We start from the raw sequence: 115,343 nt of genomic DNA, 5'->3' as shown, positions 1-115,343 counted from the left end.
GGTTTCCTTTACGGCTTGCTTAAGTGCCGTAACGATGGTGTCCGGCTACTTTTTCTGTATTTTGCAAAGCATAGCGTAAACGGAATAAAGCCAGCCCGCCAGCGTTCACGCCCAAGCCTTTCCAGTAAGACTGGTACTTTATTCGTGAGGGCTGTGCCGGGGTTGGCAGGGTGCCAACCCCGTGCGGACGTATGCTTAGGCGGGCAGGCCGGCCAGCAAGGCGTCGCGTGTCATGACGTCGGCGTACTTCTGGCCCATGTCGAACAGACTGGCGTCATGCGGCGCAATGGCCCGGTCTCCGACGCAGTCAGAGACGACGATAGGGCGGAAACCCCAGCACATGGCGTCTACCACGCTAGCACGCACACAGCCGCTGGTGACGGCGCCGCCTATGATCAGGGTTTTGACACCACGCTGGGTCAGCCAAGGCGCCAAGTCGGTGCCGAAGAATGCCGAAGGCACGTTTTTGCGTACCACGTACTCTCCGCGCTCAGGTGCCAATTCCGGCACGATCTGGCTACCTGGACTGTCCTCTTTCAGGCCAAGCATGGTGGGTACCTTGGCACTGAAAATATTGGCGTCGCTGTCATCGTCTTGGTAAACGATGCGGCTGTGGGCAATGGGCCAGCCCCGCTGACGTGCGCTTGCAAGCAAACCTTTGCTGCGCTCTATGGCTTCTGGAATATTACCGCCACCGAAAACAGCCGGGTCGGCAAAACCGTTGACGAAGTCGATCAGTAAAAGACCGAAAGGCGCTTGTAGACCCAGGCTGGCGCCAAAGCCTTGCTGCGAGAAAACGGCATTTTCGTTAGACACGAGAGAAGCTCCTTTATTTGGCTGGGGTGCTGCGCTGATAATCCATCAGCTCTTCCAGGACCTTGCCGTCCTTGACGACCACGGTGCCGTCGACGTCTATGGTGCAGTTACGCAAAGGGATGTCGATGTGGCAGGTGGTGGTGCGGCTACCGCCGGCTTCGTTGTTGGGCCCTAGCGAAAACAGGAAGTTGCCGTTGAAAGCGCGTGCGTCCATGCCTATGGTGGCTTCGCGATCGTAAAGGCTGAGGGTGTTCCAGTAAGCGCGTGTCTGCAGCCCCCATCCTATGTGCGAGATGGCATAGGCCTCGGGGTCATTGAATGAAGCGGTGTATTCGCGCAGCAGCTCGGCGTCGATATCGCCTTCGATATCGGTAGCAAAACCGTCTTTCACCGTCAGAGTAATTGGCGTGCTGACATAGTATTTCTGGGGCAGCAGAATATCGCCCTTGTCGATGACGATGCGGCCTTGCGACTGGCCTTCGTTAGGGAAGGTAAAGAAAAAGCCGCTGGGCCAATGATCCCAGCGCCCGGGTTCTTCCACAAAGCCGTACTCCTTAACCACGGGAAACTCACCCATGGGTAGCCGAATGTCGGTACCGGCGGGAGAGGTAACGTGCATCACTTTCTTGTTTTCCAGCAACGCGGCACCTGCTTTTACGCGGTGGTAGTCCTCGATGGTTGGGACGATACGGGCCAGAATTTCGGGTGGCTCGACTGCCAGCAGAATTTTGGTGCCCGAGGCCAAGATATCGTGTTGTTCGGGCGAGAACAGCAGCGTCATCAGGTCGAGCACCAGATCGCTGGCCTTAAGGGCTGCGATAGCGGCGGCATTGCCGGTTAACGGTGTTGTGCCCAGATAAGCGAGCGGGTCGCGGCTGAGCGATTTTTCACCATTGACCGGCGGCAGGTACAAGCGGCTGACGACCGCACCCATAGTTGTCGCGGCGATTTCTGCCGTACGCAGGTTTTGCGGATGCGTGCCTTCGCCGGTCAGTATCGTGACGATCTGCCCGGGTTGAAGCTTGGAAAGCGTCAGGACCTGAGTCCACGCACGGATCATGTCGGAATCACTAACGGCCATGAAAGCCTCCTTATTCGGTTGTTTGATTAATTTATGGCCGGTAAAAACCGCCATTAAGATGAGCCGCCTTTACTGCTTTTAACGGGCGGCCTTTTCAAACTACGGGCTTTAAACCTTGGTAGGTAAAAAGGTGTTCAAGGAATCAAAGAAGCCTTCGAGATCATCCCAAGGAATCATATGGCCGGCTTTGGGAACGTGATCAACCTTGATCCCAGGAACCAGTTGTTGGATCTCTTCGATGTCTTTGGCTTCGATAACACCGCCTTTGCCTGCCACCATCAGCATAGTGGGCACTTTGATCTGAGGCAGATGTACATGCATGTCGGTGGTATGGAATTCGTTGTAAGACTGCACAATGGCGTCTTCATTGCAGGTGTGCAACCACTCGCCACGCAAGCGGACTTCTTCGTCTGTCCAGGTGGGTGAGAAGTCGCGCAAGCGTTCCCAGGGTTCGCCTGCAGTCATCAAGCGAATAGAGTCGACGTACCAGTCTATTTTGGATGGATAGGCGCGACGACCCGGGCCTGAGACGGGCGGATCGACCATAACCAAACGAGACAGGCCTTCTGCATGGTTGGCAGCCACCAGTGCACCTATGCGCCCACCCATGGAGTGCCCGACCAGGATGTAGTCTTTCAGGCCCAGTGCTTGAGCGAAGGCTCCCACGTCTTGGGCGCAGGCGGCCAAGCTGTAATCCATGCCGGGAACCGTTTCGGAGAGACCGCGCCCACGCACGTCGAGTACGTAGGTGTCGTATTGCTGGCCCAGACGCTCGGCCACGAAGCCCCAAGTGGGGGCCGGGCTGGTGATGCCGGGTACCAGAATCAGTGCGGGGCCCTTGCCGCCGTAGCGTAGATAGTGTTGGCGAATACCGTTGGCGCGTACGTTGGCGCCGTACAGAAAGGTGCTGCTGGAAGTCATGCGGGTGTCGTCCTTGTGGCGTGGTCGTAGGGATACGTAGCAGGCCGGCACACCCTGGCAAGGCGTGCAGCCATGACAACGGATGAACAAGTTTATTGTTCGATTGACTGATTATAGGGGACAAGTCGGCTTAACTGGCCGTGCAGCGGCGCATGAAGGCCTAGGGATTACCCGAAAATAAAGGGAATGTTTCGCCGTGGGTCAGGTCGCGCACGGCGGCGGGCGTGGTCTCGGCTTGAATGCCGCTGGCCAGGAAATGGGTCAGTTGGGCCACCAGCTCGTTCATGTCGTCGGACTCGTAGCGACCGTCCGACATATCGTGCAGACGGTCGACGCCGGCGAGCATGTACAGATAGGTGCCCACCAGAAAAGCGAAACGCCAATTCAAATCGGCAGGATTGATGTGCGGCAGCAAGGCTTCCAGCGCAGCGATATAGCGCTTGGTAGAGGGGTCGTAGACTTCGCGGCGCAGACGAAAAGCCAGTTCTTCAGGTTCGTTGTGAAGACGGGCCTGCAGACGCATGAAGGCAAGCCCGGCGGGGCCGCTGCGTTTAAGGTCGAACTGTGGCTTAAGGTAGGCAGCAATGACTTCGTGTACTGAAGGTTTGCCCTCCGTGCGCGCCATCAAAGCATCCAGGTATTGTTCGCGTTGCTCGCTCAGAAGCGTACCGCGACGCTTGAAGACCTCTTCGAACAATTTCTGCTTGGTGCCGAAATAGTACGAAATCATGGATTGCTGGACCCCGGCCGCAGCTGCGATGGTGCGTGTGGACGTAGAAGCATAGCCCTGATAGGCAAACAACTGCTCGGCTTCGTCAAGAATCAGGTTGCGAGTGTCCCGGTCGCCTACTGGGCGGCCCGGTCGCCTGGCGGGCTGTACGGGTGTCATGCTATAGAGGATTTCTGCGCTGCCATGCGTGGTGTATATGGCGCGAACGATGAGGGCCGTAGTAAGCCTGGGCTTACTTCACGATGGTCAGGTGGGGGCGTTTGGTGCCGCCCTCGGGCGCATCATCCGTAGCAGACGCCTGAGGAGAGGGGGGGCTGTGTTCGGCTTCGTGGGGATCGGTATCCAGAGGGCTGCCCGGATAAGGCGCGGAGTCTGCGATCTCGAAGCCCATCCCGGCTCCGGTTTCGCGAGCGTAGATAGCCGATACGGCAGCAACGGGCACGAAAATCTGTTCGGTAATGCCACCGAAGCGGGCTTGGAACTCTATGTACTCGTTACCGATGACGAGCTTGTGGGTTGCCAAGGTGCCAATGTTTAGTGTGATCTGGCCGTCGTGAATGTGCGCGACGGGCACAACGGTGTTGGCATCTACGGTGACGACAATGTGCGGGGTGTAGCCATTATCAGTGCACCAGTCGTGCAAGGCTCGAATTAGATAAGGTTTGGTAGAGGTTTCTTGCATGGCTTTCGGCGGGACAAAAGGCGCATGGCCTAGAACGGAACGGGGCGGCCCCAGATGGGTGCCGCCCTATAGCCGGTTTATCGGCGCATGACTTTCTCGGATGGCGTCAGGGCTTCTATGTAGGCCGGACGGGAGAAAATACGCTCGGCGTATTTCTGGACAGGAGCGGCACTCTTGGGCAGTTCAATGCCGTAGTGCTCCAAGCGCCACAGTAGTGGGGCCATCGCTACATCCAGCATGGAGAACTCTTCGCCCAGCATGAACTTGTTTTTGATCAGCATGGGGGCCAATTGCGACAGGCGGTCGCGGATGGCATTGCGTGCAGTTTCGACCTGTTTTTCGTCGGACGTACTGCGGTTCTCAAGAACGCAAACGTGGGTAAACAGTTCTTTCTCGAAGTTGTACAGAAACAGGCGTGTGCGAGCACGCATCACCGGATCGGCGGGCATCAGTTGCGGATGCGGAAAGCGCTCGTCGATATATTCGTTGATGATGTTGGATTCGTACAGAATGAGATCACGTTCAACCAATATGGGTACCTGGCCATATGGGTTCATTACATTGATGTCTTCTGGCTTGTTGTACAAATCGATGTCACGGATTTCGAAATCCATGCCTTTTTCGAACAGCACGAAACGGCAGCGTTGTGAAAACGGGCAGGTCGTCCCGGAGTAGAGCACCATCATGTTGTGGCTTCCCTGTCAAAAGAGGCGGCAAAAAAACGAAATAGGCGTATTACTTTACGCCTATTTTATGGCGCCTGCCTGATCCGCTGGATCAAGCAGGCGTTGGCTGGGCCCGAAGGCCTACTTGACGTGCTTCCAGTAGGCGGCGTTCAAGCGCCATGCAACTACCAGAAACAAGCCCAAGAACAGAATGACCCAAACCCCCAGGCGCTTGCGGAAAAGCTGGTTGGGTTCGGCCATCCAGCCCAGGAAGTTCGCCAGGTCGGCGACATTGTTATCGAACGTAGTACGGGCGGACCTGTCGGCGTACTGGAAACTGTGCTGCACGGTTTCGCCACCGCGATGGTTGGCGACGACCTCAGTTTCGACTTCCTTGAAACCCTGCGGGTCGAAGGTGGTGACGGTGCGCACCCACTCGGTTTTACCGTCGTCGGTGGCTTTGGGTGCAAAGCTGGTGCGAACGTAGGTAATCGGGCCTTGCTCAGTCCAGAGGGCGTGAGGCATGGCGGGGTTGGCGAAGACAGCGTTGTCCCAACCGGTGAGCTTGCTGTTGTCGCGATAGAAAGTGCGCATGAAGTTATAGATATAGTCGACGCCGGTGGGCCCCAAGTTAACGGACTTGGCGCGCGCAATGACGGACAGGTCGGGGGGAGGCGCGCCAAACCATTTGGTGCCCTCACCACGCGACATGGCGATAGTCATGAGGTCGCCTATCTTGTCGGAGGCGAACATGAGGTTCTTGCGGATTTCGTCTTCGGTAAGGCCCAACTCAGTGAGCTTGTTATAGCGCAGCGCATTGGCGCTATGACAGCCCATGCAGTAGTTGACGAAGAGCTTGGCGCCGTTTTGCAGGGCGGCCAGGTCGTTGATGCGGTTGGGGGCCTTCTCCAGCTGATAGCCGCTCTCGGCAGCGAATGCTACCGAACAGCTCAGGGAAATGGCCAAAATGCCGAGCAGCTTTTTGATCATGATCGTTCCTAAGTGAGAGCCTAGTGGGGGCGGTACGTGATGCGCTCTGGAACCGGCTTGAATGTGCCGATGCGACTCCAGATGGGCATGAGCAGGAAGAAGCCCAGGTAGATCAGCGTGCCGATCTGGCTCATCAGGTTGAATACCGGGCTGGGAGGTTGCGTGCCCAAGTACCCCAGGATCAGGAAAGTGACAATAAAGATGCCGTACAGATATTTATGCCAGGTGGGGCGGTAGCGAATGGAGCGAACCGGCGAGTGGTCGAGCCAAGGCAGGAAGAACAGGATAACCACGGCACCGCCCATGGCGACTACACCCCAGAACTTTGCATCGATGACACGCAGCAGGACGGCGACGACCAGCAGCACGGCAGGCCAGAACAAGCGCCAAAAGCCACGCAGATTGCCCTTGATGAAGATGCCGGCAGCACCCAACACCGAAGCTGCGGCCAGCACCCAGGTGAAGTCGGCCGTGATTGCGCGAAGCATGGAATAGAACGGCGTGAAGTACCAGACCGGAGCAATATGCGGCGGCGTCTTCAGGGGGTCGGCTGGAATGAAGTTATTGAACTCGAGGAAGTAGCCGCCCATTTCGGGAGCAAAGAACACAATGGCGGCAAACACGATAAGAAAGCCCGCCACACCCACCAAGTCGTGTACCGAGTAGTAGGGATGGAAAGGAATGCCATCGATGGGACGGCCTTTGCTGTCTTTGGGGCCTGCCTTGATTTCAACGCCGTCTGGGTTGTTGGAGCCGACTTCGTGCAGAGCAATGATGTGTGCAACGACCAGACCGATCAGCACCAAGGGCACGGCAATGACGTGGAAGGCGAAGAAGCGGTTCAGGGTGGCGTCGGAGACGACGTAGTCACCACGTATCCAGATGGACAGTTCAGGGCCGATGAAAGGGATGGCGGAGAACAGGTTGACAATAACCTGGGCGCCCCAGTACGACATTTGCCCCCAAGGCAGCAAGTAGCCCATGAAGGCTTCGCCCATCAGACAGAGGAAAATGGCGACGCCGAAGATCCAGACGAGTTCGCGCGGCTTGCGGTAAGAGCCGTAAAACAGCCCCCGCAGCATATGCAGATACACCACCACGAAGAACATCGATGCGCCGGTGGAGTGCATGTAGCGGATCAACCAGCCCCAGGGGACCTCCCGCATGATGAACTCGACCGAATTAAAGGCCAGGTTGCCGTCGGGCTTGTAGTTCATGACCAAGAAAATGCCGGTGACGATCTGGAGAACCAGAACCAGCAGGGCCAATGAACCAAAGAAGTACCAGAAATTGAAGTTTTTGGGCGCGTAGTACTCTGACATGTGTTCTTTGAACAACTTGCTCAGAGGGAAGCGCCTATCGATCCATCCTAGGAGACCTGTCGTCTCGACGGTTTTGTCGCCAGCCATGGGAACGGTTCCTTTCCTTTGATCTATCTATGTGCGTAAAAAAAGTGCGGATTACGCTTTGTTTTCTTCGTCAACGCCGATGATGACGGTGGAGCCGTCGGCGGTGAATGTATAGGGCGGTACTTCGAGGTTGTCGGGTGCGGGTACGTTTTTAAAAACCCGACCGGCAAGGTCGAATGCCGAGCCATGACAAGGACAGAAGAAACCGCCTTCCCAGCCTGGAGGCAAGCCAGGGCCGCCGGCGGTGGAGAGGTGGGGGGTTGGCGAGCAGCCTAGATGGGTACAGATACCTACCGCCACGAAGTACTCGGGTTTACGTGAGCGGTATTCGTTTCTGGCGAATTCGGGGGTGTAGCCTGGACGGGTGGAGTCGGGGTCGGCGAGATCGGCGGTGTCTTCGCTGAGCGTGGCAAGTTGTTCGGGGGTGCGGTGCAATACCCAGACCGGCTTGCCGCGCCATTCTACGGTGCGAAGTTCGCCGGGTGGAATGTCGGTGATGTTGAGCTCGACAGGAGCGCCCGCCGCGCGTGCTTTATCGGAAGGTGCGAATGAGCCGACGAAGGGTACCAGCGTGGCTGCACCGGCTACGCCGCCGGCGGCACAGGCTGTCGTGATCCACATGCGCCGGGAGGGATCGGGTGGCAAATTGGCGTCCAGTGCCGTTTCACCCAGCGAGTTACCGTCAAGTTGCAATTTTTCCTGACCCATTCTCTTTCTATCCTTGCTGAGGCCCGCTCCCGGGCATGGTCGATGTAAAACCTTGGTCGTGCAATGATTTCTAACGTGCTTTCAACCGCGTATTATAGCGTTACCCGCTGTGTAGGGTGTTACGAACGATACAAGGAGAGTATGCATGAGCAATGTAAAAGGGTTCATTGGGGAATTCCGCGAGTTTGCCATCAAGGGCAATATGGTCGATCTCGCGGTAGGGGTCATCATTGGCGCCGCTTTCGGCAAAATCATCGATGCCCTCGTCAGAGACATCATCATGCCGATCATCAGTTTCATACTGGGGGGGCAAGTCGACTTCACCAATTTGTTCTTTGTGCTCAAGGCCCCCGAAAACTACACAGGCCCCCAGACGGCTGAAGGTATTGTCGAGGCAGGCGGTAACGTATTGGCTTGGGGTAACTTCGCCACGGTTTTCATCAACTTCCTGTTGCTGGCCTTTGTGGTGTTCCTGATGGTCAAGGCAGTCAATCGAGCACGCGCACGCTACGAAACACCGGCCGAGCCCGAAGCACCCGCAGCTACCCCCGACGATGTTGTGCTCTTGCGTGAAATCCGAGACCTGCTCAAAAAGTGAGTCTAGATGGGGTTGGGTAGGTCGATGAACTCGACCTCTATGCCTAAGGCCTCTGACGCCGCTTGGCCTAAAGCCTGCACGCCATATCGCTCGGTAGCATGATGCCCCGCCGCAATAAAAGAGGTGCCGGTTTCGTTGGCCAAATGAAAGTTGGGTTCCGAGGCCTCACCCGTCAGGTACACCTGAGCGCCGGCATCTACGGCGGCCTGCATCATGCCTTGCGCGCCACCGGTGCACCAGGCGATTCGGCTGACGGCTTGATCGTTCGGCCCGATAAGCAGGGGCGTGCGGCCCAAAGCCTGGGCCACGTGCCGACCCAAGGTTTGCAAGGTGTTGCCGGGCGCACAGCGGCCCAACCAGATCAGCCCGTCCGGCCCACAGGTCATAGGGGCGCCTTGCGCGTCAAGGTCGGGAGTCAACCCCAACACCTTGCCAAGCTGTGCGTTGTTACCCAATTGGGGATGAGCATCCAGCGGCAGGTGATAGGCAAACAGGTTCAAGTCGTGTTTAAGGGCCAGGGCAATACGTTCGCGCCTGGTGCCTATCAATCGAGTATCCTCGTTTTTCCAAAACCAGCCATGGTGCACCAACAAAGCATCGGCTTGGCGGTCTATGGCGGCTTGCAAGAGCGCCATGGAAGCCGTCACTCCTGTTACCACGCGCTTGATCTGCGATTTGCCCGCCACTTGCAGGCCATTGGGGCAATAGTCGCGAAAGCGCTGAGGTTGCAGAGTGTCGTCCAGCCATAATGCCAGTTCTTTAGTGGTGACGTGATTCATCAGATGGAAGCCTTATGCGTCGATTGTGGTTGCTGTTCGCTCAGACCGTTACGGTTTGCCTGGGTATTTTATTCATAGTTTCTACCCTGCAACCGGAGTGGCTGGTACGCCGCCAGGCTCCCAAGCCCGCCGGTGGGCCTTTGGCTGCCTCGTACGCGTCTGCCGTGGCCCGCGCCGCGCCGGCGGTCGTGAATATTTTTACCAGTAAACAGGTGCGCACGCCTATTGCGCCTTTGCTTGCCGATCCTGATTTGGCCCGACTGTTTCGCGATGTCCCAGGCTTCAGCCAGCAGCGCCGCACAACCGCGCTGGGTTCGGGCGTCATTGTGCGCAGCGACGGCTATGTGCTGACCAATCAGCATGTGGTAGAGGCGGCAGAGGCGATCGAAGTCGCGTTGACCGATGGCCGACGCGGTATCGCTCGCGTCGTAGGAAGTGATCCAGAAAGCGATTTGGCGGTACTGAAACTGGATATGCAAGACCTGCCGGCCATTACTTTTGGGGATGGCGCAGCGCTGCGGGTAGGAGACGTTGTGCTGGCCATAGGCAACCCGTTTGGCGTGGGCCAAACCACCACCATGGGGATAGTCTCGGCGCTGGGCCGCAATCGCTTAGGCATCAATATTTACGAGAACTTCATCCAGACGGATGCGGCCATCAACCCCGGCAACTCGGGCGGTGCGCTTGTCGACACCCAAGGGCGGCTGGTGGGTATCAACACGGCCATTTATTCCGAGTCGGGCGGGTCGCTGGGCATAGGTTTTGCCATTCCCGCCGCTGCGGCACGCACCATACTTGAGCAAATCGTAGAAAACGGGCATGTCACGCGTGGCTGGTTGGGCATAGAGCCTCAGGACATGACGACGGACTTGGCCGAAGCCTTTGAAATTCAACCGGCGGGAGGGGTGATTATTGCCGCCGTTCTGAAAGACGGCCCCGCCGCGCGGGCGCGTTTACAGGTAGGAGACGTGGTGTTGGCGATGGATGGTCAAGCGCTGATTGACGCTATTGATTTCCTTAGCCGTATTGCGCCGCTACAACCCGGCGAAACCACCCGCCTGAAAATATTGCGCGATGGCAAGGAGCGTGAGGTAGAGGTGAAAGTGGGGCAGCGCCCGCCTCAGAACAGCAAGGCGCAGCCATAGCTTTTTTACTCTATCACTTCGCCGGCGCTGGGTTTCGTGGATTTAAGCCTGCTGGAAATAATGAGGCCGACCTCAAACAGCAAACATAGCGGCACAGCCAGCATGAACTGGCTGACGACATCGGGCGGCGTGACCACGGCGGCAATGACAAAGGCGCCGACGATGACGTAACCCCGGGCGGCACGCAGTTTTTCAACCGAAACCGCGCCGCTCTTTACCAGCAGAACCACCGCAACCGGCACTTCGAAAGTGATGCCAAAGGCCACGAACATGGTCAGCACAAAGCTGACATAGGCTTCGATGTCGGGGGCCGGCGTAATGGATTGAGGCGCGAAACCGGCAATAAAGTGAAATACCGTACGGAAAACGACAAAGTAGCAGAACGTCATGCCCGCAATGAACAGCAGCGTGCTGGACAAAATAAGCGGCAAGGCCAGGCGCTGTTCGTGCTGATAAAGCCCTGGCGCGACAAACGCCCAGGCTTGATATAAAACGATGGGCAGCGCGAGCACGAACGAGGCCAGCAAAGTCACCTTGATAGGCACCATGAAGGGCGTGATGACGCCCGTGGCAATCATGCGCGTACCCTCGGGGAGGGAATTCAGCATAGGCTGGGCCAGGATGTCGTAGATGGCGGACGCACCGGGATAGATGCACAGCACTACGAAAAAGCCCAGCACGGCCACGATAGCGCGCAACAGGCGCGTACGTAGCTCGACCAGATGGGAAATAAAGCTGTCTTCCTGGGTCACGGCTTGGCCTCGGACGCCTGGCCGGGCGCGGAAGGAGTGTCTGGGCTGACCTGTTCGGGCAGCGCGGGGGAGTCGGATGCGGCTTCAGTGGACGAACTGGCCGGCGCTGTTGAACCAGGCAGGCCGGCCATGGTTTCGTTGACAGAGGCTTCGGCCTTGCGCATGGCTTCCTGGGCTTCAGCCAGCGGGTTGCGCAAAGAGCGGGTTGTGTTGTCCACCGATTGCTTGACCGACTGGGCGGCTTCTTCCATTTCTTTCTTCAGGTCGCCCAGAGAGCCAGCACCCGCTTCATCCATTTCTTGCTTGATGTCGCGTTTTACGTCGTTGACGTAGCGCTGCGCACGACCCAGCAGGTGGCCGACGGTGCGCGCCACTTTGGGTAGTTTTTCGGGCCCGATGACGACCAGCGCAACCATGGCTATGATGAGGAGTTCGGTAAAGCTGACGTCAAACATGGCGTATGCAGGCTAGAGGCACAAGGCTGACATGGCATGCGGCCAAATCAGGATTCTTTCTTTTCTTGGGCTTGCACGTCGATGGTGTCGGCCTGAGGCTTGCCTTCGGAAAGGCTTTCGGGCTGTGCGGCGGGGTCGGCAGCGGCATCGTGCATGCCTTTTTTGAAGCCTTTGACTGCACCACCAAGGTCTTCACCGACGTTGCGCAGCTTTTTGGTGCCGAACACAAGAGCGACGATGACAAGAACGATGAGCCAGTGCCAAATACTGAAGCTTCCCATATTGGTCTCCGTGAGCAGCCTGCTGGGACGAGGCTGCGGGTTATGACGTTTGCAGAGGTATGAAGAGTATTCTAAACGGGATGTGCAAGGCTTGCCTTACGAGGCGCTGCGGCTGGCTTTTTCGTCTAGGCCGGAAAGCCCTTCACGCCGTGCCAGTTCGTTTAAAACGTCTTCGGGTCGCAGATTGTAATGGGTCAATAAGACGAGGGTATGAAACCACAAATCGGCGGTTTCGGAAACAATGCGCTCGGGCACGCCGTCTTTAGCGGCCATGACCAGTTCTGTGGCTTCTTCACCGATTTTCTTGAGAAAAGCATCGGGGCCTTTGGCCAGCAGCTTCGCCACATACGAGCTTGCCGGGTCTCCGCCTTGGTCGGGGCGGCGAGTTTCCAGAGTGTCGGCCAAGCGGGCCAGCAGATCGGTGGTGGCGGGCGTAGTCATCGGTAAATTTGCTTTGGGTCTTTAAGTACGGGCTCGACGGTTTCCCAGCTAGGGCCGCTGTCGGTCTGTTGCAGTTGGCGAAAGAAGCAGTCCCGGCGCCCAGTGTGGCAGGCGATACCGCCAATCTGTTCGACCTTAAGTAGTACGACATCGCCGTCGCAGTCTAGGCGGATGTCGTGCACCTGTTGGACGTGGCCGGATTCTTCGCCCTTGCGCCACAGGCGCTTGCGCGAGCGCGACCAGTAAACCGCGCGCCGTGAAGCGGCGGTTTCTTGAAGCGCTTCGGTGTTAGCCCAAGCCACCATCAGTACATCGCCTGTCTGGTGATCTTGAGCGATGACAGGCACCAGCCCTTGGGCATCGAACACCACTTCGTTTAGCCAGGCGGGGCGGGGAGTCGTGCTCACAGGCGAACCTTTATGCCTTTTTCGGCGAGGAACTGCTTGGCTTCGCGAACGGTGTGCTGGCCATAGTGGAAAATGCTGGCAGCCAGCACGGCACTGGCATGGCCTTCGGTAATGCCGTCGGCCAGGTGCTCAAGCGAGCCTACGCCACCTGAGGCGATGACGGGAATGGACACCGCATCGGAGATGGCCCGAGTCAGTTCGAGGTCGAAACCGGCTTTGGTGCCGTCACGGTCCATGCTGGTAACCAGAAGCTCGCCCGCACCGTAGTCGGCCATTTTGCGAGCCCACTCTACTGCATCCAGGCCCGTGGCGCGACGACCGCCGTGGGTAAAGATTTCCCAACGCGCGGGTTCGCCTTCGGCTGACACGCGGCGTGCGTCCAGGGCTACGACTATGCACTGAGAGCCGTGATACTGAGCGGCGTCGCGCACGAGTTCAGGGTTGCTGATGGCGGCGCTGTTGATGGAGACTTTGTCGGCACCGGCGTTAAGCAAACGCTGGATGTCGGCGACTTGGCGCACGCCTCCACCCACGGTTAGGGGGATGAAGACTTGGGAAGCGACCGCTTCGATGATGGGCAGAATCAGGTCGCGACCGTCGCTGGTGGCGGTGATGTCGAGGAAAGTGAGTTCGTCTGCACCCTGCTCATTGTAGCGACGAGCGATTTCCACGGGATCGCCGGCGTCGACCAGATTGACGAAATTAACGCCCTTGACCACGCGGCCTGCCGTGACGTCAAGGCAGGGAATGATACGGCAGGTCAGGTTGCTGTCGGCGGCGTTAGAATCCTGGCTCATGATGCGTCCAGGTCGTCAGCCAGTTGCTGGGCTTCGGCGAAGTCCAGCGTGCCTTCGTAGATGCTGCGGCCCAAAATGGCGCCTTCCACCCCTTCGTGCTCGACTTCGCAAAGTGCGCGAATGTCGTCCAGGTTGGTGACCCCGCCTGAAGCGATGACCGGAATATTGACATGGCGAGCCAGCTTGACCGTGGCTTCGATGTTAACGCCGGTGAGCATGCCGTCGCGGCCGATATCGGTGTAAATAATGGATTGGCAGCCGTAGTCTTCGAACTTGCGGGCAATATCCAGAATGTCGTGCTTGGTCAGTTTGCTCCAGCCGTCAGTGGCGACCTTGCCGTCGCGGGCGTCCAGGCCCACGATGATGTTGTCAGGAAAGGCGCTGCAGGCGTCGCGCAGGAAACCGGGGTCTTTGACAGCGGCGGTACCGATGATGACATAAGACAAGCCCATATCGAGATAACGCTCGATGGTGTCGAGGTCGCGAATGCCGCCACCGATCTGTACCGGGATCTCGTTATCCAACTCGTCCAGTATGCCTTGAATGGCGGCCTGGTTCTTGGGCTTGCCGGCAACTGCGCCGTTTAGATCGACCAGGTGCAGGCGGCGTGCGCCTTGCTCCAGCCATTGTGCTGCCATGGCGGCGGGGTTTTCGGAGAAAATCGTGGCATCGCCTAGATCGCCCTGGCGCAGGCGTACACATTGTCCGTCTTTGAGGTCGATAGCAGGAATGAGAAGCATGATGGAGAGGGTCTGTAGACCAAACAGGGTTGTATAACTGGAAGGTTAATAAAAAAGCGTTACGGCTGCCAGTTCGCAAAATTGCGATATAGGCGTAGCCCTGCCGCGGCGCTTTTTTCCGGATGAAACTGCACTGCAAAAATATTATCTTGCGCTACTGCACAGGCAAAGCTTACCCCGTAATCGCTTTGGCCTACCGTAAGAGCGGGGTCGGTCGGTTGTGCGTAGTAGCTATGCACAAAATAAAAATGTGCGTCGTCTTCTATGTCTTTCCATAGCGCATGTGGGCGAACTTGCTTGACGCGGTTCCAGCCCATATGAGGCACTTTCAGCTGAATGCCTGGGTTTTGGCCGGCGGCGGGTGCTGCAAAAGCGGGGCCGGCAAAGCGTTTGACCTGCCCAGGGAATAAGTCCAGGCAGGGGGTGTCGCCTTCTTCACTGCGCGAGAAGAGCATTTGCTCCCCCACGCAAACCCCTAGCAAGGGTTTGCTGCGTGCGGCTTGCAATACAGCATCGAGCAAGCCGGACTCGCGTAGCGTGCGCATGCAGTCGGGCATGGCTCCCTGGCCTGGAAACACGATGCGTGAAGCACTTAGAATTTCGGCAGGCTGGCGGCAGATACGTACGTCCGCCTCGGGAGCAGCCGCGCGAAGCGCGCGTGCCACCGAGTGGAAGTTACCCATGCCGTAATCAACGATGGCAATCGAACTCACGATGAGAGAGTAGTTAGGGTTACAGGACGCCCTTGGTGGACGGGACAACGCCAACGTTGCGAGGATCGGGCTCGGTGGCGGCACGTAGTGCACGCCCAAAAGCCTTGAACACCGTTTCGCACTGGTGGTGGGCATTAAAGCCCTTGAGGTTATCGATATGCAGCGTAATCAGGGCGTGATTGACGAAGCCTTGGAAAAATTCGCGAGCCAGATCAACATCGAAGTTACCGATGCGGGCCCGAGTGTAGGGCACTTCGTAGAACAAACCAGGGCGTCCGGACAGGTCGACCACGACGCGGGTCAGGGCTTCGTCCAGGGGCACGTAAGCATGGCCATAACGACGCAGGCCGGATTTGTCGCCTACCGCTTTGGCAAAGGCTTGGCCCAGCGTAATGCCGACGTCTTCCACCGTGTGGTGGTCGTCGATGTGGGTGTCGCCGTCACATTGGACGTCGAGGTCGATCAGTCCGTGACGCGCGATCTGGTCGATCATGTGATCCAGAAATGGCACGCCCGTTTGAATGGACTGACGGCCCGTGCCATCAAGGTTGATACAGGCACGGATGCGCGTTTCGTTGGTGTTGCGGGTAATTTCGGCGGTACGCATGGCAAGAAAAAAAAGAGGCTCAGGGGTCCAGTCGGTACTCGGCGCTGCGGGCGTGAGCCTGCAGGCTTTCGCCGTGTGCCAAAGTGGAGGCGATGCGCCCCAGCGTTTGGGCGCCTGCTCGTGAGATAGAGATCAGGCTGCTGCGCTTTTGGAAATCATACACGCCCAGCGGGGAAGAAAAGCGTGCAGTGCGCGCCGTGGGCAGAACGTGGTTGGGCCCTGCGCAATAATCGCCCAGGGACTCTGAAGTATAGGCCCCCAGAAAAATCGCGCCTGCATGGCGAATTTTCTTGGCCCATTGCTCGGCGTCGCGGGTGGATATTTCCAGGTGTTCGGGGGCAATGGTGTTGGCAATCTCGCAAGCTTCGTCTAGCGAGCTGACTTGTATCAGGGCGCCCCGCTTGGAAAGGCTTTGACGCAGGATGTCGACGCGGGCCATTTGAGGCAGTAGGCGCTCGATGGCTTCGTGCACAGCGTCAAGGTAAGCGGCGTCGGGGCACAACAGAATGGATTGCGCGAGTTCATCGTGCTCGGCTTGCGAGAACAGATCCATGGCCACCCAGTCGGCTGGGGTGCTGCCGTCGGCGATGATCAGGATTTCGCTGGGGCCGGCAATCATGTCTATGCCGACAATACCGAAAACCCGACGTTTGGCGGCAGCGACATAGGCATTGCCGGGGCCGACGATTTTGTCTACGGGGGAAATGGAGGCCGTGCCGTAAGCCAAAGCCCCAACGGCTTGAGCACCGCCTATGGCCCAGGCGCGGTCAACGCCGGCGATGGCAGCGGCTGCCAGCACGATAGGGTTGCGCTGCCCGCCCGGTGTGGGGGTCACCATGACGACTTCGGGGACGCCTGCCACCTTGGCGGGAATGGCGTTCATCAACACGGAAGAAGGATAAGCAGCCTTGCCCCCGGGCACGTATAGCCCTACGCGATCCAGCGGCGTGATCTGTTGACCCAGCATGCTGCCGTCGGCTTCGGTGTAAGACCAGCTTTCTGTGCGCTGATGTTCGTGGTAACGACGTACGCGCTCGGCAGCCTGCTCCAGCGCTTCACGCTGAGCCTTAGGCAGGCCATTCAAGGCTGCCAGCCACTCGCTGCGGGGGATCTCAAGTTCGGCCACGCTATCGGCTTGTACGCGGTCCAGGCGGCGGGTGTGCTCTAGCAAGGCTTCGTCGCCACGATGGCGTATGTCGGCCAGCAGTTCATGAACGACGCGTTCGATGGACTCGTCTTGTTCGGCGTCGAAAGCCAGAAGCGTGCGCAGGGCTTGCTCGAAGCCTGGGTCTTGCGAATTGAAGCGTTGAATCGTGGGCATGGCGGATGACTCTAGGCGGCGGAAGCCTGTGCAAAAGCGTCGATCAGCGGTTGCAGCCGATCGGCGCGTGTCTTAAGCGAAGCCTGATTAACGATCAGGCGCGAAGAGATGTCGACGATGTCTTCGACAGGGACCAAATGATTGGCGCGCAAGGTGCCGCCGGTGGAAACCAGGTCGACAATCGCATCGGCCAAGCCGACCAGCGGCGCGAGTTCCATGGAGCCATACAGCTTGATCAGATCTATATAGACCCCTTTTCGCGCAAAATGTTCACGCGTGGCACGTACGTACTTGGTGGCTACACGCAGACGTGAACCTTGTGCGACTGCCGCTTGGTAGTCAAAGCCTTCTCGCACGGCTACGCACAGCTTGCAGCGGGCGATATCGAGGTCGACTGGCTGATAAAGACCGCCGGGGTTCTGGGCCGCATGTTCAAACAAGACATCTTTACCGGCAATCCCCAGGTCGGCGGCGCCGTACTGGACATAGGTAGGCACATCGGTGGCGCGCACGATGATCAGGCGCAGGCCGGGGTCGCTGGTAGGCAGAATCAGCTTGCGTGAGCTTTCGGGGCTTTCCGTGACTTGGACGCCGGCAGCCTGCAGCAGCGGCAGGGTCTCTTCGAAGATGCGACCTTTGGAAAGGGCCAGCGTCAGGGGGCGTGCGGAGCTCATGTTCAATCCTTGATGCGCCGTATGTCGGCACCGACGGCGCATAGTTTGTCTTCCATGCGTTCGTAGCCACGGTCTAGGTGGTAAATGCGTTCGACGGTGGTTTCGCCTTCGGCGGCCAGGCCGGCAATGACCAAGCTGGCCGAAGCACGCAGGTCGGTGGCCATGACTTTGGCTCCAGATAAGCGCGCCACACCGGTTACCACCGCGGTAGGCCCGTCTATGTCTATGTTAGCCCCCATGCGGCGCAGTTCCTGCACGTGCATGTAGCGATTCTCGAAAATGTTTTCGACGATGACGGCGGTGCCTTCGGCTACGCAGTTCAACGCCATAAGCTGGGCCTGCATGTCGGTGGGGAAGGCTGGGTATTCGTAGGTGCGGAAACCCACCGCGCGAGGTCTATGATTCATGGTGCCACGAATCCAATCTGGGCCGGTTTCCAGGGTAAGGCCCGCTTCGCGGAGTTTGTCCAGCACGGCACCCAGGGTGACGGGTGCCGTGCCTTTAAGCATGATATCGCCCCCTGTGGCAGCGACGGCACAAAGGAAGGTGCCTGTCTCGATACGGTCGGGAACGATGCGGTGGCTGGCGCCGTGCAAGCGCTCAACACCGTCAATGACGATACGGTCTGTACCGTGACCTTCGATGCGAGCGCCCATCTTGATAAGCAATTCGGCCAAGTCGGTTACTTCGGGCTCGCGCGCAGCGTTCTCGAGTATGGTTTGGCCCTCGGCCAGTACCGCTGCCATCATCAGGTTTTCGGTGCCGGTTACGGTAACCATATCGGTACGTATGGTGGCGCCCTTCAGGCGTTTGGCCTGTGCCACCACGAAGCCGTGTTCGATGCGGATATCGGCGCCCAGGGCGGCCAGCCCCTTGATGTGCTGGTCGACGGGGCGTTGGCCGATGGCGCAACCGCCCGGCAGACTGACGCGTGCTTGGCCGAAGCGGGCCAATAGAGGCCCCAGCACCAAGATAGAGGCTCGCATGGTTTTGACGAGTTCATAGGGTGCTTCGAGGCTGTCGAGCTGCGCAGCCTGCAGTTTGACTTGGTGACCGGAGCGTTCGAAGCTGACCCCCATTTGCTGCAGCAGCGACAGCGTGGTGCCGATGTCTTTCAGCTCGGGAACGTTGTCGAGCTCGAGCGTGTCGGCACTGAGCAAGCTAGCGCAAAGTATGGGCAAGGCGGCATTCTTGGCGCCCGAGATGGCAATCTCGCCATTCAGGCTACGGCCACCGGTGATAAGCAGTTTATCCATTGGGATTGTTTCGGTATTCTTCGGGCGTCAGGGTGCGCATAGACAGCGCGTGGATTTCGGCATCCATGCGCTTGCCCAGCACAGCGTAAACCTGCTGGTGGCGTGCAATGCGTCGCTTGCCTTCAAAAGCGGCACTGACGATGACGGCCTCGAAGTGGGCGCCGTCGCCCTGTACTTCAATATGTTCGCAGTCTAGGCCTTCGGTAATGTATTGGCGGACTTGTTCGGGGGTGGGCAGCATGTTCAACTCAACTCCGTAATTTGTAGCCTATGGCCAGCAGGCGTAGCGTAGCCATGCACAGCACAACGAAGACCCCGGCTACGACTGCCAGGCTATGCCATGGCGAGACGTCTGAGACTGAGAAAAAGCCGTAGCGGAAGCCGTCGATGGTGTAGAAGATGGGGTTCCAGTGGGAAACCTGCTGCCAGAAAGGCGGCAGCGAGTGTATGGAATAAAACACACCCGAAAGGAAGGTGGCCGGCATAATCAGGAAGTTCTGAAAAGCCGCCATCTGGTCGAATTTTTCGGCCCAGAGGCCGGCAATAATGCCCAGCGACGCCATGATGCCGCACGATAGGGCGGCAAAAACCAGCACCCAAACGGGGTTATGCGGCACCAAAGACACGAAAAACAGGGATATCAGCCAGATGCACACGCCCACGCTCAGTCCGCGAATCACGCCCGCTGTCAGGTAGGCCCAGAAAATCTGCTGTTGCGAAAAAGGCGGCAGCAAAATAAAGACCAGATTGCCCGTAATGCGACTTTGCACCAGCGAAGATGAGGGGTTGGCAAAGGCATTTTGCAACATGCTCATCATCATCAGGCCGGGGATAAGGAAGGCCGTGTAGGGCAGGTTGTCGTACACATTGACCCGGCCCTCTAGTACATGTGCAAACACCAGCAAATAAAGCAGCGCCGTGAGTACAGGCGCGGCAATCGTTTGAAAGCCGACTTTCCAGAAGCGCAGCAGTTCTTTGTAGAGCAGCGTGGGAAAGCCCGAGCCGCCGGCCGAAAGGGGGAGACGAGAGTGTGGCGTGCTCATGCGAGTATTTCCAAGGGGTTGTCGTTTTGCATGATGCGCACAAAAACGTCTTCGAGGTCGGTGCCGCCGACTCGCGATAGCAGGGCCTGCGTGGTGTCTAGTGCCACGATATGCCCTTGCTTGAGCATGGCAATGCGCCCGCAGAGCTCTTCAGCTTCTTCCAGGTAGTGGGTGGTCAGCAGGATGGTGTGCCCCTGCTTGTTAAGCCTGGAGATGAACTCCCAAAGCGTTCTGCGCAAGTCTACGTCGACCCCGGCGGTGGGCTCGTCGAGAATGATGACAGGCGGGCGGTGCACCAGAGCCTGAGCGACCAGTACGCGGCGCTTCATGCCGCCCGACAAGGCGCGCATATTGGCGTCGGCCTTGTCTGACAGCCCCAGATTGAAGAGGATTTCGTCTATCCAGTCGTCATTTTTACGCAGCCCGAAATACCCCGATTGCAAACGCAGGGTTTGACGCACGGTAAAGAAGGGATCGTAGACGAGTTCTTGGGGAACCACGCCCAAGGCGCGCCGCGACTCGCGAAATTGACTGACGACGTCGTAGCCACAGACTTTGGCGGACCCCGACGTAGCACGCCCCAAACCCGCCAAGATAGAGATCAAGGTGGTTTTGCCTGCGCCGTTGGGGCCCAGCAAGCCAAAGAACTCGCCGTGCTCGACGGTGAGGTTGACATTATTGAGCGCCTGGAAGCCGGGACGAGCCGGACGCCCACGCAGACGGTCCAGCAAACTGGCCGGTGCGGGGTCGTAAACTTTAGTGATGTGTTCTAGCGAAAGAGCTGACATGATGAACAAAAATGCGCCTGGCGCACGATATGCGTGCCAAGCGCATCATTATAGGGGCTAGTACCAAGCACTGCCCAAGGGCGTCAAGAGCTACTGGTTGCGCTGGTTCAAAGTGTCGATCAGGCCATCTATACCCTGTTGCGAGATAGTCTGGTTGAACTGATTGCGATAGTTCTGGATAAGCCAGATGCCTTCGACGTTCAGATCGTAAATCTTCCAGCCTTCTGGGGTGTTTTCCAGGCGGTAATCCACGTTAACCGATGGGGCATTGCGCTGGGAAAGTGAGGAGCGGACATGCGCGTCTTTGGCATCGGCCTCGCCGCGATAGGGCTGAATCGTAATGTTCGATACTTCGTCGGCTTTGGCCAAAGCGCCGCTGTAGGTACGAATAAGCGTGCCCTTGAATGCCTCAACCAGACGCGCTTGCTGCTCGGGCGTAGCCATGCGCCAGTGGCGCGCGGCGGCCAGCCGGGTGGTTTTCTGCAGATCTACATAAGGCAGCACGTACTGATCCACCAACTGATTCAGGCGGTTCAGATCGGTGCGCGAGGCGGCGGGCTCGTTCTGAATGGCTTGCAAGGCATTGTTGGCGACGGTCTGTACGAAGGCGTCCGGTGCAGCCTTGGGGTCGACCTTCTGCTGAGCGTGCGCAGATGCGGCGCAGGCCGCCCCCAGAACTAAGGGGGCGATGAAACGTGTGAAGAAGCGGCCGATGCTTGGGGGCAGGACGGTAAACATAATAAACCTTGGTTAGGGATTGCTAGGGGCGCTACTGGCAGGCGCTTCGGGGAAGTCGTCTTCGTCGTCCCCGTAGTCGGGCAGCACGTCGCCGGGCGAACTGCTAGTGAATTGACCATTAACCATGGCTTCCCGGCGTTGCAGGTAAGCGTCGCGAATAAAGCTGTAGCGGTCAAGCGCAATGCGGTCAACCATGTCGTCGGCGTACAGCAGGTTTGCGCGCAAGTCGATGGCGTAGAGCGCAATAATGCTGTTGCGAACAGGCACGTTATCCAAGTGGACGAGGGCGCCGCTTGTGCTGAGTTCGCCTGCCAAGGATATTCCCCAGCCTACGCCGTCGCGCAGCGAGCTTGAACCGACGAAGGGGAGCACCACATAGGGGCCGCTACCGAAGCCCCATACGCCCAGCGTAACGCCCATGTCGTTGGGGATGCGTTTTACACCCTTGCGCGAGGCCAGATCGAGACAGCCGCCCAGCCCCAGTGTGGAGTTGAGCAAGACTCGACCCATGCTATTGATGCCGTCGTGGCCACGACCTTGCAGGAAGCTGTGCAGGGAGGAGAACACGTCGCCTACGTTGTTGAAGATATTGCTGATACACGTACGAGCCGGCTGAGGCGTGACAGCCTCGTAGCCCCGAGCAATGGGCTTGAGCAGCGCTTTGTCCATGGCTTCGTTGAACTGGAACATGCTGCGGTTATAGCTTTCCCAGGGGTCGTCAGGGCTGGGAGCGGGCACGGAGGCACAGCCGGTAGCCAATGCGGCTGCCAGTGGAAGCAGAGCCATGCGAAGGCGGCGGCTGGCGACGGGGTGGCTGGAAACGGAAGACACCATGATGAATAGTCTTATTGTGCAGGTGAAGAGGAAGGCTGCTGGGCCGGTGCGGGCGCCGGAGACGCGTTGGAGGTGCCGGCCTTATCTGCAGAACTGTACAAGAATTTACTGATGAGCTCTTCGAGCACGACTGCGCTTTGCGTGTATTGCGCGGTGCTGCCTTCAGCAAACATGGCGTCTTCGCCGCCAGGCGTGATGCCGATGTACTGCTCGCCCAACAGGCCGGAGGTCAGGATGGACAAGGAAGAATCTGCCGGGAAAGTATAACGACTGTCGAGGTCTAGTGTGACCAGGGCTTGATAGGCGTCGTTGTCGAATTTTATGTCCGAGACTCTGCCGACGACCACACCGCTACTTTTGATTGGTGCGCGTACCTTCAGGCCACCCAAATTATCGAAGTGGGCTTGTACCCGGTAAGTGGGGGCAAAAGAGAATGTGCTCATGTTGCCGGCGCGCAGGGCCAGAAACACCAGAGCCAGAATACCCAGCAGGACGAACAGCCCCACCCAGAAATCGGTTTTGTCACGCGTCATGAGTAATGCGTCCTTGCTATCAATCGAACATGAGTGCGGTAAGAATAAAGTCTAGCCCCAGCACGGCGAGCGCACCGCTGACAACGGTTCGGGTCGTGGCGCGCGAGACGCCTTCGGGCGTGGGCTTGGCGTTCCAGCCTTCGTACAAGGCAATCAGCGTGACGACGACGCCGAAAGCGATACTTTTGGCAACACCGTTGGCGACATCCTTGAAGATATCAACGCCGTCTTGCATTTGAGACCAGAATGCACCGGGGTCTACGCCTATCAGCTTGACGCCGACGATCCAGCCGCCCAGGATGCCCACCATGGAAAACACAGCGGCGAGTATGGGCATGGCGATCACCCCACCCCAGAAACGCGGGACCAGCACGCGCCGTATGGGGTCTACCGCCATGATTTCCATGGCGGCCAATTGCTCGCTGGCTTTCATCAGGCCGATCTCGGCCGTTAACGAGGTGCCCGCACGACCAGCAAAGAGCAGCGCGGTGACTACCGGCCCCAGCTCGCGCACCAAAGAGAGAGCGACCAGCAAGCCCAGGGCTTCTTCGGAGCCATAGCGGCTGAGCGTGTAATAACCCTGAAGCCCAAGCACGAAGCCCACAAACAGACCGGAAACAGCAATGATGAGCAGCGAGTAATTACCGATGAAGTGGATTTGCTGCGAGACCAGGCCGGGGCGCTTGAAAACGATGCCGCTATTGCCTATTAAAGTGAACAGCATGCGGGTAAACATACCCAACCCGGCCAGGCAGCCGGAAACGCGGCGTCCCAAGGCGGTGATGAGACCTACGGGGTTCATGGTTGCCCTCCGTGCTGCTTAAGCCACCGCTCGAAAGCCGGGGTGGCGGGGTAATGGAAGGCGATGGGGCCGTCGGGGCGCCCATTGATGAACTGCCGGATGTACTCGTTCTCGGAGGCGGCCAAGTCTTGCGGCGTGCCGCTGGCCAACATGCGACCTTGCCCCACGATGCAGACCTGATCGGCAATGGCAAAGGATTCTTGCACGTCGTGGGTAATCAGAACCGAAGCGCAGCCCAGCCGGTCGGTAAGACCCCGTATCAGCTGAGCGGTAATGCCCAGGGAAATGGGGTCTAGCCCGGCAAAGGGCTCGTCGTACAAAATAAGTTCGGGCTCTAGCACGATGGCGCGCGCCAGCGCCACGCGCCTGGCCATCCCGCCGGAAATTTCAGCAATGCGCAGGTGCGCAGCCGCTTTCAGCCCTACGGCGTCAAGCTTGTCGAGCACGGTTTGAACGAGTTGTGCTTCGGGCATGCGGGTGTGTTCCCGCAGGGGAAACGCAACGTTTTCAAACACATTCAGGTCAGTAAACAGGGCGCCTTGCTGAAACAGCACGCCCATGCGCTGACGCAACTCGCGCAGTCGGCCCGGCGGCAGTTTGGCCAGGTCTTCGCCAAAGGCGTGAATCGTACCGCTTTGAGCCGTGATTTGCCCTGTCGCACCCCGCAGCAGCGTAGTCTTGCCCGAACCGGAACCGCCCATCATGGCTACGACCTGCCCCGGCTTGATGTCTAAGGTGATGCCGCGCAAGACGGTGAAGTCGCCATAGCCAAGCGAAACGCCGGCAAAACGCAGAATGGGGGCGGACGAAGATAGGGCTTCGGCTGAAGTCATTGATATGCGAACAATAGGGGATGAGCCTATTGTATCTGGTGTGAAGGGAGGCGCAATTCGACGGGGACGATTTATAACATTTCAGGGTCCCCGTTCATACGAATCTCAGCCACAATGCGGCCTGCGCGTTGATCCAGCGAGAACTTGAATCTGTCGGGGTAGCGCAAGGCTAAACGGCGGCAAAGGTTTCCAAGGCCACCGCCTCCGTTAGCTAGGTCAAAAGGTGCCTTCAGTATGCCGGGGTTGCTGACCTGTATCACGAGTTCTTCACCTTGCATGCGGGTGTCGATATTGATTTGAAAACACTCATGTTCGGCGCGCATGCTGTGCTTGATGGCGTTTTCTACCAACCCTTGCAGGGTCATGTGTGGCAGCTCTTTATTCAAGGTGGCGGGGTCGATGCGGCATTGACATTCCAGCCGGGTATCAAAACGCAGTGCGAGTATGCGCACATAGGTTTCGGCGGCCTCGATTTCCTCTTCCAGGCGGCTTAAGCCGCGCCCTTGTTTATCCAGCGAGTAGCGTAGGTAGGCCGCCAGCCGGCGGGTCATTTCCTCGGCGATGGCCGGGCGGTCAGAGATTTCCGCCACAATAGTGTTAAGCGAATTAAAGAGAAAGTGGGGCTCGATTTGTTGCTGCAGGCGCTCTAGCTCTAGTTTCAGGGCACGTGATTCGGCCTGCATTTTTGACAAGCGCTCGGTCCGTGCCGCCAGCTCAGCCGAGGCACCAAAATAAATTAGTGACCAGATGGAAAGTATCCCCATGTAGTAGAAGAACCCCAGCTTGAACTGCTGATGGGGTACGGCCTTAATGATCTCCGGCACCATCAGGTTGTGGATGGCGTAGCCTGTGGCCGTCAACAAGGCCGAGGTTCCCAGGCAGAGCAATATCACGCATACGCCAACGAGTACCGGTGAATAGGCTTTGCTGCGGCGCCGCCAGTACAACACGGCAGCGACGCTGGTCAGCGTGAAACCTAAAGACTCTTGGCACAGCGTCAGCCACCATGCCGCTTCGATATTCTCGAATATCGCAAAGCGGCTGACAAAGCCTACCGTCGCAAAGACACCCCAGACCGCGACCTGGGCGCGCCAAAAACTCTTTACCGTGTCGCCTTTAAGGAAATCCCGACTGGTCGAGGTGGAATGCATAGCTTTGCTGCCTAAAGACGCCATGAATAATTTGGGGCTTCACTGCCGCATCCATCATGGCTTATATTGCACTGGGTGTGCGCTTTTCCCTACCACTGCATTACCTGCACACCACTTACTCTCTTTGCTATCAGGCCATTTACTCCCTCAGGACGCAAGGCATGTTAAGTGTGCTTATCGTCGACGACGAAGCACCCGCACGGCGTTATCTGCGCCGTCTACTGGAAGCGATGCCAGGTTTGCTGGTGATCGGCGAAGCCGGCACCGTCGAACAGGCCTGGCGCTTGGCACGCGAATGCAAACCGGACGTGCTTTTTCTGGATATTGAATTGACCGCCGGTACGGGCTTTGAAGTGCTGGAAATGCTGGAGTCCAGACACAACCCAGCGATTGTCTTTGTTACCGCTCACAAGGATCACGCTGCCAGGGCCTTCGACGTAGAGGCGGTTGACTATCTGCTTAAGCCTGTCAGCCCCGAGAGGCTGGCCCAAACGCTGGCCCGGCTGCAACCTCGAGCCGCCGGCCTGAGTATGCGAACCCGGTCGGGCAAACGTTTTATCAAGATAGATCAGTTGACCGTCGTGCAGGCACAGGGGGATTACGTGTGCTTGTACGGGGTTGGGCATGCCAATGAGCTTATCCATGTCACCCTCAAACGTGTGGCAGAACAACTTCCATCACCGCCGTTCTGCAGTTTGTCTCGTTCACTCATTATTAATCTTGAACATATTTCCCATGTGGCTCAACGACCCGGTGCGCAGATCGAGGTCAGTTTCATCAATGGTTTAACGCCTTTGATGCTAGGCCGGGCAGCGTCGCAGCGGCTGCGCCAGGCCATGGCATCAAACGGTTGATCAGAAGGGCATCATCACCTTCAAGGTGCCGCTGTGGCTGCGTATATTCTTCGAGAACAGGCCGTCATACTGCAAGCGAAAATCTACGCTGCCCGTCTTTGTGATTTCCACACCCGCGCCGACCCGGCCGACGACATCATCGATGGGCATGGAGGTGTCAAACGCATTGACTCGGGGGGCGCCACGCAGGCGTGCGCTGGCTTTCCAGTCATCTTGTGAAAGAAAGGAAACGCCGGCATACAAGAAGGGCCGCAAGGTAGCGCCGTTGTCCAGTTCTGCGCGGCCGCCGATTTCTACCATTGGCGACAGGCCCACGGTGAACTGTTTGCTGTCATCCACTTTCAAGGCTAGCGGGTTGGCGCCCGATTCCGTGTAGCCGGGCATGCGGGTATAGCTGGCATCCAGGTCTACATAGGGTTTCACGTAGAAGTCCTCGAAGGCAAAGGTGCGAGCTGCACGCAGGCGCAGGTTAAAGCCGTAGACGTCGGGATTGCTGGACAGCGTGCCTTGATAGCCGGTAATGCCTATGCTGCGGTTCATATGGTAGGAGCCGTAGCCGCCGCCCAGGACCCCGGAAAATGTCCAGTCGCCTTCCTGGCGTTTGACCAGGGCACCGATATAGCCGCTATCGCCTTTGCCGCTGACACGGCCTGTGCTGCCGCGCAGATGGCTGTTCTCGTAGGCGACTGAAGCGCCTACAAACCAGCCGGGACTGACTTCTTTTTGTCCGCCAAACTGATAGGTCACCGCACTGTAGTGAAAGCCGGACATATTGTCGCTGGCGTTGTGCGTAGCGGTACGAGCGCTGACGGTTCCCCAGAAGCAGTCGCGCTCTTGCGTGAGGGCGTTATTGCCGTCAAAGCTTGGGCACGACATCATGGCGTTGGTGAAGCGCGCCAAGTTGGCTGCAGACTGTGCCGCAGGTGCCAGAGTTACGCCGGGGGAAAGTTGAGAGACATTTTGGCGATACCCGCTACTACCTTCCCGTGAAGCCATGTCCAGTTGCGCAAACAAAGGTGCCAAGTCGGCATTGCCGCCTTGGTCCCAAGCCCGCTGCAAGTGTTGGGCGACCTGTTGGTCGTTACCTTGCAGTCCCATGGAGGGCGCGTCAAAGTTAGCTGATGCCACACGCAGGCGGGTGTCTTTTCCTACCTTCCGAGTCTCGTAGGCGAAGATGGGGCTGTTGGCAACGTCCAGCGAGCCTTGTGTATCGCCTTGCACCGTCAAAATTGTCAGTTCGCGTTCGGGGAGCAGGGCGCGCGCGACGACCTGCGCCTTGCCGTCCAGCGTGGCGTCGCCCAGCACCACCATCTTCGAAGAGCGCAGTGCCTCAAAATCGGCTTCCAGACTCAGCAGACCGGTATCCAACTGAGTAAAGTCGCCGGCAACCGTCAGCGTCTTGAAGCTATCCGTTGGGCCAACTACGAGTAGACCTGCGTTATTGACGTTGGCTTTGTAGCTTTCGGCATCAAGAACGACGCCGTCCTCTTTGTTGTTAAGCGTGCAGGCCTTGTCGCTATCGCTGGCCGAGCAAACGATATCGCCTTTAATCGTGCCGGAGTTGTCTATGGTTAAGTTGTGCCGGTTAGCCGCCCACATACCGTCGTAACGCACCGCTACTTGCGAAAGCGCACTGACCATGCCGCCTGTATTGATCGTCAAACGGTTGATATTGCTGCTGCCTTCCGCGGCTCTACCGTCTGCGATCCATACGCCACTGCCATCACCCGAGCCGCCTTGTACGTTGCCATTGACAACGACGTAGACGGGGCCGGCGTCCACGCTGCCGGCGCTTTGCGCAAAGATGCCGCTAGCGCCGGAGCCGTTGGTTTGTACACTGCCCGACTGATTCACCGTAACGGTACTGGCGTAGCCGCCGTTGCCTATGACGCCTGCGAAGCCGCCTGTTGGGCCGCCGACTATGCCCCCGCCGCCGCCTATAGATTGCGCCACAATGCCGTGGGCGTTGGTGCCAGACGTTTTCAGCGTGCCGTCAAAGTCCACTTTGACTTCTCCGCTGCGGCCACTGTTGGTATAGGAACTACCCCCCGTTGGCGCATAAGCTGCACCGCGTGTGGGGTTGCCATGGTGCAGGGTTTGTGCGGTATCGCCCACGATTCCACCCCCACCCCCAATAGACTGGGCGACCATGCCATAGGCGCCGTCGCCTGCGGTGTAGAGGCTTCCGGTCAAGCTCAGTTCTACTTTGCCGGAAGAGGACGACGAAGATGAGTTGGAGTCACCGGTGCCCACAGTGATGGATCCGAGGCCATCTGCCGAGCCGGTCGTGACTATGCCCCCGCCACCGCCTATGGATTGCGCCACCACCCCTATGGCTCTGTCGCCAAACGTGTTAAGCGCCAAGCCAGACGATACTTTGATGTCACCGCCCTGGGCGTTGGGCGCGTTGTCACCGAAGAGGTAGCCTGCTGCGTTGACGCTGCCTGCATGCAGATCAAATTGTTGACTGCCGGTAGTACCGGCCGAGCTTGTGCTGCCAACGATGGCGATGCCGCCCCCGCCGCCTATAGACTGTGTCACCAGGCCGTGGGCGAGATCGCCGGTTGTCACGATTGTGCTCCAACTGCGTTCGGTGATCACGACTTTGCCGCCATTGCCGCCGTGATTGCCTAGGCCTCCGGCGGTGATCGTGCCGCGCGCACGTGGTGAGCCCGATGCCGCGACGCCGCCCCCGCCGCCTATGGATTGCAGCACGATCCCCATCGCGCCGTACCCAGCGGTCTCGACGCGATTGCCGCCGTTATTGTCATTCAGATTGCCGTTCAAGAAAGCGGTGATGTCCCCGCCATTGCCACCACCGCCTCCACGCCCTCCCGCCGTTAACGTCAGTTTCGATGACGAGAGACTGGACGAGGCGCTGGATGCGCCGCCCACGCCACCCCCACCGCCTATGGACTGCAGTACGATGCCATCGGCGTAGTCACCGGAAGTGACTGTTTTACCACCCAGATCAATGGCTCGGTCGCTACTACCGAGATTGCCGCCACGCCCGCCGTCGCCGCCTTTGCCGCCCAGGGAAGCTTCCAGGTGGTATTGCATGCCGTCGTCGTCAAGAAGGGAAGGGCGCTCATCGTCATCGCCACTATCGCCACCTACCGCCCCACCCAAACCGCCGCCGCCACCTACACTCTGTATCAGCAGACCATCTGCGTCGGCGCCGGAGGTGGTGATGAGACCTCGGTGGCTTAGTTGAATCGTGCCGCCTGTGCCTCCGCCAGGGCCGTTACGGCCCAGCGCCACGCTGGCGCTAAGATTCACGCTTGTGGGTTCTTCGCCTTCGTTACCCCCATTCGCGCCTCCTGGCTCTTGGCCTTCCGTGCCTCCCACGCTACCGCTGAAATCAAAGCCGACCTGACCACCCTGCGAAACACCGCCCCCACCGCCTATGGATTGAACCAGGGCGCCTCGGGCGCCGTCGCCCCGCGTGACGATAGAACTATTTGAATCTATGCTGAGTTCGGTATTGCCCCCGTTGCCGCCTGTGCCGCCTGAGCCTCCCAACTGAGTCGTAAAGGAAAAAGAGGTGTCCGAGTTGAAGGAGGAGCCGGATGCCGACCCGATGCCGCCCGAGCCCCCGCCGCCGCCCACGCTTTGCAGCAGAATCGCATTGGCATAGAGGCCAGACGTATCGATATGAGAGCCTTTGAGGGTGTGTGTGGCGTTACCGCCATTGCCGCCGCTGCCGCCTGAACCGCCCAGTGCCGTCTGTATCGTGCCGCTGAAGGAGCTTCCTGTGGTGCCGACGACTGTAGAGGTTGCAGAGGCGCTACCACCCAGGCCCCCGCCGCCGCCTATAGACTGCACGACAACGCCTTGAGAGTTATCACCATAGGTCGTGACCGAAGCATTGTTTAAGGTAGAAGAGGCTGTGCCGCCGGCTCCCCCCTTGCCACCCTCGCCGCCTAGCGCAAAGCTGATCGCCAAGCCTATGGATTGTTCCGGCGTGGGCATAGAAACGGTTACTGCCTTGGCGACGGAGTCGCCGCCGGCGCCGCCTCCTCCGCCTATGGACTGCACCACGATGCCGTTCGCATCGCCATCCTCAGCCCCTTTTGCGAGGGTGGTGATGGAGGCGTCGGACACATTAGCCGTTGCCGTGCCGCCCGCACCGCCCGCTGCGCCCGAGCCGCCTACCGCCACCGCCATGGAGAAGCCTACGCCGACGCTTAAGGCATAGGCAGCCCCGCCTGAACCGCCCCCTCCACCTATGGATTGAGCAATCAGTCCATGCGCGTGATCACCGGAGGTCTGCACGCCATGACTACCGACTTCTATTGTGGATTTGCCACCATTGCCGCCGCCTTCACCCGAGCCGCCGATGACCGACACGCCTTTGGCACCGCCGCCGTCACCTCCGCCACCGCCTATGGATTGCGCCAGCATGCCGTAGGCACTCGAGCCATACGTTTGCAGCAGGTTGCCCGCTTGCTTGAGGTAGACTTCGCCGCCTGCCGCGCCCGTGCCGCCGTTGCCGCCCACGGCATTGATGCCCGCACTCGTGCCCCCCGTGCCCCCGCCGCCGCTGATGGACTGCCCCACCATGCCGTGCGCGGCTACACCGTGCGTGGTGATGGCGGTTCGGCTATCCAGGGAGACAAGGCCGCTAGAGCCGCCGTTGCCGCCGTCGTTGGTGCTTTGACTTATCCAATCAAAGCTGTACCCGGTATTGCCGCCCACGCCGCCCATGGACTGACCCAGTATGCCGATGGCGTTATCGCCTTGGGTCAGAATGGTGCCGCCGCCTGCCTGGGTGGAGCCATCACCGGTGCGTACCATGATGGCTCCACCGTTGCCGCCATCCCCGCCTTTGTTCGAAGAAAAGTCGATAAGACTGCCCGAGTCACCGTGCCCGCCGCCGCTGCCGCCGTCGCTACGCGCGGCAATACCATGAGATTTGATGCCCTGGGTTGAAATCTGCGTGTCGTCGTATACGCGAATCACGGCGGCCCCGCCGTTCCCGCCATTGCCGCCGTCACTGTCATTGCGGCCTTTGCCGCCCGTGCCACCCCAAAGGGAAAGATTCACCCCTGGCAGATAATTGCCTTGGGTAATGATGGATGAGCCCTTATCGAGTTGGACGCTGATCAGTGGGTTGCTTTGGGTGCTGGGCGTAGAACCCCCGTTTCCGGCAGGTGCGCCACTGAATACCTCGTCGTCTGAGCCCATCCCGCCTTCGCCGCCACGGCCGATGACGACGATGCCCCCAGACATGGAGGACTGGTCTGCGGTTGAGGGGGTGGAGTCGCTGATCACTGATATTTTGCCGCTGTTGACGATGCGCATCTGGCCGAAATCTCCGCCTTTGCCGCCGTTGTCGCTGCCATCGTTGGAGGAGTATCCGGCGCCGCCCTGCGCAAACATGGATAGGCCACGCACCCCTTGTATGATGTCCGTGCCCTCGGCGCTTACCTGAACCGTGCCGCTGTTCTGAATAAGGGAGGCGGCGTTCGGATTGACGTTGCCGCCATTGCCTGTGTAGATGCCACCCCCACCGCCTACCGATTCGCCGGCTATCCCCCACACATACTTGCCGGCGTCGGTGGCCGATATATTGACGCTTCCTTGGTTGGAAATGACAATGATGTCGCTGTTGCCGCCGCTACCGCCTTTTTGGTTGCCTGTGCCGAAGGTGGAGTCGTCTTGGCGTCCGCCGCCGCCTCCTATTGATGCACCAAAGATGCCCACACCACCGTACGGGGCACCTCGAACATCGATACTGCCGTTGTTATCGATGTAGACCGCACGTCCTGCGCCGCCGGCGCCGCCATCCGCGCCGTCTATGCCGCCGTTTCCGTTGCCGCCATTGCCGGCGACGGAGGCAGCATAGATGCCGTACATCGCACCCTTATCGTCCCAGATGCCCGGGGCGTTGCCCGTTTCACCCGAGGTGGGAAGCGTTGAAGCCGTGAGGGTTGCGCCGCTATTGTTGGTGATATGGATGATGCCGCCGGTGCCACCTGGATAGCCGTTGTCTGTATCGGAGGCTGCGCTTGGGCCGGAGCCGTTTTCACCCCTTAGGCGCACCATGATGGGTGCATACGGCGATTGTGTGGCACTAAGCGAGGCGCTGTTGATGACGGTGTATTCGCCGCCCGAGTTGCCCGTGTGCAGGCCGTCGGTGTCATTGAGGAAGTCAATGACAAGCTGCTGCCCATTGCCGCCTTGGCTCGCCGTGATCGTGCATGTCACAGGTGTTGTTGAGTTGCCCGGTGGGCAATTGACATTCCCCATGGCCGGCTGGGCCATCAACATGCCTAAAGCAGTCATTGGCAGTGCTTTCTTTTTCATCTCGGCTCCTTTTGGAAGCGCTGACAAGCCGTAGCATTCTCTTTGCCGCTACGGCTCGGCCCCTCCTTATCTACGGCAGCGCAGGACGTCTCCAGTTTGTGCCCAGGCTGCCTTGTTCAACAGGATGCTTGATTTGTATCACCGGTGTGCATTCTTAGGCTGGGTTTTTCGATGAATCAGCGCTTTCCGTCGACAAAAAAGCACCGGCCGGCACTGAGTGGATACAGGGCCGGCCGGTGCCGTTGACAGAGGGTGTTCTGCGCTATGCGCAGCAAGCTTAGCGCGGCAGTACGCTTTCCCCCATCAGCCAGGCGTCCACCGATTGGGCGCACTGGCGGCCTTCGCGTATGGCCCAAACCACCAAAGACTGGCCGCGTCGTATGTCGCCGGCAGCAAAAACCTTGTCTACCGAAGTGCGGTATTGCTCGGTGTCGGCCACGACATTACCACGACCGTCGGCGTCCACTGCGAAGGCGGAAAGCACGGCTGGCACGGGTGATACAAAGCCCATGGCCAGCAATACCAAGTCTGCGGGCAGTTTCATGGTGGTGTCGTCGACTGGCTTCATTTTCATTTGGCCGGTCACGGGGTCGGCTTGCCAGGTGACGCGAGTGGCAAGCAGGCTTTCAACTTTGCCGTCGCCTTCGAAAGCCACAGAAGAGATGGCCCAATCACGCTCGCAGCCTTCCTCATGCGAGGACGATGTGCGCAGCTTGGCGGGCCAGTAAGGCCAGCTCAGGCTTTTGTTCTCGGCCTCCGGGGGGCGCGGCATGAGTTCGATTTGGGTGACCGAGGCGGCGCCTTGGCGATTGCTGGTGCCCACGCAGTCGGAACCAGTGTCGCCGCCACCAATCACCACCACATGTTTGCCGTGTGCGCTGATCTGGTCAGCCAGGCGAGCACCGGCATTGACGCGGTTTTGCTGAGTCAGGAAATCCATGGCGAAATGCACGCCGGGCAACTCGCGGCCCGGTATGGGCAGATCGCGAGCTTGCTCGGCGCCGCCGGCCAGCACGATGGCGTCGAAATCCTTTTTCAGTTGCTTGGGGGTGACGACGGAAAGGCCGCTGGGCGCCTTCTTGGCATCGCCTACGTAAGTCGAAAGCTGAAAGCTGACGCCTTCGGCTTCCATCTGGCTGATGCGGCGATCGATGATGGCCTTATCCAGCTTGAAATCGGGGATGCCAAAACGCAGCAGGCCGCCGGCACGCTCATTTTTTTCAAAGACGGTCACGGCGTGGCCGGCGCGTGCCAACTGCTGGGCACATGCCAAGCCCGCGGGACCCGAACCGATGACGGCAACACGCTTGCCGGTGCGTTGCTTAGGTGGCTGAGGAAGGACCCAGCCTTGTTGCCAAGCATGCTCGATGATAGCGTGCTCGATGGACTTGATACCGACCGCATCGCTGTTGATATTCAAGGTACAGGCTGCCTCGCAAGGCGCAGGGCAGACTCGACCGGTGAACTCGGGGAAGTTGTTGGTTGCGTGCAGTACATCTAGCGCTTGGCGCCATTGTTGGTGATAAACCAGGTCATTCCAATCAGGAATGATGTTGTGCACTGGGCAACCCGAGGTGCAAAACGGGATGCCGCAATCCATGCAGCGTGCGCCCTGAACGCCAGCTTTCTGCGCGTCCAGGGGCTCTACGAACTCACGCCAGTGCTTCAGGCGCTGCAGCGGTGCCTGGCTGGTCTGTTGAAGGCGGGCGTATTCAATGAAGCCGGTGGGTTTACCCATGATGTCTTCCTTCAGGCGGCAATCGGAGTGGTCTGGGCCCAAAGCGTCTTGAGGGCTCGCAGATATTCGGTAGGCATGACCTTGACGAAGGCTAGGCGTGTGCGTTGCCAGTCGTTCAGGATTTCTCTGGCGCGCAGGCTGCCAGTGTGGCGGTAATGCGCTTCTATCATGTGGCGCAAGATGTTCTCGTCGGTGTCGCGTTCGCCGCCACGGTGCAGGGTGTGCCAAGTGTCTTGTTCAGCTCGTGCCTGCTGCTCGTCGTTGCTCAGCACGCCCGAGAGCGTCACCATGGAAGCATTGCAGCGTTGCTCGAAGCTGCCGTGTGGGTCCCACACATAGGCAACGCCACCCGACATACCGGCGCCGAAGTTGCGACCGGTTTCGCCCAAGACCACAACGGTACCGCCCGTCATGTACTCGCAGCCATGGTCGCCGGTACCTTCTACAACAGCGGCGGCACCTGAGTTGCGCACGGCAAAGCGTTCGCCCACCACGCCGTTGAAATAGGCTTCGCCGGCCAAAGCGCCGTACAGCACGGTGTTGCCCGCAATAATGTGTTCGGGCCCATAACCATGGAAGTCGTTGGGCGAGCGCACGATGATGCGGCCACCGGAAAGACCCTTGCCCACGTAATCGTTGCCTTCGCCTACCAAGTCCAGCGTTACGCCGTGGGTCAGGAAGGCGCCAAAGCTTTGGCCCGCGGTGCCATTGCACTGTATGTGTATGGTGTCGTCGGGCAGGCCGTCGTGGCCGTAGCGGCGCGCGACGGCACCCGACAGCATGGCTCCGACGGTACGGTTGCGGTTGCGTACCGGTGTAATGAAAGAGACTTTTTCGCCGTTTTCCAGAGCGGCTTGGCTGCGTTCTATCAGCAGGTGATCCAAGGCCTGATCCATGCCGTGGTCTTGCTCTTCGGTTTGACGCAGCGGCGAGTCGTTTGTAATGGCCTGGAATACCCGAGAGAAATCCAGCCCTTGGCTCTTCCAGTGCTCAATGCCGCTGCGGGTTTCGAGCAAATCCACGCGGCCCACCAGCTCGTCAAAGCGGCGTATGCCCAACTGAGCCATGATTTCGCGGACTTCCTCGGCGACGAAGAAAAAGTAATTGATAACGTGCTCGGGACGTCCGGAGAACTTGCGGCGCAGTTCTGGGTCTTGCGTGGCTACCCCGACCGGGCAGGTGTTCAGATGGCACTTGCGCATCATGATGCAGCCTTCCACCACCAGCGGTGCGGTGGCAAAGCCAAACTCGTCAGCACCCAACAGCGCACCGATGACGACGTCGCGCCCGGTCTTGAGCTGGCCGTCTACCTGCACGCGAATGCGGCTGCGCATGTGGTTGAGCAACAGCGTTTGCTGGGTTTCAGCCAAGCCGAGTTCCCAAGGGGCGCCGGCATGTTTGATGGACGAAACAGGTGAAGCCCCCGTGCCGCCGTCGTGGCCGGCAATGACCAAATGATCGGACTTGGCCTTGACGACCCCGGTGGCAATGGTGCCCACGCCGACTTCGGAAACCAGCTTGACCGAGATGGCAGCCTGGGGATTCACATTCTTCAGGTCGTGTATCAGTTGGGCCAAGTCTTCGATCGAATAAATGTCGTGGTGGGGCGGTGGCGAAATCAGCCCGACGCCAGGCACCGAGTAGCGCAGCTTGGCGATATATTCAGAGACCTTGTGGCCGGGCAATTGGCCGCCTTCGCCCGGTTTGGCGCCCTGGGCCATCTTGATCTGAATTTGATCGGCGCTGCACAGGTACTCGGCGGACACGCCGAAACGGCCCGATGCCACTTGCTTGATGCGCGAGCGCAAGGAGTCGCCTGCCTTGAGCGGTACATCGGCTTCGATGCGATCGTCGCCCAGTACCGAGGCCAGGCTATCGCCGTCCTGAATGCCACTGTTGCCGGTGCGCATTTCCGCGCGGTAACGCAGTTCGTCTTCGCCGCCTTCACCCGTATTGGATTTGCCGCCTATGCGGTTCATGGCTACGGCCAAGACGGAATGCGCTTCGGTAGAGATAGAGCCCAGCGACATGGCGCCGGTGGCAAAGCGTTTGACGATCTCGCTGGCAGGCTCAACCTCGGACAGCGGCAGCGCCTGGGCGGGGTCGGCGCGGAAGGCAAACAGACCGCGCAAGGTCATCTGCCGACGTGCTTGATCGTTGATGAGCTGGGCGTACTCTTTGTAGGTGGAATACTGATTGCTGCGTGTAGCGTGCTGCAGTTTGGCAATGGATTCCGGGCTCCACATATGCGCTTCGGCATTGACGCGGTAGGCGTACTCGCCGCCCTGATCCAAGGCATTGCTAAGCATGGGGTCATTGCGGAAGGCCGCGTGGTGCGAGCGCAGGGCTTCTTGCGCCACCCCAAAAATATCCATGCCTTCTATGCTGCTGGGCGTGCCGGTAAAGTAGGTTTTGATCAAGGCGGAGCTCAGGCCCACGGCTTCAAAAATCTGCGCGCCGGTATAAGACATATAGGTCGAAATGCCCATCTTGGACATGACCTTGTTCAAGCCTTTGCCTATGGCCTTGATGTAGTTCTGGATGGCGTGGTCGCCGTCTTCCATGCCGGCCAGCGTTTCCAGGGCGAGATAGGGGTGAATGGCCTCGGCGCCAAAGCCGCCCAGCAATGCGAAATGATGAACCTCGCGGGCCGAACCCGTTTCCACGATCAGGCCGGTGCGGGTGCGCAAGCCGGTGCGGATCAGATGCAGGTGGATGGCCGACGTAGCCAGCAGTGCCGGAATCGCCACATGCGTGGCATCGGTGTTTCTGTCGGTGATGATGAGCACGTTGTTGCCGCTGCTGACGGCATCGGCGGCATCCGCACACAGCCTGGCCAGGCAGGCTTCTATGCCTTCCGAGCCCCAGGCCACCGGATAGGTGATGTCCAACTCCAGGCTGCGGAATTTATGGCTGGTGATAGCGCCAATGTTGCGGAACTGGCTCATGGCGGCAAAATCCAGCACGGGTTGCGCGACTTCCAGGCGCAGTGGCGGATTAACGTTATTGATGTCCAGCAGGTTGGGCTTGGGCCCGATGAACGACACCAGCGACATCACCAGTTGTTCGCGTATGGGGTCTATGGGGGGGTTGGTGACCTGAGCGAACAGCTGACGGAAATAGTTGTAGAAGGGCTTGGGTCTATCCGAAAGGACAGCCAGCGGGGCATCGTTACCCATAGAGCCAGTGGCTTCTTCGCCATTGCGCGCCATGGGCTCAAGAACAAACTTGAAGTCTTCTTGGGTCCACCCGAAAGCTTGTTGACGCTGCAACAGCGACAGTGAGTGGTGAGTTGGCGTGTTGGGTTGAGCAGGCAGCGACTCCAGCTTGACGCGCAGTCTTTCGATCCATTGCCGATACGGCCGTGTATTGGCCAACTGGGTTTTGATCTCGGCATCGTCGATGATGCGGCCTTGCTGCAGGTCGATGAGCAGCATGCGCCCAGGCTGCAGACGCCATTTTTTTACGATGCGGTGTTCGGGAATCGGCAGGGTGCCGGCTTCGGAAGCCAGTACCACCATGTCGTCGTCCGTGATCAGATAACGTGCAGGGCGCAAACCGTTGCGGTCAAGCAGCGCACCGATTTGGCGACCGTCGGTGAAGGTCATGGCCGCCGGGCCATCCCAGGGCTCCATCATGGCGGCGTGATACTCGTAGAAGGCGCGCCGGCTTTCATCCATATGGGTATGTTGTTCCCAAGCTTCGGGAATCATCATCATCATGGCGTGGGCCAGCGAATAGCCCGACATCACCAGCAGTTCCAGGCAGTTGTCGAAGGTGGCGGTGTCAGACTGACCTTCATACACTATGGGATAAAGCTTGGTCAGATCGTCGCCCAACACGGCGGATTGCATGGCGCCTTCGCGGGCGCGCAGCCAATTGAAGTTGCCCTTGATGGTGTTGATTTCGCCGTTGTGCGCGATCAGCCGATAAGGGTGGGATAAAGGCCAAGCAGGGAAGGTATTGGTGGAAAAGCGCTGGTGTACCAGCGACAGTGCCGACACGGCGCGCGGGTCCGACAAGTCGCGATAATAGCGACCGACCTGGTCAGCCAGCAAAAGGCCCTTGTACACCACGGTGCGAACCGAAGCCGAAGGCACGTAATACTCTTGGCCGTGAGCAAGCTGCATGCGCTGGATGGCATGGCTGGCTGTTTTACGGATGACGTAAAGCTTACGCTCAAGGGCGTCGGGCACCATGATGTCGGGTCCGCGCCCGATGAAGAGCTGGCGAATCACAGGCGTCACGGCCTTGACGGTAGGAGACATGGGCATGTCGGTATCCACCGGCACATCGCGCCAGCCCAATACGACTTGTCCCTCATCGCGAACGGCGCGCTCGAGCTCGCGCTCACAGGCCAGGCGCGAGGCGGTTTCCTTGGGCAGGAATACCATGGCGACGCCGTATTCGTCTGGCGGCGGCAGCTTGACGCCTTGTGCGGCCATGTCTTCGCGGTAAAGCGTGTCGGGGATCTGAATCAGGATCCCGGCGCCGTCGCCCATCAGTTTGTCGGCGCCCACCGCACCGCGATGGTCCAGGTTCTCAAGAATCTTCAAGCCTTGCTGAATGATGGCGTGACTTTTCTTGCCCTTGATATGAGCGACAAAGCCGACACCACAGGCGTCATGCTCGTTCTTCGGGTCGTAGAGGCCGATGGAAGCGGTAGGCCTGCGATGCAGGACTACAGGCTTTTCTTCGGGCAATGGACAGGAGGCGGCGTTCGTCATCGTAAAACCTTCCAGGGCGATGCTAGGAGAGGAAAAGATAACGCTGAGCTTCCGGTATCACAACGAATTTTATTAGGGAGCGTCCCTATTTAAAATATAGTGTTTTGTATACCAAAAAAACAGGTGACGTATTCAGTTGTTTGAATTTATTAGAAGAAAAATTTCAGAGAAAAATATTCTCATACTGTTTCAGTAATTTTTACTTACAAAAAACCGGCTAGACCGGGTTAAAAAAAGAGGGTGAGAGCGTGGAAAATGCTGCGGTACAGCAACGTCGTTTTGCTGTGGGGGATTTGAGCGGGTCGGGCCAGGCCCGCTTACGCGTCATTGGCGTGGGCTCTCGCTAAGATTTGCGGGTTTGCTGAGGGGTTTCTCCGAAAGTTTGTCGATAAGCCCGAGAAAACTCTCCCAGATGGCTGAAGCCATAGCGCATCGCAACATCCGCAATTTTTTCGTTGCGTTCGGCTGTTTGTAAGCTTAGGCGAGCCGCGAGCAAACGCTGATGGCGCAGCCACTGCAAGGGGGATAGGCGGCATTCATCTTGAAATAAAGCCTGTAAACGCCTGACCGATAGCCCGCAGTGGCTGGCCACCGAGGCCACAGGCAAGCGTTCGCCCAAATGCTCCAACATATAAGCTTGGGCGCGGCGGATGGCGCTGGATGCCGATGGCGGGGGTGCCGGCCATAGGTACGCAGCCATACTGTGGGGCTGGTGCAGCAGCAAGGTAGTGGCTAGCAGTACCTCGGTTTGCGCCAGCAGCGCCGCTTGAGCGAGGCTGTTACCTTGGCCAAGATTGGCGCAGCGGCCTACCCATTGCAGCATGGGTATCAGGGCTTGCCAGCCAGGGCTATGCAAGGAAATGACGGCATCAAAAAAAATAGGCGGCGCATGATCTTGAGCGGTGAGGCGGCACCAGGCATCGTCTATTGCGCTTCTGTTCACGCGCAGCAAGACTTGCTCGTAATCATGACTGGCTTGGAAGTGAAACCGTTTGTCGGGGCTGATAAGAAACGCCTCGCGGGGCGAGACTTCTATGCGGCGGCCATCGAAATGGAATGCCGCTTTTCCTTGCGTAGGTAGAACCAGTAAAAAATAACCCTCCAAGCAGCCTGGGTCGACACTGACCTCGGCGCCATAGCCATAGCGCAGCTTGATCAGGGACAAATGACCACACGGTAAGAGGTCAAGCTGATTGTGCTGGATCTGGCCACGCAGAACCTGAAACTTGGCTGAGTTAAGCGCCTGGCAGATGTGTGGATGCGCCTCGTCGAAGTCGTCTGTGTTGATGACTCGGTACTGATCAAAAGGAACTTGAGCAAACAAGGAGGTAATCATAGGACTCCACCTGGGTTGAGAGCATGTGACCGAACGATAAGTGCGCAAGAAAACGGCGTTTCCCCGATAGTCTAAGGCGTTTATACGATAGACGGATGCAAGCGTGGGGCCGATTATGGGGCATCAATTCCTTACGTACTGGAAACACATCATGATGCAGCTACACCCTCGACGGCCCTCAGTGTTGCCTTGCGCCGCCAAGCCTCTGGCTCCACGGCCTTTAAGTCTAGCCTTGGGGGCCTTGGGATACACAGGTCATCTGCTTTTGCTGGCCTCGGGCTCGTTGGCGCTAACGACATCCGCCTATGCCGATGTCACGTCCAGCTGCACGGGCGCCAACCCACAGGTTTGCACGGTTTCCAGTCCGCAGGGGCCGCTGACAGCGCCTCTGACCATCATCAATTCAGAGCGCCCTCAGCAAATCACCAATACGGCCGAGATCAACATCACCGGATCAGCCGGTACCTCACCGACTCAAGTCTATGACTTTGGAGCCGGCACGCAAGCTACCTTGGGTGGCGAACCCTTGAGCGGTATCTTGGTAGTGAGTCAAGGCTCGCACGGTAGCGAAGGCGGTGATCAGGGCCACAGAGACGGTGGGCTGGCGCAAGGTGGCATGTTAACGACCAGCGGCTCGGTGACCTTGGACTTAAGCAACACGACGCCCTCCGGCATGGTCACAGGGGTGGGGGTAAGCAGTGTGGGCGGTGATGGTTACTCGCAGGTAGAAGGCGGTTCTAACGACGATGGTGGTAATGGTGGTCAGGGGGGCTCTACCACGCTGGTCAACTCTTCCACTGTCACGATTTCCGGCGGCAATCTTGCCAACGGTGTCATGGGAGCGCTGGTGGAAACCAAAGGCGGCAACGGCGGCGTGGGTGATTACTGGCATCCCATTGATAGTTGGGGCGGCAATGGGGGCAGCACCCAGGCCATAGAGATGGATAACTACGCTGATGTCACCTTGGGGACTTCAAGCGATAACTTGCAAGGCGGCACCCGTGCTTGGGGCGTGGTCGCTCAGGCGGTAGGCGGCGACGGTGGGATTATGGCCAAGGGCGAAGAGCCCTGGGGTAATGGCGGTGGCACGGGCAACGTTAGATTCCTTAGCACGGGCAATGTCAATGTTTTTCTTTCCAGTAATGCCGACACGCCGGACGGTGTGGTCGGCTTGCTCGCTCGCAGCGTCGGGGGCACGGGGGCCGATACGAACTACGAAGGAGACAACGGCGGCAATGGTGGCAATGCCGCCGGTGCGCAACTCACTGCGGGTCAGTCGAGTCTGAGCGCCGTCACGAATATCAATGTTGGCGTTGCACAAGCTGTTACGGGCCTGAGCGCCGGCGTGCTGGTGCAATCCTTGGGCGGCAAGGGTGGCGATCAGCAATGGAACAATGCGACCGGTGGCGACGGCGGCAGCGCTGGGGCGGTTAGCGCCGATTTGTACTGGGTCAACCTGAACACGACCGGTGATGACGTGATGGGTGTGGTGGCGCAGTCTGTTGGGGGCAATGGCGGTACTGACAGCATGGACAGCAACCGCACCGACGGCGGCAATGGAGGGCAAGCCGGTACGGCAAGCGTGACGCTCACTTCCAAGGGGAACCAGGCGGGTCAGCAAACCAGTGTCAGTACCAACGGACTTAATGCCATTGGAGTCTTGGCCCAAAGCATAGGGGGGCAGGGCGGCGGTGCGGTCAAAGATGCCGGGCAGGGGCGTGACGGCGCTGAAGCCGATATCACAGCTGACGCAAACAGCCAGGTGACGACAACACAAGACTTTTCCATCGGTATGTTGGCGCAATCGCTGGGCGGCGGGGGCGGAACCGGGCAAGACTTTGCCAGCAGTCTGCCGGGCAGCCCGGGCAATGGCGGTAGAGGCGGCAATGGCGACGATGCCACCATCAACTCATCGGCCACCATACAGACTCAAGGGCAGCACGCTCACGGTATTCTCGCGCAATCCATAGGCGGTAGCGGCGGCGCGGGTGCCATGGCCGACGGCGTCATAGCACTTGGAGGCGACGGTGGCGCTGGCGGATTCGGCGGCACGGTCACGCTCACTCACTCCGGCAATATCACCACTGGAGGCTTTGGCTCTATCGGCGTTATTGGGCAGTCGATAGGGGGCGGCGGCGGTTCTGCGGGCTCTGCTACGGGTTTGTTCTCGGTCGGCGGGTCAGCTGAATCGGGGGCCGATACCTCAGGCTGGGCCCCTAACCCAGGTGGTCAAGTCACCGTCACCAATAACGGTGCCATCAAGACCACCGGAGACGGTGCCGCTGCATTGATTGGCCAGTCTATTGGGGGCGGGGGTGGAAACGGCGCTTCTGCAGCGGGTCTGACGGCTGTTGGCGGCTCAGGCGGAGCCGGAGGCGACGGTGGAAGCGTGACGGTGAATGCCAACGGAACGCATATGACGAGCGGTGCCTATTCCTATGGCGCTGTGGCCCAATCCATAGGCGGCGGGGGCGGCAACGGTGGCAGCGTCATGGCGCTTTCCGCTGCGGGCGTTACGCCCACCATAGGCGGTAGTGGTGGACGCGGCGGTGCCAGCGGCACTGCGCAACTGAACATCAGTAACGCAAATGGCCAGGCGGCAACGGTGTCGACGACGGGTGATGGTGCGACGGGATTGATTGCACAATCCATAGGTGGTGGGGGCGGTAATGGCGGCTCGGCTTCACAGCTGGCTGTGGGGGTTCCTGTCTCGTTGGCCATTGGAGGTGCGGGAGGCAGCGGTGGTAGCGCCTCTACGAGTAACGTGCAAACCACGGGCGCCCAAATCACCACGGCAGGCACCAGTGCGCCCGGCATGCTGGCCCAGTCTATAGGCGGCGGTGGGGGCAGTGGCGGCGACGCCCATGCTTATGATGCCAATGTGGGAGTGAGTGTAGGCATTGCGTTGGGCGGCGGTGGGGGCGTCGCGGGAGACGGCGCTAAAGTCACGGTAGGCCTGACCGATACGCTCCTTAGCACTGCTGGCATAGACCTTAATGCACCGCCTGCGTGGCCGCTGGCGACGCCGTTCTCACAAGTGACAGACTCGTACGGTATCTTGGCGCAGTCCATAGGTGGCGGCGGGGGGCATGGCGGTAGTGCCGTGGCAGGCAGTTTGGCGGCTGCGGCGCCGACCCCGGACGGACCTTCATTTGCCATTTCGACGTCGATAGCCGTAGGCGCGGCAGGCGGCGCGGGAGGGGCGGGTGGTGAAGTCGATGTCACCCTGTCAGGTAACAGCGCCATCTTCACTGGAGGGCAAGGTTCGCATGGCGTGTTGACGCAGTCTATCGCCGGAGGCGGCGGAGCGGCGGGCGACTCCAAAGCGCTCAGCCGCACGGTCGCACTTGAAGATCAGTCCATTGCAGTGAACGTAGAGGTAGCGGTGGGCGGCAATGGGGGGGCGGCAGGCAATGCCTCTACGGTCAATCTCACGCTGAATGATGCCGCGTCTGTCACCACCTATAGCGATTACTCCAATGCCTTGATGGGGCAATCCATAGGTGGCGGGGGCGGTAATGCGGGCGTGGGTAGTACGTCCAGCGGCGGCATTGCCCAAGGCAAGACCATTACCGTGGGTGTCGGGGTAGGGGGTAAAGGCGGCGATGGTGGCAATGGCGGCACAGCGGAAACTACGCTTTCCAATGACTCCATCTTGACCACTTATGGCTCGGGCTCACGCGGCGTGCTGCTGCAGTCAGTAGGCGGTGGGGGTGGAGCTTCGCAAGGGGTCACAGTCGACCTTGGCATTCCGGTTTCCTGGAGCAATGGCTCGGGTGGCGGCTCGGCTGCGGATGTGGGTGATGACCCGAATGGCGGCTCAGGCGGCACGACCAAGTTCGCTGCCACCGTGAACGTGTCGGTGGGCCGGTCGGGTGCCGGTGGGGGAGACGGCGGCGCAGTGACTGCCACCGCCAATGGCCAGATTGCCACGCAAGGCGGCGATGCCGATGGCATTGTGCTGCAGTCTATTGGTGGCGGGGGCGGGCTGGGTGGCTCAGCAGGCTCCGACGCCAGTTCTGGCCCGACTTCCTATCCTAGCGCCCCTGACGATCTCAATAGCCCGATTGATCCCAACAATCCGCCTACGCCCCCCGATACCGACCTGGGCAGCTATGGTGTGTCTGTTGCCGTGGGCGGGGCCGGCGGCGCGAGCGGGGCTGGTGGACAGGCGACGCTTAATTATGGCGGCGCCATTTCGACAAACGGCGATCATGCAGACGGTATTGTGGTGCAGTCCATAGGTGGCGGCGGTGGTGTGGGTGGCGCGGCTACCGCCAAGGGAGCAGGTGGTGTCTCGCAACTGAGCGTTGTCGTGGGCGGCGGTGGTGGCGTCGGCGGAGATAGCGGCAATATCAATTTGAATCTGAGCGGCAATGCTGATTACAGTCGGGGCGTCATCAGCACCTCGGGAGACGCCAGCTACGGATTGCTCGCTCAAACCATAGGCGGCGGGGGTGGGCAGGGTGCGGCAGCGACCGACACCATTACCAGCGACTCCTTGCAAAAACCTTCCCTTGTGGTGGGGACGGGCGGCGGGGGTGGCGGGGGAGGCGACGCTGGCTTCATCGACATGAGTGCTGCTAACAGTGCTATTCGCGTGGTGACAGCGGGCGCCGATTCTCATGGCATTGTGTTGCAGTCCATAGGCGGCGGCGGGGGCGTGGCTGCCATCAGCGGCGCCAGTTTAAGTGGCACGGTCAATAACCCGCAGTTGAATCTGCAGATAGGGGGAGGCGACAGAGGCACTAGCGAGGGCGGTGGCGATGGCGGCGACATTGAAGTGGACTCCTGGGTAAGTAGTCAAACCAGCGGCGATCGCGCTTTTGGCTTTGTGGCTCAGTCCATTGCCAATAGTGGGGGAATCGCCTCTGCAGGTGCGGGTGCCAATATTCAATCCGCCAGTTTAGTGTCCGGTCTTTCGTCCTATGCCTCGGGCTCGCAAAGTGGCGAGGTAAACATCATCTTGGGTAGCAATAGAGCAAGCACTGACGACAGCTATATTTCAACCTCGGGACGAGGGGCGCATGGTGTCGTATTGCAGTCCATCGCGGGTGGAGGCGGCATAGCCGGTGATAGCGGCAATGGGCCCTTGAGCCTTGGATGGAGTGATGGCAGCGCTGCGCTGATGGAAGGTCTACACAGCGGAAAAATCACGTTTACGCTGAACGCTGACGGTAACGGCGGTATTTTCACCAAGGGTGAGAACGCCCACGGCATTATTGCGCAAAGCCTGGCAGCCGCGGGCGGCCTGGGGGGTAATAGCGCAGGAAGCTTTGCCGGCGCAGTGAATCAGTCCCAGAGTCAGCAAGAAGGGTATTCAGATGGTATCGCTATGAGCTTGAATGGCCCCGTTCAGGTCACAGGGGCCAATGCCTGGAGCGTTTTCGCGCAAACCTATGGCAATCTGAAAACGCTTTCGCAAGACGCCACCATGGTAGACATCACGGTGTCTGACTTGATGCTGGGTGGGGCTGTGGTCACAGATGCCTCCGGCGCCAGCAGCCACACGGGCGGTGGCATCTGGATAGATAGTGCCTCCCCTCTTGGGCTGGCAATCAATAACACCGTCACCATCAATACCGGTGCAGTCGTCGATGGCTTGAAGGGCGAAGCAGCGATCAAGCAGACAGGGGTTGGCACGCTTCAAGTACAAAACCACGGCACCTTGAATGGTGATGTCTTGGGGGCCAACAGTTCAACTGCGCAAGCGATTACGGTGTCCAACTACGGGGTGCTCTCCGGTGCCGATCTGATACAAGGCCATATCGACAACCAGGGCCAGGTGTTCATTGGCAAGACAGCCCAAAGCCGTGAGCTTTTGGTCACCGGCGACTTTACTCAAGGCAGCCAAGGCGTGCTGCATGTGGCCGCCGACTTCCTCGCTCACACTACCGATTTACTGAGGGTGGGTGGGCGCGCTCAGTTGGATGGCAAGATTCAAGTGGCCGCCGAAACACTGATGCCCAATCGCGAGCTCACCGTGCTTCAGGCGGGCACCTTGGCGCCCGGCGCTCAGGTGCAAGGGGCTTCCGAACTGTTCACCTATAGCACGCGCCAATCGGGCGGCACACTGGCGATCTCTGCGGATAAGGCAAGGTTCAACGAGATTTCCTCGTCCTACGCCGTCGGCAGCAACCTAAGCGCGGTGGGGCAACACTTGCAAGATATCTGGGAGCAAGGCGGCAGTGAAGCGCTGAGCAGCTTGTATGCGCAGCTGGATCGCAGTGCGGCTGAAGGCGGCGCGGGCTATGCCTCGGCCCTGAGCGATCTGTCGCTGGGCGCATCGGCGGCGCCGGCGGCGCTTGCTACGGGCGCGGTCAAAGGCTTTGCCGATAACTTGTTCAGCTGCCCATGGTTTGCCGGTGCCAATGCGGTCACGACGGACGGCAGCTGCGTTTGGGGGCGCGTTGCTACGAAAACCACGCACTTGGGCGATAACAACGGCACGGCGGCAACCCGCACACGAGCGACTTCTTACCAATTCGGTGGTCAGCGGCGCATAGCCCCCGATTGGATGCTGGGAGTTGCCGCAGCTTACGAAAACAGCTCTACGAATGGCGATGATGGCCGACTGCACATCAAGGGCGATGCCGCCTACTTGGGAGCGGTGCTCAAATACGAGACCGGCCCCTGGACACTAGGCGGCTCTTTGTATGGCAGCTATGGCTCTTACGACAGCACACGCAAGATAGGCTTGGCCAATACCGAAGCCGACAGCAAGTACAAGGTGTGGACGATAGGCCAGCAACTGCGAGCCTCTTACATGAAGGGTGCAGAGTCTAGCTACGTCAAACCTTTTGTGACCTTGGACTTGATCTATACCCGCATGCCCTCTTATCAAGAGAAAGGCGCGGGCGCGCTTAACCTGAACGTCAATTCTGCTGACCGATTCACTGCTGTGTTAACGCCAGGCGTAGAGGTCGGCGGGCGTGTTGATCTTTCCAGCGGCTATATCCTGCGCCCCTATGCCAGTGTAGGGCTGGCTCTAAGCAGCACCGACAAGTGGAAGACCAATGCGCACCTGGCGGGGCGGGCTGCCACCGGCACGGAATTCCAGACCACCTTGGAAACCGGGCGGGTTTACGGCAGCTTGTCGGCGGGTGTGCAATTGACCAGTCGCAAAGGTTTCGACATGCAGTTGCAATATGACGGTGTGTTGTCCAACCGCGCGCATAGCTCAAGTGGTTCTATCAAGGCGAACTGGCGCTTTTAACTTTTGGGTGGCTGGCCCTTGGCTTGCAAGCGGGGCCTGCCACGAGGCCTGGGGCTGATGCGCCGGTTGGCTCGGTGGCGTATGTGTTCCAGAAAGGCGGCGTCGCCCAAAGCCCATTGGCCGAACACGGCGCGTTCCACTTCTTGCAATTCGGTGGCCGCCATGCCCCCTTGTAGCAGCGCCAGATACTTGGCTTGGCGCTCGTAGGGGGTGTTTCCCAGCCCCCAGTAGTCAGGGTGAGGCGTCAGCCCTTCTTGGGGCTGAGGCAAAGTGCCGGCATGATGCGCGGCTGATGCCCAAGGCCAGCGTGTGGCCTCGGGTGCCAGATTGAGCCGCGCCGCCATGGCATCGACATAGACCAGAGCAGGCAGTACCCAGCGCCCGGGTTGGAGTAAAGCGGAGCGGTAGCGATGCTCGAAGACACGGCCATGCTGAAGGCGGGTGGCATAGCGCCTGGCAAAACCCTGCACCAGTTTGGGCAAGGCCTGATCATCGTGGGGGGTGGCCACCAGTAACAGGCGGTCCAGCGTCAGGCTCCAGCCGTGCAAGGCCAAGGCTTGGCCCACCAACGATTCATGTAGCCATGCTGCCAGGCGGTCTAGGGTTTGAGCCGGCGTGATCTGCTCGGGCGAGGCCAGAGCATGCGCAAATTTAGCCTCGATCAGTTGGGGGGTTTCTGGGGCGTACAGGCGGGGAAGTCTTGCCATGGGGGCTGGAAAGCAAGGAGGGGTAAGGCTTGTACGACAGCGTATGCATGCCGGTTACTATTATAGATGGCGGCCGCATTCACGACGGCCAAGCTTATCCCCAGAGGAGAAAAAAAGATGTCACGTGCGCTTGAACTCATCAGCGAACATCGCTGCTTTGACGGCATACAGCGGTTTTACAAGCATGAGTCCGAAGCCATCGGTCTACCGATGAAATTCTCTGTCTATCTGCCACCGCAGGCACAGCAAGGCAAAGTGCCGGTCTTGTTTTATTTGGCCGGCCTTACCTGCACTGAAGAAACCTTCATGATCAAGGGTGGCGCGCAACGCTTTGCTGCGCAGCACGGCATCATGCTGGTGGCGTGCGACACCAGTCCACGCGGCGCAGGTGTTCCCGGCGAAGATGAGGGCTGGGATTTCGGCACGGGTGCGGGCTTTTATCTAGATGCGACCCATGCACCCTGGAATAAGCACTATCGCATGGAAAGCTACGTTACCCAAGAGCTCTTTGCGATCGCCACTGAAGACTTGCCGGGCGACGCTAGCCGCGCCGGTATCTTTGGTCACTCCATGGGTGGTCACGGTGCCTTGGTACTGGCACAGCGTCATCATGGTAAATATCGTTCGGTCTCGGCATTCGCGCCTATCGCCGCGCCTACCCGCTGCCCGTGGGGTCATAAGGCTTTCGGTGGCTATTTGGGTGAAGACCAGCAAGCCTGGAAGCAGCACGATGCCTCCTACCTGATGAGCCAATCCAAACAGCCCTTCCCGGGCGGCATTCTGGTGGATCAAGGCATGGCCGATAGTTTTCTGGCCGAGCAGCTGTATCCCGAGGCTTTCGAGCAGGCTTGCGAACAAGCCGGCCAAGCGCTTACCTTGCGTCGTCACGAGGGCTACGATCACGGCTACTACTTCATCTCGACTTTCATGGAAGACCATATGAACTTCCATGCCAAGCAACTGAAGGCGTAAACCTCACATACCGCCGGCGGCCTTTGCGCCGCCGCGCAGGGCTTTACTGCCGCGCTTCGTCTATATGGCGACAGATATCTTCGGCGGCTTCGATAAGGCGGGGCCCGGGGCGCAGCAGCGTGTCCGGGTTTACCGCGTGCAAGTGGTTGCGCAAAGCGGCGGGCAGGCCCAGCGCCTTCCAGGGCGTTTGGCGCATGCTTCCCCCCACCGAGGCTGCCACCAAAACCACATCGGGGTTTCGCGACAGTACCCCTTCGGCAGATACCTGGGGAGCCGGTAGCCCCGTGTCGACGTACAAATTTACGCCGCCGCATAAGGCCAATACGCTGTTGAACAAGGTGTCATCACCCAGTGTCATCAGCGGTGTGTCCCCTAGGTCAAGAAAAACACTAACGGGTGGCCGACCCGCATACAGTGCGCGTAAGGCCTGTAAGCGTTGGCGCAACTCGGCGGCAAACGGGATCGCTGTTTCCTGTGTGCCGAAAAGCCGGCCAAAACGCAAGATCTCGTCTGGAATCTCGTCTACGACGGCAGGCTGGGAATACTGCAGAGTGATGCCAGACGCGGAGAGCGTTGGCAGCAAGGCCCGCAAGGTATGGGTGGGTGCCCAGGCAAGTAGAACATCAGGGTGATGCGCCAATACAGCCTCAATATTGAGTTGCACGCCGTCGCCTACGCGCGGAAGCTCGCGCGCTGGAGCAGGGTGGTCGCTGCTATTGATGGTCGCTATTACCTTGTCGCCCGCACCCGCAGCAAACATCAGCTCGGTGATATGCGGTGCCAAGGTAATGACCCTGGCGGGAATCGCTTCGTTGGGGGCTGCTTCTTGGCCAAGCGCAGGTGTCAGGGCCAGTGGCAGGGCGATCAGCCCCGCCAGCGTGGCCATGTACCGCTTAAAGCTGCCAAGCGAGTTCAGCATAGACATGGGTGCGTGGCATGCGATAGCCATAAACGCTGGCATAACGTTTGTCCAAAATATTGTTCCAGTGCAAGCGCGCCGTCAGTCTGGGCGTCAGTTCGTAGCCCACAGACAGGTTCCAGAGGCCGTATGCGCCCAGTGCCTTCGTGTTGGCCATATCGTCATAGCGTCGGCTGACGTGCATGTAGTCGGTGCCCAATTGCCATTTGCCGATTTTGTGTTCGGCCCCTAAGCGAAAGATGCGTTTGGCGCGGCGCGGCAGTTGCGCGTTGGTAGCGTCGTCACGCGGATTGTTGAAGTCAGCGCTGGCCCAAACCGCAGTCGATGCGTTAAAGGCATAACGGCCTGTCAGCGTCAGGCCGCGTATCGTTGCATTATCGATGTTCAATGGGGGATCCGGCCAAGTCATGGTGATCATGTCACGGATTTTGTTTTGATAGACCGTGGCGCCCAAAGACAAGCGCTCCCCCGTATATTCAAGCGCGGCCTCCAGGTTGCGTGATTTTTCCGGCCTGAGGTTGGGGTTGGACATCCCCGGGTAATAAAGCTCGTTGAAGTCTGGTGCTTGATAGCCCGTATTGGCTGCGACACGCGCCCGCAGTTCGGAAGTGATGTCAAAGCCGTAGCTCAGCCCCCAAGTGGTGGCGCCACCAAACTGCGAGTCGCGGTCGTGGCGCAGGCTGGCCTGAGCATGATGGTGGCCGAAACGACCACTGTAAACACTGGTGTAAGCATTGTTGTGGCGGCGCGTGGCGTCATAATTGGCGGGCAGCGTCTGAAACGTGACCGGGTCGAAGACTTCCAAATCGCCGTAGACGCGCTGGTTCAGGTGCTCGTAGGCCAGCAACAAAGAGTGGTTCTCGCTTAGCGTCAGGAGGTTCTCCCACGCCAGCTGATTCTGCCGAGTGGAAATGACGGTGTTGGTGCTCAGCGAAAGGGTTTCGCTGCGGTCCAGGTTGTAGGTGTAGCGTAAGGTGCTGTGCCAGACATCGTTGATCTTGTTGCGGCTGGCCAGGCTTACGGATTCCAGCGTGGTAACGCCTTTATCATCTGCGCCGGGTGTGCGCAGGTAGTCGTAATCAATTTGTCCATTCACGCGGCTTCTCAGAAATTGCAGGCCCACGCTTTGCTCGGGGCGCCACTCATAATCCAATGAGCCGCTGACGCTGGTGTTGCGAAAGCCGTCCCGGTCGGGGTTATGGCCTAAGGTGTCCGTATCTGTGGCGTCGTAACCGCGGCTGCGCTCGGCGCTGCCGGCCAGATGATAGCGCCAGCCGTTTTCACCCCCCGCCACCGAGGCGCTGGCCCGTGCGGTAGCCCGGCTGCCATAAGCTACTGTGGCGCGCGCCTGTGTACCCGTACGGGCCTCGGGTTTGGTAATGATGTGAATCACGCCGCCTATGGCATTTGAACCATACAGGCTGCTGGCCGAACCTCGCAGAATTTCAATGCGCTCTATCATGGCGACCGGCAGCGTATGCAAGGAAGCCAGGCTATTGGTGGCAGTATTGATGGGTACGCCGTCTACCAGTACCAGGGTGTGGCCCGAGCCGGCACCCCGTATATTGGCGCCGGTCACAGTTTGCGGGCCGCCGTTGGTGCTGAACTCTATACCGTGTTGGCGGGCCAGTATCTCGGCCAGACTGTTCTGGCCCGACTGTCTCAAAGCGGCGCTATCCAGCACGGTAATGTCCCCCAAAACCTGGGAGGACAGCTGCGGCATGCGGCTGGCGGTGACAACCACGTCATCCAGGGCAATGGCAGCGTTTGAGGGGGATTGGGCACAGGCCAGTGGCGTAAGTAGCCAAAGTGCAGCCGCCAGAGGGCGACGCGAGCGAAGCGAAATAAACATGAAAGAGGCACCAGGAGCGTGTGCGTCCCCGCACACGATGATTAATCAGGTGGCGCTCGAAGCCCAATGATGAGCCCCGAAGCCGGGTCTGGTCAGAGCAAGGCCGGTGTCGGGCTGGGCATGCAAAGCATGCTAACCGTTGCGGGGGCAGCACAGCTTGGTCATCGGGCTTGGGTCCGGCAACTGCTGTTTCCCGTTTAACTTCCGCAGACGCACGACGTCCGGAAGCACCTGGTTCGTGATAGGCGGCAATGTAGCATGGCACGCGGGCGGCGCTACAATCCCACTATCATGTCCTATCCCGCCATACCCTATCCTATCTCCGCCTATACGCGCGGCTCTGATCTCGTACGTTTGCTGGCCAAGCGTGTCGTCATTCTTGATGGTGCCATGGGCACCATGATTCAGCAGCACAAGCTGACTGAGCAAGATTTCCGTGGTGCGCGCTTTGCCGACCACAGCAAAGACGTCAAAGGTAACAACGAGCTCTTGTCGCTGGTTAGGCCAGACATCATCCTCGATATCCACCGCGACTATCTCAAGGCGGGTGCCGATGTTCTCGAAACCAATACTTTTGGTGCAACCGCCATCGCCCAGGGCGACTACGGCTTGCCCGAGCTTGCCTACGAGTTGAATCTGGCTTCCGCCAAGCTGGCGCGGCAGGCGTGCGACGAGTACAGCACGCCTGAGCACCCGCGCTTCGTTGCGGGGGCGATGGGGCCGCAGCCGAAAACAGCGTCGATCTCGCCAGACGTCAACGATCCGGCGGCGCGTAACGTCAGCTTCGAAGAGCTGGTGGTGGCTTACACCGAACAGCTTAATGGCTTGCTGGATGGCGGCATCGACGTCGTGCTGATTGAAACGGTGTTCGACACGCTGAATGCCAAGGCGGCTATTTTTGCGGTGGAATCGGTATTCGAAGAACGCGGCGAGCGCTTGCCCGTCATGATCTCGGGGACGGTAACGGATGCGTCCGGGCGCATTTTGTCGGGGCAGACGGTCGAAGCGTTCTGGAACTCCGTGCGCCATGCAAGGCCCGTTACCATAGGCTTGAACTGCGCCTTGGGGGCCGCGCTGATGCGCCCCTATGTGGCCGAGCTTTCCAAAATCAGCGACACCTGGTTGTGCGTTTACCCCAACGCGGGTTTGCCCAACCCTATGGCCGAAACGGGCTTTGATGAAACGCCGGCCGACACCTCGTCATTGTTGTACGAATTCGGTCAAGCGGGCCTGGTCAACGTCGTGGGCGGGTGCTGCGGCACGACGCCCGATCACATTCGCGCCATCGTCAAGCTCATGACGGGCCTGCCACCGCGCCAAGTGCCCGAGATTCCCGTTAAAACGCGGCTTTCGGGGCTAGAGCCTTTAAGCATAGACAAAGAAACCCTGTTCGTTAACGTGGGCGAACGCGCCAACGTGACTGGCAGCAAGATGTTCTTGCGCTTGATACGCGAAGAAAAATACGACGAAGCATTGTCTGTCGCGCGTCAGCAAGTCGAAAACGGCGCGCAGATCATAGACGTGAACATGGACGAAGCCATGTTGGATTCGGTGGCTTGTATGCGCCGCTTCCTGAATATGGTGGCTTCAGAGCCCGATATTGCACGCGTACCCATCATGATAGACAGCTCAAAGTGGGAGGTCATCGAAGCCGGGCTGCGTTGCGTACAGGGTAAATCCGTCGTCAACTCCATTTCCATGAAAGAAGGCGTGGAAGCCTTCCTGCATCAGGCCAGGCTGTGCCGAAAATATGGCGCCGCCGTCGTGGTGATGGCCTTTGACGAAGAAGGCCAGGCCGACAGCCTGCAAAGGCGCATCGAGATCTGTGGCAAGGCATACCGTCTATTGGTGGACGAGGTCGGCTTCCCGCCCGAAGACATCATTTTCGACCCCAATGTCTTTGCCATTGCGACAGGTATAGAAGAACACGACAATTACGCTGTCGACTTTATCGAGGGCACGCGCTGGATCACACAGAACCTGCCGCATGCGCGGGTTTCTGGTGGCGTCTCCAACGTCAGCTTCTCGTTCCGCGGCAACGAGCTCATGCGCGAAGCCATACACGCGGTGTTTCTGTACCACGCCATTCGCGCCGGTATGACTATGGGCATCGTCAATGCCGGGCAACTGGGTGTTTACGACGACATCGAACCCACCCTGCGGGCCTGTATCGAAGACGTGGTGCTGAATCGTCGTCCGCCGCTTGGGCGTACCGACGCTGCCGACGAACGCAGCCCTACCGAGCGTCTGGTTGAGCTGGCCGAGTCTTTCAAGGGTTCAGGCGCCAAGCGCGAAGAGGACTTGGCTTGGCGCGAGCAGCCGGTGGCGCAACGTCTCACCCATGCGCTGGTGCATGGCATCACCACCTTCATTGTTGAAGACACCGAAGAAGTCCGTCAGCAGATAGCGGATGCCGGAGGACGTCCCATCCAGGTCATTGAAGGCCCGCTCATGGATGGCATGAATGTGGTGGGTGACTTGTTTGGCGCCGGCAAAATGTTTTTGCCCCAGGTGGTCAAATCGGCGCGCGTGATGAAGCAGGCGGTGGCGCACCTGATACCCTTCATTGAAGAAGAAAAACGGAAGATTGCCGCAGCCGGCGGCGATGTGCGCGCCAAGGGAAAAATCGTCATTGCCACGGTAAAGGGCGACGTTCACGACATAGGCAAGAACATTGTCTCGGTGGTTCTGCAATGCAATAACTTCGAAGTCGTGAACATGGGCGTCATGGTGCCTTGCGCAGAGATACTGGCCAAAGCCAAGGAAGAAAACTGCGACATGGTTGGCTTGTCCGGTCTGATCACGCCCAGCCTTGAAGAAATGGCCTATGTGGCCTCCGAGATGCAGCGCGACGAATACTTCCGCTATCGCAAGACGCCGCTTTTGATAGGCGGTGCGACCACCAGCCGAGTTCATACGGCCGTCAAGATTGCCCCTCACTACGACGGCCCCGTCATCTACGTGCCAGACGCCAGTCGCTCTGTGGGCGTGGCCACGCAGTTGGTGTCAGACCAGGCCGATGGCTACATTGCCCAAGTGGCGGCCGAATACGAGCAAGTGCGCGAACGCCATGCCAAGCGCAAGGCCACGCCCTTGATTCCGTTGGAGCAAGCTCGCCAGTCTCGTCCCGAGATTGACTGGTCAGACTACCAGCCACCCCGGCCCAAATTCATTGGCCGGCGTGTGTTTAAAAACTATGATCTGGCCGAGATTGCCAATTACATAGATTGGACGCCTTTCTTCCAGACCTGGAGCCTGTTTGGCCGTTACCCAGGCATCCTTGAAGACAATGTGGTGGGCGAGCAGGCAGTCAAGCTGTTTGCCGAAGGCCAAGCCATGCTCAAGAAAATCATCGAAGGCAGGTGGCTGACGGCAAACGGCGTAGTGGCTTTCTACCCCGCCAACAGTGTCAATGACGAAGACATAGAAGTCTATCGAGATGAGACGCGCAGCGAAGTTTTGTTTACCTGGCGCAATTTGCGCCAACAAGGCGTCAAGCGTGCCGGTGTCGATAACAAATGCCTGGCCGACTACATCGCACCGCGTGAAAGCGGCGTGCTCGATTACATCGGTATGTTCGCCGTCACCGGCGGCTTGGGTATAGAAAAACATGTCGAACGTTTCGAGGCCGAAGGCGACGATTATTCCAGTCTGATGATCAAAGCCCTGGCCGACCGCTTCGCCGAAGGCTTTGCGGAATGCATGCACGCGCGCGTGCGCCGAGATCTGTGGGGATATGTTCCCGACGAGTCACTAAGCAACGAAGCATTGATAGACGAAAAGTATCAAGGCATACGACCGGCGCCGGGCTACCCGGCCTGCCCCGAACACGTCGTCAAGCGCGAGATGTTCGACGTGCTGGAATGTGAAGACATTTCCATGGTGCTGACCGACGCTTACGCCATGATGCCGGCCTCCAGCGTTTCGGGTTTTTACTTCAGTCATCCGCAGTCGCAGTACTTCAGTGTGGGCACCATAGGTAACGACCAACTGGAAGACTACGTACGCCGCAGCGGGCGCAGCGAAGAAGACGTACGTCGTACTTTGGCGAGCAGTTTGGGCTAAGTGTATGGGGGTGTGTAAGGATTACGGAAATCCATATAAACCCCTATGAAATTAATATAGCGAGTACTAAAATAATTGTAATTCGCGTGATAACCTAAATCATGAAAACCGCTTTACGAGGGTGGCATGAGCAAGGGTTTCGCCGAACATAAAACGTCGGATCAGCCAGTCAAGCTGGATCCGGCACGTACCGCTATTTTGGTCGTCGACATGGTCAACGACTTCTGTACGCCGGGCGGTGCCCCAACTTGGTGTGCGACCGAGAATTTCTAAAGCGTACGCCGCACTGCATGGAAGGCGAGTGGGGCTCGGAAGTTGTCGCAGAGATCGAACGTGAGGCGCAAGACTTCACCGTTGTTAAGCGCCGCTTCTCTGGATTTTTCAATACCGATCTCGACCTTACCCTTAGGGATTTGCGCGTCGACACCGTCATCGTTATGGGCGTGGTCACCAATATCTGTGTGCGCTCTACCGTGCACGACGCTTTTTTCTTGGGCTATCGCGTCATTGTTCCCCAAGACTGTGTCGCGGCCACCGGCCCACGCGAGCAAGCTTCTTCTTTGTACGACATTGCCACACACTTCGGCGTGGTCAGTACGTCTGAATCCGTTATCGCCGCGCTAACGACCGGGTCACCGGTTAGCGTCGTCGAATGTGAGTGAAACCGGCTGCAGAAACCGGTTCAAACCAACAACACCCCCCAATCAGGAGACAAGCATGGAATGGCAACAAGCGGAGTTATTGTTCAAGCGACGCCGGGCGGTTTTACTGGGGTCGGCGGGCCTTGCCTTGGGGGCGGCAGCCGGCTGGCCTAGGTTTGCGTCGGCGGCTGAAACCATCAAAGTAGGGGTGTTGCAGCCGTTCTCTGGCGGGCTGGAAGCCCTGGGTGAACAAGGCGGCCAAGCCACGCGGCTGGCACTCGACGAAGCCAACGAGGCCGGTGGGGTGTTAGGCGGACGCATGTTTGAAATCATCCGTGCCGATACCAAGACGGATCCTAAAACCGCCGTCGAGCGCACCAATGAGCTCATCCGGCGCTACAAGGTCAATGCCATTATCGGGCGCTGTTACCAGCGCCGAGCGTGACGCCATACGACCGCTGGTCGAGCGCTACAAGACGCCGCTACTGTATGCCACCGACTACGAAGGCGGTACTTGCAGCCGCTACGTTACCTTGTACAGCTCAGTACCCGATCAGTGGGTAGATACCTTCATTCCCTATCTGGTCGAGCAAGGTTCCAAAAAGCTGTATCTCATTGGTAGCGACTACGTCTGGCCGCGCAAGATTAACGCTGCGGTTGCCGCCAATGCTGCCAAGGGCGGGGCGCAAGTCGTGGGCGACGAGTACTCGCCTTGGGGGGTGAAAGATTACACCGCCACCCTGCGCAAAATTGCGTCCTCCGGCGCAGACGTTGTGGTTATGTCTATCGTGGGGGCCGACGCCATTACCTTCGTCAAGCAGTTTGCCGCTGCTGGCCTGAAAGACCGTATCAAACTGGCGTTCTTCGGCTTTAGCGAAAACTATATGGCCGGGCTGACGCAAGAGGAGTCGGAAGGCATACTCACGGTCTGCAACTTCACCGGGGCGCTGGACAAACCTGAAGCCAAAGAATTGGTCAGCAAGATGCGCGCCAAATATGGCGACAAGGCCATCGTCAGCAATACCGTAGATGCCCATTACACGGTCACGCGTTTCTACATAGAAGCCATCAAGCGCGCCGGTAGCGACGATAAAGAAGCCATCACCGATGCCTTGGTCGGGCAGAGTCTGATGTCGGGCAATGGCGAGGTCCACTTGCGCGCCAGCGACCGCCATGCCGACCTCAATATCCTGATCGCCGAGGCACGTGGCGGGCGCATGAACGTGTTGAAAGATATGGGTCGAGTCGAGGCTTCGCAACAATGCAAAAGCTAGACGCAGACACAGCAGGGGCGGGCATGCTGGAAGCCCGCTCCATCATCAAACGTTTTGGCGGCATTACGGTACTCAATGAACTCTCGTTGTCTTTGAGCACGGGTAGCGTCAATTGCATCATCGGCCCCAACGGTTGCGGCAAAACCACCTTGTTCAACGTGCTCACGGGGGCCTTGAAGCCCGAAGGCGGGCAGGTGTTGTTCAAGGGCAATGACATCACCGGGCTGCCGGCCTGGCGTATTGCCGGCTTGGGCATGACGCGAAAATTCCAGATACCGGGTGTCTATCCTGAGCTTTCCGTGGCCGAGAACCTGATCGTGCCGTTGGCAGCCGCCAATCGGCGAGCTGGCCTGATGGCCACTTTGTTCTCCAAGTGCGACGATAGGTTGGCCGCCTTGCTGGATCTGTGCGGGCTGACGCACAAGGCCGAGCAAGCCGTCAGCACCTTAGCCCATGGTGAAAAGCAGTGGCTGGAGATCGCCATGTTGCTGGCGGTAGATGCCGACCTTATTTTGCTGGATGAACCCACGGCCGGCATGTCGGTGCCCGAAACCTTGAAAACGGCCGAGCTGGTGCGTCGTTTGAGAACCGAGTTTGGCAAGACGGTGCTGGTCATCGAGCACGATATGAGCTTTGTGCGTGAGCTGGATTGCCATGTCATCGTCATGCTGCGAGGGCGTGTGGTGCGCGAGGGCAGACTGGAAGACATACAGAACGATCCCGAAGTCATCGCCGCTTACCTCGGAGGGGCCGCAGTATGTTGAAAGTCGATGGCGTTGTCGCTGGCTACCAGACCGGAAGCCGCGTGCTTGACGGGTTCTCCATGCACATCAAGCCAGGGGAAATCGTTGCTTTGCTGGGCCGTAACGGCATGGGCAAAACCACTTTTTTGAAGGCCCTGATGGGTCACGTGCAGGTTGCACAAGGCTCAGTCAACCTGGATGGTGAATCTATCAAAGGTTTAAGGCCCTATGAAGTCGCGCGTCGCGGCGTGGGCTACGTACCGCAAGGGCGCGAGATCTTCCCTGACTTTACGGTCGAAGAAAACCTGATGATGGGTCTGTTGGGGCGCCCCGATTTGCCCAAGCAGATTCCCGACTGGGCTTTCGAGATCTTTCCTATTTTGGATGAGCGGCGCAAACAGCGTGGCGGCAGCATGTCGGGTGGGCAACAGCAGCAGCTGGCCATTGTGCGGGCGCTGGTGGGTAAGCCCAAACTATTGCTGCTGGACGAGCCATCCGAAGGCATACAACCCAATATCGTGCAAGAAATAGGCCATGTGCTGAGCCGGATTTCGCGTGAACAAGGGCTGACGGTGCTGCTGGTCGAACAGAACATGGAACTGGTGTTGGGCATGGCCCAACGTTGTCTGTTCATGGAGAACGGCGTCATTGTCCATGAAACGCAGGATGTGCAGGGGCTGCGTACCAACCCCGAGCCTATTCACCGCTATCTGTCGGTATGACAGCGCCCGCATTGGAGCAAACGTATGACTTTTGCTATTGAACTTGGGCTGGACACGCTGAGTTTTTCATTAAGCCTATTGCTGGTCAGCTTGGGGTTGGTCATTATTTTCGGCCTGATGAACGTCATCAATATGGCGCATGGCGAGTTCTTTCTGCTGGGGGCTTATGGCGTGGTCGCCATTCAGCAATGGCAGTTGCCTTATTGGCTGGCCTTGCTGCTGGCGCCGGCGATGTTGGCGGTGGTGGGGCTGCTGCTAGAGCAATTCGTGATCCGCCATGTCTACCATCGGTTCATCGACACTATTTTGGCTACCTGGGGTATTTCCATTGTCCTCAAGCAGCTGATCATCATCATATTCGGGCCTACCTCGCAGAGCATCGTGAACCCTCTGCCCGAGCCCGTGCATGTGCTGGGCGTGGTGTACCCGTCCTTCAGGCTGTTCATCATGGGCATGGCGCTTGCCATCAGTATTGCCACTTTCTGGGTGTTTTATCGCACCCATCTAGGCTTGGCGGTGCGGGGCGTCATCGCCAATCGTGCCATGGCGGCTTCGCTGGGCCTGAACACACGGCGCATGGATCGCTGGACCTTCGCCTTCGGGGCGGCTTTGGCGGGTTTTGCCGGCGCTGTTATGGCGCCCATCATGAGCGTAGACCCGCAGATGGGCGGCGGTTTTCTGATTCCCGCCTTCCTCTCCATCATGGTGGGGGGTATTTCCCACTTGCTGGGCGTGGTGCTGGGCGTGGGCCTTATCGGCACCACCAGTACCGTGATTGCCTCGTTGGGCACTCAGGTGACCGCGCAGATTGCTGTATTCGTGCTGGCCATCGTGGTCATCCGCCTGTGGCCCGAGGGCCTGATTTCAAGGAAGCGCTGAGATGAGCAAGCGATATCTGGGCGTCACGCTCACCGTGGCGGTGTGGGTGGCGCTGATGGTTGTGCCACTGTTTGCCGATGAATGGAGCGTCAGTCAGATGGCCCAGTATGTCACCTACGGCATTCTGGCCATGAGCCTGTCTTTCATTTGGGGACAGGTGGGTATTTTGTGCTTCGGGCAGGCGATTTTCTTCGGGCTGGGGGGCTACATGATGGGCCTGACCACGCTGGAGCGCTTTACCTGGTTTGGCGGCTCTCAGGCTATGGGGATGCTGCTGGCCACCTTGGTGCCGGCGCTGGCGGCCTATGTGTTGGGTAAGTTGCTTTTCGTGGGTAAAGGTTTGTCCGGCGCCTTTTTTGCCATTGTCACTTTGTGTGCGGCCTTCATCGTCGAGATATGTGCCCAACGCATAGACTTTATCGGCGGCTTCGACGGCTTGTTGGGCGTGCCGCCCCTGATGGCTAGCTGGCGCACGGGCGATGACATGCTCAGCGCGAATGAAACCTTCTACTTTGTGCTTGGTTCTGCCCTGGTCATTTACTTGATCGTGCTGTTCATTCAGCGCTCGCCCTTGGGCGTGGCCTTGGCGGCCATACGGAATAACGAAACGCGTACCGCGTCGTTTGGCTATCGCACCATCGATTACAAAGTGCTGGCCTTTACCATTTCCGGCGCCATGGCGGGCTATGCGGGTGCCCTGTTCACGGCGCAGTTTGGCTTTGTGTCTCCTGCGATCATCGGTACGGCGCTCTCCACCGAAGTCCTGATCTGGGTGGCGGTGGGTGGCCGAGCCGTGTTGCTCGCAGCCTTCTTGGGCGTCTTGTTGGTGCGCACGGTAGAGAGCGTACTCTCTACGGCCTTGGGGCCTTACTGGCTGCTGACATTGGGCGCCTTCTTCATCTTGACGGTGGTGGTCATGCCCGAGGGCATCTTCGGTCGCTTGATGCGCTTGCCTTTACCCAAAGCTTGGCGCGCACCTACGGCCTCGTCAGATCAGGCGCTCAGCATGCGCAAAACCCCTTAGCGGTCGCTGTCTAGCAAGACGAACACAACAGGAGAACCAGACGTGCATAAGATTCAGCTTTCACCAAAAATCGTTGAGCGTAGCCGCCAGCATCGTGGGCGCGACCGTATTCTTCAAAAACTGGAAGCCCGCCGTTGTGCGCATTTGATCGTCGATATGCAGGTGGGTTTTCTGGCGCCCGGTGCGGCTGTCGAGATCCCCATGGCGCGCGAGATCGTCGGCAATATCAACCGCTGCAGTCAGGCTGTGCGCGAGGCCGGTGGCCTGAACGTCTTCTTGCGCTATACCTACGACGAGCATGAGCCCCAGAACTGGACGTTTTGGTATGACGTGATTTCCAGCCCTGAGGCTAAAGAGGGTTCGCGTGGCGCGTTTACGCGTGGCAATGAAGGTTTCGAGCTTTGGCCCGAGCTGGATGTGTCCGAGCAAGACCTTATCGTCGATAAAACGCGTTTCAGCGCTTTCGTGCCAGGCACCTGCGAACTAGACAAGCTGCTGCGCGAAAAAGGCATAGATACCGTGATTGTTTCGGGCACCATGACCAACTGTTGCTCTGAAAGCACCGCGCGCGATGCCGCCCAACGCAATTATCAAGTGGTGTTTCTGGCCGATGCCAATGCCACTCTTACTGACGAAGAGCATAACGCGACGCTTAACAATATCCAGTCCTTGTTTGGCGAGGTGTTGACCGTTGATCAGGTGTGCAAACTACTGTCTTATTAACTTATTACTTATAGGGATTTGGTAATATGTAAGCCCGCAGGTTAGCATTCTGGTTATAAAGAACTGCGGGCTGTCATTCGGCAGACGATTAGTTCAGGCGTGTACCGCCCTTACAAACAAGGAACTCAATCATGAAACGCTTGCTTAGTGCTTTCGCGCTGGCTGCCGTCTTGCCTTTCAGCCTCTCCGCTCAGGCTCAAACCGCCAAAGACGAACCTGTCACCATCGGGTTTTTCTCTCACCTTTCGGGCAATTTTGCCGAATACGGCACCAGCTTCAAGAACGCTGTCGAGCTTTATCTAGACGAAGTGCGGGCGGCAGGCGGCATCGAAGGTCGTCCGGTCACGCTGATCGTCGAAGACGACCGCAATTCTCCTCAAGAAGCCGCTACTGTTGCACGTAAAATTGCTGGTACCCCCAGTGTGGTGCTGGCAATCGGTTCGTGGTCGACCACGGCTTCCATGGCGGCTGCGCCTATTCTGTCCGAAGCACACATTCCCCAAATCAGCCCTACCTCGTCGCACCCCGATTTCAGCAAACAAAGCGATTACGTTTTCCGCCAGAACAACACCGACGACATTCTGGCGCAGTACAACGCTGACACCATCCAGAAAAAACTGGGTGCCAGAACAGTCGTCATTCCTTACTCTCAAGATGACTGGGGCGTCTATACCGCCAAAGCCACTGCCGAGGCCATTGAAAAAGAAGGTGGCAAGGTGCTGTTACTTGAAAGCGTTCAGCCTGGCTCGCGCGAGTTCCGTCCGCTGATCAGCAAAATCAAGTCGCTGGCCCCAGAAGGGGTGTTCATGGCCTTGCCTTACCAAGAGGCGTCGATTTTCATTCGCCAATTGCGTCAGGCCGGTATCGACGTGCCTGTTGGCGGTGGCATTCCGCTGACTTCGCCCAAGTTCATCGAACTGGCGGGCCCAGCGGCTGAAGGCGCGGTGCTGCACACTATATTCTCGGCTCAAGACCCGGAAGCCAAGCGCCAAGCTTTTACCAAGGCTTATCAAGACAAGTATGGCAAACTGCCCGACCAGTTTTCGGCATTGGCTTACGATGCCGCGGCTGTAGGGGTGGGAGCGATTCGCCGCGTGATACAGTCCGGCAAGCCGCTTACCGGCGAAGCTGTGCGCGAAGAGTTGATCAATGGTCCTGCCTACGAAGGTGTTACCGGCGTCACCAAATATGATGCCAATGGCGACGTGCGCAAAGATCCCACATTCATCATCGTGCGCGACGGCCAATTTCAACTCTTTTGATCTTTTGAAGTGCTAGAACTTTTCTTCAGCCAAATCTTGAATGGTTTGGCCATAGGCCAGGTGTACGCCCTAATCGCATTAGGGTTCAGCCTGGTCTTTGGCGTTTCCAATCTCATCAACTTTGCTCAGGGCGCCTTGTTCATGCTTGGCGCTTTTCTGACTTTTACCCTTATAACCGCGGTGGGGCTGCCTTTGGTGGTGGCAGCAGCGCTTGCCATCGTCATCGTCACGTTCCTGGGGATGGTGCTGGAAGGCGTGGCATTGCGGCCCTTGACCAACGGCCCTTATATTGCGCCGGTCTTGTCTACCTTGGCCATCAGCATCATCGTTGACCAATTGGCCGAGATCATCTGGTCGCCGGAGGGGCAGGCGTTTCCTGTTCCATTCGAGAATCACACCTTCTTCATAGGGGGGGCCTATATCACCACCACAGACATTGTTATTTTTGTCTTTGGGGCGATGGCGGCCATACTGCTGACCTGTTTCCTGCGTTACTCGTGGATGGGGCGCACCGTGCGCGCTACCGCCCAAGACCGTGACGCAGCCGCCCAGTTGGGTGTGCGTACTGGTAATGTACGCCGCTTGGCCTTTGGCTTGGCGGGCACCTTGGGCGCACTGAGCGGTATTCTGGTGGCCCTGTATTTCGAGAGCGTGTTCCCGCAGATGGGCATGCCGTTCTCGCTCAAAGGCTTCTCGGCAGCGCTGTTGGGCGGCTTGACCAGTATTCCGGGGGCGGTTGTCGGTGGCTTGTTGCTAGGGGTCATCGAAACCCTGGCCAGCGCCTACGTCGGTGAAGGCTATCGCGACCTGGTGGCCTTCTCGTTGCTGCTTGTCTTCCTGATCTTCCGACCTCAGGGGTTGTTGGGCGACTCGCGTCTGGACGCGCTGGGTGGTGCCGGTGCGGCCGGTGGCAGTATGCCTACCACCAGTTTGTTGGCCTCGGCTTCCAGCCAACGCGCGGCGCACCGTGTGTTCGATATGCCGGCGTGGGGCTTTTTGCTGGCAGGCGCTGTGCTGGCAATCGTGCCTTTGCTTAGCAACAGCAGCTACCTATTGCAGGCGGTGGTCTATTCCATGATTTTCGCCATGCTGGCCAGTAGCGTCACGCTGGTCTCGGGTGTGATGGGGGTGCTGTCTATCGGCCATGCCGCCTTTTACGGTGTGGGCGCCTACACCGTAGCGGTCTTGGGCCACACCTACGGTTTGCCCACCGAGATTGCCTTGCCTGCTGCGGTATTGCTGACAGCAGCAGTCGCCGCAGTAGCCGCCTTGCCTTTGTACAAGCTGTCTGGTCATACCGCAGCATTGGGTACTTTGGCCATAGGGCAGATCGGCTTTCTGATTTTCATGACCTGGCTAAGCGTCACGCGCGGCCCCATGGGCTTTCTCAACATACCCGCCCCGCAGTTCGACTTGCTGGGTGGCCTGAGGCTGGCCAGCATCAGCCAGAAGTTCTGGCTCGTTGCCTTGGTCGCCGCCGTCAGCCTGTATCTGGCGCAACGTTTGCTGCGCTCCGGCGTAGGCCGGGTTTGGCGCGGTATGCGTGAAGATCGCTTGGCTGCGCATGCGGCGGGCATCCCTGTGCGGCGTTATCTGCTTATGGGCTTTGCCGTATCGGGTGCTTTGGCAGGGGCCGCGGGCGGCCTGTTTGCCTATGTGCAAAGCGTCATCAGCCCCGACAGTTTCAATGTGCAGGCGTCCATGCTCTTGCTGACCATGGCGGTGCTGGGTGGGCTGGGCAACCTGACAGGTGCTGCCTTGGCTGGCTTTGCGCTTACGCTGTTGCCAGAGCTGTTCCGCCCATTCGCCGAGTGGCGCATGATTGCTTACGGCGTGGTTTTGCTGCTGGCCTTGCGCTGGCGGCCTTATGGTTTGCTGGGGGCGCGATGAATTCGTCTACAAAGGCCTTGCGCCTTGAGAACGTCTCGCGGCATTACGATGGCGTCAAAGCCGTTGATGACGTTAGTTTGTCTCTGCCGCCGGGTGAAACCCTGGCGCTGGTGGGCCCCAATGGCGCCGGTAAGTCCACGCTTATCCAGTTGATCAGCGGGGTTGCGAGCCTTACCAGTGGCCGTATCTGGCTGGAGGATCGCCGCATCGACAAGCTACCACCCGAGCGTATTGCGCGCTTGGGTATCGGGCGCAGCTTCCAGACCTCAAGGGTGTTTCCTGCCCTAACGGTATGGGACAGCGTGATGTTGGGCACGCAAGCACGGCTACTGGCTGAAGAGCGGGCCAGTGGGCGCTTGAAAGACCCTTTCAGCGAGCTGTTTGCCTCTTTGCTGGGCACGGCATCATGGCGTCGCCGCCTGCAAGCCCAAGAAGCTGTGGTGCAAGATATTCTTCAGCTTTTTGGCGAACGACTGTGGCCACGCCGCCATCAGCCGGCCTATACCCTGTCCTACGCCAATCGCCGCAGGCTTGAAATCGCTCGCGTGTTGGCAGGGCAACCCGACTACTTGCTGCTAGACGAACCCGCGGCAGGTATGAACCCCACCGAAACAGCCGAGTTGACGGAGTTGCTGCTGCAATTGCGGCGCCTGCATCCCCAACTGGGCATTCTGGTGGTTGAGCATAAGCTGTCGCTGGTGCGCCAAGTGGCCGACCGGGTCATTGTGTTGAATCAGGGGCAAATACTGGCCGAAGGCGATCCGGATGAGGCGCTTGACCATCCCGAGGTCGTCGAAGCCTATCTAGGCCGTGTACGTACCCGGCCGGTTTCATCGGATGCACACCTTGGTTGATCAAGCCCAACCCTTTTTGAAACTGGACGAGATAGACGTCCATTACGGGGCCGTTCAGGCGCTGTTCCGAATTAATCTGCATGTAGAGCAGGGTGAGGTCGTCTCGGTACTTGGCGGTAACGCCTCGGGAAAATCCACGACCATCAAGACCGTCTTGGGCTTGGTCAAGCCGACTCACGGCAGCGTTACCATGGATGGTGAGCGCATAGATGGTTTGAGTTCGCCCGACGTCATCGAGCGCGGTGTGGCCAGCGTGCCCGAAGGGCGGCGTGTTTTCCCCGAAATGTCTGTGCAGGAAAACCTGTTGATGGGGGCTTACCCGCGTCGTAAAGACAAGCAGGGCATTGCACGGGATTTGGAAGAAGTCTTCCAGACCTTTCCTCGTCTGGGTGAGCGCCGGCGCCAAGCCGCAGGCACCTTGTCGGGCGGAGAGCAGCAGATGCTGGCCTTGGGCCGCGCCTGGCTACGCCGAGGGCGTTTGATTTGCATAGATGAGCCCTCCATGGGCTTGTCGCCGCGTTATGTCGACCTTGTGTATGACGTGTTGTTTCGCTGGAAAGCAGCGGGCCAGACAATTCTGCTGGTCGAGCAAAACGCACGCATAGCGCTAGAGCTGGCCGATCGCGCCTACGTGCTGCAGCATGGCCATATCATTATTCAAGGGGCTGCCGCCGATCTGGCCGCCGACCCCGCCGTACAAAAAGCTTATCTGGGGGCCGCATGAGTGTGGACAATGTAGTAGAGCTGGAAACCGACGTCCTCGTTATCGGTGCGGGCGGTGCAGGCATGAGCGCCGCGCTGACGGCGTCCCAGGACGGCAGCCGGGTGATCTTGGCCGACCGCAGCCTGATCGGGCGCGGCGGTGCAACCATCATGGCGCAGATGACAGTGGCTGCGGCGCTGGGCGAGCAAGTGCCCGACGACTGGCGCCACCACTATGTCGACACGCTTAAAGCGGGGCGCGGTCTATGCAGCGAACCTTTGGCTCGCTTGGTCTGTGAATCCGGCGTAGACGCCATACGTCAATTACAAAATTGGAATGTAGGCTGGGCCAGCGTGGACGGCCATCTCAGCCAAGTGCAGGCGCCGGGCCATGACAGGCCTCGCTGCGTTTATGTCGATTACTTGAACACCGGGCCGGCAGTGGCAAAGACCTTGCGTACGCAAGTGGCGCAAGAGCCGCTGGTGCGGCGTTTGGGCGACATGTTGATTCTGGATTTGCTGCGCGAAAACGGTCGAGTGGTTGGTGCGGCGGCGCTTAGTCTGGCTACCGGCGAACCTGTCGTCTTGCGTGCGCCTGCCGTCATCATTGCCACTGGTGGGTTGACCCGTCTTTACCGCCGCAATAGCGCCTCGTTGAATATGGGCGGCGATGGTTATGCTCTGGCCTTGCGCGCCGGTGCACGACTGATAGATATGGAGTTCGTGCAGTTCTTCCCTATCGGCCATCTGGCCCCGCGTTTGGTAGGTTTCGACCCCATTATGTGGGACCCTTTCCGCTACAAATTGGGCGGGCGTCTGCTAAACGGCCTGGGCGAAGAGTTCGTTGAAAAATATGGCCATGCGGCTGAAAAAGAAGGCTACACCGTCACGCGTGACGCTGCCACTTATGCCATCTTGAAAGAGGTAGAGGCGGGGCGCGGCACGCCAGCGGGCGGGGCTTATCTTAGCTTCCAGCACGTGCCCGAAGAAACCCTGAAAAAAGCCTTCGGCCCCATCATCAAAAAATTGGCGGCTCAGGGCATAGACCTGACCAAAGCACCCATAGAAGTCGCGCCCATTGCGCACTATCACATGGGTGGCATAAGGGTCGAACTCGATATGTCGACTGACGTACCAGGGCTTTACGCCGCAGGCGAAGCCGTGGGCGGCGCCAATGGCGCCAACCGTTTGTCCGGCAATGCCATCACCGAAGCCATTACCTTCGGCTTCCAGGCTGGGCACAGCGCAGCTGCCTGGGCGGCACAAGCTGAGCCGGTGACGGCCGAGCGTGCACGTGAACTGGCCGCCGATGCATTGGCGCAATTGAATACGCCTTCCAACCGCCCAGGTCTGAATGTTGCGGCCCTGATTGCCCGTTTGCAATGCCTGATGCAGGCCGATGTCGGCCCTTTCCGTACCGAAGAAAGCCTGGAGCGCGCCTTGAAAGAGCTGGCTGTTCTGCGCGACGAATTGGGCGAAGGCTTGCCTGGCGGTGGCGTGCAAGATTTGGTGCGCCTGGACGCACTGGACCTGCGCAATATGCTGCTGGTGGCCGAAGCGGTAACGCGCGCTGCCTTGTCGCGCCGCGAAAGCCGCGGCGCGCATCAGCGCCTGGATTATCCCTATCTGGGCGATGGCTGGGAGGTGAACCAGTCTTTGGCCCTGAACGCGCAAGCCTGGCAGCTGGAGCAGTTGCCCGTACAGCGTTTGGAACCCGCCGTCGATCTATCTGTTGCCGATGCGGCAGCAAGCGAGAACTGAAATGAATGCAAGCGACTCTGGCAAGACAGTTGTTCTGAACGTCAAGCGTGGCGTGGGTGATGGGCCCACTCAGGTTGAACGCTATGAGCTGCCCCCCGATGCGGCGGCTTCATTGTTGGACGGCCTGCGGTGGGTGCGTGAACACCTGGATGACAGCCTGGCTTTTCGCTATTCGTGCATCAACGCCAATGCCTGTAAAGAGTGCATGATGCTGCTGGACGGCAAAGTCGTTTATGCCTGCATGGCGCATATACAGCCCGGCGGGCAATACGAAGTGGCGCCCTTAGCGAATAAGGCGCGCATGCGCGATCTGGTTTCCGAAATTGCGCCTGTCAAAGAAAGGCTGGTAGAGGGTGATGGCGATGACGAGTGAGTCGGTGACGACAGCGGCGCTGGGCGGTCGTTGGCAGTTCTGGATTGATCGTGGTGGTACCTTTACCGACATCGTGGCGCGACGCCCCGACGGCACATTGACCACTGCCAAGCTGCTTTCGGAAAACCCCGAGCAGTACGAGGATGCCGCTGTCGAAGGCATACGGCGATTGCTAGAGGTAGCGCCCGGGGAAGCCATCCCCACCGATCGTATCGAAGCGGTAAAAATGGGCACCACGGTTGCCACCAACGCCCTGCTGGAGCGCAAGGGTGAACGTGTGCTGCTAGTGGTGACGCGTGGTTTTCGCGATGCCTTGCGTATTGCTTATCAAAACCGCCCGCGCTTGTTCGATCGTGAAATCCGCCTGCCCGAACTCTTGCATGAGTCGGTGCTGGAAGTCGACGAACGCCTGGACGCCGATGGCAATGTTATTGCGGCCTTGAATGAAGAAGCCGCACGTAAAGGTTTGAAAGCCGCACGCGAACAAGGCTATGCCTGCGTAGCTATCGTGTTGATGCACGGTTATCGCAACGGGGTGCACGAAGCCAGGTTGGGTCAGCTGGCGCGTGAGGCAGGCTTTACCCAAGTGTCAGTGTCGCACGAGGTGTCTCGTTTGATTCGGTTTGTGGCGCGTGGCGACACCACTGTTGTCGACGCCTACCTGTCCCCCGTTCTGCGCCGCTATGTCGATCGCGTCATGCAGGCGCTGCCCGGCGTTCGCTTGCAGTTCATGCAGTCCAATGGCGGCCTGACCGATGCTCAGACCTTCCAAGGCAAAGACTCTATCCTATCGGGCCCAGCCGGCGGCATTGTCGGTATGGCTGGGGTGTCGTCCGACGTAGACATTCAACGCGTCATCGGCTTCGACATGGGGGGCACCTCAACCGACGTTTCTCACTATGCCGGTGATTACGAACGGGTGTTCGACACCGTGGTTGCGGGGGTGCGCTTGCGAGCGCCCATGATGAGCATTCATACCGTGGCGGCTGGGGGAGGCTCAATACTGTCTTTTGACGGCGCACGCTTACGCGTGGGGCCCGAGTCGGCGGGGGCCAACCCCGGGCCGGCGTGCTACCGGCGTGGTGGGCCCTTAACGGTGACCGATGCCAACTTGATGTTGGGCCGCCTGCAAGTCCATCACTTCCCGTCTGTATTTGGGCCGAATGCCGACCAGCCCCTGGACGTAGAAGTCGTACGCGACAAGTTCACGCAGTTGGCTTTGCAGGTCAGCGACAGCACAGGCCAAACGTGGTCGCCCGAGCAGCTGGCGCAAGGCTTCCTGGACATTGCCGTGATCAACATGGCCAATGCTATCAAACAGATTTCCGTGCAGCGCGGTTACGACGTGACCCGCTACACCCTGACGACTTTCGGCGGTGCGGGTGGACAACACGCCTGCCAGGTCGCAGACGCCTTGGCCATGCCGCGCGTGCTGATTCATCCGCTGGCGGGGGTGCTCTCCGCCTATGGTATGGGCATGGCTGCCACCACTGCCATGCGCGAACGTTCTATCGAGCAGCGTTGGACGCCGGAAGGCGAGGCTCATGCTCGCGAGGTGCTGGAAAGTTTGGCGGAATCGGCCACGCAAGAGTTGCGGGAGCAAGGCTTTGCGCAGCAAGACATACAGGTGGTGCGCAAGCTTTATTTGCGCTACGAAGGCACCGATACCGCGTTGCCGGTTGAGCTGGGCGAAGCGCAGGCCATGCTAAGCAGCTTCGAGCAAGCTTACCGTCAGCGCTTTGCTTTCTTGATGCCCGAGCGGGCCTTGGTCATAGAGTCTGCTGTCATAGAGGCTTTGGGCAGCGAAACCCGCGCCATGGTCAATGTGGCGCCGGCAGCAGAAACCAATGCCCAGCCCAAGGCTGCCGACCATGTGCGCATGTATGTGGACGGCGCGTGGGTAGATTGTCCCCTTTTTCATCGTGATGATCTGGCGGTAGGGCACAGCATTGCCGGCCCCGCCACGATTACGGATGCGAATGCGACCACACTGGTCGACGCCGGTTGGCGTGCGCAGGTGCTAGCGGGGGGCGAACTGGTGCTAGAGCGCCATTTGCCTCGGCCTACCCGTCTGGCTGTAGGCACCCAGGCCGACCCGGTCATGCTCGAGATTTTCAACAATCTGTTCATGTCCATTGCCGAGCAAATGGGCTACAGGCTGCAGAACACCGCACATTCGGTCAACATCAAAGAGCGCCTGGATTTCTCCTGCGCTGTCTTCGATGAGCAGGGCGAGTTGGTGGCCAATGCCCCTCATATTCCTGTGCACTTGGGCTCCATGAGCGCCAGCGTACAAGCGGTAATACGCGCCAATGCCGACAGCCTGAAGCCGGGTGATGTTTATGTGTTGAACAACCCTTACGAAGGCGGTACGCACCTGCCCGACGTTACGGTCATCACTCCCGTTTTTGATAAGGCGGGTACACGCATCCTGTTTTATGTGGGTTCGCGCGGTCACCATGCCGACATCGGCGGCATTACCCCGGGCTCCATGCCACCGGATTCACACCACATAGACCAAGAAGGTGTGTTGATCACCAACTTCAAGTTGGTTGAAGATGGTCATCTGCGCGAAGCAGAGATGCGTGCCTTGTTGGCGGGGGCGCGTTATCCGGCGCGCAATATAGACCAGAACCTGGCCGACTTGCGCGCGCAAGTCGCGGCGAATGAAAAAGGTCGTGAAGAGCTGCTGAATATGGTCGACAGCTTTGGCTTGGATGTGGTGCAGGCCTATATGCGCCATGTACAAGACAATGCCGAAGCCTGCGTGCGCCGTGTGGTGCGCACGCTAAAAGACGGTAGCTTCGAGGTCAAGCTAGACAACGGCGCACGCATTCAAGTAGCACTACGTGTAGACCATGAAAGCGGCAATGCCGAAATCGACTTCACGGGCACCTCTGCCCAGCAAGACAGTAACTTCAACGCGCCCTTGGCGGTCACCATGGCAGCCTTGCTGTATGTGTTCCGCACTATGGTCGACGATGACATCCCCATCAATGCCGGTGGTCTGCGCCCCCTCAAGCTGAAGGTGCCGGCAGACAGCATGCTGAATCCCTCATACCCGGCTGCCGTAGTGGCCGGTAACGTCGAAGTTTCCAGCTGCGTCACTAACGCCTTGTACGGCGCCATGGGCGTCATGGGCAGCAGCCAGCCCACCATGAACAACGTCACCTTCGGCAACGAACGCCATCAGTACTACGAGACCGTCTCCGGCGGCTCGGGAGCCGGTGCGCGCTTTGACGAAAAGGGTGTGCAAGTGGGCGGTTTCGATGGTTGTTCGGTGGTTCAAACCCATATGACCAACTCGCGTCTCACCGACCCCGAGGTATTGGAATTGCGCTTCCCGGTCAGGTTGGAACGCTATGAAATCCGCAAAGGTTCAGGTGGCGAAGGCCGCTGGAAGGGCGGCAATGGCGGCGTACGCACCTTGCGCTTCCTGGAAGACATGACCTTGGCAACCTTGTGCAATGGCTGGGTACACCCGGCTTTTGGTTTGCAAGGCGGGCAAGCGGGGGCGCCCGGTCGCTCCCGAGTGATTCGTAAAGATGGCAGCGTACAAGAGTTGGCGCACGCCGATCAGGCGGCGTTGCAGGCCGGCGATGTCTTCGAGATCGAAACGCCTGGGGGCGGCGGCTTCGGTTCCTAGAGTCTAGAAACCTTTGGATGGGCGGCTGCTTCTTGAAATGAGGTGGTCGCCTGCCTTAGATCGACATAGATACAAGAAAATACACACTTTTTGATTGTATATATTATTCTAAAATAATAATCGTATCCAATAAGTCTGTTTTTTGTTTTTCTTGTCTATGTCTCTGGTTTTCAATAAATACAATATTTACTTAATAATCAATGAATAATAGCAAGGGTAAACCTTGATGATGATTTTCTTGTTCAATCCAAATTGGATACGTTAATATAAAACTACAAATTTTGGCGCGGTCTGGACGAACGCCACGGCAGGTAACGAAATGGGCTAGGTATTCAACCGTCTGCCCACTGATAGGCATAACCCACCCTTTCAAGGTGGGCATCATTACTTAACAGGGGTCGTTCCATGGCTTTCAGACGTAAAAACTGGATGGCGGGTATGTTGCTCGCGACTACCTTTGTAGTCGCACCGTTGGCGAATGCCGCTGATCGGGTGAAGTTCATTCTGGATTGGGCTTATCAAAGCCAGCACTCCATGTTCACGATCCCGGCGGACGATGGCACCTATGCCGAGCTAGACCTAAACGTGCAGGTTGATCGTGGTGCTGGCTCTGGCGACACAGTTGCCAAAGTGGCCAGCGGCGCCTACGAGATGGGCGTGGCGGACTTTTACTCCATGCTGCGTTTCAATAGCCAAAACCCCGACAATAAACTGATGGCAGTCATGGCCGTAGACGATCGCTCAGCGTTGGCGGTCGCCAGCCTAAGCGCAACGGGCATCAAGACGCCCGCCGAGTTAAAGGGCAAAACCATAGCGTCTCCGGCTGGTGATGCCAGCCGTCAGTTGTTTCCCTTGTTTGCGCAGGCTAACAACATCGATGAGTCCTCCATAAGCTGGAACAATATTTCGATAGAGCTGCGTGAGCCCATACTCAGACGTGGTGATGCCGATGCCATTACTGGGCACTTAACTACCATCAGCATGGCTATCGATGCCATAGGCATGAAACGTGATGACATTCAGTTCATGGCGTATTCGGATTACGGTGTCGAGTTGGTGGGGCATGTCGTAGTGGCTCGGCCTGAATATGTGCAATCCAATCCTGATGTCGTGCGCCGCTTTCTGCGAGGCGCTGTGCATGGCTATAAAAAGATGGTGGCAGATCCTCAACTGGCGGTGGCTTCCATCCGCAAGCGTGACCCAATGGCTAATGCAGATATCGAACTGGCACGGTTGAAGATGTCTCTGGATTACCGCATGTTGACCCCGAATGTACAGAAGAACGGCATCAGCTCGGTCAGCCCAGAACGCATACAACGGTCAATTGACCAAGTCGGGCCGGTGTTCGGGGTCGATCCAAGCACCAAGGCTGCTGATATCTACACTACAGAATATTTGCCTGATCGCGCTGAGTTGCAGTTACCCCCAACGGGTCCCGCTTCTAGCACGCCATAAAAGATGGGGCACTCATTCATGAGCAAGAATCAGTCCGCCACTCCTTCCGACCCTGTTTCGGCTCCGTTTATCCATTTGAACGACGTGAGTCTTCGGTATGGCGAGTCCGGCGAAGGCGTCGAAGCTCTTAAGCGCCTATCGTTGAATATCTCACGCGGAGAGTTCACCGCCGTGGTGGGGCCCTCTGGCTGTGGCAAATCAACATTGATGCGCTTGTTGTCGGGCTTGACCCCCTGTAGCTCAGGAAAGGTCTGTATAGACGGCAAGCAAGTCAATCAGCCTCTGAAAACCGTGGGGATGGCGTTTCAGAACTCGGCATTGTTACCGTGGCGTACGGCGCTTGAGAACGTTCTACTACCTCTAGAGGTAGTAGAACCCTATCGTCGTGATTTTCGTCGCGACAAAGCCCGCTTTGTGGAGCGAGCCCGAGCATTGCTGGCTAGGGTTGGCTTAAGCGGGGCAGAAGATCTTTACGGTTGGGAGCTTTCCGGTGGTATGCAGCAACGAGTATCCTTGTGTCGCGCCTTGGTTCACGAACCTGAGATTCTCTTACTAGATGAGCCTTTCGGTGCCCTGGATGCCTTTACCCGAGAAGAGCTTTGGGACATTCTGCAGCAGTTGTGGCTAGATCGAGGGTTTACAGCCATGTTGGTAACCCATGACCTTCCTGAAGCGGTTTATTTGGCTGATAGTGTCCACGTTATTTCAGAACGACCAGGCTATGTTGTCCACACTAGTCATATAGACTTGCCTCGTCCGCGCACGCCAGAGCTTTGTTTTACCACCCAATTTACCGATTATGTTCACGAGTTACGCACGCATATTCAGCGTAAAACGCTTGCTGTTGGGGGGGCCGGGCTATGAGCAAGAAAACTGCAACGATGCTTTACCGTTTAAGCCCATGGCTGGCGACACTAGGTTTCTTTTTGGTATGGGAAATCAGTTGCCGCTTGTTCGCCATTCCGGTCTTTGTGCTTCCCGCACCCACGGATGCTTTAGCTGCGTTGATCAAGCATATTGATGGCATCTGGTTCAACGCACAACATACTTTACTTACCACCGTATGCGGGTTTGCAGTCGCGATTGGGTTTGGGCTGCTACTGGGTATTCTGGTGGGTGCTTCACCGGCCATGTATCGCGCACTGAACCCATTATTAGTGGGATTCAATTCGGTACCCAAGGTTGCCTTGGTGCCCATCCTTGTGTTGTGGTTTGGCATAGGTACGGTGCCTGCCATCATCACGGCTTTTCTGGTGGCTTTCTTCCCCATCACCGTCAACGTTGCGACTGGCATAGCCACTATGGAGCCCGAGCTGCGCGACGTATTGCGGTCGCTAGGGGCCGGGCGCATTGCCATTCTGACCAAAGTGGGTTTGCCGCGTTCTTTACCTTACTTTTTTGCTTCGCTGAAAGTTGCTATTACGCTGGCCTTTGTAGGAGCGGTCATATCAGAGACGGTGGCTTCTAACGTGGGCATTGGTTATCTGATGATGAATGCCAGCGCCATGTTCCAAGTACCTCTGGTTTTTGCTGCTTTGTTGGTCACAGCCGCCATGGGAGTGGTGATGTATGGCATTACTGCTTTGCTTGAGCGTCGTTATGCGGGTTGGGCGATGCGCAAAAGACATTAAAGCTTTCTAGAGGATGGCCTCTGTCTCAAAGAACTACTTTTAATGCCTATGTTCACCTATTCGCAAAACCCCATCGACAAGACCTTGCCTCCGGTAGAGCAAGCCTATCAGTTCATTCTCAACCGCATACTCTCTGGAGAACTGCAGCCAGGTATGCGTGTGCCGTCCGAGGCGGTGGCTGAAGCCCTGGGCGTCAGTAGAATGCCGGTCCGAGATGCACTGCGTAGCTTGGAGGGGGATGGTGCAGTGAGCATCATTGCGAATCGTGGTGCTATTGTCGCGAGGTATAGCCCGTCGCAAGTGACTGAGCTAATTGAAATGCGGGCGGCCTTAGAAGGGCTGGCCGCCAGATTGGCTTTGCCTAATGTCGGCCCTCTAGAGTTCGAAGAGTTGAATCATTTGCGTAGCAAAATGGCCGAAGGCGCGGCGCACTCGTTAGCTGATTGGATGGCTCGACACGATGCATTTCATAACTACCTGACGTCGCTAAGTCGAAGACCCATGTTGCTCAAGCAGACCGAACGTATGCGTGTCATGCTGTTGCCCTATTTTCGTCGTTACTACGAGAGTAGCGACGAGCTAGAAATCGTAGGGCTAGAGCACCAGAAAATCATCAGCGCCATAGAGCATAAAGACCCTACTTTGCTTGAGCAAATCGTGCGTGGTCACGCCATGCAGAACGTAGATAAGGTGGCCGCTCTCGGATAGAAGTGAGGAGCGGCCACGCTTGGGCACGGTGGCTAGCTCGTATCAAGCCAGCGTGTCTTTGAACCCGCCTTCTGCCACCAAAGAAGCCAGGGGCATGCGGTCGCTGGGTTTTTCGCGTTCGCGCAGGCCGTCGGGCAAGATGGAGGGATCTGTGCGCTTGCCAATGGCGATGGCCATTTCAACGGCGTAGTCATCGGGCACGTTCAGGGCTTTGCGAGCCGCGTCTTTATCCATGCCGGTCATGCCGTGGGCGTCCCAGCCCAGCAACTGAGCCTGCAGTGCCAGGTTGGCCCAGGCGGCGCCGGTATCCAGCGAATGCGATGGATTGGGGCGTGCTTCTTCGGCGCCGGGGGGCAGGGAGATGGTTTTCGACAGCACGATCACCAGAGCACCGGCATTCTTGACCCATCCTTGGTTGAACGGGATCAGCACGTTCATAAAGGTTTCCCAGGCGGGGGTGTCACGATGGGCATACAAAAAACGCCAGGGCTGGTTATTGGATGCAGATGGCGCCCAACGTGCGGCCTCCAGAATGCTGAGCAAGGTTTCTTGCGGCAAGGCTTCGCCCGAGTAGGCGCGGGGTGACCAGCGATTCAGGAACAGTTCGTGAATGGGATGGGTGGAAGTACGTGCGGCTTGGCTCATGAAATTCCTTCGTAACGGGTAACGCCATTCTGGCGGCGGCTGACATTATCCCCGATGCGTGGGGTGAGGTGGATGCTAAAGAGCGCAATGTGTGCAAGACGGTGCTGACCGTGACGACTGGCAACAACCTTTCCCGGTGTCAGTAACACTAGGATGATGGTTGAGTCATGGACACTGTCTGTTTTTTCAACCATAATGATCATATCAATTATTATGGTACGAGGCGATTCATGATCACTGAAGTCAGCGCCGTGAACTTCCGGCAGAACCTGGGTGAGATGATCAACCAGGTGCAATACCGCAACGACAGCATCGTCATCAATAAAGACGGCAAGCCTGTCGCTGCCCTGGTTGATGCTGAGCTGTTTGCTCGCATCCGGCGTATGCAAGAGCGTTTCGACGCCTTGAGCCGCCGCATCAGCGATAGCTATGCCGGGTTACCAGAAGAAGAGGGCATGGCTGAGATTGAGGCTGCCATCGCGGCAGAGCGAAAGGGGCGCTGATGTCTGGGCTGCACGTGGTGCTCGACACAAACGTGTTGGTTTCAGGGCTTGCTTATCCAGGCAGCGTACCTGGCCGGATTGTGTCTGCGTGGCGTCAAGGTGGGCTTAACGTGTCACTGTCGCACTACATTTTGGACGAGTTAGTGCGGGTTCTCCCGCGGTTGCCAAGATTGCAGATGTCTTCCACAGAAATCCGCGACTTGGCTGATAGCTTGATGTTTCAGGCGGATATTGTTGAACCATCGGGGCTGCCGGACGACTCCCTGCAAGATCAAGCCGACCAGCCCGTATTGCTGACACTGTTGGCGGCAAAAGCCCAATATCTGATTACTGGTGACAAGGATTTGTTGGCGTTGGCTGATCGTTATCCTATCGTCACGCCTGCAGATTTTTGGGCGCGGCATGGGGGCTGATACGGCCGCGTGCGGGCAAACATATTTGGCCATCTCATCGCAACCTAAACACAGCGCCTAAACAGAAAAGGCCGACGTGCAATCAAACACGTCGGCCTTTTTTGTCGCCGGGCCGCTCCCAAGACAAAAAGCGTCCCCTTGGGGGACAGCAAGCCGAAGGCGCAGCGAGGGGCTTTTTTTGTCGCCGGGCCGTTTCTCGATACCGATCGCTCAGGCCGTCTCGCGCCGCCGCTGATTGAATCTTATCAAAGTGATAAAGGTTCATTAGATCAAACATCGGTCGTATACGCCTACACTTGCGGGGATTCTTTCTGTTAAGAGGCCATCGTCCACGACTGCTCGCCGGTTCGTGGGCCAAGCTGTTTTTATCCATCCAGAACTATCGAGGTACGTCATGTCCGCACTGTTCACGTCGTTCAAACTGAAGGACGTCACCCTTCGCAACCGCATCGCGATCCCGCCGATGTGTCAGTACCAGGCCCACGAGGGCTACGTGAACGACTGGCACCATGTCCACTATGCCGGCATGGCCCGCGGCGGCCAAGCGTGCGCTGGCCGCTGGTTTCCAGTGGCTGGAACTGCACTTCGCCCATGGCTACCTCGCGCAAAGCTTCTTCTCGCCCATCGCCAACCAGCGCACCGACCAGTACGGTGGCAGTGCGGAGAACCGCGGTCGTTTCCTGCTGGAGACGATGCAGGCCGTGCGCGAGGTGTGGCCGGAGCATCTGCCACTGACCGCGCGCTTCGGCGTGGTCGAATACGACGGGTATGACGACAGCTTCTATCCCGAGGCGGTCGCGCTGGTGCGCAAGATGCGCGACGGCGGCCTGGACTTGATCGACGCCAGCATCGGCTTTTCCACCATCAGCGGCAAAACCCCGTGGGGGCCGGGCTTCTTCGTGCCGGTCGCCGGACGTGTCAAGCAGGACACGCAGATGCCGGTGGCCGCGAGCTGGTGCATCGACAATCCGAAGATGGCCGAGCAGGCTGTGGCCGAAGGCCGGATGGATCTGGTGCTGATCGCCCGCGCGCACCTGGCTAATCCGCACTATGCCTACCAGATCGCGGTGGAGCTGGGTGAGGAAAAGCCGGCTGGCGTGCTGCCGGTGTCCTACGGCTACTGGCTGTCGCGCTACCGCGGCCCAGGCAAGGGCGTGGCGCAGTAATGCGTCGCCCTACAACGAAAAAGAGGCAACCCCGTGAACCTTCTCTATCTGCTCATGGCCCTGGCCGGTGGCGCCGGCCTGTCGATCCAGGCGGCCCTCAACAGCCGTCTGAGTGCCGGCCTCGGCGGGCAGCCGCTGGTGGCGTCCTTCTTCTCGTTTGCCATCGGCGCGTTGTGCCTGGGCGCGGTGGCGCTGGTACAAGCCGACTGGCACAACGTGGCCGCCAACATCGGGCAGCAGCCGTGGTGGCGCTGGCTGGGCGGCGCAATCGGCGCGGCCTTCGTGTTTACCACGGTGTACCTGGCGCCCAAGATCGGCATCACCAGCGCGATGTTCCTGTTCATCATCGGGCAGCTCACCGCCGGCATGTTCATCGATGGCTTCGGCCTGCTGCAGATGGCGCAGCGGCCGGTGTACTGGTGGAAGCTCGCCGGGCTGGGCGTGATGCTCGTGGGCTTGGTGTGCTTCATGTTCGGGGACAAGGTGTTCCTTCATGAATGACTCGACGACTTGGTTTGGCGCCACTTGATCGCAGCGAGGGGCGTTCTTTGCCCCTGTAGCCCACGCGAAGAAAATTACCGCAGCCTGAGGCTTGAGGCCCTAGGGGCGGGCGATTCGTCTGGCTGACGGCCCCAGACGCGGTGATGCCATTCAGATGGGGAGCTGTGAAATCTAGCTTTGAAAAGCTTGCTGAAGCTGGATTGATCGGTAAAGCCGCAGCGCCACGATAATGAGCCGATATGCAGGCGGGCGGCTTGTTCTATGAGCGTTCGAGCGCGTTGCAGGCGGATCTCGCGGAGGGTTTCCATGACGGATTCGCCTTGTGCGGCAAATGCGGCATACAGCCGGGTACGTGAACACCCTATACTTTGAGCGATGGTGGCGGCGTCTAGCTGATGCAGGTGGGCATCGCGTTCCATCAGGCGCATAGCAGCCGTATAGCGACCGGCATTCAGGCTTTCGGGGTGGGCGTCGGCGTCGAGCGGTTGCCTGCCCAGGTTGCGCAGCATCAGCAGTGTCAGTTCGTGGGTGGCATCAAGCAAACCCGCATATTCGGCGGCGTTTAGTACGCCTGGGCGTTGCATAAGTAGGGCCACGTGCTCTAAATGGCTGGCCAGCACAGGTGCCAGAACGGATTGTCTGGATGTAATCAGCAGGTTGCCGGGCTCACGCCCCAAGGCTGCGGCGACTTCTGTACGCGGCAGCGCCAGAAAGACTTCACGAGAGTCTTGGCTCCAGCGGTAGTCGCCCATGCGCCAGGGGTCGTAAAGCCCTAACGAACCTTGCCCCATGCGTTCTGGCTCGCCAGGGGCGGCGTCGCGCAAGACTTCCCCCGCTTGTATCAGGGTGAGCACCAGCATTTCGGGGGCATGTATCAAGCGCCGTGAGGCGGCGCGCATGCTGTAGGCGGATGAGCGCATGGCCCCTAGCACGCAGTTACTGCCTTTGAGTGTGATGAGTTCTGCGTTGAGTTCTGCCCCCGGAGGCAAGGGCAGCATCTCCACCCACTGATGGGCGCGCTCACGCCAAGCGTCGAAACGCAGGGCAGGCTCGGCATCCAGCGATGACAGGCGCTGCGGCAAAGCGGAATCTAGGGGCGAAGACATGGTGTCAGCTTATAGGCAACTGGGCGGGGCAGAAAAACGCCTTGAGTTGAAACGCTACATTTTGCAAAGATAGCGCACCCGGGAGCGTCTTGGGGTTTACTTGAAGTACACCGAGAGTTCCGACAGCAGGCCTTTAGGATGAGCCGAGCTGGTCAGAGGGACCAGTTTGTCGACGCTGTACTTCACGTCGGGATGGAACTCGTTGTAAACATGGTTACCGTCTATTGTTCCTTCCATATAGAACCTGCCGGTGTTGGATTGACACAGCGAGCCGCTGTAAGTTTGGATGCCGAAGGTGCTTTCGCTATTGTCGTTAGGCGAGCCATTGCGTTTCCAGTGGGCGTCCTGCCACTCGAAAATGGCAAACCCTTTAACCAGTGTCTTGGGGGTAGAGTCGGTATATTCCCGCACGGCGCTGGCTTGACCCAGAACAGAGGTGATTTTGTACTCCGGGGTTCGGCCATAGCCATAGGTACCCAGTTCGGTAATCAGCAGCGGCACACCCAGCTTAAGGTTGTCGTAGCCTCGCAGAATACTGTCGCGCAGGTCGTTGCCGTCTTTAAGCTTGAAGGTCTGCACCGAGTTGTAGAAGCGTTTTTGGTACAGCTGCTTGGGCAATAACTGGCGGAACATGGCGTAAAACTTGTTTTGGTCTGCCGTGCTGATGGGAATGGTGATGTAGTGGTCCGGCGCCAGCTTGTTCAGAATACCCACGACCCTGACGGCATCCGGAATCAGTGTATGCCAGGTCATGCCGTATTTGTCCAAATCCAGTTCATTGCCTACGCTGAAAGAATGCACCGCAGGATGGATGACGCCGTTCTTTTTCACGCTGTTGACGATCTGGGCGACGGTATGCTCGATGTTGTCCCAGGGGCGGTTCTGGCCGTCCTGACGCATGAAGTTATAGTTCGAGACCGGGATAATGACCTTGATGCCCAGGGCTTGGGCTTTGTCCAGGAAAGGAATGTGGCCGTCTCCGGCAGTGATCCATTTAGTCGAGCCGCGTTGGTAGTTATAGTCATACAGGCGCACCAGATTGATACCGACGTCGGCCATGGCTTGCAGGTCGTTGCGGCCGCAACCGTCTTTTTCTCCCCACACCGCCTGGAAGGCGCTGGCAGTCACATCTGAGTCAAAGAAAGCGCCTGTGGGGTTGCTGTTGTATGTGGCGGGAACAGCCGAATACGCCACGCCGCGCCATTGCTTGGCAAATACGCCAGAAGGCGTGGCACGCTCACCCGCATCCACAAACAACACCGCATTTTTAAGGGCCGTCCCGATATCCGGTGTGCCGGTGCCGCGTAAAGGCACGGCGGTAAAGCTGATGCGTCGTGCCGCGCTGTCATAGACCGGGTCGGACAGCGTAAGCGGCATGATGTCGTAGTCGCCCTGGCCTGTATCACCGGCTATTGAAGCGTTGGGAGCGGCGTCCGCAAACCGGTCGGGCCAGTAATTGACGAAATTACCCAAGGTTTCGAAGTCGCCTGCTCGCGAAGGGGCATGGTTCATCCAGAACACGTCGTCGTACACGTTTTCCAGAACCAGTTGGTAGCCGCCTTGGTTGCCCGCCACGACGCTGGTGCGGTCGGCATAAAGTGCAAACGATGAGCCTTCGCTAGAAGGTTCCAGATTATTGAGCAGGGTCAGCACCGGGGTTTGGAAGCTACCTGCGCTGGGGCTGGTTTCATCGGGGTCCTGGTCCAGACTCAATTTGAACTTCAGGGTGCGCGCCTGCGCGTTATAGCTGACTTCGCTAACTGCGCCGAAGATGCCTTGTACGCCAGCGGCGTTGGTGTATTGCAGCAGGGCATTCGGCGCTGTGTCTGCGTACACACGCTGCCAGTTGGTTTCTATCAGGCTGGTGGTGTCTTCGTCGCCTGTTTCACGTTCTGGCCTGTCGGTATACCAGTCAACCTCGGGTTGCACTTGATTCAGCGTGATCGTGTAATGGGGCCCGGCAAGGCTTGCCCCACCGCTTTGGGCAGACAGTACGTATATGCGATTTGAAATGTCGGTGGTGTCGGGGTTTGTTGGGGAAGGTGAGGTGTCAGGGGAGCTGTCGCTGCCACACCCCGACACCAAGAGGGTAAAAGCGGCCAGTAACAAAGTAAGGGATTTCATGTTGTCGTCCTTGTGGCAAAGCTGAGGCCCCTGAGCGGGCTTGCTGAGCAGGCTGACCATGTTGGACCAGCCCCCAAGGAGGAACGCGCCAGGGTTCAAGAAAATTTTTGCATGGCGGCGTGAGAAATGGCGCAGGATGTTGGGGCCGCGCGTTCCAGGTTTTGGCGAGGCGTCCCATTGTGGATTAAGCCATGACTATTCGGCCACGGCTGGCGACTCTGTCAACGTGGCAGGTATCGCTTTGAGGCTCCATTCTTGCAGTGGCAGCGGTGGCGAGGCTTGCCAAGTGCGGCGCAAAACGCGCCCTAATTCTTCGGTGCCACGCTCACCCCGAAGGAATACTGGCGTGATAGGGCGCCAGAGACCGGTGCCGGGGTCGCGTTCGGCGACAGCAAAACGGAAAGTGTAAAAGCCGGTGGCCAAACCCATGCGCAGGTCGGACACCACCAACAGGCCATGGGTTTCGTCGTAGCGTAGCCAATCGCCGGTAAACCAGCGCAAGCCCTGCATGGGGGCGCTTTCCACCGTTGCCAGTTCGGCGTTTATGGGGTGACTCAGTGTTTCACCAGGGCCAGAGTCCAGAATGCTGTGCATGGTCTCGTGGTAGTGGTCGTCGTCGGTACGCGCGATTACACGCCAGAGCAGGATATTGAAAGGTTGTGGGGTAGAAAACATCTCGACCACGTTGTGGCCGGCGGTTTGAAGCTGGGTGCGCACACGGGTTTCCGCCCATTGTTTAAAACCCAGGGACAAAGCCAGATACAGCACGCACCAGCCTAGTGTCCAGCTTAGCGCTTTGTTGCGGCCCGGCGTATACCCTCGGATGGCGAACCAGAGTACGGCCAGCAGCAAGGGCAGGGTAAAGAAGGGGTCGATGATGTAGATGCTGGACCAACTGGCAGGTGTGGGCCTGAAGGGCCAAAACAGTTGTGTGCCGTAAGCGGTAAAGGCGTCCAGCAGCGGGTGGGTGATCAGGGTGAGCCAGATCGCCAGAAACATGCGCCATCGCCCCGGCCCGCCTGGTTTTCTGGCCCAAGGTGCGCACAGAGCGGTCAGTAATACGGCAAGCGCGGTCAGCACAAACACCGAGTGCGAGAAGCCCCGATGGCTGATCATGGCTGTCAAGGCGTCGGCATGGCTGATGACGACATCCAGATCCGGCAGGGTGCCCAGCACAGCGCCTGCAAGCAGGGCTTTACGGCCAAAGTGTTTGCCCAGCAGGGCGCCGGTGATGCCCGCCCCGAGAGCGGCTTGAGTAATGGAATCCATGGGCAGCGGGTGTCCGGCTATAGAAACAATGGGGCAGTATAAAATACATGGTTACCCTTATGTCTGGCCCGCGCTCGTCGTTTGCGGCGGCCCATTGCCAGAGCAGGCCGGCGCATCCGGCAATCTACGGAAGTCATGTTCGAGCACTTTACCGCCTACGCGGGCGACCCCATTTTGTCGTTGCAACTTGCCTATCGCGACGACCCCCGACCCGAAAAAGTCAACCTGAGCATAGGCTTGTACTACGACGAGCAGGGGCGCATTCCTCAGCTTGAGTCTGTGCAGCAGGCGCGTAAAACGGTGTTGGCCAGCACCGAGCCCAGCGTTTATTTGCCCATGAGCGGCAACCCCGCCTACTGCCGTGCCGTGCAACGCCTGTTGTTCGGTGAAAACTCGCCCGCCTTGAGCGAAGGCCGGGTGGCTACGATACAAACGGTGGGGGGGTCGGGTGCCTTGCGTGTAGGGGCCGACCTGCTGCGCCGATTCTTTCCCGATTCTCAAGCGCGTATCAGCGACCCGACATGGGACAATCACCGCGCCATTCTTGAGGGCGCAGGTTTTGTCGTGCAAACCTACGCCTATTTCGATTACGAAGCTCAGCGGCTGAATTTCGACGCCATGGCCAAGGAGTTGGATCAACTGCCTGCTCGCACGGTCGTTTTGATGCATCCTTGCTGCCACAACCCTACCGGGGCTGACCTTTCTGCGGCTCAATGGGATGTTGTGGTCGACATTATCAAGCGCCGCGAGCTGCTGCCTTTCCTGGATCTGGCCTACCAAGGTTTGGCCGAGGGCTTGGAAGCCGACACCTATTTCATCCGTGCTTTGGCCGCGTCGGGTGCGTCCTTTCTGCTGGCTAATTCTTTTTCCAAGATTTTTTCGCTCTACGGCGAACGCTGCGGCGCGCTTAGCATGGTGTGTGCCAATGCAGAAGAAGCCCAACGGGTTTTAGGCCAAATGCAGCAGGCCGTGCGCCGCAACTATTCCAGCCCGCCTGCTTTTGGCGGCAGTTTGGTGCAAACGGTGCTGGACACTCCCACCTTGCGTGCGCAATGGGAAGCCGAGGTTGAGACCATGCGCGTGCGCATGCACACTATGCGCACGCGTTTGTACGAAGGCTTGGTGCAGCATCATCCAGCCTACGACTGGAGCTTCCTGCTGGCGCAGCGCGGCATGTTCAGCTATGCGCCGGTGTTGGGGCCACACATGAACCGCCTCATAAAAGAGCACGCTGTCTACATCATCGATTCCGGCCGCATTTGCGTTGCCGGCCTTAACGAGCAAAACGTTGATCGCACGGCTCAAGCCTTTGCTACCGTGCTGAAAGCCTGATCACTATGAACTATCTGGTAGCTGCTCTGTATCGTTTCGTCCACCTGAAGGACTATGCCGCCATGCGGCAGCCTTTATACGATTTTTGCTCGGAGCGCGGTATTACGGGCACGCTGTTGCTGGCCGAAGAAGGCATTAATGGCACCATTGCCGGCAAACCCGAGGCCATACGCGAAGTGCTGGCGCGTCTGCGCAGCGACGAGCGTTTGGCCTTGCTCGAGCATAAAGAGTCCTGGGCTGCTGAACAGCCTTTTTATCGCATGAAGGTCAAGCTTAAGCGCGAGATCGTCACCATGGGTGTTCCCAATATTCATGCTGCAACCATGGCGGGAACCTACGTAGACCCGCAACACTGGAATGCCTTGATCGAAGATCCGGATACCGTGGTGGTCGACGTCCGTAACGATTACGAAGTCGCCATCGGGACGTTCGCCAACGCTATCAACCCCAAAACGGCCAGTTTCACCGAGTTTCCTGAGTGGGTGCGTCAGCAGTCGCAGGAAGGGGGCGTGTTAGATGGCAAACGTAAAGTTGCCATGTTTTGCACCGGTGGCATACGCTGCGAGAAATCAACGGCCTATCTGCGCTCGCAAGGGTTCGACGAAGTGTTTCACTTGCAGGGCGGCATTCTTAAGTATCTGGAAACCGTACCGGCAGAGCAAAGCTTGTGGCAGGGGCAGTGCTTTGTGTTTGACGAGCGCGTGTCGGTAGGACATGGCCTGGAGCAAGGCGATTTTTCTTTCTGCCGCGCCTGTCGTTACCCGCTTAGCGAACAAGATCGGGCCTCGCCGGTATACGAAGACGGTGTCAGCTGCCCGCATTGTCATGGCAAACATACCGAGGCGCAGATGGCGCGCTTTCGTGAACGGCAAAAACAGGTGGAGTTGGCGCGACAACGTAAACAGCGCCACATAGGCGTGCGATTGACGCCCTAGCCCAAAGCAAAAGAGCCTGGCTGGGCCAGGCTCTTTGTAGGCAGCATGTGCAGGGAGCTAGTTCCAGCGACCGCCCGAGCCGCCCAGACTGAAGCGCCCGGCACCCAACAACGCGATAGCCAAGCCACCAAACAAGAACAGGCCTTGCAGCTCGAGCTGCCAGCCGCCCATACTGTTGACCATGCTTAGCTGCGCCATGTGCGCCAGCAGGATGGCAACCACCATTTGCACCACGAGCAGCAAACCGCCCAGGCGCGTGTACAAACCCAGAATGACAATAACGGGTGCGATGACTTCGCCCACGTAAGCGCCCCAGGCAAAAAAGGCGGGCAGCCCCTTGGCTACCAACATACCCTCTATGCCGCCTATGCCGTGACTAAGTTTAAAAATGCCGTGCATCAGCATGAGAATGCCGACGCTTAAACGTAGAACGAGTTTGCCAAGATCATCAAGGGTGGAATTGGACATAGGGCGGTCTCCGAGTGTATTTAGAGTGCCTGTGCCTGCAGGTCGTAGGCGTCGGCGCCGGTTATTTTGACACGTATACGCTGGCCTGGGCTGAATTTTTGCGTGCCCTGAACCCGTACCGTGCCATCGATTTCCGGTGCGTCGGCGCTAGAGCGTGCGATGGCTCCGTCGGCATCCACTTCGTCGATGAGCACTTCGAGTTCGCGACCCACTTTGGCGGCCAGCCTTTGAGCCGAGATTTCCTGTTGGTGTGCCATGAAGCGGTGCCAGCGTTCTTCCTTGACTTCGTCGGGCACTGCGCCAGGCAACTCGTTGGCAGGTGCGCCATCGACGGGCGAATACTGGAAGCATCCCACACGATCCAATTGAGCCTCGCTCATCCAGTCGAGCAGGTATTCGAAGTCTTCGTCGGTCTCGCCGGGAAAGCCCACGATGAAGGTGGAGCGCAGCGTAAGATCGGGACATTCCTGGCGCCACCGCTTGATGCGGGCCAAGGTCTTGTCTTCGAAGGCAGGGCGCTTCATCAGTTTGAGCACCCGTGGACTGGCGTGCTGGAAGGGGATATCCAGGTAAGGCAGGATCTTGCCTTCGGCCATGAGCGGAATGACCTGATCTACGTGGGGATACGGATAAACGTAATGCAAGCGTACCCACACGCCGAACTCGGCCAGTGCCTCGCACAGCTGCGTCATATGCGTTTTGATAGGCTTGCCGTTCCAGAACCCTGTGCGGAACTTGAGGTCGACGCCGTAGGCGCTGGTGTCTTGCGAAATGACCAGCAGTTCTTGCACGCCGGCGCGCACCAAGCGTTCGGCTTCGCCCATGACGTCGCCTATGGGGCGGCTGACAAGATCCCCTCGAAGCGAGGGGATGATACAGAAACTGCATCGATGGTTGCAGCCTTCGGATATCTTCAGATAGGCGTAGTGCCGCGGCGTCAGTTTGAGGCCTTGCGGGGGCACGAGATCGGTGTAGGGGTCGTGGTCGCGGGCCGGTGGCGGCGCGGCGTTGTGTACGGCCCGAACGACTTGTTCGTACTGCTGGGGGCCGGTAACGGCCAGCACGGCAGGGTGAACGTCGCGGATGACGTTTTCTTCGACGCCCATGCAGCCGGTCACGATGACGCGACCGTTCTCGGCGATGGCTTCGCCTATGGCTTCCAGGGATTCGGCCTTGGCGCTATCGATGAAGCCACAGGTATTGACCACCACGACGTCTGCGTCGTTGTAGTCGGGGGTGATGGCGTAGCCGTCGGTACGCAGCTGCGTAAGTATGCGTTCGGAGTCGACCAGCGCCTTGGGGCAGCCCAAGCTGACGAAACCTACTTTGGGAGAAGACATGCGAGAGAACCTCTTGTAGATGTCTGGATTTTAACGGTTTTCCAGAACAGAGACGGGGCGCATAGGGAGGCTGGACCGGGAGGCGAATGTTACAATTCTATGATTCCTTATTCTTGGGCTATCCGTGTCTGTTCCCAACCCTGCAAACGTATCGCGTGCCGCCTTATCCGATCTGATGCTGGCCAGCGCCCGCCATGTGCAGGCGGTGCTGGGGGGGCGGTCTTTATCCGACAGCCTGGTGCACACGCCGGCGGCACAGCGCCCAGCGGTACAGGCCATCACCTTTCACACCATGCGGCGCCTGGGTTTGGCTACCGAGCTGCGCAATCTGATGGTTAATCGGGTTCCCCCCGATGCCTTATTCGATGCTTTGCTGCGCGTGGCGCTGGCCTTGCTTGAAACTGCGTTGTCACTCAGCGACGAAGAGGCCGAGCGCAGGCCCGATATTCCCCGTTACGCCGTGCACACCGTGGTAGATCAAGCGGTCAGGGCAGCTAAGGACATGCCGGCTTATAAGGGCCTGCTGAACGCTTGTTTGCGCCGTCTCACGCGTGAACATAAGGCACTGCTTGCACAGGCCTGCAAGCGCCCCGAAGCCAAATGGAATTTTCCCGATTGGTGGATACGCGCTGTGCGTCAAGCCTATCCGCAGCAGTGGCAGGCGTTACTGGCCGCCTCCGATCAGCCCGGGCCCATGAGCCTGCGCGTCAATCTGCGCGCCATTTCTATAGATGATATGTGCGCGGCTCTGACTCAGGCGGACATGCCTCACGAGCGCGTGGGGCAGGCTGGCGTGGTGCTGGCGCGCGCCCGCCCGGTGACCGAGATCCCAGGTTTCAATCAAGGCTGGTGGTCGGTTCAGGACGCCTCCGCACAGTTGGCGGCACCTTGTCTGGCGCCGATCGATGGTGAACGGGTGCTGGATGCCTGCGCCGCGCCCGGGGGTAAAACGGCGCATTTGCTGGAATGCGCCGATGTCGAGCTTTGGGCGTTGGATGACGATAAGGTGCGTCTGGAACGCGTGGGCCAGAACCTGACGCGATTGGGTTTGATGTCGCCACGCGTGCAACTGCATTGCTCCGATGCGGCAGCTCCCGCGCAATGGTGGGATGGCAAGCCCTTCGATGCGGTGCTGGCCGACGTGCCCTGCACCGCTTCCGGTGTGGTGCGGCGCCATCCCGACATACGCTGGTTGCGCCGTGAGTCCGACGTTGCACGCACCGCAGCCTTGCAACGTCGCATTGCCGATGCGCTCTGGCAGACAGTCAAGCCAGGCGGGCGCATGCTGTATGCTACGTGTTCGATCTTTCCCCAAGAGGGCGAACTTCAGGCGCAGCGTTTTCTGCAAACCCATGGCGACGCCCAGCGTATGCCTGCTCCTGGGCAATTGCTGCCACTGCCAGATGAATCCGGCCATATGTGGTTCGATGGTTTCTTCTACGCCTTGTTTACCAAGCGGGCCTGAACGCTTCCAGATTGGTATTGTGTGTTTTGCGCGTGCGTCATGACTCATCGCTACTTGAGTGTTGTTCTGTTGTTGTGCTTAAGCCTGCTGGCGCACTTTGCGCCGTCTGTCGCTTACGCTCAAGAAGCGCGCAATGAAGTCGTCAGCGTGGAACCCGTGGCGCGCGACGGCAAGCTATACCTGGATGCCAATATCGACCTCACGCTTAGTCCAGAGTTGCGCACGGCTGCCGAGAAAGGCGTGCCTTTGTATTTCGTGGCCGAACTGCAGATTGTCTCGTCGCGCAGCTGGTGGTTTGATAAAACGGTGGTCGATACCCAGCGTACCTACCGCGTGTTCTACAACGTGCTGACCAGGCAGTGGCGCGTAGGAAACAACGAATTTGCCCTGCCGCTGGCATCGCTGGACGAGGCCTTGTCATTCATGCGCAACATCCGCGGATGGGCGGTTGCCGAAACCAGCGAGCTCGATACAGGTGTTAATTACGATGGTCGCTTGCGTTTGCGTCTGGACACCACACGATTGCCTAGACCTTTCCAGATAGATGCTTACAACAGTAGTGCCTGGACCTTGGCCACGCCATGGAAAAACTTTCAATTCGAAATCTTAGACGACGAGCAAACCGCCTCGTAAAGTGGGGCTTGCGTTTGATCCTGACGGTCGCCATCGTCAGCGGTCTGGCGCTGTTCGCCTTGCTGGTGTGGTCTACCGGCAATGCCTCGCGCTTTGCCCAGCACTACGATCTATTGCTGCTGTTTAACGGCGTGCTGGCGGTAGCGCTGATAGGCTGGGTGTTGCTCATGTCGGCGCGCTTGCTGCGGCAAATACGCAGGCGGCAGTTTGGCGCCCGACTCACGGCTCGTTTTGCCTTGTCGTTCGCTTTGGTGGGGGTGCTGCCGGGGGCGCTGATTTACCTGCTCTCGGTGCAATTCATGTCCCGTTCCATCGAGTCTTGGTTTAACGTGCGCGTCGAGTACGCACTCGAAGCGGGGCTCAACCTTGGGCGGGCAGCACTGGACACCCAGCTCGACGAATTGACGGCGCGCGCTCGATCGGCGGCATCCAAGCTTTCCAATGTCGACGATGCCGAAATGGCAGCCAGCCTATTGCAGCTGCGTGAGACCGTGGATGCCGTAGAGGCCATGGTGTTTACCGGTAATGGCCGCCTCCTGGCGTTTTCCTCTTCCAGCTATGGGCAGTTGATACCGGAGGGGCCGCCTTTGCATGTGTTGAGTCAGCTGCGTGTGTCGCGGCACTATGCCCAGGCTGAAGCCGACGATGCAGGCGTAGGTCGTGTGGCCCAAGAAACAGGTTTGCACTTGCGCGTTGTGGTGCCTATCCCTACGCTGGATCGAGTGCCTTCGCTGTCGGGGGGCTCCATGGATACTCGATGGCTGCAAGTGATTCAGCCCGTACCCGAGAAAATTGCGCGCAGTGCCAGCCTGGTGCAACAAGGTTTTAGCGATTACCAAGAGCTGGCCTTGTCGCGCATGGGTTTGCGCAAGCTATACAGCATTACATTGACATTGGCCCTGGTGCTGTCGGTGTTCGCTGCCATCGTAGCGGCGTTGGCTATTTCCCGGCGCTTGGTGCGCCCGCTGCTTAGCCTGGCCGCAGGTACGCAAGCCGTGGCGGTAGGCGATTACCGCCCTTTGCCAGAGCCTCCCGAGAAAGACGAGGTGGGTCAGCTGACACGTTCATTCAACGCGATGACGCGGCAACTGGACGATGCCCGGCGCATGGTCGAGGCCAATCGCTTGCAGCTTGAGCGCAGCAATGTTTATCTGGAGTCTGTGCTTAGCAACTTATCTTCTGGCGTTTTGGTGTTCGATGAGGGCTTTCGGGTCACTATGTTCAATCAGGGGGCTCAGAGTATCTTGCAGGCCGATTTGCGCTCGGTCAGGGGTTGCCCCCTAGAGGTTGTTGAACAGACCATGGGCTTTGCTCGGCAGGTGCGCCAGGCCTTTGTGGCACACGCGGCGGTAGAGTCGGAACGCCAGCATTGGCAACAGCAATTCGAACTTGATCTTCCGCAGACCTCTGTGCAAGGCAAGAACCAGCACGTCGTTACCCTGCTGGCGCGCGGCACCCACATGAGCCTGGATGGTCGCAGCAATGGTTATCTGGTGGTTTTCGATGACATCAGCGAAGTCATCTCCGCTAACCGGACGGTAGCCTGGGGTGAAGTGGCAAGAAGGCTGGCGCACGAGATCAAAAACCCGCTGACACCCATTCAGCTTTCCGCAGAGCGCTTGGCGCACAAACTCTCCGACCGCCTGCCGCCCGATGAGGCGGCTATGCTGCAAAGGGCGACCAACACCATCGTCAACCAGGTGGCATCGCTTAAGCAAATGGTGGATGATTTTCGAGAATATGCCCGCACGCCGCCTGCTCAATTGCAGCGTATCAGCTTGAATGCGTTAGTGGCCGATGTGTTGACCTTGTATGGCTGGGACCCAGCTGCCGAACAGCCCAGGCTGGACGATCAGTCCATACGCTTGTCGGTGTCGCTGGCCAACGAACTGCCGGATATCGAGGGCGATCTTACCCAGCTTAGGCAGGTCATACATAATTTGTTGGCGAACGCGCGCGATGCTTTGCAGGCCCAAGAGGGCGAGCACGAAGCGCTCATAGAAGTGCAAACACGTCTGGTGCGGTCCGAGCTTGAGCCGGGTGACGCGCAAATGGCGGCGCATCTGATGATTTCCGACAATGGGCCGGGCTTTGAGCCTCAGGTGTTGGCCCGCGTATTTGAGCCCTACGTCACGACCAAGTCCACGGGTACAGGGCTAGGTCTGGCCATCGTCCGTAAAATCATTGAAGAACATGGTGGGCGCATAGAGGTATCCAATCGGCGTGTGGGGGGAGCCCGCATTTCCATTTTGTTCACGCGCTTCGCGCAATCGGGTGTGGGTATGGACGACAGCGCGCCGGAGAACGATAATGCTGCAAAAACATAGGTGAAGCAATATGGCCAGAATCCTGGTTGTTGATGACGAAATCGGCATCCGCGAATTGTTGTCCGAGATCCTTTACGACGAAGGGCACACAATAGAACTTGCAGAAAATGCCGCCCAGGCACGCGAGGCAAGGCTGCGCGGGCGGCCCGACCTCGTACTGCTCGACATCTGGATGCCCGACACGGACGGCGTCAGCCTGCTGCGTGAATGGGCTTCGCAAGGTCTGCTTGATATGCCCGTCATCATGATGAGTGGTCACGCGACTGTTGACACAGCCGTCGAAGCCACCCGCATAGGTGCCATCGACTTCCTCGAAAAGCCTATCACCTTGCAAAAGCTGCTCAAGACAGTTGCTGCCGGCTTGGCACGCCCTGTCGCGCCAGGGGCGCGCGCGCCGCAAGCCCCGCGTGTGCCCGAGTATCGCGCCGAAGACGCGCCAGTCGCTCGGTCTATCGAGGCTCCAGGCGAACCCGTCTCTCTAGCGCCTGCCGTAGCGGCAGACCCCTCACGTTTGGGCAGTATTTCACTCAATCAGCCCTTACGCGAAGCCCGAGACGAATTCGAGCGTATCTATTTCGAATACCACCTTGTTCAGGAAAACCACAGCATGACCCGGGTGTCCGAGCGCACGGGCCTCGAACGCACTCACCTGTATCGCAAGCTCAAGCAACTGGGCATAGATACCTCTCGCAAGAAGTCTTCAAGCTGAAGGCTGACACCGCCCCGTGTTGTGCTGAGTATCAGCGCTTGGGCGGGCTGCTTTTGCGCCGTATGGCGTCTATGGCAATTCGGGTTTCGCCTTCTGCCTTGCGCACTGCCGCCGGCCGCCAAGCGTGACCATAGGCAACCTCTAGGCTCAGGTGCAGCGTGCCGTCCATATGGCGCTGGCGATCAAGTGCCGCCAAAAAGCGTTTGTGCCAGTCTGGGGTAGCCAAGCCTGGTGCGCGCAGAGTGCTGGCATTTCCCCCTAGTGAACGCAGGTCTTCAAGCAGTTTTTCGGGTGTGGGGTAGGTAAGCGTCAAGACTTCTTGGTCCATGACGGGGTCGGCAAAACCGTTTTCTACCAGCATGTCACCAAAGTCGTGCATGTCGACGAAAGAAGGGGTGCCACCCTGCCTGCCCGAGTCGGCCAGGGCTTGGCGGACTTCGGCGAATGAGCCGGGCCCCAAACAAGAAAACATGACCAGGCCATCGGTGCGCAACAGGCGTAGCCACTCGGCGAACACCAGGTGCGGCGCAGGGTGCCAATGTAAAGCCATGTTCGACCAGATGAGGTCTTGGCTATTGGGCGTCAGTACGGGCGTGGCCAGGTCTGCCTCGATGAGGCGGGCTTGACGCGTAGGCTTGTTGCGCAACTTTTGCCATAGGCTGGGCCGACGGCCATAGCGCGACCGGGCAACTTCGAGCAAAGGAGCGCAGATGTCTACGCCGGTATAGCTGATGTCAGCGTAGCGTGCGCGCAAAGGCTCTAGTGCATGGCCTGCACCGCAGCCCGCGTCTAGTAGCTGCTTGGGCTCTATCCGGATATAGCTTAGGCGTTGCAGCATGCGCTGCGCGATTTCGCCGTACAAAAACTGGGCGTGATCCAATGGCGCGCGGCGGGCGAACTGCAGCGCGACATGGCGGGTATTGACGGGCAATGAGGGGATGGCGGACATTTTTGCGTAAGCCGCGCTGGCGTTGCCAGACTGGACATGCTTAGATGCGAGTTCCGGGAGGCATATTATGGCGTATCTGAAGCCTGGGCGCGAACACTGCCTTGCAGCAAGAAGGGACATTGACCAACGGGGTGCTTGGTGGCTGGCTTGGCAAAGGGTTCAGGCGGGGTTGCGTGAGGTTTTTGCGCGGCTTCCCAGCACCTGCCCCTTATGTCAGGATCCAGCTTATGGGGGCTGTTTATGCGTGCTTTGTCGCCAAGACGTTCTGGCTTCGCGTTTGGCTTTCCCGTGTTGTGAGCGCTGTGGCTTGTGCCCGGCGCAGGCCTCCGATTGCCCCGACTGCATCGCCTTGGTGCCGGCTTTTGAAAAAGTGATTGCCGCATGCGATTATGCTTTTCCCGCAGATCAGCTGATACGGCAGTTCAAACAGCAGCATCGCTTTCAACATAGTCGTGCATTGGCGGCATTGATAGCGCAGTCTTTACAAGGCGCGATGCCCGAATGGTGGGGACAAGCCTGGCTGGTGCCCATACCAGCCTCCCGTCAGGCTTTGTTGCGCAGAGGGTTCAACCCTGCCGTCGAGCTGGCGCGTGGTGTGCAGGTGCATTTGGGCGCACGCGTACGTACGGATATACTTTTGCGAAGCCGTGAAACCGGCGCCGAGCGCGTGCAAAAACGCTTGCAGCGCAGTCAGCGATTACAAGCCGCAGGGCAGGCTTTTGTTTGCCGCCAAAACTTGGCGCAGGCGCACATTGTGCTGGTGGACGACGTCATGACGACTGGCGCCACTTTGCATGCCGCCGCGTCGGTGCTGCGCCAGGCCGGGGCCAAAACCGTTTGGGGGGTCGTCGCCGCACGTACTCCCTACCATGTCCGATAACGCATTTGCATCATGTTCCACATTATTCTGGTTTGTCCCGAAATCCCTCCCAACACCGGCAATGTCATCCGCCTGGCAGCCAATACCGGTGCGGCTTTGCATCTGGTCAAACCATTGGGCTTTGAACTCGAAGACAAGAAATTGAAGCGCGCGGGTTTGGATTATCACGAATGGGCCCGGGTGCAGGTGCATGACGACTTGGCCGCTGCCTTGCAAGCGACTGGCGTGGCAGTCGGACGTAGTTTTGCGCTGACCACGAAAGCAGAGCAGCACGCGGGGCAGGTCGCTTTTCAGCCGGGCGACGTTTTTGTCTTTGGTCGGGAAACCGCGGGTCTGTCTGATAAAGAAATGGCGTATTTCGCACCAGAGCAGCGTTTGCGGCTGCCCATGTTGCCTGGGCAGCGTAGTTTGAATCTCTCGAACGCGGTGGCGGTTACCGTTTACGAGGCCTGGCGCCAGCAAGGCTACCTGGGTTCGGTTTAATTGAAAGCGCCGCTGGGGGGTTCGTTTTCGGGCTTGGCCTGACGAGCCAGCAAGTGCGCTACCGCGTCTCGTGGCGGCATGTCCGAGAACAAGACCTGGCAGATGGCCTCGGTGATGGGTAGGTCAATTTGATGGCGTTGGCCCAGCGCCAGTGCCGCGCGGGCGCAGCGCACGCCTTCGGCGGTTTTACCGTCGGCCAGTATGGCTGCCAGGGTTTGGCCTTGGCCTATGGCAAGCCCAACTTGCCGATTGCGGGAGAGGTCTCCGGTGGCCGTCAGGACCAAGTCGCCCAGACCAGTAAGGCCCGAGAAGGTTTCCGCTTGCCCGCCCAACGCGACGCCCAGGCGTTGCATTTCGGCCAAGCCGCGTGTAATCAGGGCTGCTCGGGCGTTGGTGCCCAAGCCTAGCCCGTCAGAGATGCCGCAGGCGATAGCAATGATGTTCTTGAGAGCGCCGCCCACTTCAACGCCTACGACGTCGGTGGTGGAATAGATACGTGCCGCTGTGCCATGCAAGGCTTGTACGGCAGCATGCCACACCGCTGCGGTCGTGCTGGCGACGGTGAGTGCCACGGGCAGCCCTTGCGCAACCTCGCGTGCGAAGGAAGGGCCTGAAAGCACGCCCAGCCCAGGAACAGGGCCCTGGGAAAAAGCGGCTTGAGCAATTTCGTGGGGGAGACGGCCGCTGTCGTGCTCGAAGCCTTTGCATGTCCAGACCACGCTGGGCAGTGGGCCGGAGCAATGCGCCAGATAGTGCGCAACTTGCCGACAGGTTTCGTCCAGGCCGGCTACCGGTACACCCAGGATGATCAAGCCGCCCTCTGGCCCACAGACGTGCGCCATGGCTTGATTCAGCAGACTGGTGGCCTGCAGGGTATCGGGCAAGGAAACGCCCGGAAGGTATCGGCTATTGAGCCGCTGCTCTTGCAGTTGTGTTGCAAGAGACTCGTTACGCGCCCAGAGGATGGTAGAGGCATTGGCGCAAGCCAGGGCAGCCAGGGCGGTGCCCCAGCTGCCGGCCCCCAGAACGGTGACGTGTGGGCGGCTCATGCAGGACTTATTGGCGGGTAGCGCCAGGAGGCAACACGATGCCGGAGTCGCTTTGGCCTTGTTGTTGCTGGGCCAGTTCTTCGAGGCGTTGTTCGTACAGAGCCTGGAAGTTGACTTCAGCCAGGTGCAGCGGCGGCAAGGAGCTACGGCTGATCAGGTCGGCGATGTTGGCACGCAGGTAGGGATACAACATGGTGGGGCAAACAATGCCCAGCAGGGGATCGAGCTGCTCGGGAGGAATGTTGGCGGCTTCGAAGATACCGGCTTGCTGGACTTCAGCCAGATACAAGACCTTGTCTTCGATGCGGGTGGTGATGGTGGCGGTCACCGTGCTTTCGAAGATGGTCTCGGCCAAGCGCTGACCGCCGACATTGACGGCGACTTCAACTGCGGGAGCGGTCTGCTCAAGGAAAATCTGGGGAGCATTGGGGAGCTCCAGCGATGCATCCTTGACGTAGGTGCGCTGCAGGTTGAAAGCGGGGACGTTGCTGTCCTGATCTTGTTGAGCGCTGAGGTTCTGGTCCTGATCGGCCATGAAAGTCATCCTGATTAATTAAGTAAAGGGTGTCTGGAAACGTCTTGTTGTAACGTCTTATTGTTGCAGTAACGGCATAAGTTTGCCTGCTCTATCCAACGCAGCCAAATCGTCGTAGCCGCCGACGTGCAGATCATCTATGTAAATCTGCGGCACGGTACGTCGCCCGGTGCGGGTCATCATCTGTTCGCGCTGTTCGGGCTGAGTGTCGATGCGGATTTTTTCGACTTGGGTAACGCCGCGCTGCTTGAGCAGCATTTCCGCACGCACGCAATAAGGGCAAACGGCGGTGCAGTACATGGTGATAGTGGCCATGACGGTCTCGCTTAAGTGTAAAAGGAAAGGCTTAGGCTTTTTTGCTAAGCGGCATACCGGCTTGTGTCCAGGCTTTCAGGCCGCCTTCCAGGCTGACGGCGTCTAGGCCCTGCTTACGCAGCAGCGCAGCGGCCTTGATCGATTCGCGACCTTGCTCACAAAAGACAATGAGTGGCTTGTTTTTGGGCAGGCTGCCCGCCTTGGCGCCAAGGTCGGCAACGGGGACGTTGCGAGCCTGGGCAATGGTGCCGGTTTTGAACTGGTCTGGGGGGCGAACGTCGACGAACACCCCCTGGTTGCGGTTGACTGTTTGCACTGCGTCGCTGACGCTGACAGGGCCGCCTTTGCCGCGACGTAGCGTCGGCCAGAGCAGCATTGCCCCTGAAACGAGGGCAATCAGTACAATGTAGAGATTATTTTGGCTGAGGATGAAGTCCACGGTTGTTTCTCAAAGGCCCCGAAAAAACGGGAAGATTCTATGGGTAGCCCGCCGATTATAAAATGGACCTCGCTTTTCAACTAACGCACTCTCACTTCGCGGTCTGACTATGTATAAACTTGTGCTCATGCGTCATGGCGAAAGCCAGTGGAACCTGGAAAACCGATTCACCGGCTGGACAGATGTCGATCTTACGGAAAAGGGCCGCGAGCAGGCCTGGCAGGCCGGCAAGCTGCTGCAAAAAGAAGGCTACACCTTCGATGTGGCCTTTGCTTCGGTGCTCAAACGCGCCATCCGCACGCTCTGGATTGCGCTGGATGCCATGGACGCCATGCACACGCCTACGCGCCTTAGCTGGCGCCTCAACGAGCGTCATTACGGCGCCCTTCAAGGCTTGAACAAAGCCGAGACCGCCGCTAAGTACGGAGACGAGCAAGTGCTGATTTGGCGCCGTGCTTACGCTATTGCGCCCAATGCACTCGATCTCGACGACCCCCGCCATCCTTGCTTCGATGGCCGCTACAGCGATATCCCCGTCGAAGAGCTGCCGGCTACTGAATGCCTGCAAGACACCGTCGCTCGCGTCGTGCCCTATTGGGCCGAACATATCGCGCCGGCCATTCTGGAAGGGCGCAAGGTTCTGGTGGCCGCGCATGGCAACAGCCTGCGCGCATTGATCAAGCACCTTGACGACATGTCCGACGACGACATCGTGGGCGTCAATATCCCTACCGGTCAGCCTTTGGTCTACGAACTCGACGAAGACCTCAAGCCTATCCGCCATTATTACCTGGGCGATGCGGCAGAAATCGAGGCCGCCATGGCCGCAGTGGCTGCCCAAGGCAAAGCCAAGTAAAGGATAACGAGTTTTTTCCATGCGCATGTTCTGCTTGGTGATTGGCTGGCTGTTTGCCGGGCTTATGGGCTTGGCGCAAGCTCAATCGCCAGAGCAGATCAAGGCCAGGCAAGAGCAGGCGCGCCAACAGCGTTCCGAGCTGCAGTCGGCCATACGTGATCTGCACAAGCAGATAGAGTCTACCGAGGCTTCTCGCAAAGAAGTGGTAAACGAACTGCGAGCTTCGGAGCGAGCTATCTCCGACGCGGTTCGGCGTTTGGCCGAACTCGACGAGCTGCAAAAGCAGCTGGATAAGGACGTGCTGGCTTTGCAAGCACGTTCGGCGGAACAGAAAAAAGTACTTGCCGGTCGCCAAGCCGAACTCTCCCGGCAATTGCAGATTCAATACGCCGATGGCCTTTCGCCATGGGCGGCCTTGCTCTCGGGCGACGACCCCCAGCAAATCAGCCGTGAACTGGGCTACCTCAGCTACGTGTCTCAGGCGCAGGCTGACGCCATTCGTGGGGTCAAACAAGCGCTGGCCGATTTGGCCGAGGCCGAAACTGACTTGCAGGCGCGCCGCCAAGAACAGGACAAAGTTGTAGCCGAGTTAGCCCAACAGAAAAAAGAGCAAGAAGCGCATTACGTCGAACGGGAAAAAGTGGTGCTCAAGATTGGTGCGCAGTTGCGTGAGCAGCGTAACCAGTCGGATGTACTCAAGCGTGACGAACACCGCCTGGGCGTGCTTGTGCAGGGCCTGGAAGAAACCTTGGCCAAGCAGGCCGAGCAGGCTCGCCAAGCCGAACTGGCGCGTCAGGCGGCTGAGCGTCGGCGCCAAGAACAGGCGCGCCAAGAACAAGCCAGGCGTCGCGCCGAAGCGGAACGTGAGCGTGAGCAGGCAGAGCAAGAAGCCCGAGCCGCCCGTGAGCAAGTTGAACGTATCCGCACCCAGCCGCTGACAGAGGCCGAGCTGCTACCCCAAGCCCCGCCTCAGCAGCAAGCGCCTCAAACGCAAGCTCAGCCCGAACCAGAACGTATTCAGGTACCGCAACCCGGGCAAACAACTCGAGACGGCCTGCGCAAGGGTTTGGCTTACCCGGTACGCGGTGAGGTGCAGGGGCGTTTTGGCGCCGAGCGGCCTGATGGCGGTATTTGGCGCGGTATTGTGCTTCGTGCGGCAGAAGGCACCCCCGTTAAGGTGATTGCGCCGGGTAAGGTGGTGTATGCAAATTGGCTCAAGGGTTTCGGTAATATGATCATCGTGGATCACGGGCAACAATACATGAGCATTTACGCCTACAACCAAAGTTTGCTCAAGGCGGTGGGCGACGATGTGGCCGCTGGTCAAACCGTGGCCACAGTGGGGGCGACAGGTGGGCAGGTAGAGTCCGGTCTATACTTCGAAATTCGCCATAAGGGCGCGCCGGTTAACCCATTGCTGTGGTTGCGGCGATGATTTCTGTAATATGCTATTTGCATGGCAGCCTTGGCAGGGTTGCCGATTTTTGATTCGGGAATGTGCATGAGCACTCGCAGCATAAGTCGATTTGGGCTGGTCATTCTGGGGGCGTTGGGCGGTGTGCTCGTCAGCCTGGGTATCTCGGCGCTGGCACAGCGCTCAGATCCCTTGCCGCTCAAACAGTTGCAGCAGTTCGCCAATGTGTTCTCGGCCATCAAAAACAGCTATGTCGAACCCATGTCCGACACCAAGCTGATAGACGATGCGATCAAGGGCATGTTCAGCGACCTTGATCCCCATTCCGCCTACCTCGACCCGGAAGCCTTCAAAGAAATGGAGGCGCTTACGCAAGGGGGGTTTGGTGGCTTGGGCATAGAAATCGGCGTCGAGGACGGCATGCCCAAGGTCATTGCTCCCATCGAAGACACTCCGGCTGAGCGCGCCGGTGTGCTGGCCGGCGACCTTATCACCCATATAGATGGCAAAGCCACTAAAGGCATGCCTTTAAACGAGGCCATCAAGCTGATGCGCGGCGAGCCCGGCATGCCGGTGGTGCTGACCATCCGTCGCGATGGGCAAGACAAGCCTCTAGACATCAAAATTGTGCGTGACCTCATCAAGGTGCGCAGTGTGCGCGGTGAGCGTCTGGACGACGACATCGGCTATGTGCGCATTACCCAGTTCCAAGAGCGCACCGTTCCCGATCTGGTCAAACAACTCAAGGCTTTCGACTCTCCACAGCCGCCCAAAGCGCTGATACTCGATTTGCGCAACGACCCGGGCGGTTTGCTCGACGGCGCCATCGGCGTATCGTCGGCCTTCCTGCCGTCCGACGTCATGGTGGTTTCCACCAAGGGTCGTATTGCATCGGCTAATCGCGAGTATTTCTCCCGTCCCATAGATGGCGGTCGTTGGACTTACGATGACGCCAACTCTGGCAAGCTGCCCGACTGGACACGCACGGTACCCATGGTGGTGCTGGTTAACGTGGGTTCGGCCTCGGCTTCCGAAATCGTGGCTGGCGCCTTGCAAGATCACCAGCGCGCCACCATTATCGGTAACCGTACCTTCGGCAAGGGTTCTGTACAAAGCGTGCTGCCGCTCAGCGAGGACAGCGGTATCAAGCTGACCACCGCCCGCTATTACACGCCCAAGGGCCGTTCTATCCAGGTTACCGGCGTAGAGCCCGACATTACCGTCGACGATACGCCACATGGCAACCTTTTCCGTCTACCCCGAGAAGGCGAGCTCGACCACCACCTGGAAGGCGTGGAAGAAACCCCTGTCGTTGCCAGCCCCACCGAAGCGGCGGAAGAAGACGAGAACAAGCCCGAACCGCAGATGTTCCAGTTTGGTGGCAAGGATGACTTCCAGTTGCAACAGGCCATCAATCATCTGCAGGGTCGCCCGGTCAAGCGTAACGATCCTAGCGTGCCGGTAAAAGAAGCCGCTGCTAAGCCCGGCGCGTCAGATAAAAACACTTCGGGCAGTAAGCCTGGCGGCAGCGACGTCGAGCGTTATCGTCTTACCCCTGAAGGAATGGTTCCGGCCCAGCCCAAACCATGAACGATGATCAGCTGCTGCGCTATGCGCGGCACATCCTGCTCGACGAACTGGGTATCGAAGGGCAGGAAAGACTGTTAGCAGCCAAGGTGTTGATTGTTGGGGCAGGGGGGCTGGGTGCCCCTGCCGCGCTGTATCTGGCTGCCGCCGGGGTCGGGCATTTGATGCTGGCTGACGACGATGTCGTTGAAATCAGCAACCTGCAGCGTCAGATACTTCACACCACAGCCAGGCTGGGTGTCTACAAGGCCGAGTCCGGTCGTGAGGCCCTCTTGGCTATCAATCCTTCCATTCAGGTCGAAACCCTCACTTTCCGGCTGCTCGATGACGAGCTGGATGCCGCAGTGGCCCAGGCCGACCTGGTGCTGGACTGCTGCGACAACTTTGCCACTCGACACGCCATCAATCGGGCTTGTGTCAAGCATGGCAAGCCCCTGGTGTCCGGCGCGGCCATACGCTTTGCGGGGCAGATCAGTGTCTACGATCTGCGAGACCCGTCCTCGCCTTGCTATCACTGTCTCTTTCCCGAGGCAGACGAAGCGGAAGAAATCAGCTGCGCGACTACCGGTGTACTGGGCCCCTTGGTGGGTATCGTAGGCAGCACGCAAGCGGCAGAGGCCATCAAGCTGATCACCGGTATGGGGCAGCTGCTGGTTGGGCGGCTTTTATCAGTCGATGCCTTGAGCATGCGCTGGCACGACGTGCGTTTTGGGCGCGACCCAGCTTGCCCGGTTTGTGGGCATAGGGCATAAGCCTTTAAAACCAAAAGTTTATTCTGCTTACTGTTTTTTACCTACCCCCTGTTTTCCGAACTTTGAGCCGACAAGTCACAAACCTGACTTAGCCGACGCCTGCGTGCGTTTCGCGTTAAAGCCAATAAAGTTGCGGCTGAGCACCAAGTTTGCATCAGTGGATACAGGATTGGCCTTATGCGGTTTCTTGCTTTGTTCACAAATACTGGACATGCGCTGCTGGGGTTTTCCTCAGTGTGGAAAGCAGTTGCTTCCTTTAGGATTCAACGAATCTTAAGGAGGAGCACAAAATGAAGCAGAACGTATTGGTCTTTAGAAAAGCCTGGCTGGCGGTTGCGGTATCGTCAGCCTTGCTGGCGGCCTGTGGGGGCGATGGCGACTCCAGCAGCGACCCCGCGCCCACGCCGCCGCCATCGGTTTCCGCTGCGGATGCGGTTTACACCAATGGTAAGGTCCTGACGGTGGATGCCGACTTCAACATTGCCGAGGCTTTTGCTGTCAGCGATGGCAAGTTCGTGGCGGTAGGTACGAAAGAAGACATTCAGCGCTACGTGGGCGACAAAACCCAGGTTACCGATCTGAAAGGCCGTACGGTTATTCCCGGTATGTCCGACAACCATTTCCATGCTGCAGTGGGTATGGATATCGGCTTGGATCTCTCCGCAGGAAAGGTGCGCAACCTTCAGGAGCTGTTCGATGCGGTGACCGAATACGTGCAGAACTCTGGCTTGGATTGCGCCGCTACGGACCCAGCAACGGGTGAGCGCACCATGTTCGTCTCTAATGCGGATTGGCATGAGGCACAGCTTACCGAGCAGCGCACGCCCTTTGCCTACGAGCTCGAGGCAGCCGCACCTGGGTGTGTCGTCGTATTGAAACGAGGCGGACACAGTTATTTTCTTAGCGAATCAGCGCTGGCGCTATGGGGTTACGACGAAAACACCCTGCCGCCGCCTGATGGTTCGCTACCTAAGATCAATGCCGCGCAAGCGGCAAGTATTCCCGGCGCGGCAGCCCACGAAGGTGAGTTGACGGGTGAAATTGTGAATGGCGCCAGAAACCAGCAGGCAGGCTATACCCCCGGCATTGTTAACCCCAGCCTGAAATCGACGGCTCGCCCAGCGCGCAATGCTGAAGAGCGGCAAGCCAATATTCTTGCTGAGCAAAAGGTCATCAACTCGTATGGTTTGACCAACATCCGTATTCCCGGAACCAGCATTCAAGCGTATCAAGACCTGAAGGCGCTGGCGGATGCGGGCAAATCCACCGTGCGTTATAGCGTGCTGTTTCGTGGGCCTACCTTGGAAGAGTTGGAGGCGGCTAATATTGGCCCCAATGACAGAGACGAATGGATGCAAACCTGGGGGATCAAGGTGGGGCTGGATGGCGGCTTCGAAGGCGGTTACATGAGCGTGCCCTACGACAATCCACCGGGACAACCTGATGGGTATGTTGGGACGCCGCTGTTTGCGCAGGAAGCTATCAACAAAGTCGCCACCGATTGGAATCTGGCGGGATGGCGTATGTCTGTGCATGCTGTGGGTGATGCAGCGATGGACATCGCTTTGGAGGCCTATGAAGCGGCGAATGCGCAAAAGCCTTTCAGTACAGAGCACCCTTGGGCGGTCGAGCACGGTTTCGTTGTGCGGGATGACCAGCTTCCACGGTTGAAGGCTTTGAACATCAGCATGTCGGCACAAGATCACCTGTACTTGGCCGCACCGGTGCTTAAACGCTATCTTGGCATGTGGCGCGCTTCGCAGATCACACCGGTCAAGAACTTCCTGGATGCCGGCCTGCAAACTTCGGGAGGGACCGACTCTTCGGTGATTCCAACCAACCCGTTCTGGGCCATGTACCATTTCATCACGCGTGACACCATTACCGATGGTGTCTACGGCGATGGTGTGGAAGGTGGTGGCAAAGACCAACGTTTGTCGCGTGAGACCGGACTGCGTTTGTTTACCAACTACTACGCTGACCTGACCGAAGAAAGCGATATGAAAGGTTCGATAGAGGCCGACAAAGTGGCTGACTTCGTCGTGCTGTCCGAAGACTTCATGACGATTTCCGATGAAGCTCTGGAAGATCTGCACGCGGTTCGTACTTATGTGGATGGCAAAGAGGTTTACACCTCTGGCGAGGAGCTGTAAGCATGGCTCGACTTTCCCGGTATTTTGGATATGCATCCAAAATAGGCGGAAGGTCGAGCGCGCCCCCTGCGGTTGCCGGGGGCAGTGTGCTTGGCCTCGTCGCTTTTTCTGTGCTTATGCTTGTTGCGCCGGCTAAGGCCGACGACGCCAACCCTGCGCAGCAAGTCCACATTCGGAAGGCGCATGAGCATGCTCACACACATGGCGAGGATGATCATGCCCATGGGCATCACCACGAAGCCACGCCTCTCAGTGCCGACGCCTACAAAGATGCCCCCAGCGATGTCGTGCTTTGGGGAGAGTTGGCCAGGGCGATGGTGGTACGCAAGGGCAGCCAGTCCCAGGCGACCTTCTTGCCCTCGGTATTGGAGTTGGATGGCAAGACCTTGTCTATCGTTGGGTTTGTGACTCCGACAGCGGAAGCCGGCAAACCCAGCAAGCAGTTTTTGCTGAGCGATCACGCCTTTATATGTGCCGAGTGCGAACCGCCCACCCCTACTGGGCTTGTCGAGGTCAACACCAAAGACTTTGTTCTGGCTCAGGGCGGAACGGCGACAGTCAGGGGGCAGTTCCAACTGGTTAAAAACGACCCGCAAGGCTTGATTTATAGGCTTAACAATGCGGTGGTTTTAAAGCAGAGTGAGGAGTAGGTTCTGTTAGGCAAGAGGCTTAGACCGGCTTGCCTAACAGGCTTAACGAACCGCAAAACCATTTACGCCCATAGTGCTTACAGCAGCTGAGTGCCATGAGTAGGGTAAAGGCCTTCCAGCAGTTTTTTGATGGGGGCGGGCAGCGCCACACTCGGTAAGCGGGAAAGCGCGGCCCATTGCTGGTCTGCTGCCGGCTCTGTTACTACTGAGGCATTGGTTAAATGCCAGGGGGTGATGGTCAATTTGAAATGAGTAAACACATGGACCATGCTGGCCATACGGCGGTCTTTGGCGCATGCCAAGCCGTAGTGCCTACAGGCTTGCTGTAACTCGGCTTCGGTGTCGAATTGCGGTAGGGTCCAGAGCCCGCCCCAGATGCCGCTGGAAGGACGGCGTTGAAGCAGTACGGCTTGTGCGTTCTCAAGAATCAAGACATGGCATTCGCGTTCGGGTATGGCCTTACGGGGCTTAGGGGCGGGTATCAGATGCTGGGTGCCGTCTGCGCGCGCCTGGCATCCCTGCGCTAGCGGACAGGCATCGCATTGCGGCTTGCCCCGAGAGCACAGGCTGGCGCCCAGATCCATCATGCCTTGGGTGTAGGCAACCATGTCCAAGTCGGCGGGCCCTTGAGCCACGATGTCTTCGGCCAAGGCCCACATGCGTTGTTCCACCAGGCGCAGCCCAGGGTGTTCGCGAAAGCTAAAGTAGCGGGCGAATACGCGTTTGACGTTGCCATCCAGAATGGGCGTGCGCATGCCGGTCGAAAAAGCAGCGATGGCTGCAGCGGTAGAGCGCCCAATGCCCGGCAGTTGTTGAAGGTCTTCGGGGTTGGTAGGAAAGCGCCCTTGCCATTGCTCGCAGACTATTTGCGCGCAGCGATGCAGGTTGCGAGCGCGGGCGTAATAACCCAAGCCGGCCCAGTAAGGCATGACTTCGTCTTGGGTGGCGGCAGCCAAGGCCTGAACATCGGGGAAACGTTCGAGAAAGCGCGTGTAGTAAGCGATAACCGTGGCGACCTGGGTCTGTTGCAGCATGATTTCAGACAGCCAGATGCGATAAGGGTCACGCGTGCCTTGCCAAGGTAGGTCGTGCCGCCCGTACACACGCTGCCAGGCTACGACGGTTTGCGCAAACCCCGCCGTCGATGCAAGAGAGAGAGCAGGCATCAGAACCGGGTGTTGCGGTTGACCGACCACAGCGCGGAAATAGCCCCCAATATGACTACAGCCAGGGTGGCCAGGGCCAGGCTGGCGCCGTTGGGTAATTGCAAAGCCAGTTGGGAACCGTAGCTTCGAGCCAGTTGTGCCAGTGCCGCATTAAGTGGCGATAGTGCCAGCGCGCTTAAGCCTATGGCGACCAGGCTGGCCAATAGCCCTATGAGCGCCCCTAAATACAGAAAAGGGCGTCGCACAAAGGATTCGGTGGCCCCCACCAGGCGGGCGACGGCGATTTCTTCGCGTTGCGCCAGGGCCTGCATGCGCACGGTATTGAACACGGTTGCCAGCACGACCAAGGCGACCCCCAATGCCAGCAGCCCCAGCCCTATGCGTACAAATCGCAAAAGGGCCTCTAGCCTTTGTACCCAGGCGCTGTCGTGCTGGACCAGGTCGACGCTGGACCACTCGCGCCAGGTCTTGACCAAGGTGTCGGCTCGGCTGGCCAGATTGGCGCTTTCGGCCAGCGTAACGACGATGGAGTCAGGCAGGGGGTTCTCGGGCAGCACCGAAAGCGCATCAGCCCAGTTGGGGTTGCGCTGCAGAGTTTTATAAGCTTGCTGGCGCGTCACGATACGAGTGTCGACGACGTCGTCTGAAAACTCGTTGCGCAACTTGCTATTGATGTCGTTGACGGCATCGGTAGGGGCGTCACGCTTCATGAATAGGGTGATCTCGGGCGAAACCGATACCTCGCGTGCCACGGGTTGGGCCGCCAGCAGGATGGCCGTACCCACGATGGGCACTGACAATGCCAGGGCGATAGCCAGCAGATTGGATAGCGAGGAAAAAGGTTGGGCCAGTAGGCGGCGCACGGCAATGGCGAGCGCGTACCGATGTTGTCGCAGCCAGCGCTTCATGGCGTGACTCCCGACGAATCCGAGAATCGTCCTGCATCGATATGCAAGGTGCGGTTGGCGTAGCGGGCCATGAGGGGGCGGTCGTGTGAGGCGATCAGTGTGGTGACCCCCACCTGATTGAAGTCGCGAAAGACATCCATAATGCGACGCGCGCTTTCTTGATCAAGGTTGGCGGTGGGCTCGTCTGCAATCAAAATGGTGGGGCGGTTGACGATGGCGCGTGCAATCGCCAGCCGTTGTTGCTCGCCTCCCGACATTTCCACAGGGTTCAGATCTTCTTTGCCGGCCAGGCCGACTTTGTCTAGTGCCGCCCGCGCTCGGGCGGCGGCGGCGCGAGTATCCAGACCCATGATGGCCAGGGGCAACATGACGTTTTGCGTGGCGTTGCGATCGAACAGCAGATGGGTGTCTTGCAAAATGATGCCTACGGCACGGCGCAGATAAGGGCGCTCTCGGGCCGGCAGTTTATCGACGCGTTGGCGATTGACGAAGACGGCGCCGCGGCTGGGTGGTTCGAGGCCGCCAATCAGTTTAAGCAGCGTTGACTTGCCGGCGCCTGACGGCCCCGAAATGAAGACGAACTCACCCGGGTCGACATTGAAATTGATGTCTGCCAGGATGTTCTTGCTGCGGCCATAGGCTTTGAAGACGTGTTGGAACTCGATCATGGGTATTGGAGCGCTGCGTTGCAAGGCCCTTCAGGCGTAGACGGCGTACGTCCGTAGGGGCATGGATATGATATCGTGCCCGAGGATTTCTTGTTGTTTCTCCTTTGCCTTTTCATGTCTACGCCTAGCGATTCTCGTTCGCAGCGCCGCCCGCCCCGCCGTTCGGATACGAATGCGCGCGCGGTAGTCTGGCAAGTGTTATTGCTGCTCACCGTCGTTGGTGTGGCGGCATTTTTGGTTTCTACGCTGTTCGACAATCTGGCGGCACGGCGTGTGGCAACAGGTTTTGGTTTTCTGGAAGAAGAAGCCGGCTTTGCCATAGGCGAGTCTTTGATTCCCTACTCCCCCACCGATACGTACTTGCGCGCCATCAGCGTGGGCTTGGTCAACACCTTGTTTGTCTCAGCCTTGGGGGCCGTGCTGGCAACCTTGCTGGGCGTTGCCATCGGTTTGGCCAGGCTGGCGCGCAACAGCCTGCTGACGGGCGTAGCGGGGGCCTATATAGAGCTCATACGCAATATCCCCCTGCTGTTGCAGCTGTTCTTCTGGTATGCCCTTTTTACCGAAACTTTGCCGCGCCCCCGTCACGCCTGGGAACCCCTTGCCGGCGTGTTTCTTTCCAACCGCGGCATGCATTTGCCCTGGCCCGTGCACGAGGGCGGCCAAGCGTGGTGGGCAGGGTGGTCGTGGCAGACTCCCGTGCTGGAAGGCTTCAACTTTGTGGGTGGCCTGACGATCAGCCCAGAATTGGCTGCCTTGCTGATGGGGCTGGTGCTGTACACCGCGGCCTTCATGGCTGAAATCGTACGGGCGGGGGTGCAGGCTGTGGGCAGGGGGCAGTGGCAAGCCGGCGTGGCTTTGGGTCTTACGCAGCACCAGGTACTGCGCACCATTGTTTTACCTCAAGCCTTGCGCATCATCGTGCCACCCATGACCAGCCAGTACCTTAACCTCACCAAGAACAGCTCACTGGCGGTGGCTATCGGCTATCCCGATTTGGTGTCGGTGGTTAACACGGGCATTCTCCAAACGGGGCAAGCGGTTGAAGGGGTATTGATCATCATGGCGGCCTATCTGACCGTCAGCTTGACGATCTCGGCGTTGATGAATCTTTATAACCATCGCTTGACGCGGAGGGGCATGCGTAATGGCTAAGCCTGCCATCCGTTCTCGCGTCAGTCGCTGGGCTTGGCTCAGGCAATGGTTTGCCACGCCTTTTTCGGCTTTGATGTCGGTCTTGGTGTTAGGCGGCTTGCTGGTCGTGGTGCCGCCGGTACTCGAATGGTTGTTGTTCGGTGCGCGTTGGGAGTTCATCGCCGACAAGTATCGGCTGATTTTGTTTGGTTTATACCCTTATGACCAGCAATGGCGGCCTCTGATCGCTTGCGTGCTCTTGATAGGAGTGGTGCTGTTATCGGCGGCCCGAAGGTTTTGGAAACCCTGGTTGCTATGGGTGTGGGTGCTCGTGCTGGCAGCCGTCGCTTTGTTGATGTGGGGCGGCGTACTGGGCATGCCTTTTATAGAGAACCGCTTATGGGGCGGCTTGCCCCTGACCTTGATTCTCGCCACCTTTGGTATAGCGTTGGCGTTTCCGCTTGGCGTGGTGCTGGCGCTAGGGCGCCGCTCGCAAATGCCTGTAGTAAAGGCCTTGTGTGTGATCTACATAGAGTTGATACGAGGCGTGCCTCTGATCAGCCTGTTGTTCATGGCGTCTGTCATGTTCCCCTTGTTTTTGCCTGCTGGTTGGGAGGTCGATAAGCTGCTGCGCGCGCAATTGGCCATTGTGATGTTTGTGGCGGCCTATATTGCCGAGACTGTGCGTGGCGGTTTGCAGGGTGTGCCTAAAGGGCAATATGCCAGTGCCTCGGCACTGGGGCTGGGGTATTGGCAGCAGATGCGGTTTGTCGTGTTGCCTCAGGCTTTAAGCGCGGTCATCGGACCTCTGACGGGCATCTTCATCTCATTGTTCAAAGACACCTCTCTGGTTGTCGTCATCGGCTTATTCGACCTGACTCAAGCGGCTAAGGCTGCGGTGGCTGATGCCCAGTGGCAAAGCTATAGCCTGGAAGCTTATGTGTTCATTGCGGCCATTTACTTCATCTTTTGCTTTGGGATGTCGCGCTACAGTCGCAGGCTGGAAGGACGGCTGAGTTATGCACATTAGTGCTGCCAAGAAATAATAAGTAACAATAGTGGGCGCCGCCTCTTGCTAGCATGTTCCCTGTCCGACGCAAGCTTAGCGCCGTCTAATGAGGAGTAAACATGAAACCGTCTTTGCATGTGAGTAAGTTGGCAGCCGGCCTGTGCGCAGTCGCATTGTTCGCAGGCTGCGCAAGCGTAAACGAAACCATGGGGAATATGGGCACAGGCGGGCGTACCGCCACCGGGGCCGGTGCGGGCGCCGCAGTGGGGGCAGGCCTTGGGGCCATCATAGGCGACAGCAGCAAAGCAGCCTTGATAGGGGCCGGCATAGGGGCGGTAGCGGGCGGTATCGTCGGCTACAACTGGCAAGGCATCAAAAAAGACGTTCAGCAGTCGGGTGCGTCCAGCTTGGGCATAGACGTCATCGAAATGCCAGACGGCACGCTCAAGGTCAACATACCTAGCAATGTCTCGTTTGACACTGGTAAATCCGCCTTGAAGCCCGAGCTTCTCCCCGTGCTGGACAGCGTATCCAAGGCACTGGTGCAGCATCCCGAGTTGCGTGCCAAGGCGATTGGCCATACTGACAGCACCGGTACGGCCCAGGTGAATCAACGCCTGTCCGAGCAGCGTGCATTAGCGGTCACCCACTATCTGGAAAGCCGTGGCGTCAACTCGGGTCGCATGATGATAGAAGGGCGCGGCCCCAACACGCCGGTGGGAGACAACAATACCGCCGAAGGCCGAGCCATGAACCGGCGCGTAGAGCTTTTCCTGTACGCCGTTCAGCCATAAAAAGCAGTACATGCCAGGTCTTTCGCCCGTGCGGAAGGCTTGAGCGCTTCTTGGTGCAGCAAGCCCAGAGCCCTCATATTTTGGGGGCTTCCGTTTTTCAAGCTAATCAACAACAAGCATCAAGAGGCCCAGCAAAAATAAGCGCGGCGTGAGCTTACTTTTGTAATGACGTGATCAAGCTGCCTACGGTGTTCTCGATCAGCAAGCGTGCGTTGCTGTCCAGTGACCAATAGGTATCGGGAGATATCTTGGGAAAAGGCCAAGGGGCCAGTATAGGCAGCGGTTCGGAGAGGGTGTGGGCGGGATGCGGGGGTTGCTTGGCTGAGCCAGCCGGGTGCGGCGCATTGTAGGGTGGGGCTTCCATGCCGCCTTTGCCTTCGGCAAGCCACTGGGCTTGCACTTGCAAGGCGTCGGCCAGGGCGAAGATGCTTTTAGGTGAACGCCGACTGCCGTTTTCGTAGTTGGCAATAGCGCTTTGCGACATGCCGCAGGCGCGAGCCAGTTCCGCCTGAGTCAGGCGCCGCATGATCTGCGTGAAACACTAGGGGTGCTGCAAGCAGCAGGCGAAAGCACCAGCATTTTGATCTTGCTGGATGGCGATTTGCTCACCAACTGCGCAGGGGCTCAACTGATCATCACTCTTTATGCAGAGTGCGGCGTGGTCAGTTTGCTTGATGACTTAAGCGAAGTCAATGTCATTACCGCCTTGCAAAGTGGTGCCGACATTTGCTGCGAGCGCAACGCTTCGCCTGCCCTGCTAAGTAGCGTGTTTTATAGCTTGTTGCGCCGCCTGCCGGGTGCTCGGCGCATGGTGCCCGCCCCAAGGCCCGCTGTTGTCGACAAAACCTGGCACTTAGCGCAACAGGCCTGGGTTCTGGAAAGCCTGGAAGGTAGCGCAATTGCCTTGACCACTGCCGAACGTGCTTTTTTGCAGTGCCTGACCGCTCAAGCTGAGATGCGTGCCACACACGAGGAATTGATCCGGGCGATAGAACCCGGAGAAGTGCTCCCCACTCGTATGGCGCAGGGCAGGCTGGGCGTACTGGTTAGCCGTCTACGCCGCAAGCTGGATCAGCAGTACGGGCTGGAACTGCCGGTTAAGTCTTTGCACAAATGGGGGTATATGTTTACTGGAGAGCTACGGTCGTAAACATCATATTGTCTCGGTGCATCAATTCGGCGTCCGACATGGAGCCCAGGATCTCGGCAATTTTATGGCTGGGCTGTCGCATGATGCGCCTTGTATCCGAAGCGGAATAATTGATCAGGCCCCGAGCGACTTCATACCCTTCGGGGTTGACGCAAGCAACCACGTCGCCACGCTCGAAGTCGCCTTGTACGGCGGTAATGCCAATGGCCAGCAAGCTTTTGTGGCCTTCCAGCAGAGCCCGTACCGCCCCTTCATCAAGCACCACTTTGCCGCGTAAACGCAAGTGGTTGGCCAGCCAGCGCTGGCGCGCCGAGCGCACGGGTAGTTCTGCGCGCAGTTCCGTACCTATGTATTCACCCCGAGCCAGGCGTAGCAGCACTTCGGGTTCGCGGCCTGAGGCGATGACTGTATGGCCACCGCTGTGCGCGGCTCGCCGCGCGGCCAATACCTTGGTCAGCATGCCGCCCGTACCTATGCCAGAGCCCGCGCCGCCGGCCATTTCTTCCAGCGCAGGGTCGCCTGCCCGGGCGGTGGCGATCAGTTTTGCTTGCGGGTTCTTGCGTGGGTCGCTGTCAAACAGACCGGCTTGGTCTGTCAGAATCACCAGGGTTTCGGCTTCTATCAGATTGGTGACGAGGGCGCCCAGGGTGTCGTTATCCCCGAGTTTGATTTCGTCCGTGACCACAGTGTCGTTCTCGTTGACGATGGGCACAACACCCAAGGACAAGAGTGTATACAGGGTTGTGCGGGCGTTAAGGTAGCGCCTGCGATCGGCCATGTCTTCGTGCGTGAGCAGTATCTGGGCAGTGCGTAAACCGTGGCGGGCAAAGGCCACTTCGTAGGCTTGGATCAAGCCCATCTGGCCAACGGCCGCTGCGGCTTGCAGCTCGTGCATGGTATGAGGGCGCCGCGCCCAACCCAATCTGGCCATGCCTTCGGCCACGGCCCCGCTGGACACCAGCACCACCTGTTTACCCAGTTCGTGCAAGGCGGCAACCTGGGTGGCCCATTGTTCGACAGCCTGAAGATCCAGGCCCCGCCCTTCGTTGGTGACGAGAGAGGAACCTACTTTGATAACGATGCGTTCAGAGGTCGAGACGGCAGAGACGGAATTGGCGGACATGGGGCCCACGGAGGGAAGAAGGAACAAAGGCGCAGCTATTTTACCGCTGCGCTGATTCATGGCAAAAACATAAGGCCGTCAATGCAAAGCCGGCTGCACATGAGTGTGCTTGCGGGAAGTTGACGGCTTAGTCTGGAATGCTTAAGGCGTGTCGTCTTGAGGTGCGCGGTCGAATCGCGGATCGGGTTTGGGATTGATGGCCTCTTCTTCGAGTCGACGCTGCTCGTCCAGCCAATCTTGCAGTTTCCAGACCAGATCTTGTGTGCCGGCACCAGTAAGCGCGGAAATGGTGAAGACGGGGCCGTCCCAGTTCATGGCTTGGCAAAAACGAGCTTGAGCATCGGCGGGGTCGCCCAGCATATCCAGTTTGTTCAACACCAGCCAGCGCGGCTTGTTGTAAAGCTCGGTGTCGTAGCGGCGTAGTTCTTCAAGAATGCTGTGAGCGTCTTGCACCGCCTGCTCGACTGGGTCGGCATCTGGATCTAGGCTGGAAACGTCGACCAGATGCAGCAAGATGCGGGTGCGCGCCAAATGACGCAGGAACAGATGGCCCAGGCCGGCGCCTTCAGAGGCGCCTTCGATAAGGCCGGGGATATCAGCCACGACAAAGCTGTGGGAGGGCGAGGTGCGCACCACACCCAGGTTGGGATGCAGCGTGGTGAAAGGGTAGTCGGCAATCTTGGGCTTGGCATTGGAAATCTTGCTGATCAGCGTGGATTTTCCTGCGTTGGGCATGCCCAGCAAGCCCACGTCAGCCAACACCTTGAGCTCTAGACGCAGCTTGCGCTGTTCGCCTTCTTGCCCCATGGTGAATTGCCTGGGCGCGCGATTGGTGCTGGACTTGAAATGAAGATTGCCCATACCGCCCTGGCCGCCCTGCGCCAGCGTAACCTTTTGGCCGTCTTGGTTCAGGTCGAACAGCTGTTCGCCGGTTTCGTAATCGTAGACGATGGTGCCAACCGGGACACGCAAGGTGATGTCGGCAGCGGCAGCACCGTACTGATCGGAGCCGCGACCGTTTTCGCCGTTTTTGGCGCGGTGCAGGCGAGCATAGCGAAAGTCGATCAGGGTATTGATGTTGCGATCGGCAACTGCATGAATGCTGCCCCCGCGCCCGCCGTCGCCGCCATCGGGCCCGCCGAAGGGGATAAACTTCTCGCGGCGGAAGCTGGCGACGCCGTTTCCGCCTTTGCCAGCGACAACCTCGATGGTGGTTTCGTCTACGAATTTCATAAATGGATTCTAGCGTGTAAACTCAATGCAAAAAGCAAAATGGCCCTGCCATAAGGCAGGGCCATCACACCTTAGGCAAAAAAGCCTAGGGTTTATTCGGCAGCAACAACCGAAACGATGCGGTTGTTTTGCGCACCGCCCACGCTGAAGCTGACTTTACCGTCAACCAGCGAGAACAGGGTGTGATCCTTGCCGATGCCGACGTTGCGGCCGGGGTGGAACTGGGTGCCGCGCTGGCGCACGATGATGGAACCAGCGTTGATGGCTTGGCCGCCGTATACCTTGACGCCCAGGCGCTTGGCCTGTGAGTCGCGACCGTTACGCGTAGAGCCGCCGCCTTTTTTCTGTGCCATGAGATGAATCTCCTGCTAAAACAATACCGAATGCGGGTGGGTTGCGAGGCGGATTAAGCCGAGATCGCGTCGATGCGCAGTTCGGTGTAGTTCTGGCGATGGCCTTGGCGCTTTTGATAATGCTTGCGACGGCG

Annotated in this window: 103 protein-coding genes, 2 pseudogenes and 1 riboswitch (1 of these 106 running past the window's edge); of the genes and pseudogenes, 47 read left to right on the top strand and 58 right to left on the bottom strand. The window is 58.6% G+C overall.

Going from position 1 to position 115,343, the window contains the following annotated elements; all coding sequences use genetic code 11:
- Positions 1-195: 195 nt before the first annotated feature.
- The 9 genes from H0484_RS07820 to petA form a co-directional block, all read right to left on the bottom strand.
- Positions 196-816, bottom strand: a complete 621-nt coding sequence (locus H0484_RS07820) for an N-carbamoylsarcosine amidohydrolase (RefSeq protein ID WP_226954010.1) — start codon at positions 814-816, stop codon at positions 196-198.
- 13 nt (positions 817-829) lie between these two features.
- Positions 830-1,897: a 2,5-dihydroxypyridine 5,6-dioxygenase gene (locus H0484_RS07815; RefSeq protein WP_226954009.1), complete on the bottom strand. Its 1,068-nt coding sequence runs from the start codon at positions 1,895-1,897 to the stop codon at positions 830-832.
- Positions 1,898-2,005: 108 nt separating this feature from the next.
- Positions 2,006-2,818, bottom strand: coding sequence for an alpha/beta fold hydrolase (locus tag H0484_RS07810; RefSeq protein ID WP_226954007.1), 813 nt, complete (start codon positions 2,816-2,818; stop codon positions 2,006-2,008).
- A 160-nt stretch (positions 2,819-2,978) separates the two neighbouring features.
- Complete coding sequence (locus H0484_RS07805) at positions 2,979-3,707, bottom strand: TetR/AcrR family transcriptional regulator (RefSeq protein WP_226954006.1); 729 nt, start codon at positions 3,705-3,707, stop codon at positions 2,979-2,981.
- Between the two features lie 73 nt (positions 3,708-3,780).
- Complete coding sequence (locus tag H0484_RS07800; protein WP_226954004.1) at positions 3,781-4,230, bottom strand: ClpXP protease specificity-enhancing factor; 450 nt, start codon at positions 4,228-4,230, stop codon at positions 3,781-3,783.
- Between the two features lie 77 nt (positions 4,231-4,307).
- Positions 4,308-4,916: a glutathione S-transferase N-terminal domain-containing protein gene (locus H0484_RS07795; protein WP_226954003.1), complete on the bottom strand. Its 609-nt coding sequence runs from the start codon at positions 4,914-4,916 to the stop codon at positions 4,308-4,310.
- 120 nt (positions 4,917-5,036) lie between these two features.
- On the bottom strand, positions 5,037-5,885 hold the full coding sequence (locus tag H0484_RS07790) for a cytochrome c1 (protein WP_226954002.1): 849 nt from the start codon (positions 5,883-5,885) through the stop codon (positions 5,037-5,039).
- A 20-nt stretch (positions 5,886-5,905) separates the two neighbouring features.
- Positions 5,906-7,294 (bottom strand): cytochrome b, encoded by a 1,389-nt coding sequence (locus H0484_RS07785; protein WP_226954000.1) that lies wholly within the window; start codon positions 7,292-7,294, stop codon positions 5,906-5,908.
- Between the two features lie 51 nt (positions 7,295-7,345).
- Positions 7,346-8,002, bottom strand: coding sequence for a ubiquinol-cytochrome c reductase iron-sulfur subunit (gene petA, locus H0484_RS07780; RefSeq protein ID WP_226953996.1), 657 nt, complete (start codon positions 8,000-8,002; stop codon positions 7,346-7,348).
- Between the two features lie 145 nt (positions 8,003-8,147).
- Here petA and mscL point away from each other — a divergent pair, with 145 nt between their 5' ends.
- Positions 8,148-8,600, top strand: a complete 453-nt coding sequence (mscL, locus tag H0484_RS07775) for a large conductance mechanosensitive channel protein MscL (protein WP_226953995.1) — start codon at positions 8,148-8,150, stop codon at positions 8,598-8,600.
- Between the two features lie 2 nt (positions 8,601-8,602).
- Here the strand turns inward: mscL and H0484_RS07770 are convergent, their stop codons facing one another.
- Entirely contained in the window at positions 8,603-9,379 is a 777-nt protein-coding gene (locus H0484_RS07770; protein WP_226953993.1) for a Nif3-like dinuclear metal center hexameric protein, read from the bottom strand.
- 14 nt (positions 9,380-9,393) lie between these two features.
- Here H0484_RS07770 and H0484_RS07765 point away from each other — a divergent pair, with 14 nt between their 5' ends.
- Entirely contained in the window at positions 9,394-10,524 is a 1,131-nt protein-coding gene (locus tag H0484_RS07765) for a S1C family serine protease (RefSeq protein ID WP_226953989.1), read from the top strand.
- Positions 10,525-10,529: 5 nt separating this feature from the next.
- On the opposite strand, the gene tatC is transcribed toward H0484_RS07765, so the two are convergent.
- The 21 genes from tatC to H0484_RS07660 all read right to left on the bottom strand — a co-directional run bounded on the left by tatC (position 10,530) and on the right by H0484_RS07660 (position 25,690).
- Positions 10,530-11,276, bottom strand: a complete 747-nt coding sequence (gene tatC / locus H0484_RS07760; protein ID WP_226953988.1) for a twin-arginine translocase subunit TatC — start codon at positions 11,274-11,276, stop codon at positions 10,530-10,532.
- Entirely contained in the window at positions 11,273-11,731 is a 459-nt protein-coding gene (tatB, locus tag H0484_RS07755) for a Sec-independent protein translocase protein TatB (RefSeq protein ID WP_226953987.1), read from the bottom strand. Before tatB ends, tatC begins: the two co-directional genes overlap by 4 nt.
- Positions 11,732-11,778: 47 nt before the next feature.
- Positions 11,779-12,012, bottom strand: a complete 234-nt coding sequence (gene tatA / locus H0484_RS07750) for a Sec-independent protein translocase subunit TatA (protein ID WP_226953984.1) — start codon at positions 12,010-12,012, stop codon at positions 11,779-11,781.
- Positions 12,013-12,108: 96 nt separating this feature from the next.
- Positions 12,109-12,453 carry a phosphoribosyl-ATP diphosphatase gene (locus H0484_RS07745; protein WP_226953980.1) on the bottom strand — a complete coding sequence of 115 codons (345 nt, stop codon included), beginning with the start codon at positions 12,451-12,453 and terminating at the stop codon, positions 12,109-12,111.
- The gene (hisI, locus tag H0484_RS07740) at positions 12,450-12,860 is read right to left on the bottom strand and encodes a phosphoribosyl-AMP cyclohydrolase (RefSeq protein ID WP_226953979.1); all 411 of its coding nucleotides are present in this window, start codon (positions 12,858-12,860) and stop codon (positions 12,450-12,452) included. The genes H0484_RS07745 and hisI overlap by 4 nt, the downstream gene beginning before the upstream one ends.
- Entirely contained in the window at positions 12,857-13,657 is an 801-nt protein-coding gene (gene hisF / locus H0484_RS07735; protein ID WP_226953976.1) for an imidazole glycerol phosphate synthase subunit HisF, read from the bottom strand. Before hisF ends, hisI begins: the two co-directional genes overlap by 4 nt.
- Positions 13,654-14,397 (bottom strand): 1-(5-phosphoribosyl)-5-[(5-phosphoribosylamino)methylideneamino]imidazole-4-carboxamide isomerase, encoded by a 744-nt coding sequence (gene hisA, locus H0484_RS07730; RefSeq protein ID WP_226953975.1) that lies wholly within the window; start codon positions 14,395-14,397, stop codon positions 13,654-13,656. Before hisA ends, hisF begins: the two co-directional genes overlap by 4 nt.
- Positions 14,398-14,456: 59 nt before the next feature.
- A complete protein-coding gene (gene hisH / locus H0484_RS07725) occupies positions 14,457-15,110 on the bottom strand; it encodes an imidazole glycerol phosphate synthase subunit HisH (RefSeq protein ID WP_226953973.1) in 654 nt (217 codons plus the stop codon).
- Between the two features lie 19 nt (positions 15,111-15,129).
- Positions 15,130-15,717: an imidazoleglycerol-phosphate dehydratase HisB gene (hisB, locus tag H0484_RS07720; protein WP_226953972.1), complete on the bottom strand. Its 588-nt coding sequence runs from the start codon at positions 15,715-15,717 to the stop codon at positions 15,130-15,132.
- Between the two features lie 19 nt (positions 15,718-15,736).
- On the bottom strand, positions 15,737-17,038 hold the full coding sequence (hisD, locus tag H0484_RS07715) for a histidinol dehydrogenase (protein ID WP_226953971.1): 1,302 nt from the start codon (positions 17,036-17,038) through the stop codon (positions 15,737-15,739).
- Between the two features lie 11 nt (positions 17,039-17,049).
- On the bottom strand, positions 17,050-17,712 hold the full coding sequence (hisG, locus tag H0484_RS07710) for an ATP phosphoribosyltransferase (RefSeq protein ID WP_226953970.1): 663 nt from the start codon (positions 17,710-17,712) through the stop codon (positions 17,050-17,052).
- Positions 17,713-17,714: 2 nt separating this feature from the next.
- Complete coding sequence (murA, locus tag H0484_RS07705) at positions 17,715-18,968, bottom strand: UDP-N-acetylglucosamine 1-carboxyvinyltransferase (RefSeq protein ID WP_226953969.1); 1,254 nt, start codon at positions 18,966-18,968, stop codon at positions 17,715-17,717.
- Positions 18,961-19,209, bottom strand: a complete 249-nt coding sequence (locus tag H0484_RS07700; RefSeq protein WP_226953967.1) for a BolA family protein — start codon at positions 19,207-19,209, stop codon at positions 18,961-18,963. The genes murA and H0484_RS07700 overlap by 8 nt, the downstream gene beginning before the upstream one ends.
- Positions 19,210-19,216: 7 nt before the next feature.
- Entirely contained in the window at positions 19,217-20,011 is a 795-nt protein-coding gene (locus tag H0484_RS07695) for an ABC transporter permease (RefSeq protein ID WP_226953965.1), read from the bottom strand.
- On the bottom strand, positions 20,008-20,799 hold the full coding sequence (locus H0484_RS07690) for an ABC transporter ATP-binding protein (RefSeq protein ID WP_226953964.1): 792 nt from the start codon (positions 20,797-20,799) through the stop codon (positions 20,008-20,010). Before H0484_RS07690 ends, H0484_RS07695 begins: the two co-directional genes overlap by 4 nt.
- Positions 20,800-20,889: 90 nt before the next feature.
- On the bottom strand, positions 20,890-21,537 hold the full coding sequence (locus tag H0484_RS07685; RefSeq protein ID WP_226953963.1) for an MlaC/ttg2D family ABC transporter substrate-binding protein: 648 nt from the start codon (positions 21,535-21,537) through the stop codon (positions 20,890-20,892).
- A gap of 12 nt (positions 21,538-21,549) precedes the next feature.
- Positions 21,550-22,371 (bottom strand): MlaA family lipoprotein, encoded by an 822-nt coding sequence (locus H0484_RS07680; RefSeq protein WP_315859938.1) that lies wholly within the window; start codon positions 22,369-22,371, stop codon positions 21,550-21,552.
- 11 nt (positions 22,372-22,382) lie between these two features.
- Positions 22,383-22,904 (bottom strand): outer membrane lipid asymmetry maintenance protein MlaD, encoded by a 522-nt coding sequence (gene mlaD, locus H0484_RS07675; protein WP_226953962.1) that lies wholly within the window; start codon positions 22,902-22,904, stop codon positions 22,383-22,385.
- Between the two features lie 19 nt (positions 22,905-22,923).
- Positions 22,924-23,706, bottom strand: a complete 783-nt coding sequence (mlaE, locus tag H0484_RS07670; RefSeq protein WP_226953961.1) for a lipid asymmetry maintenance ABC transporter permease subunit MlaE — start codon at positions 23,704-23,706, stop codon at positions 22,924-22,926.
- Entirely contained in the window at positions 23,703-24,539 is an 837-nt protein-coding gene (locus H0484_RS07665) for an ABC transporter ATP-binding protein (RefSeq protein ID WP_226953960.1), read from the bottom strand. The genes mlaE and H0484_RS07665 overlap by 4 nt, the downstream gene beginning before the upstream one ends.
- A gap of 71 nt (positions 24,540-24,610) precedes the next feature.
- Positions 24,611-25,690: a sensor histidine kinase gene (locus tag H0484_RS07660; protein ID WP_226953958.1), complete on the bottom strand. Its 1,080-nt coding sequence runs from the start codon at positions 25,688-25,690 to the stop codon at positions 24,611-24,613.
- A gap of 56 nt (positions 25,691-25,746) precedes the next feature.
- Here H0484_RS07660 and H0484_RS07655 point away from each other — a divergent pair, with 56 nt between their 5' ends.
- On the top strand, positions 25,747-26,544 hold the full coding sequence (locus tag H0484_RS07655; protein ID WP_226953957.1) for a LytR/AlgR family response regulator transcription factor: 798 nt from the start codon (positions 25,747-25,749) through the stop codon (positions 26,542-26,544).
- Here the strand turns inward: H0484_RS07655 and H0484_RS07650 are convergent, their stop codons facing one another.
- The 4 genes from H0484_RS07650 to H0484_RS07635 form a co-directional block, all read right to left on the bottom strand.
- Complete coding sequence (locus H0484_RS07650) at positions 26,545-32,853, bottom strand: autotransporter outer membrane beta-barrel domain-containing protein (RefSeq protein ID WP_226953956.1); 6,309 nt, start codon at positions 32,851-32,853, stop codon at positions 26,545-26,547.
- 277 nt (positions 32,854-33,130) lie between these two features.
- On the bottom strand, positions 33,131-34,591 hold the full coding sequence (locus H0484_RS07645; RefSeq protein WP_226953954.1) for a glutamate synthase subunit beta: 1,461 nt from the start codon (positions 34,589-34,591) through the stop codon (positions 33,131-33,133).
- Positions 34,592-34,602: 11 nt separating this feature from the next.
- Entirely contained in the window at positions 34,603-39,318 is a 4,716-nt protein-coding gene (locus H0484_RS07640; protein ID WP_226953953.1) for a glutamate synthase-related protein, read from the bottom strand.
- 343 nt (positions 39,319-39,661) lie between these two features.
- Positions 39,662-40,654 carry an AraC-like ligand-binding domain-containing protein gene (locus tag H0484_RS07635; RefSeq protein ID WP_226953951.1) on the bottom strand — a complete coding sequence of 331 codons (993 nt, stop codon included), beginning with the start codon at positions 40,652-40,654 and terminating at the stop codon, positions 39,662-39,664.
- A 376-nt stretch (positions 40,655-41,030) separates the two neighbouring features.
- On the opposite strand from H0484_RS07635, the gene H0484_RS07630 reads away from it, so the two are divergent.
- Positions 41,031-47,870: a hypothetical protein gene (locus tag H0484_RS07630; protein ID WP_449288524.1), complete on the top strand. Its 6,840-nt coding sequence runs from the start codon at positions 41,031-41,033 to the stop codon at positions 47,868-47,870.
- Here the strand turns inward: H0484_RS07630 and H0484_RS07625 are convergent.
- A complete protein-coding gene (locus H0484_RS07625) occupies positions 47,867-48,577 on the bottom strand; it encodes a hypothetical protein (RefSeq protein WP_226953948.1) in 711 nt (236 codons plus the stop codon). The genes H0484_RS07630 and H0484_RS07625 overlap by 4 nt on opposite strands.
- A 117-nt stretch (positions 48,578-48,694) precedes the next feature.
- On the opposite strand from H0484_RS07625, the gene fghA reads away from it, so the two are divergent.
- Positions 48,695-49,549 carry an S-formylglutathione hydrolase gene (gene fghA / locus H0484_RS07620; protein WP_226953947.1) on the top strand — a complete coding sequence of 285 codons (855 nt, stop codon included), beginning with the start codon at positions 48,695-48,697 and terminating at the stop codon, positions 49,547-49,549.
- A gap of 43 nt (positions 49,550-49,592) precedes the next feature.
- On the opposite strand, the gene H0484_RS07615 is transcribed toward fghA, so the two are convergent.
- Both H0484_RS07615 and H0484_RS07610 read right to left on the bottom strand, forming a co-directional pair.
- On the bottom strand, positions 49,593-50,474 hold the full coding sequence (locus H0484_RS07615; RefSeq protein WP_226953946.1) for a cobalamin-binding protein: 882 nt from the start codon (positions 50,472-50,474) through the stop codon (positions 49,593-49,595).
- Positions 50,443-52,320 carry a TonB-dependent receptor domain-containing protein gene (locus tag H0484_RS07610; protein WP_226953945.1) on the bottom strand — a complete coding sequence of 626 codons (1,878 nt, stop codon included), beginning with the start codon at positions 52,318-52,320 and terminating at the stop codon, positions 50,443-50,445. The genes H0484_RS07615 and H0484_RS07610 overlap by 32 nt, the downstream gene beginning before the upstream one ends.
- A gap of 84 nt (positions 52,321-52,404) precedes the next feature.
- Positions 52,405-52,570, bottom strand: a riboswitch (cobalamin riboswitch).
- Positions 52,571-52,611: 41 nt separating this feature from the next.
- Here H0484_RS07610 and metH point away from each other — a divergent pair.
- The 20 genes and pseudogenes from metH (at position 52,612) to H0484_RS07510 (ending at position 76,673) form a co-directional block, all read left to right on the top strand.
- Positions 52,612-56,385, top strand: a complete 3,774-nt coding sequence (gene metH, locus H0484_RS07605; protein WP_226953944.1) for a methionine synthase — start codon at positions 52,612-52,614, stop codon at positions 56,383-56,385.
- Between the two features lie 126 nt (positions 56,386-56,511).
- Entirely contained in the window at positions 56,512-56,658 is a 147-nt protein-coding gene (locus tag H0484_RS07600; RefSeq protein ID WP_226953943.1) for a hypothetical protein, read from the top strand.
- Between the two features lie 17 nt (positions 56,659-56,675).
- Positions 56,676-57,047 carry a cysteine hydrolase family protein gene (locus tag H0484_RS07595; protein WP_255644628.1) on the top strand — a complete coding sequence of 124 codons (372 nt, stop codon included), beginning with the start codon at positions 56,676-56,678 and terminating at the stop codon, positions 57,045-57,047.
- 55 nt (positions 57,048-57,102) lie between these two features.
- A pseudogene (locus tag H0484_RS07590) lies at positions 57,103-58,300 on the top strand (substrate-binding protein).
- Positions 58,288-59,064 carry an ABC transporter ATP-binding protein gene (locus H0484_RS07585; protein WP_226953941.1) on the top strand — a complete coding sequence of 259 codons (777 nt, stop codon included), beginning with the start codon at positions 58,288-58,290 and terminating at the stop codon, positions 59,062-59,064. The pseudogene H0484_RS07590 and the gene H0484_RS07585 overlap by 13 nt, the downstream one beginning before the upstream one ends.
- Positions 59,058-59,765 carry an ABC transporter ATP-binding protein gene (locus H0484_RS07580; RefSeq protein WP_226953940.1) on the top strand — a complete coding sequence of 236 codons (708 nt, stop codon included), beginning with the start codon at positions 59,058-59,060 and terminating at the stop codon, positions 59,763-59,765. Before H0484_RS07585 ends, H0484_RS07580 begins: the two co-directional genes overlap by 7 nt.
- 24 nt (positions 59,766-59,789) lie before the next feature.
- Positions 59,790-60,644, top strand: a complete 855-nt coding sequence (locus H0484_RS07575) for an ABC transporter permease subunit (RefSeq protein WP_226953939.1) — start codon at positions 59,790-59,792, stop codon at positions 60,642-60,644.
- A 1-nt stretch (position 60,645) separates the two neighbouring features.
- Entirely contained in the window at positions 60,646-61,668 is a 1,023-nt protein-coding gene (locus tag H0484_RS07570; protein WP_226953938.1) for a branched-chain amino acid ABC transporter permease, read from the top strand.
- 42 nt (positions 61,669-61,710) lie between these two features.
- Complete coding sequence (locus H0484_RS07565) at positions 61,711-62,391, top strand: cysteine hydrolase family protein (RefSeq protein ID WP_226953937.1); 681 nt, start codon at positions 61,711-61,713, stop codon at positions 62,389-62,391.
- Positions 62,392-62,522: 131 nt separating this feature from the next.
- Positions 62,523-63,653: an ABC transporter substrate-binding protein gene (locus H0484_RS07560; RefSeq protein ID WP_226953936.1), complete on the top strand. Its 1,131-nt coding sequence runs from the start codon at positions 62,523-62,525 to the stop codon at positions 63,651-63,653.
- Between the two features lie 36 nt (positions 63,654-63,689).
- A complete protein-coding gene (locus tag H0484_RS07555) occupies positions 63,690-65,543 on the top strand; it encodes an ABC transporter permease (protein WP_255644625.1) in 1,854 nt (617 codons plus the stop codon).
- Positions 65,540-66,397, top strand: coding sequence for an ABC transporter ATP-binding protein (locus H0484_RS07550; RefSeq protein ID WP_226953934.1), 858 nt, complete (start codon positions 65,540-65,542; stop codon positions 66,395-66,397). Before H0484_RS07555 ends, H0484_RS07550 begins: the two co-directional genes overlap by 4 nt.
- A complete protein-coding gene (locus tag H0484_RS07545) occupies positions 66,390-67,121 on the top strand; it encodes an ABC transporter ATP-binding protein (protein ID WP_390624823.1) in 732 nt (243 codons plus the stop codon). The genes H0484_RS07550 and H0484_RS07545 overlap by 8 nt, the downstream gene beginning before the upstream one ends.
- Positions 67,118-68,860, top strand: a complete 1,743-nt coding sequence (locus tag H0484_RS07540) for an FAD-binding protein (RefSeq protein WP_226953932.1) — start codon at positions 67,118-67,120, stop codon at positions 68,858-68,860. Before H0484_RS07545 ends, H0484_RS07540 begins: the two co-directional genes overlap by 4 nt.
- Before the next feature lies 1 nt (position 68,861).
- Complete coding sequence (locus tag H0484_RS07535; RefSeq protein WP_226953931.1) at positions 68,862-69,233, top strand: 2Fe-2S iron-sulfur cluster-binding protein; 372 nt, start codon at positions 68,862-68,864, stop codon at positions 69,231-69,233.
- Positions 69,223-72,879: a hydantoinase B/oxoprolinase family protein gene (locus H0484_RS07530; protein WP_226953930.1), complete on the top strand. Its 3,657-nt coding sequence runs from the start codon at positions 69,223-69,225 to the stop codon at positions 72,877-72,879. Before H0484_RS07535 ends, H0484_RS07530 begins: the two co-directional genes overlap by 11 nt.
- 405 nt (positions 72,880-73,284) lie before the next feature.
- A complete protein-coding gene (locus H0484_RS07525; protein ID WP_226953929.1) occupies positions 73,285-74,334 on the top strand; it encodes an ABC transporter substrate-binding protein in 1,050 nt (349 codons plus the stop codon).
- 18 nt (positions 74,335-74,352) lie between these two features.
- Positions 74,353-75,198 (top strand): ABC transporter ATP-binding protein, encoded by an 846-nt coding sequence (locus H0484_RS07520; protein WP_226953928.1) that lies wholly within the window; start codon positions 74,353-74,355, stop codon positions 75,196-75,198.
- Positions 75,195-75,965, top strand: a complete 771-nt coding sequence (locus H0484_RS07515; protein WP_226953927.1) for an ABC transporter permease — start codon at positions 75,195-75,197, stop codon at positions 75,963-75,965. The genes H0484_RS07520 and H0484_RS07515 overlap by 4 nt, the downstream gene beginning before the upstream one ends.
- A gap of 48 nt (positions 75,966-76,013) precedes the next feature.
- On the top strand, positions 76,014-76,673 hold the full coding sequence (locus tag H0484_RS07510) for a GntR family transcriptional regulator (RefSeq protein ID WP_226953926.1): 660 nt from the start codon (positions 76,014-76,016) through the stop codon (positions 76,671-76,673).
- A 42-nt stretch (positions 76,674-76,715) separates the two neighbouring features.
- On the opposite strand, the gene H0484_RS07505 is transcribed toward H0484_RS07510, so the two are convergent.
- Positions 76,716-77,318, bottom strand: coding sequence for a nitroreductase family protein (locus H0484_RS07505; RefSeq protein ID WP_226953925.1), 603 nt, complete (start codon positions 77,316-77,318; stop codon positions 76,716-76,718).
- Positions 77,315-77,521, bottom strand: a complete 207-nt coding sequence (locus H0484_RS07500) for a hypothetical protein (protein ID WP_226953924.1) — start codon at positions 77,519-77,521, stop codon at positions 77,315-77,317. Before H0484_RS07500 ends, H0484_RS07505 begins: the two co-directional genes overlap by 4 nt.
- A gap of 27 nt (positions 77,522-77,548) precedes the next feature.
- Between H0484_RS07500 and H0484_RS07495 the strand changes: the two genes are divergently transcribed.
- From H0484_RS07495 to H0484_RS07480, 4 genes and pseudogenes are all read left to right on the top strand, one after another.
- Complete coding sequence (locus H0484_RS07495; protein WP_226953923.1) at positions 77,549-77,821, top strand: type II toxin-antitoxin system Phd/YefM family antitoxin; 273 nt, start codon at positions 77,549-77,551, stop codon at positions 77,819-77,821.
- Positions 77,821-78,234, top strand: a complete 414-nt coding sequence (locus H0484_RS07490; protein WP_226953922.1) for a putative toxin-antitoxin system toxin component, PIN family — start codon at positions 77,821-77,823, stop codon at positions 78,232-78,234. Before H0484_RS07495 ends, H0484_RS07490 begins: the two co-directional genes overlap by 1 nt.
- Positions 78,235-78,628: 394 nt before the next feature.
- Positions 78,629-79,400, top strand: a pseudogene (locus H0484_RS07485) (oxidoreductase).
- 33 nt (positions 79,401-79,433) lie between these two features.
- Positions 79,434-79,901 carry a DMT family transporter gene (locus H0484_RS07480; RefSeq protein WP_226953921.1) on the top strand — a complete coding sequence of 156 codons (468 nt, stop codon included), beginning with the start codon at positions 79,434-79,436 and terminating at the stop codon, positions 79,899-79,901.
- Between the two features lie 74 nt (positions 79,902-79,975).
- Here the strand turns inward: H0484_RS07480 and H0484_RS07475 are convergent, their stop codons facing one another.
- The 3 genes from H0484_RS07475 to H0484_RS07465 all read right to left on the bottom strand — a co-directional run bounded on the left by H0484_RS07475 (position 79,976) and on the right by H0484_RS07465 (position 84,400).
- The gene (locus tag H0484_RS07475) at positions 79,976-81,007 is read right to left on the bottom strand and encodes a helix-turn-helix transcriptional regulator (protein WP_226953920.1); all 1,032 of its coding nucleotides are present in this window, start codon (positions 81,005-81,007) and stop codon (positions 79,976-79,978) included.
- Positions 81,008-81,103: 96 nt separating this feature from the next.
- On the bottom strand, positions 81,104-83,131 hold the full coding sequence (locus H0484_RS07470) for a hypothetical protein (RefSeq protein ID WP_226953919.1): 2,028 nt from the start codon (positions 83,129-83,131) through the stop codon (positions 81,104-81,106).
- Positions 83,132-83,326: 195 nt separating this feature from the next.
- Positions 83,327-84,400 carry a metal-dependent hydrolase gene (locus H0484_RS07465; RefSeq protein ID WP_226953918.1) on the bottom strand — a complete coding sequence of 358 codons (1,074 nt, stop codon included), beginning with the start codon at positions 84,398-84,400 and terminating at the stop codon, positions 83,327-83,329.
- 135 nt (positions 84,401-84,535) lie between these two features.
- Between H0484_RS07465 and H0484_RS07460 the strand changes: the two genes are divergently transcribed.
- Both H0484_RS07460 and trhO read left to right on the top strand, forming a co-directional pair.
- Positions 84,536-85,732: an amino acid aminotransferase gene (locus tag H0484_RS07460; protein WP_226953917.1), complete on the top strand. Its 1,197-nt coding sequence runs from the start codon at positions 84,536-84,538 to the stop codon at positions 85,730-85,732.
- Between the two features lie 5 nt (positions 85,733-85,737).
- Positions 85,738-86,667: an oxygen-dependent tRNA uridine(34) hydroxylase TrhO gene (gene trhO / locus H0484_RS07455; RefSeq protein ID WP_226953916.1), complete on the top strand. Its 930-nt coding sequence runs from the start codon at positions 85,738-85,740 to the stop codon at positions 86,665-86,667.
- Positions 86,668-86,724: 57 nt separating this feature from the next.
- Here the strand turns inward: trhO and H0484_RS07450 are convergent, their stop codons facing one another.
- Positions 86,725-87,135, bottom strand: coding sequence for a DoxX family protein (locus tag H0484_RS07450; RefSeq protein WP_226953915.1), 411 nt, complete (start codon positions 87,133-87,135; stop codon positions 86,725-86,727).
- A 20-nt stretch (positions 87,136-87,155) separates the two neighbouring features.
- Positions 87,156-88,475: a 30S ribosomal protein S12 methylthiotransferase RimO gene (gene rimO, locus H0484_RS07445; protein WP_226953914.1), complete on the bottom strand. Its 1,320-nt coding sequence runs from the start codon at positions 88,473-88,475 to the stop codon at positions 87,156-87,158.
- A 175-nt stretch (positions 88,476-88,650) separates the two neighbouring features.
- On the opposite strand from rimO, the gene rsmB reads away from it, so the two are divergent.
- The 4 genes from rsmB to H0484_RS07420 are packed head-to-tail and all read left to right on the top strand — an operon-like array spanning position 88,651 to position 93,609.
- Entirely contained in the window at positions 88,651-89,940 is a 1,290-nt protein-coding gene (rsmB, locus tag H0484_RS07440; protein ID WP_226954126.1) for a 16S rRNA (cytosine(967)-C(5))-methyltransferase RsmB, read from the top strand.
- 39 nt (positions 89,941-89,979) lie between these two features.
- On the top strand, positions 89,980-90,573 hold the full coding sequence (locus tag H0484_RS07435; protein ID WP_226953913.1) for a DUF4390 domain-containing protein: 594 nt from the start codon (positions 89,980-89,982) through the stop codon (positions 90,571-90,573).
- Positions 90,522-92,900 (top strand): sensor histidine kinase, encoded by a 2,379-nt coding sequence (locus H0484_RS15160; RefSeq protein WP_255644624.1) that lies wholly within the window; start codon positions 90,522-90,524, stop codon positions 92,898-92,900. The genes H0484_RS07435 and H0484_RS15160 overlap by 52 nt, the downstream gene beginning before the upstream one ends.
- Positions 92,901-92,910: 10 nt before the next feature.
- Entirely contained in the window at positions 92,911-93,609 is a 699-nt protein-coding gene (locus H0484_RS07420; protein ID WP_226953912.1) for a response regulator, read from the top strand.
- A 31-nt stretch (positions 93,610-93,640) separates the two neighbouring features.
- Here H0484_RS07420 and H0484_RS07415 read toward each other — a convergent pair whose 3' ends face one another.
- The gene (locus H0484_RS07415) at positions 93,641-94,558 is read right to left on the bottom strand and encodes a methyltransferase domain-containing protein (RefSeq protein ID WP_226953911.1); all 918 of its coding nucleotides are present in this window, start codon (positions 94,556-94,558) and stop codon (positions 93,641-93,643) included.
- Between the two features lie 244 nt (positions 94,559-94,802).
- On the opposite strand from H0484_RS07415, the gene H0484_RS15215 reads away from it, so the two are divergent.
- Complete coding sequence (locus tag H0484_RS15215) at positions 94,803-95,438, top strand: ComF family protein (protein ID WP_226953910.1); 636 nt, start codon at positions 94,803-94,805, stop codon at positions 95,436-95,438.
- A gap of 12 nt (positions 95,439-95,450) precedes the next feature.
- The gene (locus H0484_RS07405; protein WP_226953909.1) at positions 95,451-95,921 is read left to right on the top strand and encodes a tRNA (cytidine(34)-2'-O)-methyltransferase; all 471 of its coding nucleotides are present in this window, start codon (positions 95,451-95,453) and stop codon (positions 95,919-95,921) included.
- Here H0484_RS07405 and H0484_RS07400 read toward each other — a convergent pair.
- The 4 genes from H0484_RS07400 to H0484_RS07385 are packed head-to-tail and all read right to left on the bottom strand — an operon-like array spanning position 95,918 to position 98,259.
- A complete protein-coding gene (locus H0484_RS07400; protein WP_226953908.1) occupies positions 95,918-96,970 on the bottom strand; it encodes an NAD(P)H-dependent glycerol-3-phosphate dehydrogenase in 1,053 nt (350 codons plus the stop codon). The genes H0484_RS07405 and H0484_RS07400 overlap by 4 nt on opposite strands.
- A 7-nt stretch (positions 96,971-96,977) precedes the next feature.
- On the bottom strand, positions 96,978-97,505 hold the full coding sequence (gene secB / locus H0484_RS07395; RefSeq protein ID WP_226953907.1) for a protein-export chaperone SecB: 528 nt from the start codon (positions 97,503-97,505) through the stop codon (positions 96,978-96,980).
- 57 nt (positions 97,506-97,562) lie between these two features.
- A complete protein-coding gene (grxC, locus tag H0484_RS07390; protein ID WP_226953906.1) occupies positions 97,563-97,820 on the bottom strand; it encodes a glutaredoxin 3 in 258 nt (85 codons plus the stop codon).
- 31 nt (positions 97,821-97,851) lie between these two features.
- Entirely contained in the window at positions 97,852-98,259 is a 408-nt protein-coding gene (locus H0484_RS07385; protein ID WP_226953905.1) for a rhodanese-like domain-containing protein, read from the bottom strand.
- 109 nt (positions 98,260-98,368) lie between these two features.
- Between H0484_RS07385 and gpmA the strand changes: the two genes are divergently transcribed.
- The 6 genes from gpmA to H0484_RS07355 all read left to right on the top strand — a co-directional run bounded on the left by gpmA (position 98,369) and on the right by H0484_RS07355 (position 105,671).
- On the top strand, positions 98,369-99,115 hold the full coding sequence (gpmA, locus tag H0484_RS07380) for a 2,3-diphosphoglycerate-dependent phosphoglycerate mutase (protein WP_226953904.1): 747 nt from the start codon (positions 98,369-98,371) through the stop codon (positions 99,113-99,115).
- A 19-nt stretch (positions 99,116-99,134) separates the two neighbouring features.
- Positions 99,135-100,550, top strand: a complete 1,416-nt coding sequence (locus tag H0484_RS07375; RefSeq protein ID WP_226953903.1) for a murein hydrolase activator EnvC family protein — start codon at positions 99,135-99,137, stop codon at positions 100,548-100,550.
- Positions 100,551-100,616: 66 nt separating this feature from the next.
- Positions 100,617-102,119 carry a S41 family peptidase gene (locus tag H0484_RS07370; protein ID WP_226953902.1) on the top strand — a complete coding sequence of 501 codons (1,503 nt, stop codon included), beginning with the start codon at positions 100,617-100,619 and terminating at the stop codon, positions 102,117-102,119.
- Complete coding sequence (locus tag H0484_RS07365; RefSeq protein WP_226953901.1) at positions 102,116-102,868, top strand: HesA/MoeB/ThiF family protein; 753 nt, start codon at positions 102,116-102,118, stop codon at positions 102,866-102,868. The genes H0484_RS07370 and H0484_RS07365 overlap by 4 nt, the downstream gene beginning before the upstream one ends.
- A gap of 290 nt (positions 102,869-103,158) precedes the next feature.
- On the top strand, positions 103,159-105,021 hold the full coding sequence (locus H0484_RS07360; RefSeq protein WP_226953900.1) for an amidohydrolase: 1,863 nt from the start codon (positions 103,159-103,161) through the stop codon (positions 105,019-105,021).
- A gap of 2 nt (positions 105,022-105,023) precedes the next feature.
- Positions 105,024-105,671 carry a hypothetical protein gene (locus H0484_RS07355; protein WP_226953899.1) on the top strand — a complete coding sequence of 216 codons (648 nt, stop codon included), beginning with the start codon at positions 105,024-105,026 and terminating at the stop codon, positions 105,669-105,671.
- A gap of 77 nt (positions 105,672-105,748) precedes the next feature.
- Here the strand turns inward: H0484_RS07355 and mutY are convergent, their stop codons facing one another.
- From mutY to H0484_RS07340, 3 genes are read right to left on the bottom strand one after another with little or no spacing between them, the layout of a single operon-like run.
- The gene (gene mutY, locus H0484_RS07350) at positions 105,749-106,837 is read right to left on the bottom strand and encodes an A/G-specific adenine glycosylase (RefSeq protein ID WP_226953898.1); all 1,089 of its coding nucleotides are present in this window, start codon (positions 106,835-106,837) and stop codon (positions 105,749-105,751) included.
- Positions 106,837-107,745: a cell division protein FtsX gene (locus H0484_RS07345; protein WP_226953897.1), complete on the bottom strand. Its 909-nt coding sequence runs from the start codon at positions 107,743-107,745 to the stop codon at positions 106,837-106,839. The genes mutY and H0484_RS07345 overlap by 1 nt, the downstream gene beginning before the upstream one ends.
- Positions 107,742-108,413: a cell division ATP-binding protein FtsE gene (locus H0484_RS07340; RefSeq protein WP_226953896.1), complete on the bottom strand. Its 672-nt coding sequence runs from the start codon at positions 108,411-108,413 to the stop codon at positions 107,742-107,744. Before H0484_RS07340 ends, H0484_RS07345 begins: the two co-directional genes overlap by 4 nt.
- A gap of 114 nt (positions 108,414-108,527) precedes the next feature.
- Between H0484_RS07340 and H0484_RS07335 the strand changes: the two genes are divergently transcribed.
- The 3 genes from H0484_RS07335 (at position 108,528) to H0484_RS07325 (ending at position 111,350) form a co-directional block, all read left to right on the top strand.
- The gene (locus tag H0484_RS07335) at positions 108,528-109,568 is read left to right on the top strand and encodes an amino acid ABC transporter permease (protein WP_226953895.1); all 1,041 of its coding nucleotides are present in this window, start codon (positions 108,528-108,530) and stop codon (positions 109,566-109,568) included.
- Positions 109,561-110,577, top strand: a complete 1,017-nt coding sequence (locus H0484_RS07330) for an amino acid ABC transporter permease (protein WP_226953894.1) — start codon at positions 109,561-109,563, stop codon at positions 110,575-110,577. Before H0484_RS07335 ends, H0484_RS07330 begins: the two co-directional genes overlap by 8 nt.
- Before the next feature lie 98 nt (positions 110,578-110,675).
- Positions 110,676-111,350, top strand: a complete 675-nt coding sequence (locus H0484_RS07325) for an OmpA family protein (protein ID WP_390624822.1) — start codon at positions 110,676-110,678, stop codon at positions 111,348-111,350.
- Between the two features lie 154 nt (positions 111,351-111,504).
- Here the strand turns inward: H0484_RS07325 and H0484_RS07320 are convergent, their stop codons facing one another.
- Positions 111,505-111,834, bottom strand: a complete 330-nt coding sequence (locus H0484_RS07320; protein ID WP_255644622.1) for a helix-turn-helix domain-containing protein — start codon at positions 111,832-111,834, stop codon at positions 111,505-111,507.
- Here H0484_RS07320 and H0484_RS07315 point away from each other — a divergent pair.
- Positions 111,826-112,500, top strand: coding sequence for a helix-turn-helix domain-containing protein (locus H0484_RS07315; RefSeq protein WP_226953892.1), 675 nt, complete (start codon positions 111,826-111,828; stop codon positions 112,498-112,500). The two genes, H0484_RS07320 and H0484_RS07315, sit on opposite strands and share 9 nt — an antisense overlap.
- Here the strand turns inward: H0484_RS07315 and proB are convergent.
- From proB to rplU, 4 genes are all read right to left on the bottom strand, one after another.
- Positions 112,478-113,623: a glutamate 5-kinase gene (gene proB / locus H0484_RS07310; protein WP_226954122.1), complete on the bottom strand. Its 1,146-nt coding sequence runs from the start codon at positions 113,621-113,623 to the stop codon at positions 112,478-112,480. The two genes, H0484_RS07315 and proB, sit on opposite strands and share 23 nt — an antisense overlap.
- Positions 113,624-113,764: 141 nt before the next feature.
- The gene (gene obgE, locus H0484_RS07305) at positions 113,765-114,856 is read right to left on the bottom strand and encodes a GTPase ObgE (RefSeq protein WP_226953891.1); all 1,092 of its coding nucleotides are present in this window, start codon (positions 114,854-114,856) and stop codon (positions 113,765-113,767) included.
- Between the two features lie 92 nt (positions 114,857-114,948).
- A complete protein-coding gene (gene rpmA, locus H0484_RS07300; protein ID WP_226953890.1) occupies positions 114,949-115,209 on the bottom strand; it encodes a 50S ribosomal protein L27 in 261 nt (86 codons plus the stop codon).
- A gap of 53 nt (positions 115,210-115,262) precedes the next feature.
- Positions 115,263-115,343, bottom strand: the 3' end of a protein-coding gene (gene rplU / locus H0484_RS07295; RefSeq protein ID WP_226953889.1) for a 50S ribosomal protein L21. The gene runs 231 nt beyond the window's last position; 81 of the gene's 312 nt are visible here — the last part of the coding sequence; its start codon lies beyond the right edge, outside the window — the gene reads right to left on this strand; it ends in the stop codon at positions 115,263-115,265.

The organism is Mesopusillimonas faecipullorum (assembly GCF_020539505.1).
GTDB lineage: Bacteria > Pseudomonadota > Gammaproteobacteria > Burkholderiales > Burkholderiaceae_B > Mesopusillimonas > Mesopusillimonas faecipullorum.
The sequence above is the reverse complement of the archived record's forward strand: the minus strand, read 5'-3'. Positions and strand labels throughout refer to the sequence as shown.

Bases quoted from the DNA above. Each gene is read 5' to 3' on its own strand.
- H0484_RS07375 (WP_226953903.1), top strand. From the start codon at position 99,135: ATGCGCATGTTCTGCTTGGTGATTGGCTGGCTGTTTGCCGGGCTTATG.
- H0484_RS07525 (WP_226953929.1), top strand. From the start codon at position 73,285: ATGGCTTTCAGACGTAAAAACTGGATGGCGGGTATGTTGCTCGCGACT.
- rimO (WP_226953914.1), bottom strand. From the start codon at position 88,475: ATGTCTTCTCCCAAAGTAGGTTTCGTCAGCTTGGGCTGCCCCAAGGCG.
- rpmA (WP_226953890.1), bottom strand. From the start codon at position 115,209: ATGGCACAGAAAAAAGGCGGCGGCTCTACGCGTAACGGTCGCGACTCA.
- H0484_RS07510 (WP_226953926.1), top strand. From the start codon at position 76,014: ATGTTCACCTATTCGCAAAACCCCATCGACAAGACCTTGCCTCCGGTA.
- H0484_RS07330 (WP_226953894.1), top strand. From the start codon at position 109,561: ATGGCTAAGCCTGCCATCCGTTCTCGCGTCAGTCGCTGGGCTTGGCTC.
- mscL (WP_226953995.1), top strand. From the start codon at position 8,148: ATGAGCAATGTAAAAGGGTTCATTGGGGAATTCCGCGAGTTTGCCATC.
- H0484_RS07535 (WP_226953931.1), top strand. From the start codon at position 68,862: ATGAATGCAAGCGACTCTGGCAAGACAGTTGTTCTGAACGTCAAGCGT.
- H0484_RS07345 (WP_226953897.1), bottom strand. From the start codon at position 107,745: ATGAAGCGCTGGCTGCGACAACATCGGTACGCGCTCGCCATTGCCGTG.
- H0484_RS07360 (WP_226953900.1), top strand. From the start codon at position 103,159: ATGAAGCAGAACGTATTGGTCTTTAGAAAAGCCTGGCTGGCGGTTGCG.
- H0484_RS07420 (WP_226953912.1), top strand. From the start codon at position 92,911: ATGGCCAGAATCCTGGTTGTTGATGACGAAATCGGCATCCGCGAATTG.
- tatB (WP_226953987.1), bottom strand. From the start codon at position 11,731: ATGTTTGACGTCAGCTTTACCGAACTCCTCATCATAGCCATGGTTGCG.
- mlaE (WP_226953961.1), bottom strand. From the start codon at position 23,706: ATGAACCCCGTAGGTCTCATCACCGCCTTGGGACGCCGCGTTTCCGGC.
- H0484_RS07400 (WP_226953908.1), bottom strand. From the start codon at position 96,970: ATGAGCCGCCCACACGTCACCGTTCTGGGGGCCGGCAGCTGGGGCACC.
- metH (WP_226953944.1), top strand. From the start codon at position 52,612: ATGTCCTATCCCGCCATACCCTATCCTATCTCCGCCTATACGCGCGGC.
- H0484_RS07665 (WP_226953960.1), bottom strand. From the start codon at position 24,539: ATGACTTCAGCCGAAGCCCTATCTTCGTCCGCCCCCATTCTGCGTTTT.
- H0484_RS07625 (WP_226953948.1), bottom strand. From the start codon at position 48,577: ATGGCAAGACTTCCCCGCCTGTACGCCCCAGAAACCCCCCAACTGATC.
- H0484_RS07690 (WP_226953964.1), bottom strand. From the start codon at position 20,799: ATGTCAGCTCTTTCGCTAGAACACATCACTAAAGTTTACGACCCCGCA.
- H0484_RS07650 (WP_226953956.1), bottom strand. From the start codon at position 32,853: ATGAAAAAGAAAGCACTGCCAATGACTGCTTTAGGCATGTTGATGGCC.
- hisF (WP_226953976.1), bottom strand. From the start codon at position 13,657: ATGAGCCAGGATTCTAACGCCGCCGACAGCAACCTGACCTGCCGTATC.
- tatA (WP_226953984.1), bottom strand. From the start codon at position 12,012: ATGGGAAGCTTCAGTATTTGGCACTGGCTCATCGTTCTTGTCATCGTC.
- H0484_RS07785 (WP_226954000.1), bottom strand. From the start codon at position 7,294: ATGGCTGGCGACAAAACCGTCGAGACGACAGGTCTCCTAGGATGGATC.
- H0484_RS07700 (WP_226953967.1), bottom strand. From the start codon at position 19,209: ATGCTGCCCACCCCCGAACAAGTCCGCCAATACATTACCGAAGGCCTA.
- gpmA (WP_226953904.1), top strand. From the start codon at position 98,369: ATGTATAAACTTGTGCTCATGCGTCATGGCGAAAGCCAGTGGAACCTG.
- H0484_RS07685 (WP_226953963.1), bottom strand. From the start codon at position 21,537: ATGTTTACCGTCCTGCCCCCAAGCATCGGCCGCTTCTTCACACGTTTC.
- H0484_RS07655 (WP_226953957.1), top strand. From the start codon at position 25,747: ATGGCTTATATTGCACTGGGTGTGCGCTTTTCCCTACCACTGCATTAC.
- H0484_RS07805 (WP_226954006.1), bottom strand. From the start codon at position 3,707: ATGACACCCGTACAGCCCGCCAGGCGACCGGGCCGCCCAGTAGGCGAC.
- H0484_RS07560 (WP_226953936.1), top strand. From the start codon at position 62,523: ATGAAACGCTTGCTTAGTGCTTTCGCGCTGGCTGCCGTCTTGCCTTTC.
- H0484_RS07320 (WP_255644622.1), bottom strand. From the start codon at position 111,834: ATGTCGCAAAGCGCTATTGCCAACTACGAAAACGGCAGTCGGCGTTCA.
- H0484_RS07770 (WP_226953993.1), bottom strand. From the start codon at position 9,379: ATGAATCACGTCACCACTAAAGAACTGGCATTATGGCTGGACGACACT.
- H0484_RS07645 (WP_226953954.1), bottom strand. From the start codon at position 34,591: ATGGGTAAACCCACCGGCTTCATTGAATACGCCCGCCTTCAACAGACC.
- H0484_RS07450 (WP_226953915.1), bottom strand. From the start codon at position 87,135: ATGTCCAATTCCACCCTTGATGATCTTGGCAAACTCGTTCTACGTTTA.
- H0484_RS07745 (WP_226953980.1), bottom strand. From the start codon at position 12,453: ATGACTACGCCCGCCACCACCGATCTGCTGGCCCGCTTGGCCGACACT.
- H0484_RS07325 (WP_390624822.1), top strand. From the start codon at position 110,676: ATGAAACCGTCTTTGCATGTGAGTAAGTTGGCAGCCGGCCTGTGCGCA.
- H0484_RS07585 (WP_226953941.1), top strand. From the start codon at position 58,288: ATGCAAAAGCTAGACGCAGACACAGCAGGGGCGGGCATGCTGGAAGCC.
- H0484_RS07615 (WP_226953946.1), bottom strand. From the start codon at position 50,474: ATGTCTATGCTGAACTCGCTTGGCAGCTTTAAGCGGTACATGGCCACG.
- obgE (WP_226953891.1), bottom strand. From the start codon at position 114,856: ATGAAATTCGTAGACGAAACCACCATCGAGGTTGTCGCTGGCAAAGGC.
- H0484_RS07765 (WP_226953989.1), top strand. From the start codon at position 9,394: ATGCGTCGATTGTGGTTGCTGTTCGCTCAGACCGTTACGGTTTGCCTG.
- H0484_RS07490 (WP_226953922.1), top strand. From the start codon at position 77,821: ATGTCTGGGCTGCACGTGGTGCTCGACACAAACGTGTTGGTTTCAGGG.
- hisG (WP_226953970.1), bottom strand. From the start codon at position 17,712: ATGAGCTCCGCACGCCCCCTGACGCTGGCCCTTTCCAAAGGTCGCATC.
- H0484_RS07470 (WP_226953919.1), bottom strand. From the start codon at position 83,131: ATGAAATCCCTTACTTTGTTACTGGCCGCTTTTACCCTCTTGGTGTCG.
- H0484_RS07695 (WP_226953965.1), bottom strand. From the start codon at position 20,011: ATGAGCACGCCACACTCTCGTCTCCCCCTTTCGGCCGGCGGCTCGGGC.
- H0484_RS07500 (WP_226953924.1), bottom strand. From the start codon at position 77,521: ATGATCATTATGGTTGAAAAAACAGACAGTGTCCATGACTCAACCATC.
- H0484_RS07520 (WP_226953928.1), top strand. From the start codon at position 74,353: ATGAGCAAGAATCAGTCCGCCACTCCTTCCGACCCTGTTTCGGCTCCG.
- H0484_RS07365 (WP_226953901.1), top strand. From the start codon at position 102,116: ATGAACGATGATCAGCTGCTGCGCTATGCGCGGCACATCCTGCTCGAC.
- H0484_RS07680 (WP_315859938.1), bottom strand. From the start codon at position 22,371: ATGGTGTCTTCCGTTTCCAGCCACCCCGTCGCCAGCCGCCGCCTTCGC.
- trhO (WP_226953916.1), top strand. From the start codon at position 85,738: ATGAACTATCTGGTAGCTGCTCTGTATCGTTTCGTCCACCTGAAGGAC.
- H0484_RS07465 (WP_226953918.1), bottom strand. From the start codon at position 84,400: ATGGATTCCATTACTCAAGCCGCTCTCGGGGCGGGCATCACCGGCGCC.
- H0484_RS07660 (WP_226953958.1), bottom strand. From the start codon at position 25,690: ATGCATTCCACCTCGACCAGTCGGGATTTCCTTAAAGGCGACACGGTA.
- H0484_RS07355 (WP_226953899.1), top strand. From the start codon at position 105,024: ATGGCTCGACTTTCCCGGTATTTTGGATATGCATCCAAAATAGGCGGA.
- H0484_RS07810 (WP_226954007.1), bottom strand. From the start codon at position 2,818: ATGACTTCCAGCAGCACCTTTCTGTACGGCGCCAACGTACGCGCCAAC.
- hisA (WP_226953975.1), bottom strand. From the start codon at position 14,397: ATGCTTCTCATTCCTGCTATCGACCTCAAAGACGGACAATGTGTACGC.
- H0484_RS07540 (WP_226953932.1), top strand. From the start codon at position 67,118: ATGAGTGTGGACAATGTAGTAGAGCTGGAAACCGACGTCCTCGTTATC.
- H0484_RS07515 (WP_226953927.1), top strand. From the start codon at position 75,195: ATGAGCAAGAAAACTGCAACGATGCTTTACCGTTTAAGCCCATGGCTG.
- H0484_RS07335 (WP_226953895.1), top strand. From the start codon at position 108,528: ATGTCTACGCCTAGCGATTCTCGTTCGCAGCGCCGCCCGCCCCGCCGT.
- H0484_RS07610 (WP_226953945.1), bottom strand. From the start codon at position 52,320: ATGTTTATTTCGCTTCGCTCGCGTCGCCCTCTGGCGGCTGCACTTTGG.
- H0484_RS07340 (WP_226953896.1), bottom strand. From the start codon at position 108,413: ATGATCGAGTTCCAACACGTCTTCAAAGCCTATGGCCGCAGCAAGAAC.
- mutY (WP_226953898.1), bottom strand. From the start codon at position 106,837: ATGCCTGCTCTCTCTCTTGCATCGACGGCGGGGTTTGCGCAAACCGTC.
- H0484_RS07460 (WP_226953917.1), top strand. From the start codon at position 84,536: ATGTTCGAGCACTTTACCGCCTACGCGGGCGACCCCATTTTGTCGTTG.
- secB (WP_226953907.1), bottom strand. From the start codon at position 97,505: ATGGCCGATCAGGACCAGAACCTCAGCGCTCAACAAGATCAGGACAGC.
- H0484_RS07475 (WP_226953920.1), bottom strand. From the start codon at position 81,007: ATGTCTTCGCCCCTAGATTCCGCTTTGCCGCAGCGCCTGTCATCGCTG.
- H0484_RS07370 (WP_226953902.1), top strand. From the start codon at position 100,617: ATGAGCACTCGCAGCATAAGTCGATTTGGGCTGGTCATTCTGGGGGCG.
- H0484_RS07415 (WP_226953911.1), bottom strand. From the start codon at position 94,558: ATGTCCGCCATCCCCTCATTGCCCGTCAATACCCGCCATGTCGCGCTG.
- petA (WP_226953996.1), bottom strand. From the start codon at position 8,002: ATGGGTCAGGAAAAATTGCAACTTGACGGTAACTCGCTGGGTGAAACG.
- fghA (WP_226953947.1), top strand. From the start codon at position 48,695: ATGTCACGTGCGCTTGAACTCATCAGCGAACATCGCTGCTTTGACGGC.
- H0484_RS07405 (WP_226953909.1), top strand. From the start codon at position 95,451: ATGTTCCACATTATTCTGGTTTGTCCCGAAATCCCTCCCAACACCGGC.
- H0484_RS15160 (WP_255644624.1), top strand. From the start codon at position 90,522: ATGGAAAAACTTTCAATTCGAAATCTTAGACGACGAGCAAACCGCCTC.
- H0484_RS07795 (WP_226954003.1), bottom strand. From the start codon at position 4,916: ATGATGGTGCTCTACTCCGGGACGACCTGCCCGTTTTCACAACGCTGC.
- rsmB (WP_226954126.1), top strand. From the start codon at position 88,651: ATGCTGGCCAGCGCCCGCCATGTGCAGGCGGTGCTGGGGGGGCGGTCT.
- H0484_RS07635 (WP_226953951.1), bottom strand. From the start codon at position 40,654: ATGATTACCTCCTTGTTTGCTCAAGTTCCTTTTGATCAGTACCGAGTC.
- H0484_RS07600 (WP_226953943.1), top strand. From the start codon at position 56,512: ATGAGCAAGGGTTTCGCCGAACATAAAACGTCGGATCAGCCAGTCAAG.
- H0484_RS07575 (WP_226953939.1), top strand. From the start codon at position 59,790: ATGACTTTTGCTATTGAACTTGGGCTGGACACGCTGAGTTTTTCATTA.
- grxC (WP_226953906.1), bottom strand. From the start codon at position 97,820: ATGGCCACTATCACCATGTACTGCACCGCCGTTTGCCCTTATTGCGTG.
- H0484_RS07570 (WP_226953938.1), top strand. From the start codon at position 60,646: ATGAGCAAGCGATATCTGGGCGTCACGCTCACCGTGGCGGTGTGGGTG.
- H0484_RS07530 (WP_226953930.1), top strand. From the start codon at position 69,223: ATGACGAGTGAGTCGGTGACGACAGCGGCGCTGGGCGGTCGTTGGCAG.
- proB (WP_226954122.1), bottom strand. From the start codon at position 113,623: ATGTCCGCCAATTCCGTCTCTGCCGTCTCGACCTCTGAACGCATCGTT.
- hisB (WP_226953972.1), bottom strand. From the start codon at position 15,717: ATGCGTACCGCCGAAATTACCCGCAACACCAACGAAACGCGCATCCGT.
- H0484_RS07550 (WP_226953934.1), top strand. From the start codon at position 65,540: ATGAATTCGTCTACAAAGGCCTTGCGCCTTGAGAACGTCTCGCGGCAT.
- H0484_RS07495 (WP_226953923.1), top strand. From the start codon at position 77,549: ATGATCACTGAAGTCAGCGCCGTGAACTTCCGGCAGAACCTGGGTGAG.
- H0484_RS07640 (WP_226953953.1), bottom strand. From the start codon at position 39,318: ATGACGAACGCCGCCTCCTGTCCATTGCCCGAAGAAAAGCCTGTAGTC.
- H0484_RS07790 (WP_226954002.1), bottom strand. From the start codon at position 5,885: ATGATCAAAAAGCTGCTCGGCATTTTGGCCATTTCCCTGAGCTGTTCG.
- murA (WP_226953969.1), bottom strand. From the start codon at position 18,968: ATGGATAAACTGCTTATCACCGGTGGCCGTAGCCTGAATGGCGAGATT.
- H0484_RS07800 (WP_226954004.1), bottom strand. From the start codon at position 4,230: ATGCAAGAAACCTCTACCAAACCTTATCTAATTCGAGCCTTGCACGAC.
- H0484_RS07580 (WP_226953940.1), top strand. From the start codon at position 59,058: ATGTTGAAAGTCGATGGCGTTGTCGCTGGCTACCAGACCGGAAGCCGC.
- mlaD (WP_226953962.1), bottom strand. From the start codon at position 22,904: ATGACGCGTGACAAAACCGATTTCTGGGTGGGGCTGTTCGTCCTGCTG.
- hisD (WP_226953971.1), bottom strand. From the start codon at position 17,038: ATGCCCACGATTCAACGCTTCAATTCGCAAGACCCAGGCTTCGAGCAA.
- H0484_RS07435 (WP_226953913.1), top strand. From the start codon at position 89,980: ATGACTCATCGCTACTTGAGTGTTGTTCTGTTGTTGTGCTTAAGCCTG.
- H0484_RS07815 (WP_226954009.1), bottom strand. From the start codon at position 1,897: ATGGCCGTTAGTGATTCCGACATGATCCGTGCGTGGACTCAGGTCCTG.
- H0484_RS07595 (WP_255644628.1), top strand. From the start codon at position 56,676: ATGGAAGGCGAGTGGGGCTCGGAAGTTGTCGCAGAGATCGAACGTGAG.
- H0484_RS07505 (WP_226953925.1), bottom strand. From the start codon at position 77,318: ATGAGCCAAGCCGCACGTACTTCCACCCATCCCATTCACGAACTGTTC.